The organism is Streptomyces paradoxus, assembly GCF_014202475.1.
In the GTDB taxonomy this organism is placed as follows: domain Bacteria; phylum Actinomycetota; class Actinomycetes; order Streptomycetales; family Streptomycetaceae; genus Streptomyces; species Streptomyces paradoxus.
Genome location: NZ_JACHGV010000009.1, coordinates 1 through 113,207 on the forward strand (window position 1 = coordinate 1; position 113,207 = coordinate 113,207).

Consider the following 113,207-nt stretch of genomic DNA (forward strand, 5'->3'; position numbering starts at 1 on the left):
TCCTCGGGCATGCAGTACGTACAGCGCAGATTGCACCGGTCGGTCAGCGAGACCCTCAGGTCGGTGGCCACCCGGCCGTAGGTGTCGATGAGCACGTGGGCCCCCTCCCTCGTCGCGGATCGTGCGTGCGGCACTGTTTTCTCCGACACCCGCGAGCCTACGTGACACCACCGACAACGCCACAGACCCGATCCCACGACGCGGGACGCGGCCGTGCCGCAGGGACCTGGAGGTTCCTACGACACGGCCGCGCGGGAGGGGTCGTGCTCAGTGGGCTCCGGTGCCGGTCAGGGACCGGACCTCCAGCTCCGCGTACTTCTTGGCGTCGGGCTCCTCCTTGGACAGGACCGTGCCGAGCCAGCCCATGAGGAAGCCGAACGGGATGGAGATGATGCCCGGGTTCTTCAGCGGGAACCAGGCGAAGTCGACCTCGGGGAACATCGCCTTGGGGTCGCCGGAGACGACGGGCGAGAACAGCACCAGGCCGACGGCGACGATCAGACCGCCGTAGATCGACCACAGGGCGCCCTGGGTGGTGAACCGCTTCCAGAACAGGCTGTAGAGGATCGTCGGCAGGTTGGCGGAGGCCGCGACCGCGAAGGCGAGCGCGACCAGGCCGGCCACGTTCAGGTCGCGGGCGAGGGCTCCGAGGCCGATGGAGACGACACCGATGAAGACGGTCGCCCAGCGGGCGGCGCGCACTTCCTCGGCGCCGGAGGCCTTCCCCTTGCGGATGACGTTGGCGTAGATGTCGTGCGCGAAGGACGACGAGGAGGCGAGGGTGAGGCCGGCCACCACGGCGAGGATGGTCGCGAAGGCCACCGCCGAGATCGTGGCGAGCAGGATCGCGCCCCAGGTCGAGTCGACGCCGCCCAGGTGCAGGGCGAGCAGGGGTGCCGCGGTGTTGCCGGACGGGTTGGACGCGATGATCTCTTCCTGCGAGATGAGCGCGGCGGCGCCGAAGCCCAGCGCGATGGTCATCAGGTAGAAGCCGCCGATGATGCCGATCGCCCAGTTCACGGACTTCCGGGCGGCCTTGGCGTCGGGCACGGTGTAGAAGCGGATCAGGATGTGCGGCAGGCCGGCGGTGCCGAGCACCAGGGCGATGCCGAGGGAGATGAAGTCCAGCTTGGAGGTGCCGGTCGCGCCGTACTGGAGGCCGGGCTCCAGGAAGGCGGCGCCCTTGCCGCTGTTCTCGGCGGCCGTGCCGAGCAGGTCGGAGATGTTGAAGTTGAACTTCAGCAGCACCAGGAAGGTGATCAGGATGGTGCCGCCGATGAGCAGCACGGCCTTGATCATCTGGACCCAGGTGGTGCCCTTCATGCCGCCGATGGAAACGTAGACGATCATCAGGATGCCGACGAGGGCGACGATGAGGATCTTGCCCGCGTCGGAGGTGATGCCGAGCAGCAGCGAGACGAGGACGCCCGCTCCGGCCATCTGGGCCAGCAGGTAGAAGATCGACACGACGATGGTGGAGGTGCCGGCGGCGGTGCGGACCGGGCGCTGGCGCATGCGGTACGCGAGGACGTCGCCCATGGTGTAGCGGCCGGAGTTGCGCAGCGGCTCGGCCACCAGGAGCAGGGCCACGAGCCAGGCGACCAGGAAGCCGATGGAGTAGAGGAAGCCGTCGTATCCGAAGAGGGCGATGGCGCCCGCGATGCCGAGGAAGGACGCGGCGGACATGTAGTCGCCGGAGACGGCGAGGCCGTTCTGGAAGGCGCTGAACTGGCGGCCACCGGCGTAGAAGTCGGCTGCGTCCTTGGTCTGGCGGCCCGCCCAGATGGTGATGCCGAGGGTGGCGACGACGAACAGCGCGAACAGGGTGATGATCAGCGGGCGGTGCTCGCTGGCCTCGTTCGCGGCGAGGAAGGTCTGCTGTACGGGGCTCATGCGCCGCTCTCCATCCGGGTCTTGATGGCCTCGGCCTTGGGGTCGAGCTTCGCGGCGGCGTGCCGCGAGTACCACCAGGCGATGAGGAACGTGGTGACGAACTGGGCGACGCCGAGGACGAAGGCGACGTTGATGTTGCCGAACAGCTTGGTGCCCATGAAGCCGCCCGCGTAGTTCGAGAGCAGCACGTACAGCAGGTACCAGGCGATGAAGCCGACGGTCAGCGGGAAGGCGAAGGAGCGGTAGGAGCGGCGCAGTTCACCGAACTCCGCGCTCTCCTGCACCTCCGCGAACTCCTCGGGTGAGGGGAGCTTGTGTTGCTCTTTCGAGGGGGGCGGTGCGTCGGTGGCCACGGAGTCTCCTCGCAATGACGGAAGCGGTCGGGAACGGGGGCGGAGGCGAGAGTCCTCGCGCTCCTTGTTCAACGTCACGGCGGCACGTGAGAACCGGTTCAACCGCCCGGCGTTCTTTCCGAAGTCGTTTCGACAAAGCGTTGCTGGCCAGCGAGAGGCCGGGATAGCTTCACCCTGCACCACCACGTCATGTACCTGCCCGAGCACCACCTGTGCCTCGGGCCGGTTTCGTTTCCGGAGGATGTGGAGACCCCATGTCTCACTTGCGTTCCAGACGCCGGCTCGCTCTCGCCGTGCCCGTCGCGCTGTCCCTGACGGCCTCTCTGGGCTTCCTGCCTGCCGCCGCGTCGGCGGCCCCGCAGGCGGCGCCGGCCACCCGGACGGCGGACGCGCCGAACCTGGCGTACGTCGTCAACACCAAGGTTGACCGCCACACGATCGCCTCGGTGCAGAAGGCGATCGGGAAGGCCGGCGGTTCGGTCGTGGCCACGTACCAGCGGATCGGCGTGATCGTCGTCCACTCCTCGAACCCCGACTTCGCCAAGACCATTCGCAAGGCCCGCGGGGTCCAGTCGGCGGGTGCGACGCGGACGGCGCCGCTGGCGGCCGCGGGGACGAAGGAGGAGGGCGCGGTCGAGTACCTGACGGCCGCCCAGGCGAAGCGCACCGAGGCCGCCTCGGCGAAGACGCCCGAGAGCGAGCCCCTCGAAGCGGACCAGTGGGACCTGCGGGCGATCGGCGCCGACAAGGCCGCATCGATCAACCCGGGCAGCAGCAAGGTGACCGTCGCCGTGATCGACACGGGCGTGGACGACACCCACCCCGACATCGCCCCGAACTTCTCCGCGTCGCAGTCCGCCAACTGCGCCGGCGGCAAGCCCGACACCAGCGAGGGCGCCTGGCGGCCGTACACGCCCGAGGACTACCACGGCACGCATGTCGCCGGTGAGATAGCCGCCGCCCGCAACGGAATCGGCGTCGCCGGTGTCGCTCCCGGTGTGAAGGTGTCCAGCATCAACGTGACCGACCGGGCGAACGGCCTCTTCTACCCGGAGAGCGTCGTCTGCGCGTTCGTGTTCGCCGCCGACCACGGCGTCGAGATCACGAACAACAGCTACTACGTCGACCCGTGGCTGTACAACTGCATGGACGACCCGGACCAGCGGGCCGTCGTCGACGCGGTCAACCGGGCGCAGCTGTACGCCCAGAAGAAGGGCACGCTGAACGTCGCCGCGGCGGGCAACTCCAACCACGACCTGGACGCGGACGCGATCGTCGACGACTCCAGCCCGAACGACACCACGCCCGCCGAGCGCACCATCGACCCCCACGAGTGCTTCGACATACCGACCCAGCTGCCGGGTGTCGTCACGGTGAGCTCCACGGGCGTCGACAACGAGAAGTCGTACTTCTCGACGTACGGCGAGGGTGTCGTGGACGTCGCGGCGCCGGGTGGTGACCGTCGCTACCAGATCCCGGACACGCCCTCGAAGGACGGCCGCATCCTGTCCACCATGCCGAACGGCGCGTGGGGCTTCCTGCAGGGCACCTCGATGGCCTCGCCGCACGCCTCCGGCGTCGCCGCGCTGCTGAAGTCCAAGCACCCCTGGGCCTCCCCGGCCCAGCTCCAGGCCCTGCTGAAGGCGCAGGCCGACGAGACCGCCTGCCCCGCCTCCTACGACCAGGACGGCGACGGCACGCAGGACGCGGTCTGCGAGGGCGGCGAACGCCTCAACGGCTTCTACGGCCACGGCATCGTCAACGCGCTGCGCGCGGTCAAGTGACCCGGCTCGCCACCGAGACCCTCCGCAAGATCAGCACGTACCGCGAACGAACTGGAGACACCATGACTGCGCCGTACGCGCGCTATCGCCGTGCCGTCGCGATCCCGGCCGGGATGGCCATGGCCACGGCCCTCGCGTTCCTGCCGAACACCATGGCGACGGCCGCCGAGGACGCCCCGGCTCCCGCGTCGGCCCGGGCCGACGCGACGCCGCTCAGCTACGTCGTCAACGTCAAGCCGGGGCACCGCACTTCGGCGTACGTGAAGAAGGCCGTCGCCAAGGCCGGCGGCACGGTCGTGACGTCGTACGACCAGATCGGCGTCATCGTCGTCCACTCCTCGAACGCCGACTTCGCCAAGACCATCCGCACGGTGCGCGGTGTGCAGTCGGCGGGCGCCACCCGTACCGCGCCGCTGCCCTCGGCGTCGACGGGCGACCTGGGCGCGCCGAAGGTACTGAGCGCGGCCGAGGTCGCACGGGCCGAAGCCCCCGCCGGACAGGACCCGCTGCAGCCGCAGCAGTGGGACCTGCCCGCCATCAAGGCGGACAAGGCGCACGAGAAGTCGCTGGGCAGCGAGAAGGTCACGGTCGCCGTGATCGACACCGGCGTCGACGACACGCACCCCGACATCGCGCCCAACTTCGACCGCGAGGCGTCGGTCAACTGTGTGTCGGGCAAGCCGGACACGGCCGACGGGGCCTGGCGGCCGAGTGCCGCGGAGAGCCCGCACGGCACGCACGTCGCCGGTGAGATCGCCGCCGCGAAGAACGGCGTCGGCATGACCGGTGTCGCGCCCGGGGTGAAGGTCTCCGGCATCAAGGTGTCCACCACGGCCGGCTTCTTCTACACCGAGGCCGTGGTGTGCGGCTTCGTGTGGGCGGCCGAGCACGGGGTCGACGTGACGAACAACAGCTATTACACGGACCCCTGGTACTTCAACTGCAAGAACGACCCGGACCAGAAGGCGCTCGTGGACGCCGTCACGCGGGCCGCGAAGTACGCGGAGAGGAAGGGCGCGGTCAACGTCGCCGCGGCCGGCAACGAGAACTACGACCTCGCCTCGGACGAGATCACCGACCCGTCGTCCCCGAACGACAGCACGCCGGGCGCCCGGGTCGTCGACCCGTCGGAGTGCCTCGACATCCCGACCCAGCTGCCGGGTGTCGTCACGGTCGCCTCGACGGGCGCGAAGGGCATCAAGTCGTCGTTCTCGAACTACGGTCTGGGCGTGGCGGACATAGCCGCCCCGGGCGGTGACTCGACCGCCTACCAGAAGCCGGAGGCGCCGGCCACGAGCGGCCTCATCCTGGGCACGCTGCCGGGCGGCAAGTGGGGCTACATGGCCGGTACGTCGATGGCGTCCCCGCACGTCGCGGGCGTCGCCGCCCTCATCAAGTCGACGCACCCGTACGCCTCCCCGGCCCTGGTGAAGGCCCTGCTGTACGCGGAGGCGGACGCCACGCCGTGCACGGACCCGTACGACATCAACGCGGACGGCAAGATCGACGCGGTGTGCGAGGGCTCCAAGAACCGCAACGGCTTCTACGGCTGGGGCATCGCGGACGCGCTGGACGCGGTGACCAAGTAGAGCCCGTGCGAAGGCGGAACGGGCCGGGCGGGGGTACCTGCCCGGCCCGTTCCGGCATCAGGAGGTGCGGCTGTGGTGGCCCGTCGCGTCCCGGGGCGGTTGAGGGCGTTCCGCTGACTTGCCCGGCCGTGTGGAGGTTGGTGAAGATCCTGGGGTGACTTCGCCAAGACCCATACCCCGGGTGACCGATGCGCGCGGGCCGCTGCGGCCCACCGGTGCGGGCCGGGCCGTCGCCGTCCTGGTGCTGGTGGCACTGGCCGCGCTGATCCCGCTGCTCGGCCCGTCCGCGGCGCTGCACGGTACCGGGGAGGCCGAAGCGCCCGGCGCCGGCGGCATAGCCCTGCTGCGCACCGTGCTGTTCGCGGCGCTGTGCATACCCGTGGGCGAGCTGTTCGTGAACCGGCTGGCGCGTTCGCTGCCCGCTACGGAGGGGCACCCGGCTGTGCCCCGCAGCTGGTCCCCCTTCGCGGCCGCCGCCGGTTTCGCCGCCGCCCTGGGGCTCGCCTCGGTCGTGGCCACCGGCAATCTCGTGCCGGACCAGGTGGCGGACATCGACGCCGGCGGGCTCTACGCGTCCCGGGACGGCAAGCTCGCCCTGCTGGAGGTCAACGCGTTCCTCGTGGCGGGACTGTGCGCCGTGTCGCGCCGGCCGGTCACGCAGGTGTGTCCGCTGGCCGCCGTGGTCGTCGCCGAGGCCCTGCGCGCGCACCCGACCACCGAGTACAGCCCGCTGGCCGGCTCCGCGCTGACGCTCGTCCATCTGACCTGCGCGGCACTGTGGGCGGGCGGCCTGCTGCACGCGCTGCGCGTCCTCCGGCTGTGGCCCGGCACGGCGGGCGCCGCCCTGCTGGGTCTCTACGCGCGCGTGGCGGTCGTGCTGCTCGCCGCCATCACCGCGACGGGCGTGTGCAGTTCACTGCGCCGGATGCCGCCGGAGACGATCCTGGAGCAGCTGACGGGAACGGCGTACGGGCGCGCACTGCTCGCCAAGGTGCTCCTCGTGGCGGTCGTCGCCGCCCTCGCGCTGTGGGCCCGGCGGCGGCTGCGCAGGGCGGCCGACCCGCTGACCGCCTGTGCGCCGGCCCGGGCGGAGGTGGCCGTCCTGGGTCTGGCGGTCGCGGCGTCCGGACTGCTGACGGCGCTTCCGGTGCCGATCCGCTGGTGACCGCGGGGCGTCCCGTCGCGGCGCGCGACCCTCGGGGCCGTGGTGATCGACTGAGCATCGATCAGACGTACGCACCGCGAACGGACAGACCGGACAACCCGCCTGAGGGAGCATCGGGAGGCCCTTCGGGCCCACCTGGCGGACGGCGGTGTCAGTCGCGGCCCGTATCCTCAGGGACCATGCTGGAAGACCTGACGACCGCAGTGTTCTCGGCCACGCCGTGGCCGGCCGCGTACCCCAAGGGGTACGCGGTCGTTGACGTCGAGACCACGGGCCTGGCCCGGGACGACCGCATCATCTCCGCGGCGGTCTACCGGCTGGACCAGCGCGGCGAGGTCGAGGACCACTGGTACACGACGGTCAACCCCGAGCGCGACCCGGGCCCCGTGTGGATCCACGGACTGACGAGCGAGGCCCTCGAAGGGGCACCCCTCTTCCCGGACATCGCCGAGGAGTTCACCGCCCGGCTGGAGGGGCGGGTGCTCGTCGCGCACAACGCCGTCTTCGACTGGCAGATGATCGCCCGGGAGTACGCACGCGCCGAGCGCGAGGCACCGGTGCGGCAGCGGCTGTGCACCATCGCACTGTCCAAGGAGCTCGGGCTGCCGCTGCCCAACCACAAGCTGGAGTCCCTCGCCGCGCACTTCGGCGTCGTCCAGCAGCGGGCGCACCACGCGCTGGACGACGCGCGCGTGCTGGCGGAGGCGTTCCGGCCGAGCCTGCGGGCCGCGGCGGCGAACAACGTACGGCTGCCGCTGCACGAGTGCCGGCCGCTGACCGAGTGGACGGACCGGCCCGCCGCGCCCCGCATCGGGCAGCAGGCGGGCCCCGGCGGCTACGGCGGCTACCGGCCGAGCAGTTGGCGCCCCTCCCGCAAGCGCCCCGCCTGCCCCTACCCCAACCCCGGGCGCTACGAGGCGGGCGGGCGGCTCAAGCAGGGCATGCGGGTCGCCTTCTCCGGTGACACCTCCACCGAGCGGGACCTGCTGGAGGACCGCGCGACCGAGGCCGGGCTGCATGTGGCCACGAGCCTGTCCCGGCTGACCAGCCTGCTCGTCACGAACGACCCGGACTCGGGCACGTCCAAGGTCGTCAAGGCCCGGCAGTTCGGCACGCCGGTCGTGGACGAGGCGGCCTTCGGGCAGCTCCTCTCGGACGTGGAGCCCGCGTCGGACGGGTGATCGTACGCCGGAGGCGTGACCGTACGGACGGGTGATTGCCGGGCGACTCGCCCGGCGGCCGCTCGCCCCCGCGAGAAGGACGGCTCACCCTGTGGCGCATGGCGACCTGTGAGGTATGTGGCAATCAGTACGGAATGACCTTCGAGGTGCACGCGCAGGGCGCGGTGCACGTCTTCGACTGCTTCTCCTGTGCGATCCACCGCATGGCCCCCATCTGCGAGCACTGCCGGGTGCAGATCATCGGCCAGGGCGTCGAGGTCGAGGGCCACTGGTACTGCGGCGCCCACTGCGCCCGCGCGGAAGGAAAGGTAGGAATCGTCGACAAGGTGTGAACCCGTACCCACCTCAATGCACCCCACGACCGAGTTGTACGGTCGTGGGGTGTACCGCTTCCTGATGTCCCGGCAGTGGGTGATCCTCACGTTGATCGCCCTGCTGCTCATCCCCACGATGATCAGGCTGGGCATCTGGCAGATGCACCGCTACGACGAGCGCACCGCCCGGAACCAGCTGGTCACCGACGCGCTGGCGGCCGAGCCGGCGCCCGTGGAGAAGCTGACGGCACCCGGACACACCGTGACCAGCACCGAGCGGTACCGGACCGTGACGGCGAAAGGCCGCTTCGACACGAAGGACGAGGTCGTCGTCCGGCGCCGCACCAACTCCGACGACGAGGTCGGCTACCACGTGCTGACCCCCTTCGTCCTGGACGACGGCAAGGTGCTGCTGGTCAACCGGGGGTGGATCCCCTCCGACGGCCCGAGCCAGACCGCGTTCCCGAAGGTCCCCGCACCGCCGAGCGGCGAGGTCACCGTCGAGGGGCGGCTGATGCCCGACGAGACGACCGCGGCGAGCGGCATCAAGAACCTCCAGGGCCTGCCGGACCGGCAGATCATGCTGATCAACAGCGAGCAGCAGGCCCGTCGCCTGGACGCGACGGTTCTCGGGGGCTACATCTCCCAGACGGCTCCCGAGCCCAAGGGCGACACCCCGGAGCTGCTGGGCGACCCCGGCAAGGAGGACGCCGCGCTGAACTACGCGTACGCCATCCAGTGGTGGCTGTTCTCCGCGGCCGTCCCGGTCGGCTGGGTGGTCCTGGCCCGCCGTGAGGCGCGGGAGCGGGCCCAGAAGGCGGCCGATCGGTCCGGCACGACGGAGTCCGAGCCGGCGACGGTGTAGACGCCACCGGCGCGCGCGGGCGGGAGCCTGAACCGGGCCGGGGGTGTCCAGCGCGGCCCCGCCCTCGACGCCCGGGGGCACTTCACTCCCCCGGCCCCCGCCCTGATTGTCACACCGAGTTGCCGGGAACCCGCACTCCGTGGACCCCAGCATCGAGGACTACGCGCTCATCGGCGACGAGCAGACCGCGGCCCTGGTCGGTACGGACGGATCCGTCGACTGGTTGTGCCTGCCCCGCTTCGACTCGGCCGCCTGCTTCGCCAGACTGCTCGGTGACGAGGACAACGGGTACTGGCGCATCGCCCCCGTGGGGGCGGACCACTGCACCCGGCGGGCCTACCGCCGCGACACCCTGGTCCTGGACACCGAGTGGGAGACGGAGCAAGGGGCGGTCCGGGTCACCGACCTGATGCCCCAGCGCGACCGCGCCCCCGACCTCGTACGCGTCGTCGAGGGCCTCGACGGCGAGGTGACCCTCCACAGCGTCCTGAAGCTGCGCTTCGACTACGGCTCGATCATCCCCTGGGTGCGCCGGTCCGACGGCCACCGCGTCGCCGTCGCCGGTCCGGACTCGACCTGGCTGCGCAGCGAGCCGCACGTGACCAGCTGGGGGGAGGACTTCGGCACGCACGCGGAGTTCACCGTCAAGAAGGGGGAAAAGGTCGCGTTCGTCCTGACCTGGCACCCCTCCCACGAGCCGCGCCCACCGCTCGTCGACCCGTACGACGCACTGCGCCACAGCGTGGAGGACTGGCGGGCCTGGGTGTCGCGCTGCCGCTACGACGGCCCGTACCGGGACGCCGTCGTCCGCTCCCTGATCACCCTCAAGGCGCTCACCTACGCCCCGACGGGCGGCATCGTCGCCGCCCCCACCACCTCACTCCCGGAGGAGCCGGGCGGGGTGCGCAACTGGGACTACCGCTACTGCTGGCTGCGCGACTCCACCCTCACCCTGAACGCGCTGCTCGCCGCGGGCTACCAGGAGGAAGCCGAGGCCTGGCGGAACTGGCTGTTGCGCGCGGTCGCCGGCGACCCGGCGGACCTGCAGATCATGTACGGCGTGGCGGGCGAGCGGCGGCTGCCCGAGTTCGAGCTGCCGTGGCTCTCCGGCTTCGCCCGGTCCGCCCCCGTACGCATCGGCAACGACGCCGTGAAGCAGCTCCAGCTGGACGTCTGGGGCGAGGTCATGGACTCCCTGTCCCTCGCCCGCGAGTCGGGCCTGTCCGCCCAGCCCGACGTGTGGGCGCTGCAGACGGCCCTGATGGACTTCCTGCGGAACAACTGGCGGCAGCCGGACGAGGGGCTGTGGGAGGTGCGCGCCGGGCGGCGCCAGTTCGTGCACTCGAAGGTGATGGTGTGGGTGGCCGCCGACCGCGCCGTCCGCACCCTGGAGCACCACCCGGAGCTGGACGGCGACCTGGACGGCTGGCGGGCGCTGCGCGACGAGGTGCACCAGGAGGTGTGCGAGAAGGGCTACGACCCGGAACGCAACACCTTCACGCAGTCCTACGGCTCACGCGAACTGGACGCGGCGCTGCTGCTCATCCCGCGCGTCGGGTTCCTGCCGCCGGACGATCCGCGGGTGATCGGCACCATCGAGGCGGTCCGCGAGGAACTGACCCACGGCGGCTTCCTGCGCCGCTACAGCACGGCCGACGCGGACGTGGACGGGCTGCCCGGCGGCGAGGGCGTGTTCCTGGTGTGCTCGTTCTGGCTCGCGGACGCCCTGTACATGACGGGGCGCACGAAGGAGGCCCGCGAGCTGTTCGAGCGGCTGGCGGGGCTCGCCAACGACGTCGGCCTGCTGTCCGAGGAGTTCGACCCGGTGGCCGGCCGGCACCTCGGCAACTTCCCGCAGGCCTTCAGCCACATCGGGCTGGTGAACACCGCCCTCGCCCTGTTCGGTGGGGACGGGGCAGGATAGGGACCATGGATCTTGGACTGAAGGACCGGGTGTACGTCGTCACCGGAGCCACGCGCGGCCTCGGCAACGCCACCGCGCGTCAGCTCGTCGCGGACGGGGCGAAGGTGGTCGTCTCGGGGCGGGACGACAAGAGCGTCGCCGAGGCGGCGGCCGAGCTGGGACCGAACGCGGTCGGCGTGGCCGTCGACAACGCGGACCCGGACGCGGCGGCCATGCTGATCGGCGCCGCGCGGGAGCACTTCGGCCGTTTCAACGGCGTCCTCGTCAGCGTGGGCGGGCCGCCGGCCGGGTTCGTCGCGGACAACACGGACGAGCAGTGGCAGACGGCGTTCGAGTCGGTGTTCCTCGGCGCGGTCCGGCTGGCCCGCGCCGCGGCCGCCGAGATGGAGGCCGGGGGTGTCATCGGTTTCGTGCTGTCCGGGTCGGTCTACGAGCCGATCCCGGGGCTGACCATCTCCAACGGGCTGCGGCCCGGGCTGGCGGGCTTCGCCAAGTCGCTCTCCGACGAGCTGGGGCCGCGGGGCATCAGGGTGGTCGGTGTCCTGCCCGGGCGGATCGACACCGACCGGGTGCGGCAGCTGGACGCGCTGTCGGCGGATCCCGAGGCGACCCGGGCGGCGTCGGAGTCGCGGATTCCGCTGCGGCGGTACGGGGCTCCGGAGGAGTTCGGGCGGGTGGCGGCGTTCCTGATGTCGCCGGCGGCCTCCTATCTGACCGGGGTCATGGTGCCGGTCGACGGTGGCGCGCGGCACGGGTTCTGACGGGTCGCATGCAACCCCTGCTCAGCTCACCCGTTCGGCACCGTGCTTGACCCCCTTCAGCCTCACCTCCGCCGGGAGCGAGGCGAGCCCCGCCGACGTCCTGGCATGGGTGAGGGCGCCGGTCGTGAAGTCGTTCAGGGCCGTCCCCGGGTTCACGTGTGGCTCCAGTGCGAGACGTACGTGGGCCTCGGGGGTGCTGCGCCCGCCCTTCAGATGGGCTTGGGCTCCGTCCACGCCGTCGATGTGGTCCGCCTCCTGGGTGAGGACGTTCTCCAGGGCCCGGCCGCGCAGGAGCGCGCCTTCGCCGTCACCGGTGTCGACGAGGACCTCGGCGAGGCGGCGCCGGCGCAGGACGGCGACGAGCCACCACAGGGCGAGCAGCAGCAGGACCGCGAGGGCGGCGATGACGACCGGCCACCACCAGCCGTCGTCGCGCCAGCGGGTGCGCTCGGCATAGCTCACCAGCACGTCGTGCTTGCTGTCGTGGATCCACCACGAGGGTGCCGAGACGCCGAGGCCGACGGCCAGGACGGAGCCGCCCAGCACCAGCAGGATCAGGCCCACCAGGCCGAGGAACACGCGGTTGACGGTCCTGAGCACCGCTTTCACCCCTTCCGGCCGGGCCGCCGGACCCGCAACGACAGCGAGGGCGGCCGGGACAGCCCCAGTCCGCGGACCGCGTCGGCGAGCACGGCGTCCAGATCGGTTCGTACGTCGTCCAGTTCCCGGAAGTGCGACACGGCGCGGACGCGCGCCCGCCTCCGGCGCACCCGTACCCGTGCCGACTGCACGCCGGCCACCTCCATGGCCCGGTCCCGCAGCGCGGTGGCGGCGGCGTCCCGGTGCAGTCCGGCGCGTACGTCGGTGTGCGTGCGCCGCATCGGGAGCACGTCCCGCAGGCCGGGCGTGACGGCCAGGATCAGCAGCCAGAGGCCGAGGACGCCGGCGACCCCGGCGCCCACGAGCACCCAGGTGTCGTCCAGGGGCCGTTCGGCGAGCTGCCGGGCCAGTTCCCGGCGCCAGGCCATACCGGGGCGGCCGGCGCGCACGGAGACGATGTCGTAGAGGAACAGCCCGGTGAGGCCCAGGAGCAGCAGGGCGACGATGCCCGCGGGGACGCGGCGCGCCGACCAGAAGCGGCCCACGCGGCCCCGCTCGCCCTGGGGTTCGGGGGCGGCCGACGACTCGGACCGGTCCGAGTCGTTGCCGTCCTCCGTCTCCCGCTTGTCGAGGACGGGCAGGCGCTGCGTGCTGTCCTCGGGGGGCTGAGTGCCCTGGGGTTCGCTCATTGCGTCCTCCCCTGTACCGCGCCGAGCGCCGCGTCCAGGTGCAGGCGCTCCACCTGGACGACGACCTCCGGCACCTGCATGCCCGCCAAGGTGCTCACCCGCTCGACGACTTGATGACGCACCTTGCGGCAGCGGGCGCCGATGTCGCAGGGGTAGCCGAGTTCGAGCTGGATCCGCACGTGGGCGACCTCGTGGTGGACGACGACGGACGCGGAGGGCCGGCCGGCGTCGGGCGGCAGCGTGCCGACGGCCTCCCGGGCCGCCTGCGAGGCGATCTTCGCGACGACCCGGTCGGCGATCCGCGTCGCGCCGCGCTCGCCCGGCGGGACGACGGTCAGGGGTCTGTCGAGCGCCCCGGCCCCCGTACTCACGGGCGTCACCGCCGCCGTTCACGTTCGCGAGGACGGAAGAAGTCGCCGAACTCCAGGTCCCCGTCCAGGAACCGGCCGACGACGAAGCCGACGGCGCCCAGCGCCGCCACCAGCAGGAAGGCACCGAATCCGCCGAAATATCCGGCGAAGGCCAGCGCCATGCCGGCGATCATGCCGACCACGGCCATGCTCATGCGCTCCTCAGCTCCTCAGCCGCTGTGTCGTTGTCCGATGACCCGTGCCTCACTGGATCCGGCGCTCCGGTTCCTCTTCCTCCTCGTCCGGCAGCTTCACGTCGCTCACCGCGATGTTGACCTCGACGACCTCCAGGCCGGTCATCCGCTCCACGGCGGTGATGACGTTCTCCCGTACGTCGCGGGCCACATCGGAGATCGACACGCCGTACTCGACCACGATCTCCAGGTCGAGGGCCGCCTGCACTTCGCCGACCTCGGCCTTCACCCCGCGCGACACCGACTTGGTTCCTCCGGGCACGCGGTCGCGCACTGCTCCGAACGTGCGGGACAGGCCGCTGCCCATGGCGTGCACACCGTCGACGTCGCGGGCGGCGAGGCCGGCGATCTTCTCCACGACACCGTCCGCGATGGTCGTCCGCCCGCGGGAACCGGCGTCTCCCCCGCTGTGCTTGGCCAACGGGCTTCTGCGTACCGCCGCGGTCTCGGTCTCCCCGCCCCGGTTCTCGGTCATATCAGTCATCGCCGTACGTCCTTTTCGTCGTCCTTCGACCACCGTAAGCACGGTTGCGTGGATGCGCGCCTCTGATGCGGCAGGCTGGAGGAATGACGGCCGACCGATGGACACAAGCAGTGAGACATCAGCTGGGAATCGGCAGGCTTCTGCCGTTGGGTGACGCGCGGGACGGCGCGTGGATCGCGGAGCGGGCGGTCGAGGCGGTGCTTCGGAGCGCGGCGTGGGACGCGCCGGGCGTACGCCTCGACGCGCTCCGTGTCGTGGTCGCCGACGCGGCGGACACCGCTGAGCCGGCGGTACCCGCTCCGCCGAGCGCTCTGCCGCCCGGGCCGCTGCGGGTGACGGCGGAGTTCGCCGCGACGGCTGCGCAGCCGTTGCCGACGACGGCGTCCCTGCTGCGGGCGACGCTGGCGACCGCCGCGACCGAGCGGCTCGGTCTGACGGTGACGGAGGTGGACCTACAGGTGACGGGGCTGCTGGACGAGGGGCCCGGGGAAGCCGGGATTGCCGAGCGCCTTCCCGAGCCCCCGAGTGCCGCTCCGGCCGGGAGCGGCGACGAGGGCCGTGCGGCCGCCGCCGCGCTCGGGGTCCAGGGCGTGCTCCGTCTGACCGGCACGCTGGGCCACCCCGTGCACATCGAGGAACTCCCCCGCGAGGGCGCCGCGCTGCCGCACCGTCATGTCCGGCTGGAGCTGGCGGTGGGCGCGGACCAGCGGGCCCGGGACGTGGCCCGCGAGGTCCGGACGGTGGTCAGGAGGGCGCTGCCGGATCATCCGACGGTGGCGGTCGTGGTGAGCGCGATCGGCTGACCGCGCTCCCGGCCGGCCCGGCGGCCCGGCGGTTCTCAGTCCCCGACGCCCGCGAGGTCCCGCAGCCTGCGGGCCTGGGACTGGCGCTCCGCCGCGCGCTGCTCCTCGTAGGTGCGGTCCTGGGCGCCACGCAGCAGGGCCTTGGTCTCGATGACCGCGTCGCGGGGCGCGGCGAGCACCGCCGCGGCCAGGTCGCGCACGGTGCCGTCGAGCTGGCCGACGGGCACGGCGACGTTGGCCAGGCCGGTGTTCACGGCCTCCTCGGCCGCGACGAAGCGCCCGGTCACGCAGATCTCCAGCGCGCGGGCATAGCCGACGAGTCCCACCAGCGGATGGGTGCCCGTCAGGTCGGGCACGAGTCCGAGGCTGGTCTCGCGCATGGCGAACTGCACGTCGTCGGCGACGACGCGCAGGTCGCAGGCGAGGGCGAGCTGGAAGCCCGCCCCGATGGCGTGCCCCTGGACAGCGGCGACGGAGACGATGTCGCTGCGCCGCCACCAGGTGAACGCCTCCTGGTATTCGGCGATGGTCGCGTCCAGCTCGGCGTCGGCGCCGCGCGCGAGGTCGACGAACGACGGTTCGCCGTCGAAGCCCTCGGGCGTGAACGCCTGCCGGTCGAGCCCGGCCGAGAAGGACTTGCCCTCGGCCCGCAGCACCACAACGCGGACGGAGCCCGGCAGCTGCCGCCCGGCCTCGGTCAGCGCCCGCCACAGAGCGGGGCTCTGCGCGTTGCGCTTGGCCGGGTTGGTCAGCGTCACCGTGGCGATCGCGTCGTCGACGGTGAGCCGTACGCCGTCCTTGTCGAGTACGGGAACGAGGTCCTGGTCGGACGAAGCCATGGGACGCCTCCGATGCGTGCGGTCGTCTTGTGTGCCCCGCGACGGCTGTGACGCCGTGGCAGGCCACACTTAAGTGACTGCACAGTAACCACCCGGACGATCAGACGACCGACCGGGTGGCCACCATCGAAGCCGAGGGGCCACCCGGGGTCAGGCCGTGGCCTTTTTGCCCCGGGTCGCCCCGCCACGCCCTCGCAGCGTGACGCCCGACTCACTGAGCATGCGGTGCACAAAGCCATACGAGCGGCCGGTCTCCTCGGCCAACGCCCGGATGCTCGCACCGGCGTCGTACTTCTTCTTCAGGTCTGCCGCGAGCTTGTCGCGCGCGGCGCCGGTCACCCGGCTGCCCTTCTTCAGAGTCTCGGCCACCCGTGCCTCCTCATGGGAAGTGCGCTCTGGTCTCCTCATGATCACCCCTCCGGGCCTTGATGGCCACCCATTCGGCAAGGTCGGTGAGACAAGGTTGTGACGACGGGAGCACATCCCCACATGCGGAATATGGAGTTCCGAAGAGTGGTGTCCCTGCGGCCGAACGGATTGTTCCGGAAAAGGCCAGGTCAGAAAGGCGGCGCGGCCGAGCCCGGAAGAATCGGGGACTCGGCCGCGAAATCGTTGTAGGACACACCTCGGTACGAGGAGATCTCACACAGATGATGGATCACCGCTGGGCCGAATGATCCATACGCCGTTGATCACGCATTCGATCAAGCGGCACTGACGCTCAGGCCAGGGCGACGAGATCCGCGTAGTCGGCGCCCCACAGGTCCTCGACGCCGTCCGGCAAGAGGATGATCCGCTCCGGCTGGAGCGCCTCGACGGCGCCCTCGTCGTGCGTGACGAGGACGACCGCGCCCTTGTAGGTGCGCAGCGCGCCGAGGATCTCCTCGCGGCTGGCGGGGTCGAGGTTGTTGGTCGGCTCGTCGAGGAGCAGCACGTTCGCCGAGGACACCACGAGGGTGGCGAGGGCGAGGCGGGTCTTCTCACCTCCGGAGAGGACGCCGGCCGGCTTGTCGACGTCGTCCCCGGAGAACAGGAACGAGCCGAGCGTCTTGCGGACCTCCACCAGGTCCAGGTCGGGGGCGGCGGAGCGCATGTTCTCCAGGACCGTGCGCTCCGGGTCGAGGGTCTCGTGCTCCTGCGCGTAGTAGCCGAGCTTGAGGCCGTGGCCCTCGATGACCTTGCCGGTGTCGGGCTCCTCCGCACCGCCGAGCAGGCGGAGCAGGGTCGTCTTGCCGGCGCCGTTGAGGCCGAGGATGACGACGCGTGAGCCCTTGTCGATGGCCAGGTCGACGTCGGTGAAGATCTCCAGCGATCCGTAGGACTTCGACAGGCCCTCGGCCATGAGGGGGGTCTTGCCGCACGGGGAGGGCTCGGGGAAGCGCAGCTTGGCGACCTTGTCGGACTTCCGCTCGGCCTCAAGGCCGGCCAGCAGCTTGTCCGCCCGGCGGGCCATGTTCTGCGCGGCGACGGTCTTGGTGGCCTTGGCCCGCATCTTGTCGGCCTGCGAATGCAGCGCGGAGGCCTTCTTCTCGGCGTTCTGCCGCTCGCGCTTGCGGCGCTTCTCGTCGGCCTCGCGCTGCTGCTGGTAGAGCTTCCAGCCCATGTTGTAGATGTCGATCTGGGCGCGGTTGGCGTCCAGGTAGAACACCTTGTTCACGACCGTCTCGACCAGGTCGACGTCGTGGGAGATCACGATGAAGCCGCCGCGGTAGGTCTTCAGGTAGTCGCGCAGCCAGACGATCGAGTCGGCGTCGAGGTGGTTCGTGGGCTCGTCGAGCAGCAGGGTGTCCGCGTCGGAGAACAGGATGCGGGCCAGCTCGATACGGCGGCGCTGACCGCCGGAGAGGGTGTGCAGCGGCTGGCCGAGGACCCGGTCGGGCAGGTTGAGCGCGGCGGCGATGGTGGCGGCCTCGGCCTCGGCGGCGTACCCGCCCTTGGTGAGGAACTCCGTCTCCTGACGCTCGTACTGCCTGAGCGCCTTCTCGCGGGTGGCGCCCTGGCCGTTGGCGATGCGCTGCTCGTTGTCGCGCATCTTGCGGATCAGCACGTCCAGGCCGCGCGCGGACAGGATGCGGTCGCGGGCGAGAATGTCGAGGTCGCCGGTGCGGGGGTCCTGCGGAAGGTAGCCGACCTCGCCGGAGCGGGTGATGGCGCCGCCGGCGGGCATGCCCTCGCCGGCCAGGCACTTGGTGAGGGTGGTCTTCCCCGCGCCGTTGCGGCCGACCAGGCCGATGCGGTCGCCCTTGGCGATGCGGAACGAGGCGTTTTCGATGAGGACGCGGGCACCGGCGCGCAGCTCGATACCGGAGGCGGAGATCACGGACAGACTCCAGGGCGGATACGGGGGCGGGATGGACGGCTGAGGACGTTCCCGCCGTCTAATGCGCGAGGAGAATGGCCATGGGGGACAGTCTAACGGGGGCGTGCAACCACTTTTTCTGTGTGCGGGTGTTCGATCACCGGCGGCCCGGCGGAGGGCCGTTGTCAGTGGCCGGTGGAAGACTGAACAGCGGGCCGGGAACGGGCCGGAATCCGGCTCCCGGCAGGGGGAACACCCGGCGAGACACGAGGAAGTGATCGCGATGGCAGGTACGTCCGGCGGGCGTCCGAGTATCTACCCCACGCTGCTGTACGCCGACGCGAAGGCGGCGATCCGGCAGCTCACGGAGGCCTTCGGCTTCACGGAGCTGTCGGTGTACGAGGGCGAGGACGGCTCGGTGCTGCACGCCGAGCTGGCACAGGGCAACGGCGCGGTGATGGTCGGCACCAAGGGCCGGGGCGGCCCGTTCGACGCGGCCATGAAGGACGCGGGCACCACGGGGGTGTACGTGGTGGTGGACGACGTGGACGGGCACCACCGCCGCGCCGTGGACCACGGCGTGGAGGTGCTGATGCCCCCGACGGACCAGGACTACGGATCGCGGGACTACCTGGCCCGGGACCTCGAGGGCAACGTGTGGAGCTTCGGGACGTACGCGCCCGAGATACCGGGCTGACGGCCCCGGGACCCGGGCGCCGGCCCTAGCTGCCCCCGGTGTGCACCTGGAAGGCGGCCCGGCGGACGGCCTTGGCCAGGGCCGGGTCGGGGTGTGCGGCGGCGAGGGCGACCAGGACCTGCACGGTGCGCGGGTGTCCCACGGCGCGTACCTCGTCCAGCAGCATCGGGACGGTCGGCTGGATCGCGGACTCCAGGTGGCGCACCAGCAGCGGCGCCTCCCCGTGGTCGGCGACGGCGGCCGCGGTGTCCACCCACAGCCAGGTCGCCTCCTCGCGGGTGAGGACCTCGTGGGCGTCCTCGGGGTCGGCGCCGTCGTGCTCGGCCAGCCACAGCAGCGCGTACGGCCGGAGCGTGGGCTCGTCCAGCACGCCGCGGACGTCCGGCTCGGCGGGGGCGCCGACCACGCGCAGCGCTTCGAAGGCGAGGCCGCGCAGCAGGGCGTCCTCACCGCGGGCGGCGCCGAGGAGCTCGGTGACGGCGCTGCCGACGGGGCGGGCGGCGAGCCAGGCCCGGTACTCGGCGCGGGCCGCGTTCGGGCGCAGCTGGGCGCAGCCGCGGAGCATGTCGTCGGCGGCCTGCTCGATGTTCCCGGCGGGGCTCTGCGCGGCGACGCAGATCTGCTCCAGCTTGACCCAGACGGCCCAGCTGCCGAGCGGGGTGAGGGTGGCCTGGCCGTCGCCGTAGGTGAGGGCTCCGACGGAGGCGAGGGCGCGCAGGGCCCAGTCGAGCAGGGGGGCGAGCGGGGCGTCGGTGGGCTCCGGTTCGGCCGGCGGCTCGGGCTGGGGGCCGTAGGGGATCTCGCAGCGGGCGGTGCGCAGCTCGGTGACGCGCTGCTCCAGGAGGTCCAGGAGCTGCTCCACGGGGACGGGCCCGGCGGACAGCTGGAGGAAGGACAGCGCCTGCGGCATGGCGGAGACGACCTCGGCGACGGCGGCGGGCTCGTGCTCCTCGGGCTCCGGATGGGCGAGCGACCAGGCGTCGAAGAGCGCGACCCAGCCGCGCAGCACGGCGCTGTCGTCGCGGTCCCAGGCGCGCAGCCGCCAGCCGGGGCGGGCGCTGTCGCCGTGCACCTCGACGAGGCCGGCGAGGCGGGCGGTGTCCCAGTCGGCTCTGACCTGAGCCGGTGTCAGGCCCAGCTCGCGGGCGGCCCGTTCGGCCGTCGCGTCGGAGAGGGTGGCCTTGCCGTCGTCGGTGGCGCTGTCCCGGCCGGGGCCGAGGGCGGCGTCGGCCCAGCGCGCGACGCGGGCCGCGGCGGCGAGACCTGAGCGTGCCATTCTGGCCAGCTCCGCCGGTGCCGGGGTGCCCTCCGGGGGGCGTGGTGCGGGGCGGCGCGAGCGCCGCTGGTTCATCGCTTGCGGGGCGGCGGCCAGGGGTCGCGGGCGGACGAGTCGAAGCCTGGAGTCGCGCGGGATACGGGACGTCACGGGTGCAGTCTTCCGGTTGACGGTCCGAAAACCCAAACGGAATGTCACGGCGGGCGACGGGGATGGCCAACGCACCGGTTCCTGGGAATGGTCGAGGGCCGGGAACCGGCCAGTGGTACGACGCTAAACGGAATCATCGCGACCGGTCGGCACAGAGGACGCCGGAACGCGGTTGCGACGGGGTGAAGGGGGCGTGAACGGGGGGTGCGTGAGGAGACGGCCCGGGAAGGCGGGGCGGCGGCCGGCGGGTACGGGGTCACATGAGGGGCGTCAGGAAGCGCCGGAGCGCTTCCTCGTAGGCCTCCGGGTCGGCGTTCCACATGGCTCCGTGGGGTGCGTTGCGGACGGTGCGCAGGGCGACCATGTCGGGGCGGGCGTCGGCGAGCCGGCGGGAGAGCTGCCAGGGGGCGACGGTGTCGTCGGGGCCGTGGACGACGAGCGCCGGGACGCGCAGCCCGCCGGAGGGAGCGGTGCCCGCGACACGGCCGCCGGGCAGGCCGGTGCGGCCCTGGGCGGCCCGGACCGCGAGGGGCAGCAGCGCGCCCGGGGTGCGGCGGGCCGAGGCCAGGGCGCGCAGGGTGGTCTCCCAGGCGAGCACCGGGGAGTCCAGGACGAGTCCAGACACGCGGTCGCGCAGCCCCGAGTGCGCGGCGGCGCGCAGGGCCATGGTGGCGCCCGTGGACCAGCCGTGCAGGACGACCTGGCGGGCTCCGTAACGCACGGCGTAGCGGATGGCGGCGTCGAGGTCGCGCCACTCGGTCTCGCCGAGGTGGTTCAGGCCGTCGGACGGGCGGGGTGCGCCCAGGTCGCCGCGGTAGGCGAGGGCGAGCACCGGGAAGTGGCTGCGGTGCAGGAACGGCATGACGTTCATGGCGAGTTCGCGGGTGGCGCCCAGGCCGTGCACGGCGATCACCCAGGTGTCCCGCTTGCCCGGCACGAACCAGGCGGGCAGGGCGCCGAGTTCGCCGGGGACGTCGACGTCGGCGTGTTCGAGTCCGAGGGCGGCGCCCGGATTGCCGACGTACACGTTCGGCGTGAGCCAGACCTTGTCACCGGGCTTCAGCGTGCCGTGGGTGACGCTCTCCAGGCGGCGCACGACGGTGTCGGCGGGATGCGGGGCGCCCGTCAGGACGGGGCCGACGACCGCGTGCGAGCCGTTGCCGGACAGGCCGTAGCGGCCGGGGCGCAGGGCGGCGAGGTCCCGGGTGAGGCTGATCTGCCCGGCGGCGGTGCCGTGCACGGTGAGCCGGGGTTCGGTGGGCAGGGGCCTGCCGGGGGGCGCCTTGAGCGCGGCGTCGCTGGCGAGCCGGCCGGCGGCCACCGCGGCGGCACCGGCACCGATGACGGCGGTGACGGCAGCGGCCGCCGCTTTGACAGTGCGCACGGATCCAGTGTCCTGGCGGATTCCGCGGGCGACCAGTGGGAGGCAGCGGCGGGGTGACGTCCGCGGCGGCCGGGAGGGCTCAGCCTCGCTGGCCGTAATCGCGCAGGCGTTCCTCCACCTCGGTCAGCTGCTCCCGGGACAGCAGGCTCGGGGCATGGCCGGGCACCGAGGCGGCGGTCAGCCACAGGCGGCACATCCACTCCAGCTGCGCGGTGCGGTCGTAGGCCTGGGCGAGAGTGGTGCCGTGGGTGACGGTGCCGTGGTTCCGGAGGAGGCAGCCGGAGCGGCCGACGAGGGCGCGGAGCATGTTCTCGGCCAACTCGTCGGTGCCGTAGGTGGCGTACGGGGCGACCCGGACGGGTCCGCCGAGCGCCGCGGCCATGTAGTGGATCAGCGGGAGCTCGCTCACGAGGGTCGAGACGGCCGTCGCGTGGACGGCGTGGGTGTGGACGACGGCCCGCGCGTCGGTCGTGCGGTAGACCGCGAGGTGCATGGGCAGCTCGCTGGTGGGGACGAGGGTGCCGAGGACCTGCCGGCCGTCGAGGCCGACGCCGGTCACGTCGTCCGGGGTCAGCCGGTCATAGGGCACGCCCGACGGCGTGACCAGGACGGTTTCGCCGACGCGTACGGAGACGTTGCCGGACGTGCCGACGACGAGTCCGTCCGCGACAGTGCGGCGGGCCGCCGCGACGAGGTCCTCCCAGGCGCGCGTCTCCTCGGGGCGCGCGCTCCTGCGCCGCGGCTCCCCCGCGTCCCGTCCGCCCTCTCGTGCGTCCGCCGTGCCCGGCTCGTCGCCTCGCTGCTCAGCCATGCCGCGATCCTGCCAGGCAAGGGCTCAATGCGCCGCCGGGCGGGGGCACTTACCGAAGGTCTCCGGGCATTCGACGATCTTCCGGTACGCTCCGTGAGTTTTGCCTTACACATCGTCATTCCGGGGGGAATCGCATGGCCCGTGACCGCACACCGACCCGACACCGCGGCCGCTTACTGGCGGCATCCGCGGCCGCACTCACCCTGGGCGGGGCCGCGCTCGCCGAGGTTCCGGCCTCGGCGGCGAGCCGCCCGAAGGGGCACGACGTCTCGTCCCACCAGAGGAACGTCGACTGGCCCGGCGCCAGGACGAAGGGCGCCCGGTTCGTCTACGTCAAGGCGACCGAGTCCACCACGTACCGCAACCCCTACTTCGCCCGGCAGTACGACGGTTCGCGCGCGGCGGGCCTGGTGCGCGGCGCCTACCACTTCGCCTTGCCGGACCGGTCCTCCGGCCGGGCACAGGCGGCGCACTTCGTGCGCAACGGCGGCAGCTGGACGGCGGACGGCTGGACGCTGCCGCCCGCGCTCGACATCGAATACAACCCGTACGACGAGAAGCGCAGGTGCTACGGCCTGACCAGGGCGGGAATGGTCAGCTGGATCAAGGCGTTCAGCGACGAGACCAAGCGGCTCACCGGCCGCCGCCCGGTGATCTACACGACCACCCACTGGTGGAACACCTGCACGGGTGGCAGCCGCACCCTCGCCGCCGGCCACGCCCTGTGGATCGCCCGCTACGACGCCACCGGCCCCGGGGCGCTGCCGGCCGGCTGGTCCTCCTGGACCTTCTGGCAGTACGACAACGGCGGCGGAACCCTCCCGGGTGACCAGAACCTCTTCAACGGGTCACTCGATCGGCTGAAGCGGTTCGCGCGGGGCGCCTAGCCGACGGGCGTAGGGGCGGCCGTCCCGGGGCGTTGCCCCGACCCCCCTGTGCGGTCACCCCTGCGCCCCTCCCAGTTCATCTTCCGTTCACTCAGGTTGCCTACGGTCGTCCAGCCAATGACCTCGAACGATTGCCTGGGTAAATGGAAAGCTTCTCGCTGATCCTCGCGATTGTGGTAGTAACCGCACTCGCGTTCGATTTCACGAACGGTTTCCACGACACCGCGAACGCGATGGCCACAACCATTTCCACGGGCGCCATGAAGCCCAAGGTTGCGGTGGCCATGTCCGCGGTCCTCAACCTGGTCGGCGCCTTCCTCTCCGTGGAAGTCGCCAACACGATCTCCAAGGGCCTCGTCGACGAGGCCGGCATCCGGCCCGAGGTCATCTTCGCCGCCCTGGTCGGCGCGATCCTCTGGAACCTGCTGACGTGGCTGGTCGGTCTGCCGTCCAGCTCCTCGCACGCTCTCATGGGCGGTCTGATCGGCGCCACGATCGCCTCGGCGGGCGTCGGCGCGGTGCACGGCGACGTGCTGGTCACCAAGGTCCTGATCCCGGCGATCGCCGCCCCGCTGGTCGCGGGCATCGCGGCGATGCTGGCCACACGGCTGACGTACTCCCTCGGCAAGAAGGCCGACGGCGAGGCGTCCCGGAAGGGCTACCGGGCCGGCCAGATCGCGTCGGCGGGCCTGGTCTCCCTGGCGCACGGCACCAACGACGCGCAGAAGACGATGGGCATCATCACCCTCGCCCTGGTCGCCGGCGGCACCCTCGCCCCCGACTCCGACCCGCCCATGTGGGTCATCCTCTCCGCGGGCATCGCGATCGCGCTCGGCACCTACCTGGGCGGCTGGCGCATCATCCGCACCATGGGCAAGGGCCTGACCGACCTCCAGCCGCAGCAGGGCTTCGCCGCCCAGACCTCCGCGGCCACGGTCATCCTGGCGTCCTCGCACCTCGGTTTCTCCCTCTCCACGACGCACTCCGTCTCCGGCGCCGTGATGGGCGCGGGGCTCGGCCGCAAGGGCGGTGTCGTCCGCTGGTCGACCGCGACGCGGATGTTCGTCGCCTGGGGTCTGACGCTGCCGGCGGCGGCCCTGGTGGGCGCTGTCGCCGAATACGTCACCGGCTTCGGCGCCTGGGGCACCGCGGTGGTGGCCGTCTTCCTCGTCGCCTCCAGCGCGGCCATCTGGAAGGTGTCGCGGCGGGAGATCGTCGACCACACCAACGTCAACGACACCGACGACGCGGAGCCCGCGGGCGTGGTCACCACGGCGATGGCCGCCGTGACGCCGCCGCCGGCCGGCACGCCGGCGGAGGAGCAGGTGCCGTCGTTCCCCGCCCAGGCCACCGCCGAGCGGACGCCCTCCACGACCACCACGGTCTGACCCCGCCCACCGGCAACAAGGAAGAGTCTCCGATATGAAGATCGACTGGGCGGCCCTCGGCTCCGTGTTCGGCGTCAGCCTCGTGGTCACCGTGGCTCTCGTGGGCCTGTTCACCCTCGGCATCACCGGTCTGTCCCGCCGCGAGCGGGCGGTGGCCCAGGGCGGGTCCGCGGGCCTCGCCGTCACCGGCGCGTACGCGTGTTTCGCGGCGTGCGCGGCGGCCGTCGGGTACGGCATCTACCTGATCGTGGCCTGACGGCCCGACCGCACATCGTCCGCCGGGCGGCACGGGACTTGGTCCTGTGCCGCCCGGTCGTCGTGTGTACCCAGGGGGCGGTGTGGGGTTCTCCACACTCTCCCCTCGCAGGTCAACGGCAAGTTGACGGCGGTTCGCGGCCGTGGTGGACTGCCGGGGCCAGTACGGCGGCAGGAGAGGAAGCCGGTGCAAGTCCGGCGCGGTCCCGCCACTGTCACCGGGGTAGCAATCCCCGGGAGCCAGGAACTCTCACCGCCGGTCTCGTCGAACCAGGGCGTGGACACCCTGAGTGAGGACACATATCGCCATGCGCGGCTGCCGATCGAGCTTCAACACCCCACCCCCGCCTGCCCTCCTGGCCGGCTGAGCCCATGGGTGCCGGTCGCGTCTTCGCGTACGGTGCCGCCGCCGGTCTGATCGGTGACCTGCTGCTCGGTGATCCTCGCCGGGGGCATCCGGTCGCCGCGTTCGGACGGGCCGCGGGTGCCGTGGAACGGGTGCTGTGGCGGGACCACCGCGGGTGGGGCGCGCTGCACACCGCCGTGTGTGCCGGAGGGGCCGTCGCCCTCGGGTCCGTCGCCGCGCGTGCCGTGCGGACGTCCCCCGTCGCCTCCGTCGCGCTGACCGGCGCCGCCACCTGGGCCGTCGTCGGGGGGACTTCGCTCGCCCGGGAGGCGCGGACCATCGGGCGTGCCCTGGAGGCCGGTGACGTCGAGGCGGCCCGGGCCCGGCTGCCGCATCTGTGCGGGCGGGACCCCCAGGCCCTCGACGCCGACGGCATGGCCCGGGCCGTGGTCGAGTCCGTCGCCGAGAACACCTCCGACGCGGTGGTCGGGGCGCTGGTGTGGGGGGCCGTCGGCGGGGTGCCGGGGCTGCTCGGGTTCCGGGCCGTCAACACCCTGGACGCCATGGTCGGGCACAGGTCGGCCCGCTACCGCCGGTACGGCTGGGCCTCCGCGCGGCTGGACGACGTCGCGGGGTGGCCGGGAGCGCGGCTGACCGCGGTCCTCGCCGTCCTGGCCGGGCCGGATCCGCGGGGGGCCGTGCGGGCCTGGCGGGCGGATGCGGCGCAGCATCCGAGTCCCAACGCCGGGCCCGTGGAGGCCTCGTTCGCCGGGGCGCTCGGGGTGCGTCTCGGCGGGACGCTCTCGTACGGCGGGCGGGTGGAGCACCGGCCCGTGCTGAACACGCAGGGGCGTGCCGTCGGTACGCACGACGTCGAACGGGCCGTGCGGCTGTCGAAGCGCGTGACCTGGCTCGCGCTCGGGGTGTGCGCGGGCGCGCGGATGCTCAAGGGTGCGCGGTTGCCGAAGAGGGGGAAATGACATGAGCGGTGGGCTTCTCGTCGCCGGGACGACCAGCGACGCCGGCAAGAGCGTCGTGACCGCCGGGATCTGCCGGTGGCTGGTGCGGCAGGGCGTGAAGGTCGCGCCCTTCAAGGCGCAGAACATGTCCCTGAACTCCTTCGTGACGACGGAGGGGGCCGAGATCGGGCGGGCGCAGGCCATGCAGGCGCAGGCCTGCCGCATCGAGCCGACCGCGCTGATGAACCCCGTGCTGCTCAAGCCCGGTGGCGAGCAGAGCAGTCAGGTCGTGCTGCTCGGCAAGCCGGTCGGGGAGCTGAGCGCGCGCGGCTACCACGGCGGGCGGCAGCAGCAGTTGCTCGGGACGGTGCTGGACTGCCTGGAGCAGTTGCGGGGCACGTATGACGCGGTGATCTGTGAGGGGGCCGGTTCTCCCGCCGAGATCAATCTGCGGCGGACGGACATCGTGAACATGGGGATCGCCCGGAACGCCGGGCTGCCCGTGCTCGTCGTCGGCGACATCGACCGGGGCGGCGTGTTCGCCTCGTTCTTCGGGACGGTGGCGCTGCTGTCGCCCGAGGACCAGGCGTGTGTCGCCGGGTTCCTCGTCAACAAGTTCCGCGGGGACGTCTCCCTGCTGGAGCCGGGACTGGACATGCTGCACGGGCTCACGGGACGCAAGACGTACGGCGTGCTGCCGTTCCGGCACGGGCTCGGGATCGACGAGGAGGACGGACTGCGGGTCTCCCTGCGGGGAGCCGTACGGGAGTCCGTGGTCGCCCCGCCGGTCGGTGGGGACGTACTGCGCGTCGCGGTCTGTGCCGTGCCGCTGATGTCCAACTTCACCGACGTGGACGCGCTGGCCGCCGAACCCGGCGTCGTGGTGCGGTTCGTGGACCGGCCCGAGGAGCTGTCCGACGCCGACCTCGTCATCGTGCCCGGCACCCGCGGGACGGTCCGCGCGCTGGAGTGGCTGCGCGAGCGGGGCCTGGCCGGGGCCCTGGTCCGCAGGGCGGCCGAGCAGCGGCCCGTGCTCGGCATCTGCGGCGGCTTCCAGATCCTCGGCGAGCACATCGAGGACGACGTGGAGAGCCGCAGGGGCCACGTCGACGGGCTCGGGATCCTGCCCGTGCGGGTGCGGTTCGCCCGCGAGAAGACCCTCACCCGGCCGCGGGGCGAGGCTCTCGGGGAGCGTGTCGAGGGCTACGAGATCCACCACGGGGTCGCCGACGTCATCGGCGGACAACCCTTCCTTGACGGCTGCCGGGTCGGCCAGACCTGGGGCACACACTGGCACGGTTCGCTGGAGTCGGACGGCTTCCGGCGGGCCTTCCTGCGCGAGGTGGCGGCCGCCGCGGGCCGCCGCTTCGTCCCCGCGCCGGACACCTCGTTCGCCGCGCTGCGCGAGGAGCAGCTCGACCGGCTCGGCGACCTGATCGAACAGCACGCGGACACCGACGCGCTGTGGCGGCTCATCGAGTCCGGCGCGCCGCAAGGACTGCCCTTCATTCCACCGGGAGCGCCCGCATGAGCACTGTGTTGTTGTTGTCGACCGCCGACACGGACCTGCTGGCGGCCCGGGCCGCCTCCGGTGCCGACTACCGGATCGGCAACCCGACCCGCGTGGACGTCCGGGAGGAGCTGCCGGCCCTGCTGGACGGGGCGTCCGTCGCCGTCGTCCGGCTGCTCGGCGGCAAGCGGGCCTGGGAGGACGGGCTCGCCGCGCTGAAGGCCTCCGGCATCCCGACCGTGCTGCTGGGCGGCGAGGCCGTGCCGGACGCGGAGCTGATGGCCGAGTCGTCCGTCCCGGCCGGTGTCGTGGCCGAGGCGCTGAAGTACCTCGTGGAGGGCGGCCCGGACAACCTCACCGAACTCGCCCGGTTCCTCTCGGACACCGTGCTGCTGACGGGCGAGGGGTTCGTCGAGCCGCGGAAGATGCCCGAGTACGGCGTCCACGGCGAGCGCGCCCGGGTGGAGGGCCGTCCGACCATCGGCGTGCTCTTCTACCGGGCCCACGAACTGAGCGGCAACACCGGCTTCGTGGACACCCTGTGCGACGCGATCGAGGCCCGGGGCGCCAACGCGCTGCCCGTGTACTGCGGTTCGCTGCGCGGGGCGGACGAGGGCCTGTACGAGATTCTCGCGCAGGCCGACGCCCTCGTCGCCACCGTCCTCGCCGCCGGCGGTACGCACGCCTCGCAGGCCTCGGCGGGCGGTGACGAGGAGGCCTGGGACATCGGCGCCCTCGCCGAGCTGGACATCCCCGTGCTGCAGGGCCTGTGCCTGACGTCGTCGCGGCAGGCCTGGGCGGACTCGGACGCCGCCCTCTCCCCCATGGACGCCGCGATGCAGGTGGCCATCCCGGAGTTCGACGGGCGGCTGATCACCGTGCCGTTCTCCTTCAAGGAGCAGGGACCGGACGACGTTCCGGTGTACGTCGCCGACCCGGAGCGGGCCGCACGCGTCGCCGGAATCGCCGTACGGCACGCCAGGCTGAAGCACAAGGACAACGCCGAGAAGAAGCTCGCGCTGGTCTTCACCGCCTACCCGACCAAGCACTCCCGGGTCGGCAACGCGGTCGGGCTCGACACCCCGGCCTCGGCGGTGCGGGTGCTGGACGCGCTGCGGGACGCCGGGTACGTCGTCGAGGGGCATCCGGACGAGGGTGACGAGCTGATCCACCGGCTCATCAACGCCGGTGGGCACGACGTGGAGTGGCTGACGGAGGAGCAGCTGGCCGCCGCGCCCGCGCGGGTGCCGCTGGCGGACTACCGGGCGTGGTTCGAGAAGCTCGACCCGGAGCTGAAGGACGCCATGACCGAGGCGTGGGGCGAGCCGCCCGGCAGCCTCTACGTCGACGGCGACGACATCGTGCTGGCGTCGCTCCAGTTCGGGAACGTCGTCGTGATGATCCAGCCGCCGCGCGGCTTCGGCGAGAACCCGATCGCGATCTACCACGACCCCGACATGCCGCCGTCTCACCACTACATGGCGGCCTACCGCTGGCTGGAGAACAGTTTCGGCGCCGACGCCATCGTGCACATGGGCAAGCACGGCACCATGGAGTGGCTGCCGGGCAAGGGGCTCGGGCTCAGCGGGGGCTGCGCGCCGGACGCGGTCCTCGGGGACCTGCCGCTGGTCTACCCGTTCATCGTCAACGACCCGGGCGAGGGCACCCAGGCCAAGCGGCGCGGGCACGCCACGGTCGTCGACCACCTCGTGCCGCCGATGGCCCGCGCCGACACCTACGGCGACCTGGCCAAGCTGGAGCAGCTCCTCGACGAGTACGCGCTCGTCTCCGACCTGGACCCGGCGAAGGCCCCGACCGTGCGCGCCCAGATCTGGACGCTGGTCAAGGCCGCCGAACTCCATCACGACCTGCACGTCGACGAACAGCCGGACGACGCGGAGTTCGACGAGTTCGTCATGCACATCGACGGCTACCTGTGCGAGATCAAGGACGTGCAGATCCGCGACGGCCTGCACATCCTGGGCGGCGGGCCGGTCGGCGAGCCACGCGTCAACCTCGTGCTGGCCGTGCTGCGCGCCTCGCAGGTGTGGGGCGGGCAGGCCAACGCGCTGCCCGGGCTCAGGGCGTCGCTGGCGCAGCACTTCGGGCTGGTGGAGAAGGAGCTGCTGGCCGAGCCGGGCGCCCCGGTGAAGGTGCCCGTCGAGCTGACGGACCTGGTGGACGGCCCCTCGCGCAGCGCCGCCGACGCGATCGACCTGCTGGAGCAGCTGTGCCGGCGGATCGCGGAGGGCATGGAGGAGCGCGGCTGGGCGGTCGCCGACAGCGCGCCCCTGGTCCGGGAGGTCCTCGGCACCGAACTGCCCGACGCGGTCGCCGTGCTGGAGTTCGCCTGCACCGAGGTCGTGCCCCGGCTGGAGAAGACCACCGACGAGATCGGGCACATCCTGCGGGCGCTGAACGGCGGCTACGTCCCGGCCGGTCCGTCCGGCTCGCCGACCCGCGGGCTCGTCAACGTCCTGCCGACGGGCCGGAACTTCTACTCCGTCGACCCGAAGGCCATTCCGTCCCGGCTGAGCTGGGAGGTCGGGCAGTCGCTCGCGGACTCGCTGGTGCAGCGGTACCTGCAGGACACCGGTGAGTACCCGAAGTCCGTCGGGCTCACGGTGTGGGGCACCTCGGCGATGCGCACCCAAGGTGACGACATCGCCGAGATCCTGGCGCTGCTGGGCTGCCGGCCGGTGTGGGACGACGCCTCGCGGCGCGTGACCGGGTTCGAGGTGATCCCCCCGGCGGAGCTCGGCCGGCCGCGCATCGACGTGACGGTCCGCATCTCGGGGTTCTTCCGGGACGCGTTCCCGCACGTGGTGGGTCTGATCGATGACGCCGTGCGCACGGTGGCCGAGCTGGAGGAGCCGGCGGAGTCCAACTACGTCCGGGCCCACGCCGACCAGGACACCGCCGAGCACGGCGACCGCCGCCGCGCCACGGCCCGCATCTTCGGATCCAAGCCGGGCGCGTACGGGGCGGGTCTGCTGCCGCTGATCGACGCCCGCAACTGGCGCTCCGACGCGGACCTCGCCGAGGTGTACGCGGTGTGGGGCGGCTACGCCTACGGCCGGGGCCTCGACGGGCGGGCCGCGCGCGGGGACATGGAGACGGCGTTCAAGCGGATCGCCGTCGCCGCGAAGAACGTCGACACCCGTGAGCACGACCTGGTCGACGCCGACGACTACTTCCAGTACCACGGCGGCATGGTGGCCATGGTGCGGCACCTGACGGGCGCGAGCCCCGAGGCCTACGTCGGCGACTCGGCCACCCCGGACCAGGTGAAGACCCGCACGCTCGGCGAGGAGACGCACCGCGTCTTCCGCGCCCGGGTGGTCAACCCGCGCTGGATGGCGGCGATGCGGCGGCACGGCTACAAGGGCGCCTTCGAGATGGCGGCGACCGTGGACTACCTGTTCGGGTACGACGCCACGGCCGGTGTCGTGGACGACTGGATGTACGAGAAGCTCAGCGCCGAGTACGTCTTCGACCCGGAGAACCGGGACTTCATGAAGAAGTCCAACCCCTGGGCGCTGCGCGGCATCACCGAGCGGCTGCTGGAGGCCGCCGACCGCGGACTGTGGGCCGAGCCCGACGCGGAGACGCTGGAACGGCTCCGTGCCACCTACCTGGAACTCGAAGGCGACTTGGAGGGCGACGAGAAGTGAGCACCCCCTTTCCGTTCACGGCCGTCGTGGGCCAGGACGACCTGCGGCTCGCGCTGCTGCTGAACGCGGTGTCCCCGGCGGTCGGCGGTGTGCTGGTGCGCGGCGAGAAGGGCACGGCCAAGTCGACGGCGGTGCGGGCGCTGTCGGCGCTGATGCCGACGCTGGACGTCGTCTCCGGTTGCCGCTTCTCCTGCGACCCCGGCTCCCCCGACCCCGGCTGCCCGGACGGGCCGCACGAGCCGGGGGCGTTCGAGACCCGGGCCGCGCGCATGGTGGAACTGCCCGTCGGCGCCTCCGAGGACCGGCTCGTGGGCGCGCTGGACATCGAGCGGGCCCTCTCCGAGGGCGTGAAGGCCTTCGAGCCGGGCCTGCTGGCCGACGCGCACCGCGGGATCCTCTATGTCGACGAGGTCAACCTCCTCCACGACCACCTGGTCGACCTGCTCCTGGACGCCGCCGCGATGGGCGCCTCGTACGTGGAACGCGAGGGCGTCTCCGTCCGGCACGCGGCCCGCTTCCTGCTCGTCGGCACCATGAACCCCGAGGAGGGCGAGCTGCGGCCGCAGCTGCTCGACCGGTTCGGGCTGACCGTCGAGGTCGCGGCCTCCCGGGAGCCCGACCAGCGGGTGGAGGTCGTCCGGCGGCGGCTGGCCTACGACGACGACCCGGCCGCCTTCGCCGCGCGCTGGGCCGAGGAGGAGGCCGCCGTACGGGCCCGGATCGTGGCCGCGCGGGAGCTGCTGCCGTCCGTGCGGCTGGGCGACGGGGCGTTGCGTCAGATCGCGGCGACCTGTGCGGCCTTCGAGGTGGACGGCATGCGCGCGGACATCGTGATGGCGCGGACCGCCACCGCGCTGGCGGCCTGGGCGGGGCGTACGGACGTGCTCGCGGAGGACGTCCGGCAGGCGGCGCTGCTCGCACTGCCGCACCGGCGGCGGCGCAACCCCTTCGACGCGCCGGGGCTCGACGAGGACAAGCTCGACGAGACCCTGGAGGAGTTCGGCGGTTCGGACGACGACGATCCGGACCCGGACCCCGGGCCGGACGGGCCCGGCGGGGGCGGCGGCGGACAGCCGGAACCCGACGACGCGCCCCAGGGCGGCGACGACACCGCGGCGCGGCCCGAGGCCGGTGAGGACGGGCAGCCGCAGCCGTCGGGCGCCGGCGAGCAGTCGGCCGTACGGGCTTCCGAGCCGTTCCGCACCAAGGTGCTGAGCGTGCCCGGCATCGGCGAGGGCGCCGCCGGGCGGCGTTCGCGGGCGCGGACCGAGCACGGGCGCACGACCGGGGCCCGGCGGCCCCGGGGCGCGCTCACCAAGCTGCACCTGGCCGCGACCGTGCAGGCCGCGGCGCCGCACCAGCGGGCGCGCGGACGGTCCGGGCCGGGCCTGGTGGTGCGCCGGGACGATCTGCGGCAGGCCAGCCGCGAGGGGCGCGAGGGCAATCTCGTGCTGTTCGTCGTGGACGCCTCCGGGTCGATGGCGGCACGGCAGCGGATGAGCGCCGTGAAGGGTGCTGTGCTGTCGCTGCTGCTGGACGCCTACCAGCGGCGCGACAAGGTGGGCCTGGTGACCTTCCGCGGCACGGACGCGGACGTCGCGCTGCCGCCGACCTCGTCGGTGGACGCGGCCGCGGCCCGGCTGGAGACGCTGCCCACCGGCGGGCGGACACCGCTCGCCGCGGGGCTGCTGCGCGCGCACGACGTGCTGCGCGTGGAGCGGCTGCGCGATCCCGCGCGGCGGCCGCTGGTCGTGGTGGTGACGGACGGGCGCGCCACCGGCGGCCCCGAGCCGGTCGCCCTCGCCGGGCGCGCGGCCCGGCTGTTCGCGGCCGACGGGGTCGCCTCGGTCGTCGTGGACTGCGAGTCGGGTCCGGTACGGCTCGGGCTCGCCGGGCAGCTCGCGGGCGAACTGGGCGGGACGGCCGTGACATTGGACGAGCTGCGCGCGGACAGCATCGCCGGGCTCGTGAAGGACGTGCAGAGGAGGGCCGCGTAATGCCGCAGGGACAGCCGAGTGTGGTGCCGGACGACGGGCTGACGACCCGGCAGCGCCGGAACCGGCCGCTGGTCGTCGTGCACACGGGCGTCGGCAAGGGCAAGTCCACCGCCGCCTTCGGGCTCGCGCTGCGGGCCTGGAACCAGGGGTGGCCGATCGGGGTGTTCCAGTTCGTCAAGTCGGCGAAGTGGAAGGTCGGCGAGGAGAACGCCCTGCGGGTGCTCGGCGCCTCCGGCGAGGGCGGGTCCGTCGACTGGCACAAGATGGGCGAGGGCTGGTCCTGGGTGCAGCGCGACGCCCAGATGGACAACGAGGAGAAGGCCCGCGAGGGCTGGGAGCAGGTCAAGCGGGACCTGGCGGCCGAGACGTACAAGCTGTACGTGCTCGACGAGTTCGCGTACCCGATGCACTGGGGGTGGGTGGACACGGACGAGGTGATCTCCGTGCTGCGGGATCGGCCGGGGACGCAGCACGTCGTCATCACCGGGCGGAACGCGCCCGACAAGCTCGTGGACTTCGCCGACCTCGTGACCGACATGTCCAAGGTCAAGCATCCGATGGACGTGGGCCAGAAGGGCCAGAGGGGCATCGAGTGGTGAGTGCTTCCGTCCCTCGGCTGGTCATCGCCGCGCCCTCCTCGGGCAGCGGCAAGACCACCGTCGCCACGGGGCTGATGGCCGCGTTCGCCGCGCGTGGGCTCGCCGTGTCCCCGCACAAGGTCGGGCCGGACTACATCGACCCCGGGTACCACGCGCTCGCGACCGGGCGGGCGGGACGGAACCTCGACGCGTACCTGTGCGGGCCCGAGCTGGTCGGGCCACTGTTCCTGCACGGGGCACAGGGCTGTGACATCGCCGTCGTCGAGGGCGTAATGGGGCTGTACGACGGGGCCGCGGGCGAGGGTGAACTCGCGTCGACCGCTCATGTCGCGAAGCTGCTGCGGGCGCCGGTGGTGCTGGTCGTGGACGCGTCGTCGCAGTCGCGGTCGGTGGCGGCGCTGGTGCACGGGTTCGCCTCCTGGGACCCGGAGGTGCGGGTCGGGGGCGTGATCCTGAACAAGGTCGCCTCGGACCGGCACGAGGAGCTCTTGCGGGAGGCGCTGGAGCAGGCGGTGGTGCCGGTGCTGGGGGTGTTGCGGCGGGTGGCGCAGGTGTCCACCCCGTCTCGGCATCTCGGGCTGGTTCCTGTTGCCGAACGGCAGGGTGCGGCGGTCGAGGCTGTCGCGGCGATGGCAGCGCAGGTGGCCGACGGGTGCGACCTGGGGGCGCTGGAGGCACTGGCGCGTACCGCCGGTGCCGTACCAGGGGGCTCCGCCCCCTGGACCCCCGCCTCGCCCACCCACCACCCGACGCGGTCGGACGAGCAGCGGCCGCCCGTCGTCGCCGTCGCCGGTGGACCCGCCTTCACGTTCTCCTACGCCGAGCACACCGAACTCCTCACCGCCGCCGGTGCCGAGGTCGTGGTGTTCGATCCGCTGCGGGACGAGGAACTGCCCGAGGGGACCGCCGGGCTGGTGATCGGGGGCGGGTTTCCCGAGGTGTACGTCTCCGAGCTGTCGGCCAACGAGCCCCTGCGCAAGGCCGTTGCCGCCCTCGCGGAGAGCGGTGCTCCCGTCGCCGCCGAGTGCGCCGGGCTGCTGTATCTGTGCCGGGAGCTGGACGGGCTGCCGATGTGCGGGGTGCTGGAGGCCCGGGCGCGGATGACCGAACGGCTCACCCTGGGCTACCGGGACGCCGTGGCCGTGGGCGACAGTGTGCTCGCGGCGGCCGGGACCCGGATGCGGGGGCACGAGTTCCACCGGACCGCGGTGGAGCCGGGCTCGGGAGCGGAGCCCGCCTGGGGGGTCCGCTCCCCCCGGCCGCGGGTCGAAGGTTTCGTACAGCGCGGTGTGCACGCGAGCTATCTGCACACGCACTGGGCGTCCGAGCCCGGTGTCGCCCGTCGGTTCGTCGAGAGGTGCCGGACGTCATGAGCAGCAAGCTGGTCGGAGTCGGGGTGGGGCCCGGGGATCCGGAGCTGGTGACCGTCAAGGGGGTGAACGCCCTGCGGGAGGCGGACGTCGTCGTCGTGCCCGTGATGGACACCGGGGAGCGCGGCCGGGCCGAGGCGACCGTGTTGCACTACGTGCCCGAGGAGAAGGTCCTCCGGGTCGTGTTCGCGCTGAACGAGCGCAGCGACCGGGGGCGGCGCGAGGCCGCCTGGGACGCGGCCGGGGGGCGGGTCGCCGAGCTGCTGAAGCACCACGGCAGCGTCGCCTTCGCGACCATCGGCGATCCCAACGTGTACTCGACGTTCACCTACCTCGCGCAGACCATCGCCGAACTGGTGCCGGGGACCGTCGTCGAGACCGTGCCCGGGATCACCGCCATGCAGGACCTCGCGGCCCGGTCGGGCGCCGTGCTGACCGAGGGCACCGAGCCGCTGACGCTCGTGCCCGTCACCGCGGGGGCGACGGTGCTCAAGGAGGCCCTGGCCGGGCCCGGGACCGTCGTCGCCTACAAGTTCGGGCGGCAGGCACGCGAGGTCGCCGGGGCGCTGCGGGAGACCGGGCGGCTCGCCGACGCCGTGTGGGGGTCGGCGCTCGGGCTGCCGGAGGAGTCCATCCGCCCCGCGGCCGAGCTGGACGGCGCCCCCCTGCCGTACCTGTCGACGCTCATCGCGCCCGCGCGGCGCGACGGCGGACGCGGCGGCAAGTTGTGACACCCGTGAACCACGAAAGGACCCATCCCATGGCCGACGCCCCCGCCGGCAAAGTGACCTTCGTCGGCGCCGGTCCCGGTGCCGCCGACCTGCTGACGTTCCGCGCCGCGCGCGCCATCGCCGAGGCCGACGTGGTGATCTGGGCGGCCAGCCTGGTCCAGGAGGAGGTCCTGGAGCACGCCCGTGAGGACGCGGAGATCCTCGACTCGGCGACCATGTCCCTGGAGGACGTCGTCGCCGTGTACGAGCGGGCCCGCGGCGAGGGGCTGAAGGTGGCCAGGATCCATTCCGGTGACCCGGCCCTGTGGGGCGGCACGCAGGAGCAGGTCGACCGGTGTGCCGGGATCGGCATCGCGACCGAGATCGTGCCCGGGGTGTCCTCCTTCTCGGCCGTCGCGGCGCTCGCGCAGCGCGAGCTGACCATCCCGGAGGTCGCCCAGTCGGTCGTGCTCACCCGGCTCGGCGGCGGCAAGACGCCCATGCCTCCCGGGGAGGAGGTCCGGGAGTTCGCCAAGCACGGCACCACCATGGCGGTGTTCCTCTCCGCCGCCCGCAGCGGGCAGCTCGTGCGGGAGCTGCTGGAGGGCGGCTACCCGACGACGACCCCGGTCGTGGTGGCGTACCAGGCGACCTGGCCGGAGGAGCTGGTCGTGAAGTGCACGATCGGCACGCTGGAGGAGACGGTCAAGGAACACAAGCTCTGGAAGCACACCCTGTTCCTGGTCGGCCCGGCGCTCGACGCGCACGGCACGCGCTCGCACCTGTACCACCCGGGTCACTTCCACGGCTACCGCAAGGCCGACCCGGAGGCCCGCCGGGCGCTGCGCGAGCGGGGGGCGAGTACGTGATCACCGTGTTCGGCACGGGGACGGGGACGGCGCCTTGCGACGACGTCCTCGCCGGTGCCGGGCTGGTCGTGGGCGGGCGGCGGCATCTCGACGCCGTACGGCTGCCCGAGACGGCTGAGCGGGTCGTGCTCGGGCCTCTCGCGCCGGCCCTGGACACCATCGGCGAGTACGTCGCGAAGGACCGTCCCGTTCTGGTGCTGGCTTCAGGCGACCCCGGGTTCTTCGGGATCGTGCGGGTGCTGGCCGAACGGTTCGGGCCGGAGCGGCTGGACGTGCGGCCCGGGGTGTCGTCCGTGGCCGCCGCGTTCGCGCGGATCGGGCTGCCCTGGGACGACGCCGTGGTGGTGAGCGCCCACGGCCGGGAGCTGCGGACGGCCGTCAACGTGTGCCGGGCCCAGGCGAAGACGGCCGTGCTGACCGGGCCGGGTGCGGGTCCGGCGGAGCTGGGTGCCGCGTTGCGGGACGCGGCGCGGGTGCTGGTCGTCGCGTCCGGGCTCGGCTCGGACGCGGAGCGCGTGGAGCGGGTGACGCCCGCCGAGGCCGCCGCCCGGGACTGGGGTAAGGCGGTGAACGTGGTGCTGTGCCTGGACGAGGAGCGGGCGCTCGGCGCCGTACGGACGGTCGCGGGGCCCGGTGAGCGGCCCGCCGGCTGGGCCCTGGAAGAGGCGGAGTTCACCCACCGGGACTCGATGATCACCAAGTTCGAGGTGCGGGCGCTGGCCCTGGCCCGGCTGGGGCCGCGCCCGGGCGACCTGGTGTGGGACGTGGGCGCGGGTTCGGGGTCCGTGGCCGTGGAGTGCGCGCGGCTCGGTGCTGCCGTCACCGCCGTGGAGAAGACCGCGGACGGCGTGGAGCGGATCCGCGCCAACGCCGCCGCGCACGGTGTGGACGTGCGGGTGGTGCACGGCGTGGCACCGGACGCGCTGGTGGATCTCGCCGAGGCCCCGGACGCCGTGTTCGTCGGAGGCGGCGGGCGTGAACTGCCCGCCGTGGTCGCCGCGTGCGCGCGGCGTGCCCGGCGCACCGTGGTCGTCGCCATGGCCGCGCTCGACCGGGTACCGGCCGCGCGCGCGTCCCTGACGAGCGCCGGTTTCCGCTGCGACGGCGTGCTGCTGCAGTCGTCGCGGCTCGCGCCGCTGCCCGGGGACGTGACCCGGCTCGCGGCGGCCAATCCCGTTTTCCTGCTGTGGGGCGTCCGGCCCCCGGCAGCTGTCGAAGAAGGAGTCGCTCAGTGATCGGCCTCATTTCCGCCACCGCGGCGGGAGCGGCTGCGCGGGACCGGCTGGCCGCGGCGTGGCCGGACCGCACGCGTGTGTACGAGGGTCCCGTGGGGGACGCCGTACGGGCCGCGTTCGCGCAGTGCGAGCAGCTCGTGTGCTTCCTGGCGACGGGGGCGGTGGTGCGGCTGGTGGCACCACTGCTGTCCGGCAAGACCGAGGACCCGGGCGTGGTGTGCGTCGACGAGGGCGGGCGGTTCGCCGTGTCCCTGCTGGGCGGGCACGCGGGCGGCGCCAACGAACTGGCCCGCGAGGTCGGCGCGTTGCTGGACGCCGAGCCGGTCGTGACGACGGCCACGGACGCCGTGGACCTGCCGGGCCTGGACACCCTCGGCCTGCCCGTGGAGGGCGATGTCGCCGGGGTGTCGCGGGCGCTGCTGGACGGTGAGGCCGTGGCGCTGCGGGCCGAGGTGGCCTGGCCGCTGCCGCCGCTGCCGGTGGCGGAGGAGGGGTCGTACACGATCCGGCTGACCGACCGGCTCGTCGAGGCGGCCGAGCGCGAGGTGGTGCTGCGTCCGCCGACGCTGGTGGTGGGGGTCGGGGCGTCGAAGGGCGCACCGGCCGAGGAGGTCCTCGGGCTGGTGGAGGGTGCTCTGCGGGAGGCCGGGCTGTCTGTGGCGTCCGTCGCGGAGCTGGCCACCGTCGATGCCAAGGCCGAGGAAGCCGGCATCGTCGAGGCCGCGCAGCGGCTCGGGGTGCCCCTGGTGACGTACTCCGCCGGGGAGCTGGCCGGGGTCGACGTGCCCAACCCGTCCGACGCGCCGCTCGCCGCCGTCGGGACCCCGTCGGTGGCGGAGGCCGCCGCGCTCGTCGGCGGGGGCGAACTGCTCGTCCCCAAGCGGAAGTCGGCCGCGAGCCCGGCCATGGCGACCTGTGCCGTCGTACGGCGTCCGGGGCGCGGGCGGCTCGCGGTGGTCGGGCTCGGGCCGGGCGCCCGGGACCTGCTGACGCCTCGTGCGCAGGCCGAACTGCGGCGGGCTTCCGTCCTCGTGGGGCTCGACCAGTACGTCGACCAGATCCGTGATCTGCTGCGGCCCGGCACCCGGATCCTGGAGTCGGGGCTCGGCGCCGAGGAGGAGCGGGCGCGCACGGCCGTCGAGGAGGCCCGCAAGGGCCAGGCCGTCGCGCTGATCGGCAGCGGGGACGCGGGCGTCTACGCCATGGCCTCCCCCGCGCTGGCCGAGGCCTCGGACGACATCGACGTGGTCGGTGTGCCCGGCGTGACGGCGGCGCTCGCGGCCGGTGCGATCCTGGGCGCCCCGCTGGGCCACGACCACGTGTCGATCAGCCTGTCCGACCTGCACACGCCGTGGGAGGTCATCGAGCGGCGGGTGCGGGCGGCGGCCGAGGCGGACATCGTGGTCACCTTCTACAACCCCCGTTCGCGCGGCCGTGACTGGCAGCTCCCCAAGGCGCTGGGCATCCTCGCCGAGCACCGGACACCGCGGACGCCGGTCGGTGTGGTGCGCAACGCCTCGCGGCCGGACGAGTCCAGCCGGCTCACCACCCTGGGCTCCCTCGATCCGGCGACGGTCGACATGATGACGGTCGTGACCGTGGGCAACACGGCGACCCGGGACATCGCGGGGCGCATGGTGACCCCGCGCGGCTACCGCTGGCAGTCGGCGCAGGAGGGCTCCGAGTGAACCGTGTCGTCCATCCCATCGAGGAGGAGTCCTACCGGCGGCTGCGGGCCCGGCTGGACACCTCGCACTTCCCGCCGCTGACCCGGGCGGTCGTGGAGCGGGTCATCCACTCCGCCGCCGACCTCGACTACGCCACCGACCTCGTCATGGACGAGGCCGACCTGGCGAAGGCGCACGCGGCGCTGCACGCCGGGGCTCCCGTGGTCGTGGACGTGGCGATGGTCGGCGCCGGCATCACCCGGCGCGAGACCGTCTGCCGCCTCGGGGACGCCGAGGCCGGTCCAGGGCTGACCCGGTCCGCGCACGCGATCCGGCTCGCCCACAAGCAGGTCGGCCCGGGCGCCCTGTGGGTGATCGGCAACGCGCCGACCGCGCTGGAGGAGCTGCTGACCCTCGACGCCGATCCCGCGCTCGTCATCGGACTGCCCGTCGGTTTCGTCGGAGCCGTCGAATCGAAGGCCGCGCTGCGCGAGAGCGGACTGCCCGCCGTGAGCAACGTGTCCGAGAAGGGCGGGTCGGCGGTCGCCGCCGCCGCGCTCAACGCCCTGCTGTACCACCCCACTTCCGCCGAGGAGAAACTGTGACCACCCCGCCCGCCCTGCTCATCGCCGGCCACGGCACCCGGGACGACGCCGGAGCCGAGGCGTTCCGCGACTTCGTACGGCAGCTGGGGGCCCGGCACCCCGAACTGCCCGTCGCCGGCGGCTTCATCGAGCTGTCCCCGCCGCCGCTGGGCGAGGCCGTCACCGGGCTGGTGGAGCAGGGCGTACGGCGGTTCGCCGCCGTCCCGCTGATGCTGGTCTCCGCCGGGCACGCCAAGGGCGACATCCCGGCGGCCCTGGCCCGCGAGAAGGAGCGGCACCCGGGCATCTCGTACACCTACGGGCGTCCGCTCGGCCCGCACCCGGCGCTGCTGAACGTGCTGGAGCGGCGGCTGGACGAGGCCCTGGGGTCGGCGGGCCGCACGCCCGGGGACCGTTCCGACGTGACGGTGCTGCTGGTGGGCCGCGGCTCCACGGACCCGGACGCCAACGCCGAGGTGCACAAGGCGGCCCGGCTGCTGTGGGAAGGGCGCGGGTACGCCGGCGTCGAGACGGCGTTCGTGTCGCTGGCGGCGCCGGACGTGCCGAGCGGGCTGGACCGCTGCGTGCGCCTTGGCGCCCGCCGGATCGTGGTCCTGCCCTACTTCCTGTTCACGGGCATCCTGCCGGACCGGGTGCGGCACCAGACGGAGGGCTGGGCCGCCGCGCACCCCGAGGTCGAGGTGCTGTCGGCCGATGTCATCGGGCCGGAGCCCGAGCTGCTCGACCTGGTGTGGGAGCGGTACGAGGAGGCCGTCAAGGGCGATCTGCGGATGAACTGCGACTCGTGCGTGTACCGCATCGCGCTGCCGGGCTTCGAGGACAAGGTGGGCATGCCGCAACAGCCGCACTTCCACCCGGACGACGACGACCACCACCACGGGCACGGGCACCACCACCACGGCGCTCACTCGCATGCGCACTGAGCACGGGCACGATCTGCGCCACCACGGGGACGCGGAGGTGCGGGACGACGGCGGCTCGCTCGTCGACCTCGCCGTGAACGTCCGCGCGGACACGCCGCCCGCCTGGCTGCGGGAGCACATCGCCGCGTCGCTGGGCGGGCTCGCGGCCTACCCCGACGGGCGTTCCGCGCGGGCGGCGGTGGCCGCCCGGCACGGACTGCCGGTGGAGCGGGTGCTGCTGACGGCGGGTGCGGCGGAGGCGTTCGTGCTGCTGGCGCGGGCGCTGAAGGTGCGGCGGCCGGTGGTCGTCCACCCCCAGTTCACGGAGCCGGAGGCGGCGCTGCGGGACGCGGGGCACCAGGTCGGCCGGGTGCTGCTGCGGGAGGAGGACGGTTTCCGGCTGGACCCGGCGGCCGTCCCCGAGGACGCGGACCTGGTGGTGATCGGCAACCCCACGAACCCGACGTCGGTGCTGCACCCGGCGGACGCGATCGCCTCACTCGCCCGGCCCGGGCGGGTGCTGGTGGTGGACGAGGCGTTCATGGACGCGGTGCCGGGCGAACACGACTCCCTGGCCGGGCGCGTCGACGTACCCGGACTCGTGGTCCTGCGCAGCCTGACCAAGACGTGGGGGCTGGCCGGACTGCGGATCGGATACGTGCTGGCGGCGCCCGAGACCGTCGAGGACCTTCAGCGGGCGCAGCCGCTGTGGCCGGTGTCGACCCCGGCGCTGGCCGCCGCCGAGGCGTGCGTGGGGCCGCGTGCACTGGCGGAGGCGGCCCACGCGGCGCACCGCATCGCGGCGGACCGCGCGCACCTGCTGGCGGGCCTCGCCCGCTTCGCCCCGGCCGGGCTGCGGGTGGCCGGGCCCGCGCGGGGCCCGTTCGTCCTGGTCCGCGTGGAGGGGGCGTCCGCGGTCCGCCGACGGCTGCGCGACCTCGGCTACGCCGCGCGCCGCGGGGACACGTTCCCCGGGCTGGACGAGAAGTGGCTCCGGCTGGCGGTGCGGGACCGCGGCACGACCGACGGGTTTCTACGAGCGCTGCAGCGAACGCTGACGGACTGACACCTCAGCCCCGGAGGTGCCCGGCCGTCACCGTCTGGGCCGGACGCAGTCCCGGGGGCGGCGGGCGAGCAGGGCACGGTGACGGCGGCCCACAGGCCGGCACCTGAAGGCGCAGAAGCCGGCCCGGGAGATGTGAACCGGGCTCTCGGATGCCGACCGCCGCACGGGCCGGCCGGCGGGGCGGGGTGGCCGTGCCCCGCCCCGCCGGCCCCGGATCGCCGGTGGTCAGCCCCGGCGGCGTACCCGGGACAGCACTCCCCCGCCCACAGCGAGCAGGACGATCGCGACGCCCACGAGGTACGGCGTGGCGGAGCTGCCGCCCGTCTCGGCCAGGTTCGTCTCGGCGGGTGCTCCCTGCGGCTCGACGGCGGCGGGCGGGGCGGACGGCTCGGCCGGCTCGGCCGGGGCCCGTTCGGCGACCTCGGGCCGGGGTGTCCTGCAGGTCGCCTCGGCCAGGGTGACGGTGCCGTCGACCTCCGCGACGTTCTGCTTCAACGGGTCGACGGAGACCTTGAGTTCGAGGGCGGTGGCGGCGGCGTTGCGGGCCGTGGTCCGGGTGTTGTCGAGGTCCAGGCGCACCTCGCCGACGCCCGGCACCCTGACTTCCGCCGGGCCTTGGCCGGTCAGGGCCACGCGCTTGCCGAGCACGGTCACGAAGCCGGGCAGGTCGGTCGTGGCGACCGGGTTCTCGCCGACCTCGCAGGTGGCCTTGGCGGTGACCTGCTCGACCTCGATCAGCGACAGCAGCGGCAGGCCGGGGACGTGGAGGCGGGCGTGGGCCAGGGTCGTGATCCCCTCGGCCTTCAGGGGGGTCGTGGTGGCCCTCGCATCGGCCACCTCCGCGCGCAGCACGCTGAAGGGCCGGCCCCCGTTCACCGCGTCGAGAGTGGCCGTCAGCGTGGTCTTCTCGGCGCTCTGCGGGGCCTGGACGTCGTTGAGGGAGACGGTGAGGGGGACGTTCACCGGCTTGTTCAGCGGGGAGACGTCCAGGTCGGTGCGCAGGACGGCGGCGCTCGCGCGGCCGTGGTCGTCGGCGGCGTGGGCCGTGCTCACACCGGTCAGTGCCAGGGGTCCGGCGGCGAGGGCCGTGGCCGTTGCGACGGTCACGAGACGAAGTGCGGGCTTGCGGACGGAAAGGCTGTTCACGTTCAGGACTCCCAGGAAAACCGGCTCGGGTCCCGGTGAGAATCGCCGCGCCGAGCGTGCGGCTTGAGCGATCTGACGCCGCTTCACTCCAACGTGGCGAGATCAGCGGCGTTTTCGAATCTCCCCGGCGCAGGCGTTCCCCATCACCGTCATGACTATCCGACGACGCGCCCGTTCAGCACCACCCGGCGCGGCGCCGCCAGCACCCGTACGTCGGCCCGCGGGTCCTCGTCGTAGACGACGAGGTCGGCCGGGGCGCCCTCGTCCAGGCCGGGGCGGCCGAGCCAGGAGCGGGCCGTCCAGGTGCCCGCGGCGAGCGCCTCGACGGGCGGGATGCCGGCGGTGACGAGTTCGCCGACCTCGGCCGCGGCCAGGCCGTGCGCGAGGCCGCCGCCCGCGTCGGTGCCGACGAAGACCGGGATCCCGGCGTCGTAGGCGCCCCGGACCGTGTCGTAGCGGCGTTCGTGGAGCCTGCGCATATGGGCCGACCAGCGGGGGAACCTGCTCTCGCCGCCGTCCGCGAGCTGCGGGAAGGTGGCGATGTTGACCAGGGTCGGGACGATGGCGACGCCGCGTTCGGCGAACAGCGGGATGAGGTCCTCGGTCAGGCCCGTCGCGTGTTCGATGCAGTCGATGCCCGCCTCGACGAGGTCCTGGAGAGAGTCCTCGGAGAAGCAGTGCGCGGTCACCCGCGCGCCCAGGCGGTGGGCCTCGGCGATCGCCGCCTCGACGGCCTCGCGGGGCCAGCAGGCCGACAGGTCGCCGAGGTCGCGGTCGATCCAGTCGCCGACCAGCTTGACCCAGCCGTCGCCGCGCCGGGCCTCCTGGGCGACGTAGGCGACCAGGTCCTCCGGCTCGATCTCCCAGGCGTAGTTGCGGATGTAGCGGCGGGTGCGGGCGATGTGCCGCCCGGCACGGATGATCTTCGGCAGGTCCTCGCGGTCGTCGATCCAGCGGGTGTCGGAGGGCGAGCCGGCGTCGCGGATGAGGAGGGTGCCCGCGTCCCGGTCGGTCAGGGCCTGCTTCTCCGCGACGTCCTCGGGGACCGGTCCGTGCCGGTCGAGTCCGACGTGGCAGTGCGCGTCGACGAGGCCGGGCAGGGCCCAGCCGACGACCGTGCGGACGTCGCGGGCGCCGGCGGGGCGGTCGTAGGAGATGCGGCCGTCGACCGTCCACAGCTCGTCCCGGACGTCCTCGGGCCCGACGAGCACCCGCCCCTTCACGTGCAGCACCGTGCGATCGCTCATGTACCGCACCTTAGTGATCCGGCCGCCCGGCATCGAAGGGGGATGGTGTCCCCGGGACGAGCCGTGCGGGGGCGCGAGAGCCGCCGGTTACCCTCGATGCGATCGAACCTGTGAGTGAAGAGAGCACTGCCGTGACGCATCCGTTTCTGGACCTGCCCCCGCTCGGCGCGGACCGCTTCGCCGCGATCGAGGACCGTGTGGCGCGGCTGCTGAGCACCGAGCAGGACGTCGTGATCATGCAGGGCGAGGCCCTGCTGCCGCTGGAGGGCGCGATCCGTGCCGCGGCCGGTCCGGGCACGACGGCGCTGAACGTCATCACGGGGCCGTACGGGCAGACCTTCGGCGACTGGCTGCGGGACTGCGGCGCCACGGTGATCGACCTGGCGGTGCCCTTCCACACGGCGGTCACGGCCGAGGAGATCCGGCAGGCCTTCGCCGAGCACCCGGAGATCGACTTCGTGTCGCTGGTGCACGCGGAGGCGGCGACCGGCAACACCAACCCGGTCGCGGAGATCGGCGAGGTCGTGCGGGCGCACGGGGCGCTGTTCTACCTGGACGCCGTGGCGTCGATCGGGGCCGAGCCGGTGCTGCCGGACGCGTGGGGCGTGGACCTGTGCGTGATCGGCGCGCAGAAGGCGATGGGCGGTCCGGCCGGGGTGTCGGCGGTGTCGGTGAGCGAGCGGGCCTGGGCGCGGATGGCGGCCAACCCGCAGGCGCCGCGCCGGTCGTACCTGTCGCTCCTCGACTGGAAGGAGCGGTGGATCGACGGCGGCCGCAAGGCGCTGCTGCACGCGCCCGCGCAGCTGGAGATGCTGGCGCTGGAGGCGTGTGTGGAGCGGGTCGAGGCGGCGGGGCTGAAGGCCGTGATCGCCCGGCACGCGTCCGCCGCGGTGGCGACCCGGGCGGGCGCGGTCGCGCTCGGTGGCGGTCTGGAGCCGTACGTGTACCAGGCCCGGGACGCGGCGCCCGTCGCCACGACGCTGCGGGTGCCGTCCGGGCTGGTGGCGTCGGAGCTGGTCCGGCGGGCGCTGGCGGCGGACCCGGCGGTGCCGCTGGCCGCGGGCGGGGGTGCGCTGGCCAAGGAGATGATCCGGGTCAACCACTACGGCGCGGAGGCGACGCCCGGTGCCGTGCGCGCGAGTCTGGCGGCGCTGGGCGCGGCGCTGTCCGAGCAGGGGCTGACGGTGGACGTGGAGGGGGCGCTGCGGGCCGCCGAGGGGGCGTGGAGGTAGTCGTCGGCCGAGCTGCGCCGGGGCACCGTTGTCAGTGCCCCGTGCCATGCTCCCCGTATGACCACAGACACATCCGCTGAGACTCCGACCCTCCCCGACGGCCGCCCCGTCCCGCACCTGACCGGTGACGAGCGCGCCATGCTGGAGAGCTGGCTGGACTTCCACCGGGCCACGCTGGAGCTGAAGTGCGCCGGTCTGGACGACGCGCAGGTGCGGATCGCGGCGGCCGAACCGTCGTCGCTGACCCTGCTCGGGCTGGTGCAGCACCTCGCCGAGGTCGAGCGGAACTGGTTCCAGCGGGTGGCCGGCGGGGTGGCCGTGGCGCCCGTGTTCGAGGACGCGACCGGCTACGCGCTCGATCCGGCGCGCGGGCTCGACGAGGCGCTCGGGATCTGGCGGCGGGAGATCGCGCGGGGGCGGGAGCTGTGCGCCGGGCTGCCGCTTGACCACATCGGGCGGGTCGCCGAAGGGCCGGTGCCCGGGATGGAGGTCAGTCTGCGCTGGGTGCTCATCCACATGATCGAGGAGTACGCGCGGCACAACGGTCACGCCGATCTCCTGCGGGAACGCATCGACGGAGTGACCGGGGCCTGAATTCCACGTGCTTTCCGTGCTATCTCACATGTAAGCTGGCACACAATTAATGAATTCTTTCAAGAACGGCTTCCCGTATTCTTCTGCCCGCTTTTCCCGGTCCTAAACGCGCAGATTTTGAGGACACTCGGAGGGGAAATTCTGGCAGTCCCCGCGAGGCCTACACGGCTGTGACGCGTTACACACCGTGACCATTTTGCCCGGGAATTACCGGACAATATCGGGCATCTTGCCGCCTTGGCGCGTGAACCCTCGCGCTCGCGCGATAACACAGACGGGGTCCATATGTAACCCCTATCGGCGATGCAATTTTGAATTTCGCTGGGTAAGTTCAATTCGCATGACTGCCGTACAAGCAGATCCGCAAATCGACCGCCCCACGGTGGCTGACGGAGCCGCACTCTGGCGGATGGCGAAGGACTCGAAGGTTCTCGACCTGAACTCGTCCTACAGCTATCTGCTGTGGTGCCGGGACTTCGCCGCCACCTCGGCCGTCGCCCGTGACGAGCAGGGCGAGCCGATGGGTTTCATCACCGGGTACGTGCGGCCGGACAGCCCGCGCACCCTGCTGGTCTGGCAGGTGGCGGTGGACGAGGCCCACCGCGGGCGCGGACTGGCCGCCGCGCTGCTCGACGGCCTCGTCGCCCGGACCGCCGCCGAGCTCGGGGTGACCACGGTGGAGACCACCATCACCCCGGGCAACACCGCCTCGGAGCGCCTGTTCACGTCGTTCGCCGAGCGTCACGGCGCCCGGCTGGAGCGCGAGGTGCTGTTCGACACGGGCTTGTTCCCCGACGGGCCGCACGACGCAGAGGTGCTGTACCGCATCGGCCCGCTGCCCCACTGAGACTTCCCGCCCCACCCCACTCCCGCAGACTTCCCCACGCACCGAGGAGCGATTCTTCGTGACCATCACCCAGCCCGACCTGAGTGTCTTCGAGACCGTCGAGTCCGAGGTACGCAGCTACTGCCGCGGCTGGCCCACCGTCTTCGACCGTGCGGTGGGCAGCCGCATGTACGACGAGGACGGCCATGAGTACCTCGACTTCTTCGCCGGAGCCGGGTCACTGAACTACGGGCACAACAACCCGGTCCTGAAACGCGCGCTGATCGACTACCTGGAGCGCGACGGCGTCACGCACGGGCTCGACATGTCGACCACCGCCAAGCGCACGTTCCTGGAGGCCTTCCAGAACCTGCTGCTGCGCCCGCGTGACCTGCCGTACAAGGTCATGTTCCCCGGCCCCACCGGCACCAACGCCGTGGAGGCCGCGCTGAAGCTGGCGCGGAAGGTGAAGGGGCGCGAGTCGATCGTGTCCTTCACCAACGCCTTCCACGGCATGTCGCTAGGCTCGCTGGCCGTCACCGGCAACGCCTTCAAGCGAGCCGGCGCCGGTATCCCGCTGGTCCACGGCACCCCGATGCCGTTCGACAACTACTTCGACGGCACGGTCGAGGACTTCCTGTGGTTCGAGCGGCTCCTGGAGGACCAGGGCTCGGGCCTCAACAAGCCCGCCGCCGTGATCGTCGAGACCGTGCAGGGCGAGGGCGGCATCAACGTGGCCCGGCCCGAGTGGCTGCGCGCCCTGTCCGAGCTGTGCGAGCGGCAGGACATGCTGCTGATCGTCGACGACATCCAGATGGGCTGCGGCCGTACCGGCGCGTTCTTCTCCTTCGAGGAGGCGGGCATCACGCCGGACATCGTCACCGTCTCGAAGTCGATCAGCGGTTACGGCATGCCCATGTCGCTGTGCCTGTTCAAGCCCGAGCTCGACGTGTGGGAGCCCGGCGAGCACAACGGCACCTTCCGCGGCAACAACCCCGCGTTCGTCACGGCCACCGCGACCCTGGAGACGTACTGGGCCGACGGCTCCGCGATGGAGAAGCAGACCCGCAAGCGCGGCGAGCAGGTCGAGCAGGCGCTGATCTCCATCACCGAGGAGAACCTGGCCGACGTGAAGGAGTACCGGGGCCGCGGCCTGGTGTGGGGCATCGAGTTCCACGACAAGGCCCGCGCCGGCAAGGTCGCCAAGCGCGCCTTCGAGCTCGGACTGCTCATCGAGACGTCCGGCCCGGAGAGCGAGGTCGTGAAGCTGCTCCCGGCGCTCACCATCACGCCCGAGGAGCTGGACGAGGGCCTGAGCACGCTGGCCCGTGCCGTCCGCGAGACCGCCTGACACAGCACCGAGAGCACCACCCATCTAGGAGGCATCGCAGCACCGTGATTGTCCGTTCGTTCAAGGAGATCGAAGGTACCGACCGGCACGTGAAGGCGGCGTCCGGTACGTGGGAGAGCAAACGCATCGTCCTCGCCAAGGAGAAGGTCGGCTTCTCCCTGCACGAGACGATCCTGTACGCGGGTACGGAGACGTCGATGTGGTACGCGAACCACATCGAGGCCGTCGTCTGCGTGGAGGGCGAGGCCGAGCTGACCGACCACGAGACCGGGCAGAAGCACACCATCACGCCCGGCACCATGTACCTCCTGGACGGGCACGAGAGGCACACGCTGCGGGTCAAGCAGGACTTCCGCTGCCTCTGCGTGTTCAACCCGCCCGTGACCGGACGGGAGGACCACGACGAGAACGGCGTCTACCCGCTGCTCACCGAGGAGGTGTGACGTTTCCATGACCGCCACTACCGACACCACCACCGGTATCCCGGACCTCTATCCCAGTCGCGGTGCCACCGAGGCACTGACCCCGCGCCAGGACCCGGTCGTCTGGGGCGCACCCGACGCCCCGGGCCCGGTCACCCCGGCCGACCTGCTGTCCTTCGAGCGCGACGGCTTCCTGGCCATCGACGAGCTCATCGGCGAGGACGAGGTCGCCGTCTACCGGAACGAGCTCAACCGGCTGGTGAACGACCCGGACATGCGTGCCGACGAGCGGTCGATCGTCGAGCCGAAGTCCAAGGAGATCCGCACGGTCTTCGAGGTGCACAAGATCAGCGAGGTGTTCGCCCGGCTGGTCCGCGACGAGCGGGTCGTCGGACGGGCGCGGCAGATCCTCGGCTCGGACGTGTACGTCCACCAGTCGCGGATCAACGTCAAGCCGGGGTTCGGCGCCAGTGGCTTCTACTGGCACTCGGACTTCGAGACGTGGCACGCCGAGGACGGTCTGCCGCGGATGCGCACGGTGTCGGTCTCGATCGCGCTGACCGAGAACTACGACACCAACGGCGGTCTCATGATCATGCCGGGGTCGCACAAGACGTTCCTCGGGTGCGCGGGGGAAACCCCGAAGGACAACTACAAGAAGTCGCTGCAGATGCAGGACGCGGGGACGCCGTCCGACGAGGCGCTGACCCAGCTGGCCGCGCAGCACGGCATCAAGCTGTTCACGGGCAAGGCCGGTTCGGCGACGTGGTTCGACTGCAACGCCATGCACGGTTCCGGCGACAACATCACGCCGTTCCCGCGCAGCAACGTGTTCATCGTGTTCAACAGTGTGGAGAACACGGCGGTGGAACCGTTCGCGGCGCCGGTGCGGCGGCCGGAGTTCATCGGGGCGCGGGACTTCACGCCGGTGCGGTGACCGCCCCTCGGCCGGGAGGCCGGGGGTTGTCCCCCGGACGGCACAGCATCGGAGCGCGGGACTTCACGCCGGTGAAGTGACCGCCGGTCGGCGGTGAGACGGCCGTGTGACAGAGCTGCCGGGTGGGGCCTCCTCGTGTGGGACGGGAGGCCCCACCCGGTTTTGTCATGCCGCCAGGACCTCCAGCAGCCGGTCCACGTCCGCGGGCGTGTTGTAGAGGTGGAACGCGGCCCGCAGGTTCCCGGCCCGGTTCGAGACCTCGATGCCCGCCCGGCTCAGTTCGCCCTGCCGGTGGCCGAGTCCCGGCACCGACACGATCGCCGAGCCCGGTGCGGGCACGGGCTCCTGGCCCATCCCGGCGAGCCCGGCGCGGAAGCGGTCCGCGAGGCCGACGTCATGGGCGTGCACGGTGCCGACGCCGATCTCCTCCAGCAGCTCCAGTGAGGCGCGCAGCCCCGCGTAGGTGAAGAGGGCGGGGCTGACGTCGAACCGCCGGGCGGAGTGGGCGAGTTCCTCGACGGGGCCGTAGCAGCTGTCCCAGGGGACCTCACCGGCGACCCAGCCGGCGAGCAGCGGCGTGAGCCCGCCGAAGTCCTGCGGGGCGACGAAGAACGAGGCCCCGTGCGGGCCCATGAGCCACTTGAATCCGACGGCGGCGAGGAAGTCGTCGGCGTCGGCCTCCATCGGCAGCCAGCCGGCCGACTGCGAGGCGTCGACGTAGGTGCGGGCGCCGTGCGCCCGGGCCGCGGCGCGCACGGCAGGCAGGTCGGCGAGGCGCCCGTCGGCGGACTGGGCGGCGCTGACCGCGACGAGCGCGGTCCCGGGGCGGACGGACTCGGCGAGCCGCTCCAGGGGCACGGCCCGCACCTTGAGGTCGCCGCGCACATGGAACGGGTTCACCAGCGAGGCGAAGTCGCCCTCCGCCGTGAGGACTTCGGCACCGGCGGGCAGTGAAGCGGCGATCAGCGCGCCGTACTCGGCGACCGAGGCCCCGGTCGCGACGCGCTCGGCCGGGACGCCGGCCAGCCGGGCGAAGGACGCGCGGGCGGCCTCCACGTCCTCGTAGAGGGGACCCAGGGGCGTGCCCTCGGCGCGCATCCGCACCGCCTGCTGCACGGCGCTGACGGTACGGGCGGGCAGCAGCCCGTTGCTCGCGGTGTTGAGGTAGGTGTGCTTCGGGGTGAACTCGGCACGGACGAGGTTCTCGAAGGTCTCCATGGGACCACTCTGCGTCCCCCGGATCTCCCCGTCCATTGCCGATTTCTGCGAGATGCCCCTAAGGAGCGCTTATGGATGTGCTCCGACCTGGGCGTTTCAGTGCTGGGGCACGGCGCAGCCGTCCGGGCCGCAGGCGTCCGCGCCCTCGCCGCCGTCCACGGACTTCAGGGGCGGGCGCTCGCCGTACGCCTGGGTCAGGGCCTGGGCGAAGACCTCGGTGGGCTGGGCGCCGGAGACCCCGTACGTGCGGTCGAGCACGAAGAACGGCACACCGCTCGCGCCGAGCTGCGCGGCCTCGCGCGCGTCGGCACGTACGTCGTCGGCGTACGCGTCCGCGTCGGCCAGCACCGTACGGACGGCCTCCGCCTCCAGTCCGGCGGCAACGGCGAGCTCCACCAGCCGCTCGTCGTCGTCGAAGACGGAGCGCTCCTCGGCGAAGTTGGCCCGGTACAGCAGGTCGAGCAACTGCTCCTGGTGGCCCTGCTCCTTGGCGAAGTGCAGCAGGCGGTGCATGTCGAAGGTGCTGCCGTGGTCGCGGCCCCGGGTGCGGTAGTCGAGGCCCTCCGCGGCGGCCTGGGCGCCCAGGTTGTCCTCCCCGGCCTCGGCCTGCGCGGCGCTCATCCCGTACTTCTTGGTGAGCATCGTGATGACGGGCTGGACGTCGCCCTTGGCGCGGCCCGGGTCCAGCTCGAAGGAGCGGTGCACCACCTCGACCTCGTCGCGGTACGGGAAGTCCCGCAGCGCCTTCTCGAAGCGGGCCTTGCCCACGTAGCACCAGGGGCAGGCGATGTCGCTCCAGATCTCGACGCGCATGTCTCGGCTCTCTCCAGGTCGTACGGGTTACGGAGACTCCCTCCGCCGAGTGCATGAACGTTCAAGCAGCGCGCTTCATTCCCCGGGCAGGTCGAACCGCATGCGCAGATGGTGGTCTCCCGGCCCGGCCGGTTCCGGGACCCAGCCCTGCCGCCGGTAGAACCCCTGCGCCCGCAGGTTGTCCACGTGCACGTCGAGCACGGCCGCACGCCGGCCGTCGGCCTGCCACTCCTCCACACAGGCCGCGTGCAGCGCGCTGCCGGTCCCACGGCGCCAATGATCGGGGTCGACGTGGAACTGGAACAGCTTCACCGTGTCCGCCGGGCCGTCCTCGGGGACGCGGAACGAGGCCAGGCCGATGATGCGGCCCGCCTCCACGACGCACAGCACCCGGCCGTCCGGGCGGGTGAGGGCGCTGTGCCAGGAGGCGGACCAGTCGGTGCCGTCCTGCGGCACCCCGTCGGGGTAGTACGTGGCCCGGGCCCGCGCGTGCAGCGCGACGACGTCCGCCACCTCCGCGGGCAGCACGGTGCGGATCACACGGTCGGGGATCACTCGGTCGTTGATCATGCAACGGAGGACGAGACCGGCCGGGATGCGGTTCCCGGCCGGGCCTCAGCTGCCGTCGCGCAGATCGTCCGGCCAGGCCGGCCGGAACTCGATGTGGTCGTACGTCACCACGCAGCCCTCCCCCATCGGGGACTGGGTCATGAAACCGACCAGGGCCGCGTCCGTCTCCTTCTCCTCGCCGAGGGTGAAGAGGCGGACGAAGGTCCAGCGTTCGCCGTCGCGGGAGGCGTGGAAGGCGAAGGCGCGGCCGGTGCGGCTGACCCGCAGCCAGACGGAACTGCCGTCCACCGTGAAGGAGTTGGCGTCGTCGGAGTGCCCCCGGGTCACCACCGTGCAGACGGTGGGGACGTCCGGGGAGTACTCCAGGCAGAGCTTGGCCCAGGCCCGCTCCCCCACGTGCACGTAGAGCACCCCGGCGTCGAAGGCCGCGCCGAACCCGACGGTGACCTTGGCGATCAGCTGGAAGTCCCCTTCGGGCGCCCCGAGCAGCCGGGGCGCGTCGGAAGCCGGGTCCAGCCCCTCACCGGTGGGCGGCACGAACCGGTCCTGCCGCGATCCGGCCCACCCGGTGAGCACCCCGTTCTCATAGGACCAATGACCGTCGGGCCCGTACGTGCGCAGGCCGAAAGGAAGTTCGGGAAGTTCCAGATCCATTCAACCGAGTCTTTCAGCTCCGGCCTCCAGGGGCGCGGGGAACTGCGCGATCAACCACAAACGACCCGCAGCCCGCAGCTCACCGCACCCCCACGGCGCTATCGCTCCAGACGCCCGTTGAACCTGCGCGGCAGCCCCAGCGGATTCTCGTCCCGCAACTCCGCGGGAAGCAGCGCAGACGGCGCGTTCTGATAGGCAACCGGCCGCATCCACCGCTCGATCGCCGTACCGCCCACCGACGTGGACGTCGACGTCGTGGCCGGGTAAGGCCCACCGTGGTGCTGGGCCGGCGCGACGGCGACCCCCGTCGGCCAGCCGTTCACCAGCACGCGCCCGGCCAGCGGCGTCAGCTCCGCGAGGATCTCCGCGCCGCGCCCCTCGCCCGCCGCCTCCTCCTCGGACAGCTGCACCGTCGCCGTGAGGTTGCCGGGCAGCCGCGACAGCACCGACTTCACCTCGGCCTCGTCCTCGTAGCGGGCCACCACGGTGACCGGCCCGAAGCACTCCTCCAGGAGCAGGTCGTGCTCGCCCTCCACGGCCAGCCTGCTCGCCGGCACCGTGAGGAAGCCCGCGCTGACGGTGTGCTCGCCGCCCGCGCCCGGGGTGACCGGGGAGTCGACGTCGGGCAGCGCGGCCCGCTCGGCGACGCCGGCCACGAAGTTGTCGCGCATGCGGTGGTCGAGCAGGACCCCGGCGTCGGTGTCGCTGACGGCGTCGGTGAGGGACTTGAGCAGCGCGTCGCCCGCGGCGCCGGCCGGCGCGAGGACGAGGCCCGGCTTCACGCAGAACTGGCCGACGCCCAGGGTCATCGAACCGGCGAGACCGGCGCCGATCGTCTCGGCCCGCTCGGCGGCGGCGGCCTCGGTGACGACGACCGGGTTCAGGGAGCCCAGCTCGCCGTGGAAGGGGATCGGGACCGGGCGGGCGGCCGCCGCGTCGAAGAGCGCCCGGCCGCCGCGCACGGAGCCGGTGAAGCCGGCCGCCGCGACCAGCGGGTGCTTGATCAGCTCGACGCCCGCCTCGAAGCCGTGGACCAGGCCCACGACGCCCTCGGGGATGTCGTGCCGGGCGGCGGCGCGGCGCAGCACCTTGGCGACGTACTCGGACAGGGCCGGGTGGTCCGGGTGGGACTTGACGACGACCGGGCAGCCTGCGGCGAGGGCGCTCGCGGTGTCGCCGCCCGCGACGGAGAAGGCGAAGGGGAAGTTCGACGCCGAGTAGACGGCGACGACGCCCAGCGCCACCTTGTAGCGGCGCAGGTCCGGGATCGGCGGGGTCGCGGTGTCGTCGGGGTGGTTGATGACGACGTCGAGGAAGGCGCCCTCGTCGACGATGTCCGCGAACGCGCGCAGCTGGTAGCAGGTGCGGGCGAGCTCACCGGTCAGCCGGACCGGGCCGAGCGCGGTCTCGGCGTCGGCGGTCTCGACGAGACCGTCCTTGGCCGCCTCCAGCTCCTCGGCGGCGCTGCGCAGGAAGGCCGCGCGGACCGTGCGGTCCGCGAGGGCGCCGCGCGCCTCGTGTGCGGCACGGACGGCAGCGTCCACCTCCTGGGCTGTGGCCTCCACCGCAACCTGTTCACGCTGCTTCCCGGTTCGGGGGTCGACACTCCAGACTGGTGCTGCTGCCACCGCGGGTCCCTCCACACATGTATTGCCGCAGTACTGGGTCATCCACCAGGGACGTTCGATATACTGAACGCTGTCTCTGATGATGAATATGCTGTGGAGACTATTTCCCGTCCAACGAAGGGGTCAAGGGCGATGTCGGCTGGCGAGACGGGCGGCGGGGCGCAGGTCAAGTCCGCGGTGCGAACGGTTGAACTGCTCGAATACTTCGCCGGACGCCCCGGCATGCACTCCCTCGCGGCGGTCCAGGAGGCCGTCGGATATCCCAAGTCCAGCCTCTACATGCTGCTGCGCACCCTGGTCGAGCTGGGCTGGGTGGAGACGGACGCGACGGGCACGCGGTACGGCATCGGGGTGCGGGCCCTGCTGGTGGGCACCTCCTACATCGACGGTGACGAGGTCGTCGCGGCGGCCCGCCCGACGCTGGACCGGCTCTCGGACGACACCACCGAGACGATCCACCTCGCCCGCCTCGACGGCACGAACGTCGTCTACCTGGCCACCCGCCAGTCGCAGCACTACCTGCGCCCCTTCACCCGGGTCGGCCGCCGGCTGCCCGCGCACTCCACCTCCCTCGGCAAGGCGCTGCTGAGCACCTACTCGGACGAGCAGGTGCGCAAGATGCTGCCGGAGACGCTGCCCGCGCTGACCGAACACACCATCACCGACCGGGAGAAGCTCATCGAGGAGCTGCGCCAGGTGCGGGAGCAGGGCTTCGCCGTGGACCGCGAGGAGAACACGCTGGGGCTGCGCTGCTTCGGCGTGGCGATCCCGTACCGCACCCCGGCGCGGGACGCGATCAGCTGCTCGGTGCCGGTGGCACGGCTGACCCCGGCGCACGAGCAACTGGTGAAGGACGCCCTCTTCGACGCCCGGGACCGGCTGACACTGGCCACCCGTAGGCTCTGAGGCATGAATGTCGAGCTGCGCCAGGTCCACGACAGCGATCTGCCGGTCTTCTTCCGGCAGATGAACGACCCCGAGTCCCTGAGTATGGCGGCCTTCACCCCGGAGGACCCGTCCGACCGGGCGGCCTTCGACACCCGATGGTCCCGGCAGCGCTCCTCCCCCGATGTCGTCGCGCGGACGATCCTGGCCGACGGTGACGTGGTCGGCAGCGCGGCGGTGTACGGGGTCCCGGGCGAGCGCGAGGTGACCTACTGGGTCGACCGCGCCTACTGGGGCAAGGGCATCGCGACGCAGGCCCTGCGGGCGCTGCTCGCCGAGGTGCCCGAGCGCCCGCTGTACGCGCGGGCGGCGTCGGACAACGCGGGGTCGCTGCGCGTGCTGGAGAAGTGCGGGTTCCGTGTGGTGGCGGCGGCCCGGGGGTACGCCACGGCCCGGGGCGCCGAGATCGACGAGACGGTGCTCCTCCTGGAGGGCTGAGCGGGCCCCTGCCTCTCCCCCGCCCGGCGGAGGCGGATCGTCGCCGGGCAGGAGGTGCCCGCGGCCCCTTCCGCGGGAGCCTGACCGCATGACCCAGTCGATCGCTCCCCTCGCCGCCCCACACCCGGCCGGTCCCGGCCGCACCCGGCGCGTCCTGCGTGCCGTCGCCGTCGTCTCCTGTGTGCCGTACCTCGCCCTCAAAGCGGCCTGGATCGCCGGGAGTCACATCGGGATACCCGCGGGCAGCACGCTGCTGGACGACCGTCCGGCCATGGCCGTGATCAACGGTCTCTCGGTCCTGGTGGACAGCGGGGTGATCGTGCTGGCGCTGGTCCTGACCCGGCCGTGGGGGCTGCGGGTGCCCGCGTGGCTGCTCGCGTTCCCCGTGTGGGTCGCGACCGGGCTGCTCACGCCGATCATGGCCGGATTCCCGGCACAGCTGGTGGTGAAGGCGTTCGGCGGGGGTGCCCCGTCCGCCGGCCGAGAGGCGTTCCTGGACGAGTGGGTGTTCGCCGTCGTGTACACGGGTTTCATCGCGCAGGGGATCGCCCTCGGCGGCCTCTTCGCGCTCTACGCACGGGACCGCTGGGGGCACTTGTGGCGCGGGCGGGTGCGGGAGCTGCCCGCCGGTGCCGTCGGCCCGGCCCACCGGGCCCTCGCCGTGGCCGCCGCCGTGCTCGCCCTGCCGCCGCTCACGCTCCACGCCCTGTGGGCCTGCGGGGTCTCCGCCGGCCTGCGTGACGGGCGGGCGGCGGAGCGGGGCGGGGAGTTCTACGTCCTGGAGGCCCTGTACGTCGTGTTCCTCCTCGCGGCGGTCGCGGGTGCCGTGCTGCTGGCCTTCCGGCGCGGCCGGGCCCTGCCCGTGTCGGTGCCGCTCGCTCTGGCCTGGGTCGGCTCGGGTGCCGTGGCCTGCTGGGGCGGGTGGCTGTCGCTGGCCTCTCTCGGCGGCGTGGCGGACCTCGCCGACCGCCCCACGCCGCTGATGCATCTCGCCTACGCTGGCCAGATGCTCGTGGGCCTCCTCGTCGCCGCCATCGGCGCCCACCACGTCGCGGAGCGCTCGGCCGGGGCCGCGCGACGGGCGGCGTGAGCGCACTGGCCCGGCTGCTGTTCGGCCGGCGGGCGCGCCTGCGGTGGATCCATCTGATCCTGGGCGGTGCGCTGGCCATGCCGTACGTCCTGGTCGGCTCGGTGGTCATCGGCCCGGCCACCGGATCCACGGACGTCTTCGGGTCCTTTCCCCTCCAGCTCGCCTCGTTCGGCGTGGGCCTGCCGCTCGCGGCCGTCACCTCGCTGTTCCCGCTGACCCGGCCGCTGGAGTCGGCCGCCGTGCGCTGGCTGTGCGGTGTGGACGCGGACCGGCTCGCCCTCACCCCGGCGCGGACGCGGGGCGAGAAGGGCCGTACGGCCGCCTGGTTCACGCTGCATCTCGGGTTCGGCGGGATCATCGCGGGGATGTCGCTGGCGCTGCCGCCGTTCGCCGCCGTGCTGATCGTGCTGCCGGTCCTCGCGGGGCTGCGCGGCGGCCGGCTCGGTCTGCCCGAGGTCATCGACCACACCTGGGTCCTGGCGCTCGCCCCGGTCGCGGGCGTGGCGTCGCTCGTCGCCCTGGCCGGCTGCGCGGCCGGCTGCGGTGCGCTGCTGGCCCGCTGGGCGCCCCCGCTGCTCGGTCCCACGCCCCGCGAGCGGCTCGCCGCCGCCGAGGCGCGCGCCGCCGACCTGGCCGTACGCAACCGGCTGGCGCGGGAGTTGCACGACTCCGTCGGCCACGCCCTGAGCGCGGTCACCCTGCAGGCGAGCGCGGCCCGCCGGGTCCTCGACAGCGACCCGGAGTTCGTGCGCGAGGCGCTCGCCGCGATCGAGGACACCACCCGGCGCACGGTCGGTGAACTCGACGCCGTGCTGGGTGTGCTGCGCGAGGGCGACGCCCCCGGCACGGCCCCGGCTCCGACCCTCGCCGCCGACCTCGACGGCCTGCTGCGGCGCACCCGGGCGGGCGGACAGCGGGTGAGCGCCACCGTGGACGCCGACGCGGAGGCACTGTCCCCGCTGCTGTCCCGCGAGGCCTACCGCATCGTGCAGGAAGGGCTGAGCAACGCCCTCAAGCACGCCGGGGAGCGGGCCGCCGTGGAGCTGCGGATCGCGGTGACGGGCGGGGAGTTGGAGATCACCGTGGAGAATCCGGTGAACGGCCCGGCGCCCTCCCGCGCCGGCGGCGGCCACGGCCTGCGCGGCATCGCGGACCGGGCCAGGCTGCTGGGCGGGACCGCGACGGCCGGACCGACCGCGCGGCGGACCTGGCGGCTGCACGCCCGCCTGCCGATGACAGGACCGGTATGACAGGCCCGTACGACAGGACCCGTATGAGAGGACCCGTATGACCCGCCCGGCCCCGATCCGTGTCGTCCTGGCCGACGACGAGCGCATGGTGCGCACCGCGCTGCGCGCCATCCTGTCCGCCGAGCCGGACCTGGAGGTGGTGGGTGAGGCGGCCACGGGTGCCGAGGCGGTGTCGGTGGTACGGGAGGTGCGGCCCGACGTCGTGCTCATGGACGTCCGGATGCCGGAGACCGACGGGATCCGTGCCACCGAGCAGATCCTCGCCACGCTGGACGAGCCGCCGCGGATCGTCGTCGTGACGACGTTCGAGAACGACTCCTACGTGTACGACGCGCTGCGGGCCGGAGCGGCCGGGTTCCTGCTGAAGCGGGCGGACGCCGACGCGCTGGTGCAGGCGGTCCGGCTGGTGGCGCGCAGCGACAGCCTGCTGTTCCCGGCGGCGGTCCGCACGCTCGCGACCGAGCACGCCCGCGCGCATCCGGCGCCGCCCGCGTGGGTGGCGAAGCTCACGGGCCGTGAGGGGGAGGTGCTGCGGCACATGGCGCGGGGGCTGACCAACGCGGAGATCGCCCGCCGGATGGAGGTCGGCGCGGCCACGGTGAAGTCGCACGTCGCGGCGGTGCTGGCCAAGACCGGCACCCGGGACCGCACACAGGCGGTGATCGCGGCGTACGAGGCGGGCTTTCTGAACGGCGGATGAGAAAACCGGCCCTCCGGATGAGAAACCGGGACGGACGGGAACGATCCGCCCGGCGTGGCTCGTCCTCCTGTTCGGAATGAACAAGACGATCAGGCGCGCTTCGGTCTTCGCGCTGCTCCTGGTGTTCGCCCTGCTGGTCAGGGCGACCTGGGTGCAGTTCTACGAGGGCCAGGCGCTGGCAGACGACAAGGACAACCGGCGGAACGCGATCGAGACGTACTCGGCGCCGCTCGGGAACATCATCGTGGGCGGCCGGTCGGTCACCGGCTCGGCACCCACGAAGACGGGCGACCTGAAGTACAAGCGGACGTACACGGACGGCCCGCTGTACGCGGCGGTGACGGGTTACGCGTCGCAGGCGTACGCCCCGACTCAGCTGGAGGGCATCTACACCGATCTGCTCAACGGCACGGACAGCCGGCTCACGTCCGTGATGGACACGCTCACCAACCAGCGGGCGGAGCCGGGCAACGTGGTCACGACCATCGACCCGGACGTGCAGAAGGCGGCCTACGACGCGCTCGGTGACAAGAAGGGCGGCGCCGTCGCCGTCGACCCGAAGACCGGGAAGATCCTCGCGGTCGTGTCGACGCCGTCGTACAACCCGTCGTCGCTGACGGACGCCAACACGGCGGGGGCGGCCTGGAAGAGGCTCACCTCGGACCCGGAGAAGCCGCTGGTCAACCGTGCGCTGCGGCAGCCGCTGCCGCCCGGTTCGACGTTCAAGCTGGTCGTGGCGGCGGCCGCGCTGGAGGACGGGCTGTACTCGTCGGTGGACGAGCGGACGGACAGCCCGGACCCGTACACGCTGCCCGGCACCAGCCGGGACCTGACGAACGAGAACCCGAACGCGCCCTGCACGAACGCGACCATCCGTACGGCGCTGGAGTACTCGTGCAACAACGTCTTCGCCAAGATGGCCGTGAAGCTGGGCCAGGACAAGGTGAAGGCGATGGCCGAGAAGTTCGGCTTCAACGACGACGAGCTGGATGTGCCGGTCCGGGCCTACACGAGCGTGTACCCGTCGGACATGGACCCGTCGCAGACGGCCCTGACGGGCATCGGCCAGTTCGACGTCACGGCCACCCCGCTGCAGATGGCCATGGTGTCGGCGGCCATTGCCAACGGCGGCAAGCTGGTGTCGCCGCACATGGTCTCGCAAGTCACCGACAGTGGTGGTGATGTGCTGCAGGACTACGACGACGACGCCGGCACGAAGGAGATCGTCAGTTCCTCGACCGCGGAGCAGCTCCAGTCGGCGATGGAGACGGTCGTGAGCAAGGGCACGGGCACGAACGCCCAGGTGCCGGGCGCGACCGTGGGCGGCAAGACGGGCACGGCCCAGCACGGCGAGAACAACAGCCAGGTGCCGTACGCCTGGTTCACCTCGTACGGCAAGTCCGACTCGTCGGGCAAGGAGGTCGCCGTGGCGGTCATGGTCGAGCAGTCGGACGCGGCCCGCTCGGAGGTCAGCGGCAACGGCCTGGCGGCGCCGGTCGCCAAGGCGATGATGCAAGCGGCGCTCAGGGACTGAACCTCGGCCGCCGGGAAGCCGTCTTCACGGACGAGACGGGCCGCCCCCTTCCCCCCGGGGGCGGCCCGTCCTCGTGTCACCGGCCGCCCGGCGTCACTTCGCTCCCAGCAGCTGCTCGATCGGGTCGATCGCGAAGTACACGAGGAACAGCGCCGAGGTCCCCCAGAGCAGCCAGTGCACCTCCTTGGCCTTGCCGAGGACGGTCTTGATGACGACGTAGGCGAGGAAGCCGGCGCCGATGCCGTTGGTGATGGAGTAGGTGAACGGCATCACGGCGATGGTGAGGAACGCGGGGATGGCGATGTCGTAACGGTCCCAGTCGATGTGCTTGACCTGGGTCATCATCAGGAAGCCGACGGCGACCAGGGCGGGGGCGGCCGCCTGGAGCGGGACGATGGTGAGCAGCGGGGTCAGGAAGAGCGCGAGGCCGAACAGGCCGCCGGTGACCAGGTTGGAGAAGCCGGTGCGCGAGCCCTCGCCGACACCGGCGGCGGACTCGATGTAGGAGGTCGCCGAGGAGGCGGAGGCCGCACCGCCGGCGACCGCGGCGGCACCGTCGATGAGCAGCACCCGGCCGAGGTTCGGGACCTTGCCCTCCTCGTCGAGCAGCCCCGCCTCGGCGCTGATGCCCACGACGGTGCCCATGGTGTCGAAGAAGTCGGACAGGATCAGGGTGAAGATCAGCAGGACGACCGTGATGACGCCGACGCCGGGGGCGCTGAAGGCGCCGAACAGGTCGAAGTCGCCGATGAGTCCGAAGTCGGGGGTGTCGACGAGCCGGTCCGGCCAGGACGGTGTGGTCAGGCCCCAGGACTTGATGTCGGCGATGGAGTTGATCACGATCGCCAGCGCGGTCATGGTGACGATGCTGATCAGGATGGCGCCCTTGACCTTGCGGGCGAGGAGTCCGATCGTCAGCAGCACGCCGAGGCAGAAGACGAGCATCGGCCAGCCGGCGAGGGTGCCGGTGCCGCCCAGCTGAACGGGCACGGTGGTGTTCGCGGCGTCCGGAATGCGGCTGACGAAGCCGGCGTCGACGAAGCCGATGAAGGCGATGAACAGGCCGATGCCGACGCTGATCGCCTGCTTGAGCGGCTGGGGTATCGCGTGCATGACGGCCTCGCGCAGCCCGGTCACCACCAGCACGCAGATCAGCAGGCCTTCGAGGACGACCAGGCCCATCGCGTCGTCCCAGCTCATCAGCGGGGCGATCTGGAAGGCGACCACGGCGTTCAGGCCGAGTCCGGCGGCCAGCGCGAGGGGCAGGTTGCCGCCCACGCCCATGATGATCGTCATGACGGCGGCCACCAGGGCGGTGGCGGTGGTGAGCTGGACGGCGTCCAGCTGGTGCCCGAACTTGTCCTTCGCGCTGCCCAGGATGATGGGATTCAGGACAAGGATGTAGGCCATCGTGAAGAACGTGGCGAAGCCGCCGCGGATCTCCCGGCCGAAGGTGGAGCCACGCTCGGAGATCTTGAAGAACCGGTCGACGCTGTTCGCCGCTGGTGGCGCGACGTCGGGCCGGTCGGCCACCTTCTGCGATTCGGACATGGCGCGTGCTCCTTGATGCCTGGGTGATCGGTGTGCGGGTGCTGGCTGGATTTTCGTCGCGTTGAACCACGTTCAGGTTTTCTTCGTGTTACGAAATCGAAGTCCGGCCTGTCATACGCCGTTCGAAGCTCCGTACGAACCATCCGACGATCGCTGCTACGCTTCCCGATCTCGTCCGGGCCTCCCCCGGATGATCACATGTCATCTACATGACAGCCACACAGGGGCGCCCCGGCCGGGAGCGCCCGTAGCCGCTGCGAGGAGAGGTCGCCCGTGGGCACAGTCGTCGACGACGCCGCCTCCGTGGAGTTCCACGCCTTCTTCGAGCGCCACTACGCCGAACTGTCGCGCCTGGCCTACCTGCTGACGGGTGAGTCGGACACCGCCGACGACCTGGCGGCGGACGCGTTGCTGGCGCTGTGGCACCGCTGGGACCGGGTGCGCGCGGCCGACCATCCGGCCGCGTACGCGCGCGGCGTGGTCGCCAACCTGGCCCGCACCCGCATCCGCAGCGCGGTGCGCGAGCGGCGGCGCATCGCCCTGTTCTGGTCGCAGCGCGAGGAGAACACCGAGAACCCGGACATCGCGGGCGTGGTCGACGTGCAGGAGGCGTTGCGCCGGCTGCCGTTCCGCAAGCGGGCCTGTGTGGTGCTGCGGCACGCGTTCGACCTGTCGGAGAAGGACACCGCGCTGGCGCTCGGTGTGTCGGTGGGTACGGTGAAGAGCCAGACCTCGAAGGGAATGGCCGAACTCCAGCGGTTGCTGGGGACGCGGGGTGTGCCGCAGCGGATGCACGCGGCGCTGGGTGCTCCGCGCTGCTCGCCCGCCGTGGAGGGCGTGCGCACCGGTGAGGGCGGAGGGAGGGACCGATGAGCATGCGGCGGGACGTGCATGAGGAGGTGCGCGCCCGGCTTCACGAGGCGGCCGGAGCGCACGAGCCCGACCGGGAGCGCATGCTGGCCCGGGTCGAGCGCGGCATGGCCGGTCCGGCCGGTTCCGGCCACCGGGCGACGCGTCCGCCGGTGTTCGGCTGGATGCGGGTGGCCGGTGCGACGGCCGCGGTCGCCGGCGTCCTGGCGGTGGGCGGATACGCGGTGGCGTCGGCGGTGAAGGACGAAACCGCCCCGCGGCAACAGGAAGTGGCCACGTCGGCGACTCCCACGCCGTCCCCCGAGGCGACGAGCCGGGCGCCCGCACCTCCGGCTCCGGTGGAGCCGTCGCCGAGCCGGTCGCCCGAGCGCCGCGAGTCGAGCCCGCCGCCGTCGGGAACGCCGAGCGCCCCAGCCGCCGAGCGGCCGTCCGCCGCCGCCGCCACCGAGGACGGCCCGCTGTGGTCGGACGGTTCGGTCGACCCGCACAGCAACGAATTCTGGGCGCAGAGCAACATCACCCTCAAGACCCGCGAGCAACTGACCGCGCTGACCGTGCGGTTGAGGGTGGCCCAGACCGGCGGGGTCTCCGACGCGGGCGCCTGGCGCTCCCTGCCCGAGACGGACTTCACCCTCGCGGTGGCCGAGCGGGACGGCTTTCTCGAATACACCTGGACCCTCAAGGAGGGCCGTACGGTCCCGGTGGGCGAGTGGGTGTTCGCCGGCCAGTTCGACCATGCCCGCGGCGGCCGCGACGCGAGCGGGGACCGCTACTCGGTGACGGCCGCCGCCTCGCGGCAGCTGTCGGTGGGCGGTTCCTTCGCCGCTGCGGACGACGGCGACGGCGGCCCGTGAGAAATTCCTGGAGACACGGCAACCCTTTCTTCACCGGTGACGACCACCAGGCGCAAGAGTCACCCATCTGAGGAATCGGTACATGACTGCACCAGCAGAACAGCGCGTCCGCCACCGCCGCAGCGTCACCAAGCGGCGGACGGTGATCGCCGCGGTGTCCGCGTTCGGCATCACGGGAGCGGCGATCGTCACCACGTCGATGCTGTCGACGGCGGGCGCCGCGTCCTCCTGGCCCACGGACAAGGGCAAGACGCCCGTGTCGAAGACCATCCCGGTCTCCGGTGAGCGCGACGGCGGGATGAAGATGTTCTACGGCACCGGCCCGCTCGGCCAGGACAACCAGGACGAGGGCCAGGACCCGATCTTCGAACTGGCCGACGGCGCGGTCCTGAAGAACGTCATCATCGGCACCCCCGCGGCGGACGGCGTGCACTGCAAGGGCACGTGCACGTTGCAGAACGTGTGGTGGCTGGACGTCGGCGAGGACGCGGCCAGCTTCAAGGGCAAGTCGTCGTCCGCGGTGTACAAGGTGATCGGCGGCGGCGCGAAGAACGCCGACGACAAGGTGCTGCAGTTCAACGGCGCGGGCACCCTGAACGTGTCGGGCTTCCAGGTTCAGAACGCCGGCAAGCTGGTCCGCTCCTGCGGCAACTGCAAGACCCAGTACAAGCGCACGATCGTGCTCAGCGACATCGACGTGACCGCGCCGATGAACTCGATCGTCGGGTTGAACGCCAACTACGGCGACACGGCGACGCTGTCGAGGATCCGCATCCACGGCGACAGCAAGAAGAAGATCAAAACGTGCGTGCGCTTCGAGGGCAACAACACGGGCAAGGAGCCCAAGGAGCTGACGCCGCCCGGTCCGGACGGCAAGAGCTGCAAGTTCAAGGCCTCTGACATCAGCTACCAGTAGGCGCTGCCCCCTGTGACTCCGGTTGGCCCTGGTCCCCCCTTGGGCCCAACCGGAACGCCGGGTGTCCGGCCCCCCAGTCGGACGTCCCGGCACCTCGGCCCTCCGGAGCCCCCCTCCGGACGGCCGGACGGTACCGGTCTAGCCCCCCTCGGCCGGCCGGCAGGACGCCCCCGTCGCTTCGCACCGACGGGGGCGTCGCCGTAGGGGCGGGAGCGGGCTCAGTCCATCGTCGAGCCGATGGTCGTGGAGCCGGTCGTCAGGAACGTCGTCCTGGGCAGGGATCCGTCCGCCCGGCGGGCTCCGTACGCGCCGGCCGCGTCCGTGGACCGGAAGGACGGGGTGGTGATGCCGCTGTCCCAGGTGTTGCCGGCGGAGGCCGCCGAGGGGCCGAGCTTCGCCGCTCCGCCTTTGTCGCCGGCGGCGAGGTTCCCGCCGAGGCGGGCGGTGCCGGTGGCGAAGGAGAAGCCCCTCCCGGCGTTGGCGTAGGCGGTGTTGCGGTTCAGGGCGACGGCGCCGGTGTTGGAGTTCTCGGTGAAGCCGTGCCGCGTGTTGCCCCAGGCCGCGTTGCCGGTGACGACGTGGGCGACGGACGCGCCCCCGCCGCCCAGCTCGAAGCCGTTGCCGTTGCCGTCGAAGGCCGTGTCCTTCCAGCGGTTCCCGCCGTTGCCGAAGGCCCAGGAGTGCTCGATGGTCACCGGCGAGGAGAACTGCCACAGGTCGAGGCCGTCGTCGGCGTTGCCGTACAGCCGGGCTCCGGTGATCCTGTTCCCGGTTCCCGAACCGAACTTGACCGCGATGCCGTCGGCGTTGCGTCCGTGGCCGGCCGGGTCGTGGTTGCCGTGGCTGTCCAGGTTCTGCACGAGGTTGCCGGTGGTGCCGTCGCCGCGCAGGGTGAAGCCGGAGTCGCCGTTGTCCGCGGTGACCAGGTTCCTGAAGACCCCGCCGACCGAGGACGTGGCGACGAATCCCTGGGCCGGGGAGTTGACGAAGGCCAGGTCCTGGACGGTCCAGTGGTCACCGGCGATCGCGGCCAGCCAGGAGCCCGGGGGCAGTCGGGACCCGTCGATCCGCACCTTCTCCCCGCCGTACGCCCGCAGGGTGATGGGCGCGGAAGCGGTGCCGTTCGCGCTGGACTTCAGGGTGGCGGACGGGTGGTAGGTGCCGCCGCGGACCTGGATCACGGTGCCGGCCGTGGCGTTCCGCACGGCCTCTTCGAGCTGGGCAGCGGTGGAGACGGTGACCGTAGTCGAGGCGGCCCGTGCGCCGCCGGTCGTCAGACCCAGGTAGACGCCGCCGGCCCCGGCGGCACAGGCCACGGCCGCGGCGATGGAGAGCGTACGGGTGCTGCGGTGGCGTCCGGTGCTCGGCGGCACGGAGCGTTCCTTTCCTGGGGGGCCGGGGACGGAAAACGGTTCGGGGGGGCCCGCTCCCACCCGTTTCCCGTCCACCAGTCGCCGCCGCGCCGGAAAGGGTTGCCGCCGTCACGTGCACCGGGGGCGCCGACGTTCCGAAAGTTTCGGAAACCACCGGCCGCACGCCGACCCGTTGACGCCCTGCGTCCCTCCGGTGAAACTCCGAGGGCCGCTATCCAACAGAATCCCCCACACTCCGACAGGAAGTGTCATGCGCCCCCGCATCGCCCGCACCCTCCTGCTGCCTTTCCTGGCCCTGACCGGCCTCCTCCTGACCCTCGTCACGGCACCGCCCAGCACCGCAGACCCCGGAGCCCCACCCGTGAAGCACAGCACGTACGCCGGCTATCTCTTCGCCTACTTCACCGGTGAGGGCACCGCCGACGGCGAGCAGATCCGCTACGCCCTCAGCCGCGGCAACGACCCGCTGCACTGGCGTGAGCTGAACGCCGGGAAACCGGTACTGACCTCCACGATCGGCGAGAAGGGCCTGCGCGACCCGTTCGTCATCCGCTCCCCCAAGGGCGACAAGTTCTACCTGATCGCCACCGACCTGCGGATGTACCAGAACTCCAGCGGCAGCTGGGACCAGGTCCAGCGGCACGGCAGCAAGTCGATCATGGTCTGGGAGTCCACCGACCTGGTCCACTGGACCGACCAGCGTCTGGTGAAGGTCTCCCCGGACAACGCGGGCAACACCTGGGCCCCGGAGGCCTACTGGGACGACAAGCTCGGTCGGTACGTCGTCTTCTGGGCGTCGAAGCTGTACGCGGACGACGACCCGGACCACAAGGGCGACACGTACAACAAGATGCTGTACGCGACGACGAAGGACTTCCGCACCTTCAGCGAGCCGAAGGTCTGGAACGACCCGGGTTACTCGGTGATCGACTCGACGGTGGTCAAGTACCAGGACGAGTACTACCGATACACCAAGGACGAGCGGGACCCCGGCTCCTCCAGCCCCTGCTCGAAGTTCATCACCGGGGAGAAGTCCACCTCCCTGACCTCGACGAAGTACGAGTTCGTGGCCGACTGCATCGGCAAGGGCGCGATGGACCGCGGTGAGGGCCCGACGGTGTTCAAGTCGAACACCGAGAAGAAGTGGTACCTGTTCATCGACGAGTACGGCGGCCGCGGCTACCTCCCCTTCGAGACCACCGATCTCGCCTCCGGCAAGTGGACGCCGTCCACGGACTACCAGCTTCCGGCGAGCCCCCGGCACGGCACGGTCCTGCCGGTGACGCAGCGGGAGTACGACCGCCTGCTGGCGGCCTACCCAGCCACCCCCACCTCGGTCGTGGACGCGACGGCGAAGCACCAGAAGGGGTACGCGATCGTCACGGACAGCGCCTCGAAGGTCGTCCTGCCGATGCGGCCCGACGCCGACCTGCGCGGCCTCGCCCCGAAGCTGTGGGCCGGTGAGGGAGCCGAGCTGAGCCCCAGGTCCGGCACCCGCCGCGACTTCCGCACGCCGCAGAAGTACACGGTCACGGCGGCCGACGGCACCAAGCGCACCTGGACGGTCGAGGCGGTCCGGACCCGCAGCCCGCTCCTGCCCGGCCTCAACGCCGATCCGGACGTGCGGTACCTGAACGGCAGGTACTGGATCTACCCGACGACGGACGGCTTCCCCGGCTGGAGCGGCACCCAGTTCAAGGCGTACTCCTCGAAGGACTTGGTCAACTGGACAGACCACGGCGTCATCCTCGACCTCGGGCCGGACGTCACCTGGGCCGACAAGAACGCCTGGGCTCCCGCGATCGCCGAGCGGGACGGCAAGTACTACTTCTACTTCTGCGCCGAACAGCAGATCGGCGTGGCGGTCGCGGACTCCCCCGCCGGCCCCTTCAGGGACGCGCTCGGCAAGCCCCTGGTCGCCAAGGGCGGTTCGCTGAAGGGCCAGATGATCGACCCGGCGGTCTTCACGGACGACGACGGCCAGGCCTACCTGTACTGGGGCAACGGCCACGGGTACGTCGTGCCGCTGAACGACGACATGGTGTCCTTCGACGCATCGAAGGTGCGGGACATCACCCCGGACAACTTCCGCGAGGGCTCCTTCGTGATCAAGCGGAAGGGCACGTACTACTTCATGTGGTCGGAGGACGACACCCGCAGCGAGAACTACCACGTGGCGTACGCGACGGGGCCGTCCCCGCTCGGCCCGTGGACCAAGCGCGGGACGATCCTTCAGAAGCGGCCCGAGTACGGCATCCTCGGCACCGGTCACCACTCGGTGGTGAACACCCCCGGCACCGACGACTGGTACGCCGTGTACCACCGCTTCGCCCTCAACGGGCCCGGCCGGCCCGGCGGCGACGGCATGCACCGGGAGACGACCGTCGACCGCATGGAGTTCGCGGCCGACGGCAGCATCAAGCCGGTGGTGCCGACGCTGGAGGGCATCAAGCCGGTGCGGCGGTAGGTCTCACAGGACGTCGTCGAGCCAGCTGACGACCTCGTCCTGCATGGGTGCGGTGAAGACGTGGCCGAGCTCCGGCCACGTCTTCGTCCGTATCCGATCCTCGGCCTGGTGCGAGCGCCAGACGGCACGCAGCTTGCCGTAGGCGACCCGCACGCCCTCGGCCGGGAACAGTGTGTCGAGTCCGCCGTCGAAGAACAGCATCGGCCTGGGCGCGGCGATGCTCGCCACGTCCGGGATGTCGAGGTGCCGGGCGAGGCCGGGGTGGAGCATGCAGTACGCCGACTGCCCGCGCAGGGTGTTGTTGCCGGGCACCATCATCTCCTTCAGGCCGGTCATCCAGCAGACGCTCGCGGCGGCGGCCACGTGGTCGCTGAGGGCGGCGGTCTGCCAGGCGCGGTAGGCGCCCATGGAGAAGCCGACGGCCGCGACCCGCCGGGCGTCCACCCGGTCCAGCCCCGCCAGGAAGGCGGCGGCCCGCTGGTCCTCCCTGGCCATGAGCCCGGCGAGCGAGGAGCCGAGGTTGAGGAAGTTCGCGGCCAGCGCCTGCTGCTGCTCGTGGGCGAGGGGCCCGCGGTCGCCCCATCCGAGGGCGTCCAGGCAGAGCACCACGTAGCCCCGCCGGGCCAGTTCGTCGCCGACGAACCGTCCGCCGAAGTACTTGTCCGCCCAAGCGCGGGCGGTGGCGAGACGGGTGTCGTCGTACCAGGGCCGGACGAGTTTCTCCTTGCCGATGTCGAACCGGGAGCCGTGGTCGTGCAGGAGCAGCACCGCGGGGAAGGGCCCGCGGCCGTGCGGGGTGAGCAGGGCGCCGCGGACCCGTTCGTAGCGGGTGAGGGAGACGGTCACCAGCTCGCGGGTGCAGTCCGGTGTCCAGGACCGGCCGGTGAACTCCGGTGCGTACGGCGTCCCGTCCTGCCGCTCGACGAGGAGGTGCTCCTCGACGGTGGCGCGGGCGGCCCGCCGCCAGGCGCGGTGGTCCCGGACCGGGGAGCGGCCCCAGGCCAGCGGGAAGGTCAGGGCGTCTTTGAGCGCCGGGTGGAAATCGGGCAGCGGACCGTCCACGACCGCCGCCCGTGCCCCGCTCACCGCTCCCCCGCCCAGCAGCGCGGCCCCCGCCCCGGCCACGAACGTCCGTCGCCCCAGCGCGTCATGGGCCTCCATGCGGCCTCCCCGTTCCGGCGTGCCGCAGTACGTACCGCTCGACGGCGGGGCCGGCCGAGGCCCAGCCGGTGGGGGTGCGGCCGGCAGGGGCGCGTTCGGCGGCGGAGGCCGGGTGCGGCCGGCCAGAGCAGGCAGAGGCCGAGGAGGAGCACGGCGGCCCTACGCATACGGCCGCCAGTCGCCGAGGTAGGCCTGCCTGGTGTGGGCCCGGGCCTGCGCGCGGCTCAGCCGGGGCCGGTTGCCGGGGACGTGCACCACCGCGCCCGGCCCCGTGTTGCGGTACTCGGCGAAGCGCTGGTTCTGCCACGGGTGGGAGTCGGACATGTTGGCGTAGGGCGCGACCGCGTCGATGCCCGGCCCGAGCCGGGTGTCCCGCACGGTGAGCATGGGGCGGGCGGTGGTGTCGGAGCTGGGCACCCAGGGCCGGGCCAGCTTGTAGTAGCCGTCGGGGGCCTCGCTGCTGACGCGGCTGCGGGTCACCAGGTAGCCGAGCGGATTGGCGCCGGCGGTCGACGGCGCGAAGACGAATCCGTAGGGGGCGCCGGCCAGGTCGGTCCGGGACAGGGTCCGGAAGTGGCACCGGTCGAACACGGCGGTCGCCCGACCGAAGACGAAGTCGACGTCACCCTCGGCGTAGCAGTGGGTGAAGTACTGGCGGGCGAAGGTGCCGAGGGCCATGGAGTCGGCGTACAGGGTGTCCTGGTGGCCGAGGAAGCGGCAGTGGTGGAAGGCGGAGCGGTCGCCCTGGACCTTGAGGGCGACGGCCTGGGTGCCGGTGGTCCCGGGGTGGTCGGCGCGCAGCCAGTCGTTGGCGAAGGTGATCCAGCGGGCGGTGAACCCGTCGGCCTGGACGGTGGTGGTGGCCGAGCCGGTGGTGCCGTGGGTGCCGCCGCCGGGCTTGGGCGTTCCGGCCGCGTTGCCGTACACGATCACGACGTCACAGGGGTCCTCGCTCGCCCCGATCCAGGTCATCCCGGTACGGCCGGGGGCGACGGCGACGGTCTGCCGGTAGACGCCCGGCGCGATGACCAGCGTGTATCCACTGCCGTCGGCGGCGGCCACGGCATCGCGGACCGTGGTGAAGTCACCGGCTCCGTCCGGGTGGACGTACAGGGTCCGGGGATCGCGGCGCGCGGCGGGCGATCCGTACCGGCCGAACGGCCGCGGCCGGGTGCCGGCCCGCGCGGGGCCGGGGGCGAGGCCGAGGAGGGTGCCCGCCGCGGCGCTCGCGGCGAGGAACCCCCGGCGGGAGACGGGGGAAGGGTCGGGCTGCGAGAGCATGCGGCTGCTCCTTCGCGGTGCGGCGGGTGCGGGGTGGGAGGTGGCCGGGGCGGGCGCACCCCGGGGCGGGGGTGCGATGCGGGCCGCCCCGGCCGGTTGGGGGCGGTTCGGGTCAGCAGAGGCGGCCGGCGCCCGCCCGGGCGTCGACGATGCCCGGGACGGCCTTCGCCGGGTCGACGTCCGTGCGCAGGGCCGGCGTCCAGCCGGCGCCCGACTGGAGCGTCTCCCCGGGGATCTCCGCGTTGTGCACGGCGATCAGGTCGACCGCCTTGCCGTTGACGATGTTGGAACCCGCGGTGACCGGCGCCTCGTTCCACTTCTTGAGGATCTTCGCCGGGCTGATGCCCTGCGCCAGCGTGAACGCGTTGTGCTCGGCGACGAGCCGGGACTCCTTGCCGATGCCGTAGACGTAGCCCCACTTCTGGCCCTTGGCGACCACGAAATGGTTGTTGTACGAGTCGACCTGCCCGAACCGCACCCGCGGCGCCCGCTCGACGATGCCCTCGAAGCGGTTGTGGTGCAGCGTGACCTTCAGCTTCCCCGTGTCGTCGGCGGTGGCGCTGTCGCTGTTGCCGATCAGCATGGTCTTGTCGTGGTCCTTGAACGCGTTCCAGGACACGGTGACGTGGTCGGAACCGCGCACGACGTCGAGCAGCCCGTCGTGCTGCTGGTAGGTCTTGCCGAAGTAGGACGGCAGCGAGCTGTCGGGGTAGCGGCCGTCGGTCAGCGTGTTGTGGTCGACCCACACGTGTGTGGAGCCGTAGACCACGATCCCGTCGTACTCGCTGTTCCAGGCGCCGGTCTTGTTGTCGTCGGTGGGGTCCCACTGCGGGAAGCAGTCGATCGGCGCCTCGAAGGCGAGGTTGCGGACGATGACGTTGTCGACACCCCTGATCTGCAGGCTGCCGCCGCGGATCCCGGAGCCCTTCCCGACGCCCACGATGGTGGTGTTGGCGGGCACGCTCGCCTTGATGGTCTTGTCCTGCGCGGCGGCGGACGCGGCCCGCAGGTCCTCCTGCTCACCACTGACCGGCTTGTCGTGGCCCCAGACGGCGGGGTCGTAGGCGGCGAGGTACTTCCGGAAGTCGTACCCCTCGGCCGCGAACGCGTCGCAGCCCTGGGATACGGCGTCGATGACGCCCTTGACCTTGATGATCCTGGGTGCGGTCCCGCCGTCCTTCAGGGCGGCCCGGAACTGCTCCCAGGTGGTGACGGTGTAGACGTGCTGCGCGTCGGCCGCCGCTCCGCCGGTGGTGCCGGTGCCGTGGGAGCCCCATCCGTCGCCGGCGCCGAGGGTCTGGCGGGCGATGTCCCGGGGCTGGGCCTGGGCGCCGGTGCCGCTCAGGGACAGCACGAGCGCGGTGCAGCCGATGAGCAGGGCGGCTCTCGCAATGGCATGATCATGACACTTTTGAGCGTTCATGGTGCGGCTCTCTTCCTTCTTCGTCGGGGGGTGTTACGCGGCGGGTTCCGGCCAGGTGATCCAGGACTCGGGAATCCGCTCGTCCAGCCGCCGCACATCACGCGGCCCGAGCACCCGGGTGCGCAGCAGCTCCCGCGCCACGAGCCGGGCCACCTCGATGGCCCCGGGCGGGTTGAAGTGCGTGTTGTCCTGCTCGGCCGCCGTCCAGTTGAAGTATTTCTTGGTCTCCTCGACCCCGAGCCGCTGCCACAGGGCGAGCGACAGCGCCTGGATGTCCAGCAGCGCGACCCGCTCCTCGGCGGCGAGGGCCCGCATGGCCGCCGGGTACTCCCCGTGCGTCGGCAGGGCCTTCCCGGCGGCGTCGAACCGCCGGCGCTCCACGCAGGTGGCGAGCACGGGCCGCGCTCCACGCGCCCGGGCGCCGTCGAGGTACATCCGCAGATACTCCTGATACGTCGACCAGGGCTCGGTGTACCGGGCGGGGTCTTCCCGCTTCTCGTCGTTGTGACCGAACTGCACGAGCAGCAGGTCCCCGGGCCGGATCGCGGACAGGATCCCCTTCAGCCGCCCCTCGTCGACGAAACTCTTCGAACTCCGCCCGTTCACGGCGTGATTGGAGACGGCGAGCCGCGAGGACTGCAGAAAGAAGGGAATGGCCATCCCCCACCCGGTCTCGGGCGCGGTATTGGCGTGCTTCTGCGCGGCGGTGGAATCACCGGCGACGTAGAGGGTGCGACGATTTCCGGCATGAGCGGTACCGGCCACGGAGAACGCCAACGGCACAGCGGCCGCAGCAACAGCAACTTGTCTACGACTGAGAGACACGCGGAGTTCCTTTCAGCGAATGGGGGTTGTGCAACTCACCAAGGGGCGCGGGGAACTGCGCGACAAGCCAGGGACGGCCCGCAGCCTGCGAACCACGGGCCGCCCCGCGGCGAAATCCAGAACTACCCGTTCTGCTGGTTCCATTCCTCCTGAGCCGCATTCAGCTGATCGGCCATCGTGTCCAGAAATTCCTTCGCACTCATCTTCCCGAGCAGCACCTTCTGGAAATTCGGCTCGTTATCCGCCTTGGAGATCGTGTTCCAGTCCGGCAGGTAGTACGGCAGCTGCACGATCGTCGTCGACCCGTCCGACAACGCGTCGGCGGCCAGCTTCGTGGGCTCGGCCTTCGAGATCCACGCGTCCTTCGCCGCGTCGGTGTTCGACGGCACCTGCCCCGCCGCCTCGTTGAACTTCGAGTTCTCCGCCCTGGACGTGGCGAACTCGATGAACTTCCAGGCGGCGTCCTTGTTCTTGCCGCTCTTGAACAGCCCCAGCCCGTCGACCGGGTTGGACACCTGCACCCGCTTTCCGGAGGCACCGACCGGCTGCGGAATGCCCCGGAACTTCTCGGGCCCGAGCGCCTTCACGTGGTCCTGGTACGACCCCAGGTTGTGGTTCAGCATTCCGATGGTGCCGGAATCCCACTGCGCGACCATCTTGGTGAAGTCGTTGTTGAGGTCGGCGGCCGGGGTGACCTTCTTGTACAGCGCCGCGTACTTCTCCAGCGCCGCCACGTTCTTGGGGTCGTTGACCGTGGTCTTGTCACCACTGGCGTCCCAGAACGAGGTGATGCCGGACTGCCCGTACATGGCGTCCAGTGCCTGGGCGATGGAACCCGCACCACCGCGGATGGTGTAGCCGAACTCGTTCTTGCCCGCGTTCGTCAGCTTCTTCGCGGCCGCGTAGAAGCGGTCCCACGTGGTGGGCTCCTGGAGGCCCGCCTTCTTGAACAGATCGGTGCGGTAGTACAGCACACCGTTGTTCGCGGAGGTCGGGATCGAGTACAGCTTGTCGTCCCCGCCGCCGGCGGCCTTCAGCGACTCGACCATGTCCTTGTTGAGCTTGCCGTTCAGCGACGACTTGCCGAGTCGCTCGTCGAGCGGCTCCAGCGCGCCCTGGGCGGCGAACCCCGCGAGCATCGCCGCGCCCACGCCACCGACGTCCGGCAGGCCGCCGCCCTGGAGGGCGGTGTCGACCTTCGACTGGTACTCGGTCGAGGCGATCCCGACGTAGTCGACCTCGATGTCCGGGTTGGCCTTCTCGAAGTCGGCGATGACCTCCTTCCAGATCTCGGTGCGGACACCGCCGTTGTTGTCCCAGAAGACGATCTTGCCCTTGCCGCTTCCGTCGGCGCCCTTGTCACCGCCCGCTCCGCTGCCGTCGTCGCCGCAGGCGGTCGCGGTCAGCGCGAGCACGGCCCCGAGGGCGACGGCGGCCGAGGTCCGGCGCCCGCCTCTGCTGCTGGTGCGATTGCTGATCTTCATTGGTCGGCTCTCTTCTTCTGGATCCTGCGGAACTTGAGGATGTGGAGGGTCAGTGACGGGTGTGCGGCGCCCAGCCGTCGGTGCCCGCCAGGTAGGCGGTGACCGTGTGGGAGCGCGCGTCCCGGTCGCTCATCTGCGGACGGTCGGCGGTGACCGTCGCGCCCGGGCCGTGATTGCGGTGTTCGGTGAACCGTGCGTCCTTCCACGAGAACCCGCTCATGTCCGTCCACGGCGAGGACTTGACCGCGGCGGGCAGCAGGGTGTCCCGGATCAGCACCTGGGCGACCGCGTCGGGTTCGCCGCCCGGGTGCCAGGGCCGGCCCAGGTGGTAGGTACCGGCGGGGGCGTCGCTGACGACCTTCGACCTGGTGATCAGGAACCCGTACGGGTTGCCCTTCCACGTCGAAGCCGCCGTGATGTAGCCGTTGTTGGAGTCCGAGCCGCGGCTCAGGGCCCGGATCACCGACCGCTCGATCACCGTCGTGGCCCGTCCGTAGACGAAGTCGACGTCGCCCTCGATGTAGGAGTCGCGGACGTAGACCCGGCTGACGGTGGTCAGCTTGGGGCTGTCGGTCATGAGGGTGTCCTGGTTGCCGAGGAACGCGGTGTCCTCGAAGACGATCCGGTCGCCGGTCGTCTTCATCGCCAGGGCCTGCTCGCCCTTCAGCTCGTGCGCGGCCTCGTCGAAGTCGTTGCCGAAGGTGAGGTTGCGTGCGGTGACGTCGTTCGCGGCGATCCGGACGGTGGCGCTCCCCGTCGACCCGCCGTACTCGGCCGGGGTGTCGAAGACGATGACGGTGTCGGAGCGGTCCCGCCCGGTGCCGCGCAGCACGATGTTCGGCTTGCTCGCGGGGATGAACACCTTCTCGCGGTAGGTGCCCGGCGCGACGGCGATGGTCAGCGGGGTGTCGTTGCCCTCGGGGACGGCGTCCACGGCGGCCTGCACGGTCGGGTGGTCGCCCGGGACGTGCAGCGTGACCGGCCCGCCGATCCGCCGCTGCGGCCCGGAGAACCGCTTCACCAGCGCGGGCACCGCCGCGGCCGGGTCAAGCCGGTAGGAGTAGAACTGCCGCGGGTCGAACGCCGTGCCCCACGCGTCGTGCCTTCCCGTCGTGTTGCGCAGGATCGACCCGCGCTGCACCAGCTCCGCCGTCGCGTCGGCCTGGTAGGGGTGCTGGACGCCGTCGTAGAAGCTGTTCTCGATGACCATCTTCGTCCTGCCGCGCGACCAGTTGCCGTACGTCCAGACCGGGTCGCCGTCGGACAGCTGCCCGGACAGGTAGTTGTTGTAGAGGTGCGCGTAGGCGCAGTTGTCGGCGGACGGGTTGCGCTGCTTGGTACCGCGGAACCAGTTGTGGTCGACGGTGATCTGCGTCGTGACGTTCGGGGTCCAGCCGATGCCGAAGGTCTTGTTGTTGTCCGTGAACTGGTTGTAGGACACGGTGACGTACTCGCTGTCCTTGCGGATGTCGAGCTGCCCGTCGCAGATCCGCGAGAACCGTATGTGGTCGATCCACACGTGGTGGGCGGTGTCCAGGCGGATGCCGTCGTAGTCGGTGTCCTTGCAGTCCCAGTTGCCCTCGACGGCCGTGTCGCGGATGGTCAGGTTGCGGATGACGACGTTGTGCGTGCCGGGGTCGAGGGTGAATCCGCCGTGCACGATCTCGGCGGTGTCGCTCACGCCGATGATGGTCTTGTCCGAGGCGACGGGTATCTCCCGGCCGAAGGGCTCCATCTCCAGGGTGCCCTTGACGCGGATGACGTACGGCTCCTCGGCCGCCGCGTACTTCGCCAGGGCGGCCTGGTCGGTGACGGTGACGACCTTGCCGCCCGCCCCGCCCGTGGTGCCGCCGGCGAGGGAGGCGAAGCCGTGCGGCCGGTCGGTCCAGCGGTCCGCGGCGGGCCCGGGTTTCGCCGGGGGCGCAGCGTGGGCGTCCCCGAGCGCCCCGAGGCTGAGCGCGGCGACGAGGCCGAGCACGACGGCCAGGACCGTGCCGGGCCGCCCCGGTCTCGACAAGCGCTTGCTACGGAGGTGCGTCATTGCGGCTCCCAACAGGCTTACGACAGGGGTGTGTTACGAGGAGCTGATCCGGAACCGGGTGAATACCGCCGCTCCGGCATGCCCCTGGCCGGCGGGCGCGAGGGCGAAGAGGCCGAGCAGTGCGCCGACCCAGCGCCACGGGGTGGCGGTGAAGACGGGACCGGACGGCCGGAAGCCGTCGCCGACGTCGGCGGAGAAGCGGCAGCGGGCGCCCGCGCCGATCTCGATCCGCATCCGGACCCGGCCCTCCGGGGCGAGCCGGGGGTGGGCGGCGTCGCGTTCGCCCTCCGCCACGGCCTCGGCGAACCGGTGCACGAGGTGGACCGTGCCGTCCGTGCCGCGCTGGAGTCCGATCCAGCCGAACGCGTCCCCGAGGACCGCGAGCCCGGCCCGGGCCCCGGGCTCATCGCTGTCCAGACGCAGCTCCACTTCGGCGGTGCAGGGTGCGCCGGGCAGCCGCTGGGTCAGCACGTGGGGCAGTTTCCGCAGGTCGTGGGCGTCGGGCGAGCGGACGCAGGTCAGCCGCAGTCCGTCCCCGGAGTGCTGGGTGGCCCAGCCGTCCTGCGGGTTGGCCGTCCACTGCCATTGGCGGCCGTGCCGTCCGCCGGGGAAGTCGTCGTCGGTGGCGGGCGCGGCGGGCGGCTGCGGCGGCAGGCCGGGGCGGCGGTGCTCGGCGACGGGGGCGCCGTCGTCCCCGAGCACCGGCCACTCGTCCGGGCCCCAGCGCATCGGCTGGAGATGGACGACCCGGCCGTAGGCGCCGCGCTGCTGGAAGTGCAGGAACCAGTCCTCACCCGAGGGGGTGCGCACCCAGCCGCCCTGGTGGGGGCCGTTGACGTCGGTGTCCTTCTGCTCCAGGACGACGCGCTCCTCGTACGGCCCGAAGAAGCCGCGCGAGCGGAAGGCGCCCTGCCAGCCGGTCTCGACGCCGCCGGCGGGGGCGAGGATCCAGAACCAGCCGTCGTGCCGGTAGAGCTTGGGGCCTTCGAGGGTGAACCAGCCGGGTATGCGGTCCCCGTCGACGATCACCTTTCCCTCGTCGAGGAGGCCGGTGCCGTCGGGGCGCATCCGGTGGCCGGTGAGGCGGTTCTTGACGCCGGAGCGGGACTTGGCCCAGGCGTGGACCAGGTAGGCCTCGCCGGTCTCCTCGTCCCACAGGGGGCACGGGTCGATCAGTCCCTTGCCCGCCTTCACCAGGTGCGGGCGGGTCCAGGGGCCGCGCACGGCCGGGGCGTTGACCTGGAAGATGCCCTGGTCGGGGTCGCCCCAGAAGATCCAGAAGCGTTCGTCGTGATATCGGAACGAGGGGGCCCAGACGCCGCAGTCGTGACGGGGGGTCGCGAACTCCTCGGCCGGTTCCAGGCGGTCCAGGGCGTGGCCGACCAGGGTCCAGTGGACCAGGTCGCGGGAGTGCAGCAGCGGCAGGCCTGGGGCGCGGCCGAAGCTGGAGGCGGTCAGGTAGAAGTCGTCGCCGACCCGGACGACGTCCGGATCGGACCAGTCGGCGTTCAGGATCGGATTGCGGTAGGTCCCGGAGGTCACGGGCTCACCGCCTTGCGGACGAGGGACGCGGCGGCGTCCCGGTCCAGACGGCCGTCGGCGACGACCGTGACGACCCGCCGCACGACGGTCTCGCCCGGCGGGACGGGCACCCGTTCGTCGTACGCCAGGGAGGAGCCGACGCCGGGGTACTCCTCGGTGCGCACGAACCACGGGTCGCGGCGGGTCCGTTCGGTGGCGCCGGCGAAGACCAGCGTCCAGGTGGCGCCCCGCAGGGCGAGCCAGTCGGCGGGGCGGCCGTGGACCTTCTCCTCGCCGTCGGCACCGGCCGTGAAGACCTCCGGCGCGGAGGGCTCCTTGCGGGCCCGCCAGAAAAAGCCGCCGTAGGCGGCGCCCGGGCGCCCGTTGGTCGCGGGGCTGCCGATCGACAGCGGGCTCCGGGTGACGTTGGTGAGGGAGAACGTGAGGTCCAGCGCCCAGGCCCGGTCGGTGAGTTCGGTGGCCGCGACCGTACGGCGTTCGCGCAGCAGCTCGCCGCCCGCGCTCACCCAGCGCAGCTCCTCCACGAAGCCGTCCGGGTCGCGCAGCTGGAAGGCGATGTGCCGCTGCGAGCCGTGGTTGTCGAGCTCGGTGGGGCCCTGGTCACGGACGTAGGTGCGCCCGCCCCAGAAGTTGAACCCCTCGACGTCGGGAACGGCGACACCGACGCCGAGGTGGTGTGTGTGGTCGGCCGGGGCGAGTTCGGTCACGGCCGTGCCGGCCAGGGTGGTGACGGGGTGCAGATAGGGGCGCGGTGAGAGCCGTGCCGGCAGCTCGGGCCGGGTGACGTACCGGCCGACCGGCCGGCCCGCGACGCGCAGGACCGCGGTGTCGTTGCTGGTCATCGGGTGCTCACCTCGTTCGACGGGTGTGCCCAGGGGGCGCCGAGTTCGGAGTAGAGGGCGAGGGTGTCGGCGGCGGCCGCGACGAGTCCGTCGATGCCCGGCACGACACGGCGGTTCTCGCCGGGGACGCGGTGCCAGGCGGTGTCCGGGAGCGGAGCCGGGTCGGGAGCGGTGCGGACGGCCTCGACGACCTTCATGAAGGCGCCGGTCTCGTCCGGCGGGACGAGCAGGTCCGCGCCGGTGGTGAGGTGGTCGACGAGGTTCTCCAGCAGGTCGGTGCGGCCGTGCTCGGACTCCTCCGGGCCGTGCCCCGCGCGCTGGAGCAGCACGCGGTCCTGCTTGTACCAGAAGGTGATCCGGCCACTGCTGCCGTGCACCAGCACGTACGGCTCGTCCGCCTCCTCGGCGCACAGGGTCGCGGCGACGGTGACCGGGTGGCCCTGCGCGGTGGTGATCCGGACGCAGGAGGTGTCGTCGGACTCGATGGCGTTGGCGCGCAGCAGCTCGGTCTCGATGCCGGTGACGTCCTCGGCGCGGGTGCTGCCGCCCAGGGCGAGGGCGGTGGCGACGGCGTGGGCGAGGGGGTTGGTCAGTGCCCCGTCGATCACGTCGACGCCGTTCATCCGCCGTTTGCCCGCCCAGGGCGCCCGCCGGAAATAGTCCTCGTCGCGCACCCAGGCACCGGCGCCGCCGAGGCCGACGAGCTTGCCGATCGCGCCCTTCTCGATCAGCTCGCGGACGGCCGTCAGGGCGTGCGAGCCCAGCGACTGGAAGCCGATCTGGCAGACGGCCCCGGCCGCGGCGACCCCGTCGGCCATCCGGCGGAACTCGGCGTAGGAGGGGGCGGGTGGCTTCTCCAGGAGGAGGTGCACCCCCCGCTCGGCCGCCGTGAGGGCGAGGTCGGTGTGGGTCGGGATCGGGGTGCAGATCACCGCGACCCGGGCGCCGGTGGCGTCCAGCAGGGCGCCGAAGTCGGCGGACTGCTCGGGGGTGCCCAGGTCGCCCAGTTCCTCCTCGGTCAGCGGCGTCAGCTCGCAGATCCCGACGAGCCGGACGATGCCCTTCTGCTGCAGACGGCGGATGTTCTCCACGTGCCAGCGGCCATGACCGCGGGCACCGGCGAGGACGACGGGCAGGGGCGTGCTCAGGGGTTCGCTCATGGGATCGATCATGCGACCGGTCACGGCATCCTCCCCGCGCCCGCGCCGCGGGCCACCGCCCGGTCGGCCTCCCGGCCACTGTCGATCCGCCCGTGCAGGGTGGGCGTCCAGCCGACGTCGGCCACGCCCAGCAAGGAGCAGGCGACGGCGAGTTGCCTCGGCCTCATCCCTTCACCGCCCCCGCGCTGAACCCGGTGATCAGCCACTTCTGGATGAAGGCGAACACGATCACGACCGGCACGGCCGCGATGATGCCGCCCGCGGCGAGCGCGCCCAGGTCGACGCTGTCGGCGCTCATCAGGGAGTTGAGGCCGACGGGGATCGTCTGCTTGTCCTGGTTGTTCAGGAACATCAGGGCGAACAGGAAGTGGTTCCAGGAGTGGACGAAGGCGAACGAGCCGACGGCGATCAGACCGGGCCGCAGCAGCGGCAGCACCACGATCCGGAAGGCCGTCATGCGGTTGCAGCCGTCGACCCAGGCCGCCTCCTCCAGGGAGTACGGCACGTTCTTGATGAAATTGCTGATCAGGATCATCGACAGCGGCAGCTGGAAGACCGTCTCGGCGAGGATGACACTGCCCAGCGAGTTGATCATCTGCAGTTCGGCGAAGATCTCGAACAGCGGCACCAGCAGCAGCGCGCCCGGCACGAACTGGGAGCACAGCAGGGCCAGCATGAACGCCCGCTTGACCTTGAAGTCGAACCGGGCGAGGGCGTAGCCGCCGGCCAGCGCGACGAGCGTCGTCATGAGCAGGGTGGCGATGCCGACGAGCACGCTGTTGGTGAAGTAGGTGCCGAAGCTGCGGTCCGTCCAGACCTTCTCGAAGTGGTCGAAGGTCATCGGCCAGGGCATGAGCGAGGTCGAGCCGGCCGGGCGCAGCGAGAAGAGCAGGATCCAGTAGAAGGGGATGAGGGTGAAGATCAGGTAGATGCCCAGGGGCAGGTAGATCTGCCAGCGGGGTGCCTCGTCCCAGGCGCGGTCCTTCTTCACGGGCCGGGCCGGTCCGGGGGTGGCGCGCACGGGAGCGGGCGCCGTCTTGGTGGCTTCCTTGACGCTCACTTGCTCTCGCCTCCGAACTTGCTCAGCCGCAGGTAGACCATCGAGCAGAAGAGCAGGATCACGAACGCCACCGTGGTCAGGGCCGACGCGTAGCCGAAGTTGTGGGCGTCGACGGATGTGTTGGCGATGTACAGCGGCAGCGTGGTCGTCTCGCCCGCGGGGCCGCCGCCGGTCAGGGTGTAGAGCAGGTCGACGTTGTTGAATTCCCAGACCGCGCGCAGCAGCGTGGACAGGATGATGGCGTCCTTCAGATGCGGCAGCGTGATGTGCCAGAACTGCTTGATGCGGCTGGCGCCGTCGACCTCGGCGGCCTCGTACAGGTCCTTCGAGACGGACTGGAGGTCGGCCAGGATGAGGATCGCGAAGAACGGTACCCCGCGCCACAGGTCGGCCACGACCGCCGCCGGGAACACCGTGGAGGTGTCCGACAGCCAGCTGGTGCCGTAGGAGCCGATGCCGATGTCCGCGAGGTAACGGGTGATGCCGGTCTGGGAGTTGTAGAGCAGCACCCAGATCGCGGAGGTCAGCACGCCGGAGACGGCCCACGGGGAGAAGACCAGGGCGCGTCCCAGGCCCCGGCCCACGAAGGTCTGGTTGACGATCAGGGCGAGCGCGAGGCCGAACAGCAGCTGCAGGCCGACCTCGACGAAGACCCACTTGGCGCTGAAGACCAGCGTGTCCCAGAAGACGGGGTCCTTGGTGAAGGCGTGGACGAAGTTGTCGAATCCCGCGTAGCCGTTCCGCCATGGCTTGGTGGGGTTGTAGTTCTGCAGGCTGTAGTAGAAGACGCTGATGACCGGGTAGGCGATGAAGCCCAGCATCAGCAGGGCGGCCGGTGCGATCAGCAGGTACGGGAGCCTGCGCGGCGTGGCGGAGGCCCGGCGCCGCCGGGGTGGCGCGGGCGGTTTCGCCACGGCTGCGGCTTGGGCCATGACTGTTCTCCGTTCTCAGTACGTCGTGGTACGTCGTGCTTCGGTGCGCTCGCGGGAAGCGCTTTCTCCCCGGGCAGGGTCGTGCCGGGTCGTGCTGAGTAGCGCGGTGGTGCCGTCGTGCGGTGGCGCGTGGCCGGTGCGGTGGCGCGTGGCCGGTGCGGTGGTTCAGCTCGCGTACGGGTCGGCGACCCGGCCCGGACGGGCGAGGAACTCGAAGTCGCAGCCGGTGTCGGCCTGCGTGATCTGCTCGTTGTAGAGCGCGCCGTAGCCGCGCTCGTACCGGGCGGGCGGAGGCGTCCAGTCGGCCCTGCGCCGCTGAAGCTCCTCGTCGTCGACGTTGAGGTGGAGGGTCCGGGCCTCGACGTCCAGGGTGATCGAGTCACCGCTGCGGACCAGGGCCAGCGGCCCGCCGACGTACGACTCGGGCGCGATGTGCAGGGCGCACGCGCCGTAGCTCGTGCCGCTCATCCGGGCGTCGGAGATCCGGACCATGTCCCGTACCCCCTGCTTCAGCAGACGGTCGGGGATCGGCAGCATGCCGTACTCGGGCATGCCCGGGCCGCCCTTGGGACCCGAGTTGCGCAGCACCAGCACGCTGTCGGCGGTGATGTCCAGCCCGGGGTCGTTGATCGTGCGCTGCATGGTCCTGTAGTCGTCGAAGACGACCGCGGGACCGGTGTGCTTGAGCAGCTGCGGCTCGGCGGCGATGTGCTTGATGACCGCGCCGTCGGGGCAGAGGTTGCCGCGCAGCACGGCGACCCCGCCCTCGGCGGCGACCGGGTTCTCACGGGTACGGATGACGTCGTCGTCGTGGACTACGGCGCCCTCGATCTGCTCACCCAGGGTGCCGTTGACGGTGGGCCGGTCCAGGTGCAGCAGGTCGGTGATCCGTGAGAGGAAAGCGGGCAGACCGCCGGCGAAGTGGAAGTCCTCCATGAGGTACGTCCGTCCGCCGGGCCGGACGTTGGCGAGCACCGGCACGGTGCGGGCGACGCGGTCGAAGTCGTCGAGGGTGAGTTCGACCCGGCAGCGCCCCGCCATCGCGATCAGGTGGATCACGGCGTTGGTGGAGCCGCCGAGCCCGAGCACCGTGGTGACGGCGTCCTCGAAGGCCTCGCGGGTGAGGATCCGGGACGGCTTGAGCGCGGTCCAGGCGAGCTCCACGGCACGGCGCCCCGAGGCGGCGGCCATCCGCTCGTGCCCGGAGTCGACGGCCGGGATCGAGGAGGCGCCCGGCAGCGTCATACCGAGGGCTTCCGCCGCCGCGGTCATCGTCGACGCCGTCCCCATGGTCATGCAGTGACCGGGCGACCGGGCCAGCCCGCCCTGCAGCTCCCTCAGTTCACAGTCGGTCAGGTTGCCCGCGCGGTGCTCGTCCCAGTACTTCCACATGTCGGTGCCCGACCCGAGGGTCTCCCCGCGCCAGTGTCCCGGCAGCATCGGCCCCGCGGGCACGAAGACCGACGGTACGTCGGCCGAGGCCGCGCCCATGAGCAGCGCGGGCGTCGACTTGTCGCAGCCGCCGAGCAGCACCGCCGCGTCGACCGGGTATGACCGCAGCAGCTCCTCCGTCTCCATCGCGAGCAGGTTGCGGTAGAGCATCGGGGTCGGCTTCTGGTAGGTCTCCGACAGCGTGGCGACCGGGAACTCCAGCGGGAAGCCGCCGGCCTGCCACACCCCCCGCTTGACCGCCTCGGCGCGCTCGCGCAGATGAACGTGGCAGGGGTTGATGTCGGACCAGGTGTTCAGGACGGCGATCACCGGGCGGCCCCGGTACTCCTCCGCCTCGTAACCGAGCTGGCGCATCCGGGCGTTGTGCGACCAGGTGCGCAGCTGCCCCTCGACGCCGTACCACTGGTGGCTCCGGAGCTCCTCGGGACGCAGTCGCCCGGTCATAGCGACCACCCCGCGGCGATCGCGGCGACCTCGGCCCGCTCGCTCTCGGGCAGCGGCTTGCTCGGCGGACGGACCTCGCGCCGGCACAGCCCGAGGGAGGCGAGGGCTTCCTTGACGACGGTGACGTTGTTGGCGGAGCCGCTGTCGGCACGCAGCTCCTCGAAGCGGCGGATCTGCTCCCAGACCTTCATCGCGGCCCGGTAGTCGCCGGAGCGCAGCGCCTCGATCATGTTCAGCGAGACGGCCGGGGCGACGTTCACCAGCCCGGAGGTGAAGCCGGTGGCACCGGCGGAGAAGTATGAGGGGGCGTACGGCTCGGCGAGCCCGGCCACCCACACGAACCGCTCAAGCCCCGCGTCCCGGGCGAAGGCGGCGAACCTGGCCGCGTCGGGGACGGCGTACTTCACGCCGATGACGTTCGGGCAGGCGTCGGCGAGTTCGGCGAGCCGGGCACCGGTGAGCTGCGCGTTGCGGATGTACGGCACGACGCCCAGCTCGGGCACGGCCTCGGCGATGGCGCGGTGGTAGTCGACCCAGCCGGCCTGCGAGACGTACGGGTGGACGGGCTGGTGGACCATCACCATTTGGGCGCCGAGCTCCCGGGCGTGCCGGGCGGAGGCGACGGCGGTGGGGACGTCGTGTCCGACGCCGACCAGGACGACGGCCCGCTCGCCGGCCTCGTCGATCGTCAGCTCCGTGACGAGCCGGCGCTCTTCGGGGGTCAGGGCGTAGAACTCGCCGGTGTTGCCGTTCGGGGTGAGGGTGGTGATGCCGCCGTCGAGCAGACGGCGCAGCAGGGCCCGGTGGGTGTCCTGCGCGACGGAGCCGTCCTCGGCGAACGGGGTCACCGGGATCGCCACCACGTCGGCCAGGGCCGCCCGCTGGGTCTCGAACGCCACGCTGCTCATTCCTGACCTTCCTGTTCCAGTCCTGCCTCGGGGAAAGCGCGCTGCACGAAGGACGCGATGTGGGCGTGCAGGGCACGTGCCGCGCCGTCGGCGTCGCCGTCGAGGGCGAGCCGGAGGATGTCCCGGTGCTCGCCGGCCTCCCGTTCCCAGGAGGGCGAGGCGGCCCAGGCGACGGCGGAGACCAGGGCGGCCTGGTCGCGGACCTCGTCGAGCATCCGGCCGAGCAGCGGGTTACCGCACGGCAGGTACAGGGCGCGGTGGAACTCCCGGTTGGCGAGGGAGCGTTCGGCGGTGTCGGTGGCGGCGTCGGCCCGGGTCAGCGCCTCGCGGGCGGCGTCCAGGGAGGCGCCGCGCTGCACGGCGCGCCGCAGCGCCTCCGGCTCCAGCAGCAGCCGTACGTCGTAGACCTCGCGCGCCATGTCCGCGTCCACCAGGCGCACGGTGACGCCCTTGTACTGGCTCATCACGACCAGCCCGGTCCCGGCGAGGGTCTTGAGCGCCTCGCGCACCGGCGTCTTCGACACGCCGAACTGCGCGGCGAGCTCGGTCTCGACCAGCGCCTGTCCCGGCGTCAACTGCCCGGTGAGGATGCGGTGTTTGATCCCCTCCAGCACGTACTGCGTGCGGGAGGGGATCGGCGTGGGCACAGAGGTCATGCGCGCCTCTCGGATCTCGCGTCTCGGTGGAGATCGCGTATCGGATCTCGCGTATCGCGTCTCATATATGACGTACGAAGTACGACGCGATGACGGTAGGAGGGCGCGTTCTCCGCGTCAATGCTTCCGGCAAAGAAACTGCAATCGCTTTCTACGGCTGGGGCGCCCACTCCGGGTCCCGCCCGCTGAGCCCCACCGCCCGGGCCAGCAGGGATGCCTCCGGCCCGACCGTGACGACGGGGCCGAAGATGGCTCCGCGGCCGGGGTCGTCGACGCTCGCAGCGAGGAAGGCGTGGCAGGTCTCCAGCGCGGCCGGGTCGGGGTCGTACCCCTGACCGCTGGCGCGGGCCAGGTCCCAGCCGTGGATCACCAGTTCGTCGGTGGCGACGAGCCCCGCGACCTCACCGGGCAGGTCCACGCCGCCGGCGCGGGTCATGCCGGTCCACGCGGCCGGGTCGCGCCAGGCCTCGGCCAGTTCGGCGAGGACCTTGGGCAGCTCCTCGCGCCAGCCGGGACCGATGTCCGGGAGCGCGGAATCGGGGCTGGTGTCGGTGGTGACGCCCAGGTCCTTGCGGCCGGCGTCGCGGAAGGCGACGGCCAGGCCCGCCAGGTGGCCGAGCAGATGGCGCACCTCGTACTCGGGGCAGGGCGTCGGGCCGGCCAGTTGCTCGTCGGTGACGCCGGCGACGAGCCGCGCCAGTTCCTGTGCCTGGGGTCCGAGGTCGAGGGTCGTACGGGTCGTGTCGGTCATGCGTGCTCCTCAGCGGTGTCGTCCTGGGAGGTAGACCGGCACCGGCCGCGGAACTCATCGTCCCGCCCGGCCGCTTCTAGGGAACCTGCCCGATCCGCTCCCCCGGTCCTCAGCCGCACGATGACCGGGCATGACGACCAAGACGACCTGGCCGCTCGGACGCGTCCTGCGCGACCGTGACGCCGGACTCTGCCTCGCGGGCGTGGTGGTCTCCGGCTTCGGCACCTCCGCCCTGTGGCTGGCCTCGGGCGTGTGGGTCAAGGACCTCACCGGCTCGGACGGCCTGGCCGCGCTGTGCATGCTCGCCATGTGGCTGCCGGTCCTGGCCGGGCCGCTGCTGGGCACGCTCGCCGACCGGGGCCGCCGCAAGCCGCTGCTGATCGGCGTGAACGTGCTGCTGGGGAGCCTGCTGCTCACCCTGGTCGCCGTCGACTCCCCGGGCGAGCTGTGGCTGCTGTACGCGGTGCTGTTCGTGTACGGGGCGGCGGGAGTCGTCCACGACGCGGCCGAGTCGGCGCTGGTCGCGACCGCCGTCGGCCCGTCCCTGCTGGGCGACTTCAACGGCCTGCGCATGACGGCGGCCGAGGGCATGAAGCTGCTGGCCCCGCTGGCGGGCGCGGGCCTGTACGCGGCGTACGGCGGCGTGAATGTCGCCCTCCTGGACGCGGCGACGTTCGTGCTGGCCACAGGCCTGTACGCGGCACTGCGGGTGCGGGAGGACAAGCCCACCCGGACCGAGGACGGCCGCCGACGGCGGACGGCCGAGGGCGTACGCCACCTGTGGGCGCACCCCGTGCTGCGCCCCCTGGTCCTGGCGGGCGGCGCCACCATGCTGTGCGCCGGCCTGAACGGCGCGCTGGTCTACGCCGTCGTCGACGGCCTCGGGCACTCCCCCGCGTACGCCGGTGTCCTGTACGCCGTGCAGGGCGCCGGGTCGGTCGCGGTGGGGCTGCTGTCCGGCGCCGCCCTGCGCCGGCTGGGGGCACGGCGCTTCGGGGCGTACGGCATCGCCCTGCTGGCGCTCGCGGTGGCCCTGCGGGCGGTGCCGTCGGACCCGGTGGCACTGGTATGCAGCGCGGCGATCGGCGCGGGGCTGCCCGCCGTGCTGATCGCCACGCTGACGTCCGTACAGCGCGAGACGCCCGGTGCGCTGCTGGGCCGGGTCACGGCCACGGCCAACACCCTGGTGTTCGCACCGAACGCGGTCGGGCTGGCCGCCGGGGCGGCCCTCGTCGAGGTGGTGGGCCACCGGCCGGTACTGGTGGCCCTGGGGGTGGCCCTGCTGGTGACGGCGGCGGCGCTGTGCGCTCCCCCGGCCGGGGCCGAAGCCGTCCCCGGCCGGTGACGGCCGTCCCGCCGTCTCAGAGCCCGGCGAGGGCGGAACGGACCGTGTCCAGGTCGCCGTCGGACGCCAGTCCGGCGTGGTACAGCCGCAGTTCGGTGGCGCCCAGCCGCCGTGCTTCGGCGGCGTCGTCGGCGAGGGTGCCGGGGCTGCCGCCCATCCCCGAGACGACGGTGAAGTTGGCGGCGATGACGGCGCCCTCGCGCTCCTGCCGCGCGAACGGCGTGAGGGTGCCGGTGCCGCCGGCGCAGGGCACGACCACGCCGTCCGCGACGGACAGGATGTGCGCCGGGTCGACGCCGGGGTTGGCGCCGACGTGGTACGACACGGGGTCCGCGTGCAGCAGGACCCGGAAGCCGCCGGGAGCGGCCGCCCGGACCGCCGCGACGGCCTGTTCCTGCAGCGTGCGGGCGGTTTCGTCGCGGTACGCGCGCGTGGTGTTCGCGAGGGTCTCGCCCAGGAGCTTCTCGACTCCCGGCCAGGCTCCGTCGGAGGGTGCCCCCTGCCACACCGGTTCCAGCGCGGTCCGTACGGCGGCCGCCAGCCGGTCGGCGTCCAGGCCGTGCCGGCCGTAACCCTCCCGGCAGGACGGGCAGAAGCACAGCGCCATCAGGTACTGCCCGGCGTCCCCGAGGCCGACGCCGCCGGTCTTGTCGTGGGCGTGCAGATGCTGCAGCCCGTACCAGCCGAGGGACTCCAGCTCGGTGCCACGCGCCCCGGGCCGGACGGCGGCCTCGGCGGCCAGGTCGGTCAGGTACGCGCGGGTGGCGGGCTGGGCGATGCACGGCGCCCAGGGGTAGCGGTCGCCGTAGGCGTTGACGACCGAGGTGTCCGGGTGTTCGGCGCCCAGGCGGGAGTTGTGGGCGAGGACGACCCAGGTGTGCACCTCCAGACCGGCGTCGGCGAGCGCGGTGGCGGCCTCGCCGAAGGCGTCCCCGGGGGCCCAGGCGCCGGCCGCGTAGGGGCGCAGTTCGCGCCCGTTCCAGCGGTCGTCCGCCGGGTACAGCACGGCGGCGTGCTCGGCCGTGACGACGCGGTGGCGCGGGTGGCGGGGGGTGAGGGCGCGGGTGGAGTGGTAGGCGGCGGCCAGGGTCACCTGCTCCACGCCGAGCGCGGCGATCCGCGCGGGTGCCTCCGGGTCCCCGTTGACGTCCCAGGGGTAGACGAATGCCGACGCCTTCACTTGGCCTCCTCCAGCAGCGCGTAACCGCGTTCGATCACTTCGGCGAGCTGCTTGAGATGATCCTCGGCGGGCTCGTGCAGCGGGGGCCGCACCTCCCCGACATCGAGGCCGCGCAGCCGTACACCGGCCTTGACCAGGGCGACGGCGTAGCCGCGGCCGCGGTCGCGCAGTTCGACGAACGGGCGGTAGAAGCCGTCCAGCAGCTTCACCACGGTGGCGTCGTCGCCGGTCCTGAGGGCCTGGTGGAAGGCGAGGGCGATCTCCGGCGCGAAGCAGAAGACGGCGGACGAGTAGAGCGTGACACCGAGGGCGCGGTAGGCGAGCTGGGTCTGCTCGGCGGTCGGCAGACCGTTGAAGTAGAGGAAGTCGCCCGGGACGTCGGAGCGGACGGCGCTGACGACGCGCTGCATGAGGTCGAGATCGCCGAGCCCGTCCTTGAGGCCGATGATCCCGTCGGTGCGGGCCAGGGCGACCACCGTCTGCGGGGTGAACACGGCGTTGTCGCGCTGGTAGACGATCACCGGCAGGGCAGTCGCGGCGGCCACCTCCCGGTAGTGCCGCAGCAGCCCCTCCTGCCCGGCGACGACGAGGTAGGGCGGCATGGCGAGCAGCCCGTCCGCCCCGGCGGCCTCGGCGAGGCGGGCGTAGCGCACGGCGAGCGCGGTGCCGTACCCGGCGCCCGCGACGACCGGCACGCGCCCGTCGGCGGCCTCGACGGCGGCCCGTACGCAGGCCTCGAACTCCTCGGGCGTCAGCGCGTGGAACTCGCCGGTGCCGCAGCAGGCGAACACGGCGGCGGCTCCGGCCTCCACCCCGCGCCGGACGTGCGTGCGGTAGGTGTCGAGGTCCACGGAGCCGTCGGGTCCGTAGGCGGTGACCGGGAAGAACAGCGGCCCGCTGGGGACGTTGAGTCGCGTGGCGAGAGGGGCTGGCGTCACAAGCTCTCCCGGTTCCATATTCATGATTGGCGTCTATATTTCTGAACAACTCCACGCTAAGGCGCCCCCTTGGTGCCGGTCAAGCGCGCACACCCGCGATGCACCTGCGGATTCACCTCCTCCGCGGCATACTTGACGCACTCCGCCCCGGATCCTTAGCGTGTCCACGCATATGAATGCCGTGCGCTCATATGCACGGTTGGCGATCAAGGAGACCCGAGGATGCCCGCTCCCCGCACCGTCCTGCTCACCGGCGCCGCCGGCGGCCTCGGCACCTTGATGCGGGACCTGCTCCCGGCCTACGGCTACGACCTGCGCCTGCTGGACCTGCGCCCGGTCGAAGGCGAGCCCGACGCGATCACCGCCGACCTGGCCGACCGGGACGCCGTGCGCGAGGCCGTCCGGGGCGTCGACGCGATCCTCCACCTCGCGGGCATCTCCCTGGAAGCACCGTTCGAGAAGATCCTCAAGGCCAACATCGAGGGCACCTACCACCTCTACGAGGCCGCTCGCGAAGAAGGCGTCGGCAGGATCGTCTTCGCCTCCTCCAACCACGCCGTCGGCTACACCCCCCGCCCCCGGGGCGACGACCCCCTCATCCCGGTCGACACCCCGCGCCGCCCGGACACCTTCTACGGCCTGTCCAAGTGCTTCGGCGAGGACCTCGCCCAGCTCTACTGGGACAGGCACGGCCTGGAGACGGTCTCGGTGCGCATCGGCTCCTGCTTCCCCGAGCCGACCAGCGTGCGCATGCTCTCGGTGTGGATGAGCCCCGCCGACGGCGCCCGTCTCTTCCACGCGGCCCTGACCGCCGAGCACGTCGGCCACACCGTCGTGCACGGTTCCTCCGCCAACACCCGGCTGTGGTGGGACCTCGGCACCGCCCGGGCGCTCGGCTACGAGCCGCAGGACGACTCCGAACCGTACGCCGAGAAGCTCATCGCCGAGCAGGGCGAGCTGCAGGACGGCAACGAGGCGCACGCCTACCTGGGCGGTCAGTTCGTCACGGACCCGCCGGTCTGGCCGTACTGACCGGAAACAGCCGCCGCCAGGGCGGACGGGCAGAGAACGGGCCCGCCCGCTCGGACATTCGGGCACGACCCGGAGACCGCAGGGAAGCGCCCTCAGGGGCGCGGGGAACTGCGCGACCAGCCACAACGCACCCGCAGACGCCCACGGCCTCCCCCTGCCACTCCGCACACCCGCACGACCGAACGGGCACACCCGGGCAGGATCCCGCCCTCAACAGACCTGGCCTCCACGGAACACCCCCTGTAGAACTTCCCCCAAGGCCCGACCGAGGGCCCGAACGGGCAGCACAGCAGGAAGGCGGGTGACGGCCATGAACAGAACCGCGGAAGAACGCCAGCGCGAGATCGTGCTGGCCGCACGCCGGGACGGCGCCGTCGACGTCACCGCCCTCGCCACCGAGCTGGGCGTTGCCAAGGAAACCGTACGAAGGGACCTGCGGGTCCTGGAGGACCACGGCCTGCTCCGCCGCACCCACGGCGGCGCCTACCCCGTGGAGAGCGCCGGCTTCGAGACGACGCTCGCCTTCCGGGCCACGAGCCACGTCCCCGAGAAGCGCCGGGTCGCGGCCGCCGCGGCCGACCTGCTCGGCGACGCCGAGACGGTCTTCGTCGACGAGGGCTACACCCCGCAGCTCATCGCCGAGGCACTCCCCAGGGACCGGCCGCTGACCGTGGTCACCGCGTCCCTGCCGGTCGCGGGCGCCCTCGCCGAGGCCGAGCACGTCTCCGTGCTGCTGCTCGGCGGCCGGGTGCGGCGCGGCACCCTCGCCACCGTCGACCACTGGACGACGAAGATGCTGTCCGGCTTCGTCGTCGACCTGGCGTTCATCGGCGCCAACGGCATCTCCCGCGAACACGGCCTCACCACCCCCGACCCGGCCGTCAGCGAGGTCAAGGCACAGGCGATCCGGGCCGCCCGGCGCGTGGTCTTCGCGGGCGTGCACACCAAGTTCGGAGCGGTCAGCTTCTGCCGGTTCGCCGAGGTCGGCGCACTGGAGACGATCGTGACGAGCACCCTGCTGCCGGCCGCCGAGGCCCACCGCTACTCACTGCTCGGACCGCAGGTCATCCGCGTCTGACCACACGTCGGCCCAACCTCCCCCAGGGCGCCCGCACGCCCTGCGGTGCCCCTTATCTCCCCATACATCCAGGAGCGATCCATGCGAACCCAGAGCCGACGACGGCCACCGCGAGCCCCGCTCGCCCTGGCCGCCGCAGGGACGCTGCTCGCCCCGCTGCTCTCCGGCTGCTGGGTCGGCGCGGGCGGGGCCGGATCCGGCGGCGACGCCATCAACGTCCTGATGGTCAACAACCCGCAGATGGTCGAGTTGCAGAAGCTGACCCGCGCCCACTTCACCAAAGAGACCGGCATCAAGGTCAACTTCACCGTCCTGCCCGAGAACGACGTCCGCGACAAGATCAGCCAGGACTTCGCCAACCAGGCCGGCCAGTACGACGTCGCCACCCTGTCCAACTACGAGATACCGATCTACGCCCGCAACGGCTGGCTGCACGAGATGAACGGCTACGTCGCCAAGGACCCGGCCTACGACGAGCAGGACGTCCTGAAGCCGATGCGCCAGTCCCTCACCGCGGACGACGGAAAGCTCTACGGTCAGCCCTTCTACGGCGAGTCGTCCTTCCTCATGTACCGCAAGGACGTGTTCGAGAAGAAGGGCCTGACGATGCCCGCGCACCCCACCTGGCAGCAGGTGGCGGACCTCGCCGCGAAGGCGGACGGGGCGGAGCCCGGCATGAAGGGCATCTGCCTGCGCGGCCTGCCCGGCTGGGGCGAGGTGATGGCACCACTGACGACGGTCGTGAACACCTTCGGCGGCACCTGGTTCGACAAGGACTGGGAGGCGCAGCTCGACTCCCCCGCCTTCAAAAAGGCGACGAAGTTCTATGTCGACCTGGTGCGCGAGCACGGCGAGTCCGGCGCCGCCCAGTCCGGCTTCGCCGAGTGCCTGAACAACATGACCCAGGGCAAGGTCGCCATGTGGTACGACGCCACCTCCGCGGCCGGTTCCCTGGAGGCCTCCGGCTCCCCGGTCAAGGGCAAGGTCGGCTACGCCCCCGCCCCCGTCGAGAAGACCGAGTCCTCCGGCTGGCTCTACACCTGGGCCTGGGGCATCCAGAAGGCCTCCCGCAACCCGGACCACGCCTGGAAGTTCGTCTCCTGGGCGTCCGGCAAGGGCTACGAGGAACTGGTCGGGGACGAGGTCGGCTGGTCGAACGTCCCGGCCGGCAAGCGGGCCTCCACGTACGCCAACGCCGACTACCGCAAAGAGGCCGCCGCCTTCCAGGAGATGACCAAGGAGGCCATCGAGAAGGCCCGGCCGAACGACCCCGGCGTCCAGCCGCGGCCCGCGCCCGGCATCCAGTTCGTCGGCATCCCCGAGTTCACCGACCTCGGCACCAAGGTCTCCCAGGAGATCAGCGCGGCCATCGCCGGACGCCAGTCCGTCGACTCGGCCCTGAAGAAGGCCCAGGCGCTCGCCGAGAAGATCTCCGAGGAGTACGAGGGACGATGACCGCCACGACGACGGCCCCCGTGGCCGCACCTCCGACGGGCGCCCCGGCCCGCCGCCCCTCCGCCCGGCTGCGCGCCTGGGCGACCCGGGCCCCGCTGCTGCCAGCCCTGATCTTCATGATCGTCGTCACCCAGCTGCCCTTCGTGGCCACGCTGGTGATCTCCTTCTTCGACTGGAACAGCCTCTATCCGGACGCCCGGCACTTCACCGGCCTCGACAACTACCAGGAGGTCCTCACCGACCCGGACCTGCGGAACTCGGTGTGGACGACCGTGCTGCTGACAGTGGCCGTGGTACTGGCCAGCCTGGTGCTGGGACTGGTCCTCGCGCTGCTGCTGGACCGGCGGTTCCGCGGCCGGGGCATCGTACGGACGCTGCTGATCGCGCCGTTCCTGGTGGTGCCGGTCGCGGCGGCCCTGCTCTGGAAACATGTGCTCTACAACCCTGAATACGGCTTGCTCAATGGGCTGTTGCACTATGTGGGCGGACCACAGCCCGACTGGATCTCCAGCACCCCGCTGCTCGCGGTCGAGGCGTCCCTCGTCTGGCAGTGGACGCCGTTCATGATGCTGATCCTGCTCGCCGGCCTGCAGAGCCGCGACCACGAGCAGATCGAGGCGGCCCGGGTCGACGGCGCGAACGACTGGCAGATCTTCGTCCACCTGACGCTCCCGCACCTGCGCCGCTACCTCGAACTGGGCGCCCTGCTGGGCTCGATCTACATCGTCCAGAACTTCGACGCGGTCTTCACGATCACCTCCGGCGGCCTCGGCACCGCCAACCTCCCCTACACCGTCTACCAGAGCTTCTACCAGGCCCACGAGAACGGCCTCGCCTCGGCCGCGGGTGTCCTGGTCGTCATCGGCTCGATCATCATCGCGACCTTCGCCCTGCGCGTGGTGTCGTCCCTGTTCCGCGAGGAGGTGTCCCGCGCATGACCGCCCTGCGCCGCAACAGCATGGGCCTGCTGGCCTGGCTGGCCGGGATCGTGTTCTTCCTGCCCATCGCGTGGATGGCGCTGACGTCCTTCCACTCGGAGGCCGACGCCGCGACCAACCCGCCGTCCTTCGCCGCCTCGCTGACACTGGACGGCTACCGCGAGTTCTTCGGAGCGGGCGGTGGGGCGAGCCCCTGGCCGGCCCTGATCAACTCAACGGTGGCCTCCGTCGCCTCCACCCTGCTGGTCCTGCTGCTGGCCTTCCCGGCGGCCTACGCGCTGTCCGTCAACCGCGTCCGGAAGTGGACGGACGTCCTGTTCTTCTTCCTCTCCACGAAGATGCTGCCCGCGGTGGCGGGCCTGCTGCCGATCTACCTCTTCGCCAAGAACGCCGGAATGCTCGACAACATCTGGCTGCTGGTCATCCTCTACACCTCCATGAACCTGCCGATCGCGGTGTGGATGATGCAGTCCTTCCTCGCCGAGATCCCGGTCGCGGTGATCGAGGCCGCCCGGGTGGACGGAGCACGGCTGCCCACGGTCCTCGCACGCGTGGTCGCCCCGATCTCCCTCCCCGGTATCGCCGCCACGGCGCTGATCTGCTTCATCTTCAGCTGGAACGAGCTGCTGTTCGCCCGGGTGCTCACAGGTGTGGTCGCCGAGACCGCCCCCGTCTTCCTGACCGGCTTCATCACCAGCCAGGGCCTGTTCCTGGCGAAGGTGTGCGCCGCGTCGCTCGTCATCTCCCTGCCGGTGCTCGCCGCGGGGTTCGCCGCCCAGGACAAGCTGGTCCAGGGCCTGTCATTGGGAGCCGTGAAATGAAGGCCGCCGTCATCGAGTCCGTGGGCAAGGCCGTCGTCGCCGAGGTCCCGGACCCGACGCCAGGGCCGCGCGAGGTCGTCGTCGAGGTCGCGGCCTGCGGGCTGTGCGGCACGGACCTGCACATCCTCCAGGGCGAGTTCGCCCCGAAGCTCCCGATCGTGCCCGGGCACGAGTTCGCCGGCGAGGTCGTCGGGGTCGGCACCCGGGTCACGGAGGTGTCGGTGGGCGACCGGGTCGCCGTCGACCCCTCTCTGTACTGCTTCGAATGCCGCTACTGCCGTACCGGCCACAACAACCTCTGCGAACGCTGGGCGGCGATCGGCGTGACCACGGCCGGCGGCGCGGCCCGGTACGCCCTCGCCCCGGTGGCGAACTGCGTGAAGCTCCCCGACCACGTCCGCACCGAGGACGCGGCGCTCGTCGAGCCCCTCTCCTGTGCGGTGCGCGGCTACGACGTGCTCCAGTCCCGCCTCGGCGCGCACGTGCTGATCTACGGCTCCGGCACCATGGGCCTGATGATGCTGGAGCTGGCCAAGCGCACGGGCGCGGCGAGCGTGGACGTCGTGGATGTGAACCCGGCCCGCCTGGAGACGGCCCGCCGCCTCGGCGTCTCGGCGTCGGCGGCGAACCCCGACGAACTGGACCGCCCCCAGGGCTGGGACCTGGTCGTCGACGCCACGGGCAACGCGGCGGCGATCCAGGACGGCCTGGACCGGGTGGCGAAAGCGGGCACGTTCCTGCAGTTCGGCGTGGCCGACTACGCGACGCGCGTGACGATCGACCCGTACCGCATCTACAACCAGGAGATCACCATCACGGGTTCGATGGCGGTCCTGCACAGCTTCGAGCGGGCCGCGGAATTGTTCGCGAACGGCGTCCTCGACCCCGGGATCTTCATCAGCGACCGCGTCCCGCTGGAGCGCTACCCGCAGGCGCTGGAGCAGTTCGCGGCGGGTGTCGGCCGCAAGATCGTGGTCGTGCCGTAGCCCAACGGACACCGGGGCGGGCGAAATCCGGTGGGGCGCCCGCCCCCGCCCCCGTACGCTCGCGGGCATGCCGAGACCCCACGGATTCACCTACGAGCAGCACACCGGCGGAACCGTCCGCGTCAGCCACCACGGCCGCCCCGCCACCACCCTGAACGGCCCCCGGGCCGCACAGTTCCTCGCCGAGGTCGAGACCTCCGACCCCCAGCTGGTCATGGCCCGCTGGACCGGCAACTACAAGCGGGGCAACGAACGCACCGCCCGCGACCACCCCCGCAATCGCCGCTGAAGCCCCCGCGATCGCCGTTGACCCGATTGGCGGCAAGGTAAGGGAACGGCAAAACCGCCTCGCTCGTTCACCCGGCATGACAGCTATGACCCCCGGCTCGAACATCCCCCTGTCCGCCGCCCGCGTGACGGTGGACGTCGCCGCCCCGGTGCGGCTCGACGTATCGGGCCTGCTGCTCACCGCCGACGGCAAGGTGCGCTCCGACGACGACTTCATCTTCTACAACCAGCCGTCGGGCCCCGGCGTGACGTACCGCTCGGGCGGCGGCAGCGCGCCCGACGCGATCGTGGTCGACACGGCGGCCGTGCCCCCGGGCATCGAGAAGATCGTCGTCACGGCGAGCCCGGACGCCGCGGGCCAGACCTTCCAGGGCATCGAGCCGACGGCCACCATCCGCAACGCGGACGACGGCTCCGTCCTGGCCACGTTCACGCCGCCGCAGCTCGGCAGCGAGACGGCCCTGGTCATCGTGGAGGTCTACCAGCGCAACGGCCAGTGGAAGGCCCGGGCCGTGGGCCAGGGATACGCCAACGGCCTCGCGGGCATCGCCACGGACTTCGGTGTCACGGTGGAGGAGCCGGCCGCGGCCGCCCCGCCCCAGCCGGTGACCCCGCCGCCGGCTCCGGTGCAGCCGCCGGCGCCGCCCGTCTCCGCCCCCGCCGCGCCCCCGGCCGCCCCGGCCACACCTCCTCCGCCCGCGCCCGGCGCCGGGAAGATCAACCTGGACAAGGGCCGCGTCAGCCTCCAGAAGAACCAGACCGTCTCCCTGATCAAGGGCGGCCGCCCCCTGCTGTCCCAGGTGAAGATGGGTCTGGGCTGGGAGCCCGCGTACCGCGGCAAGGACATCGACCTGGACGCCTCGGTCATCGCCTACGGGCCGCAGCGCAACCACATCGACAGCTGCTACTTCGGCAAGCTCCAGATCGTGGGCGGCGCCATCCGCCACTCCGGCGACAACCTCACGGGCGAGGGCGGCGGGGACGACGAGGTCATCACCGTCGACCTCGGGCGTCTCCCCCAGGAGGTCACCGGCCTGGTCTTCACGGTCAACTCCTTCTCCGGCCAGAAGTTCACGGAGGTGGCCAAGGCGTACTGCCGCCTCCTGGACGGCACGACCGGCGAGGAACTGGTCCGCTTCGACCTCACCAGTGCCGAGGCGCAGACCGGCGTGATGATGGCCAAGCTCATCCGCCAGTTCTCCGGCGAGTGGGACATGACGGCCATGGGCGACTTCGTGAAGTCCCGCACGGTGAGGGGAATGGTGAAGCCGGCGGCGCAGGCCCTGTAACCACCAGCGGCCCGACGGGACGCCCCCTGCCCAGGGGGCGTCCGGCGTCCCGCTCGGCCGTCAGCGGCGCCCCGCCACCAGCCCCTCCATCAGCAGCGTCAGATACCGCCGGAGGTGCCGGCCCTCCCCGTCCGCCAGCTCCGACGCCGTCGCCACCCCGTGCGCCAGCCGCAGCACGTCGACCGGCTCGACGTCCCGCCGGAGCGTGCCCTCCTCCTGCGCCGCCCGGACCAGCCGCCCCGCCGCGGCCTTGACCGGGTCGCCGCAGGCCGTGTTCACGAGGGAGCCGGAGTCGGTGACAGCCGGTCCCAGCAGTGCCTTCAGCCCCCGCATGCGGATCATCCCGGCGCCCAGTTCGTACAGCCACTCCCCCAGCGCCTCGCCAGGCGGCAGTTCGGCGGCGAGCGCGTCGGCCCGGGCCGCGAGCGCCTCGACGCGGTCCAGGTAGGCGGCCTCCAGCAGCGCCCGCCGGGTCGGGAAGTGCCGGTACAGCGTGCCGGAGCCGACCCCGGCCCGCTTGGCGATGTCGTCGAGGGACGCGCCTTCCCCGTGCTCGGCGAAGGCCTCCACGGCGACCGTCAGCAACCGCTCGTAGTTGCGCCGGGCGTCCGCCCGCATGGGCCTGACCTGCACCACGCGACCACTCCTCACCGACCGGGACCTACTCCGCACCTTACCGAGAGGCCGGACCCGGGGCCCGCCCTCACACCTTCATGGCCCCGGCCGCCAGGTCCCGCAGGAAGTGCCGCGCCCCGAACAGGAACACCACGATCAGCGGGATGACGCTCATCGGCGCACCGGCCATCACCAGGGCGTGGTCCGCGTTGTAGAGGACGTCGAGGTTCGCCGGTGCCACCTGGAGCGTGACCTTCTCCGGGTCGATCATCGGCGCCGTCGATGCGCCCGGCGTCCAGCAGTTCGTCGGGCAGCGAGTTCTGCGCGTACTGGCGCATCCAGAAGATGCCGAAGGCGTTGGCCGCGCCGGGATGATCAGCGCTTTCAGCGAACCGGCCCAGCCGAACTCGGCGATGGTGACGAACGTTCACGTGAGCGTTGCCGTCGAGCCGCCGGTGGCCCGGGACGTCAGGCGGAGTCGCGCACCACGAGTTCGGGCGTCACCCAGGCGTCGGCGCCCCGCAGCGGCTCCTCGCCCGCGCGCAGCCGGGCCACCTGCTCCACGGCCAGCCGTCCCAGCTGCCGCTTGTCGATGTGCAGGGTGGTCAGGGCGGGTTCGACCAGCTCGCCCAGCGAGAGGCCGTCGAAGCCGAGCACGGCCAGATCGTCCGGAACGCTCCGGCCGCTGCGGCGAGCACCGCGCATCGCCCCGATGGCGATCAGGTCGTTGAAGCCGAAGACCGCGGTGATCTCGGGCCGCTGGGCCAGCAGCCGTTCCATGCCGGCCTCACCGCCCGCCACGCTGTGCTCGGGGCACACCACGACCCAGCTCTCGTCGGCCGGCAGGCCGAGCCGCCGCGCCTGCTCCAGGAAGGCCTGTCTGCGGGGGCCGGGCCCGTGCACGCCGTCCAGCATGCCGATCCTGCGGTGCCCCGCGCGGAACAGGTGGTTCATGCCCTGCTCGACACCGGTGGCAGCGTCGATGCCCACGGCCGCGAACCGGGTCTGCTGCGGGCCGCGCTCCAGCAGCACCAGCGGCACACCGCCGAGGTGCCGGGTGAGCACGTCGTCCGGGTCCTTGAAGTAGCCCACGACGGCGTCCGCCTGGTGGGAGAGCACGTCGAGCGCCTCCCGCTCCCTGGCCTCGTCGAGCCGGGAGTCCCACACGACGACCTGCCACCCACGTTGCTCGGCCGCCTCCAGCACTCCGGCGGCCACCTCGGGGAAGAAGGGGTTGCGCAGGTCCGGGATGACCAGGCCGGCCGTCACCGCGCCCTTCTGGACGAGTCCGCGCGCGAAACGGCTCGGCCGGTAGTCCAGGAGCCGCGCCGCCTCCAGGACCCGCTCCTTGGTGCCGGGGTCGATCTCACCCTTGTCGTTGACCGCCCGGGAGACCGTCTGGCGGGACACCCCGGCCAGGCGTGCGACGTCGTGGATCGTGGCCCGGCGCCGCGCACCGTCGGGCCGCTCGGCACTCGGCTCCGCACGCTGATTGTCCGTCCACACGTCCAGCACTGTATCCGGCACCGCGGCCCGCCCGGCAGGGGAAGCCGGACGGACACCCTCCGGATATCCCCCGGCTCCGACGCGACCACCGGCCCGCACCCGCGCACGGCGAGAAGGGGCGGTGCCGGGGGTGTCCGCCCGCAGCGGTTGGCGCGTCAACGCCAGTCAGTCGGCACGCAACCCCATCGCGCTGTTCCGAGGACGGACACCCCGGCGCGGCCCCGACCCACCCCACGGGAAGGCGAAGCCGCAGCGATCCCCCGACCCGGCACCCACCGTCCGCGGGTCAGTCGCCGAGCTCGGTGAACAGCGTCAGCTGAAGCGCACCGGGGGCTTCGAGCCGCGAGTTGAGGGAGTTCCAGGGGGTGCGGGTCGGCTCGGCGACGACCTCGGCCCCCGCCCCGGCCAGCTTCGCCGTGGTGGCAACCGAGTCGTCCACCTGGAAGGCGACCCTGATGTGCCCGGCCACCCGGCGCCCCACCTCGACCTCGTCGATGAACGCGGCGTGATGGGGGTCGGTCAGCTCCAGGGTGGCCCGCCCGGCGTCGAGGATCGTGACCCGCCCGTCCTCCGAGGCGAACGCGCCCTGCTCTCTCAGCCCGAGCACGTCCCGGTAGAAGTGCAGCGCTGCGTCGTAGTCCTCGGCGGTCACGACCAGGCGGAGTTCGCGAACGGCCGGCTCTTCGGACATGAGGGCTCCTCCAGGAGTTCGGGTGACCGCGACAACCCGGCGGCCCTCCGGATGATTCCCGTACGCGGCCCGGACCGGCGATCAGAACAGCGCGCTGTACGCGTTCAGCGCCGGCTGCCCGCCCAGGTGGGCGTAGAGCACCGTGGAGTCGCGGCCGATCTCGCCCCTCGACACCAGGTCGATCATCCCGGCCATGGACTTGCCCTCGTAGACGGGGTCGGTGACCATCCCCTCGGTCCGGGCCGCGAGCCGCATCGCCGCGAGCGTCGCCTCGTCGGGAACGCCGTAGACGCCCGCGTGGTACCTCTCGTCGAGTTCGACGTCCTTCTCTGTCAGCTCCCGCTCGACGCCGATCAGCCGGCCGGTGCCGTGCGCGATCCGGGCGATCTGGGTGCGGGTCGCGGCCGGCTTCGCCGAGGCGTCGACGCCCAGTACCCGCCGGGGCCGCCCGCCCGCCTCCTCCAGCGCGGCGAACCCGGCGACCATGCCGGCCTGGGTCGAGCCCGTCACCGAGCACACCACGACGGTGTCGAAGAAGACGCCCAGCTCCCGCTCCTGCTCGGCGACCTCGTACGCCCACCCGGCGAAGCCCAGGCCGCCGAGCGGATGGTCGGAGGCACCGGCCGGGATGGCGTAGGGCTTCCCGCCGCCCTCCTCGACCTCCCTGAGCGCCTGCTCCCAGCTCTCCTTGAAGCCGATGCCGAACCCGGCCCTCACCAGCCGCACATCGGCCCCGGCGAGCCGGCTGATCAGGATGTTGCCGACCTTGTCGTACTCGGCGTCGGGCCAGTCCACCCAACTCTCCTGGACGAGCACGCACTTGAGTCCGGCCCGGGCGGCGACGGCCGCGACCTGGCGGGTGTGGTTGGACTGCACGCCCCCGATCGACACGAGCGTGTCGCAGCCCTGGGCGAGCGCGTCGGCGACCAGGTACTCCAGCTTGCGGGTCTTGTTGCCGCCGTACGCCACACCGGAGTTGCAGTCCTCGCGCTTGGCCCAGAGGGATGCACCACCGAGGTGCGCGGTGAGCCGCTCCAGGGGGTGGACGGGCGAAGGCCCGAAGAGCAGGGGGTAACGCTCGTACGAGGAAAGGGACATGAGTCCTCCCGGGTCGGTCTCGATCGGTCTCGGCCGGGCCGGCCGGGCTCAGTCGGCGAGTTCCTCCAGCCCCCGCCAGATCTCCGCCGTGACGAGGACCGCCCCGTCCACGTCACCGGCCGCGCAGGCGTCGATCAACCGCTCGTGCAGCCCGGCCGACCGGCAGCTGCCGCCCTCTGCGAAGCGCTGTCGCTCCAGGCGGCGGATGAGCGGGGTGTACCGGGCGACGGTCGCGGCGGCGGCGCGGTTGCCGCTCACCCGGACGAGGACGTCGTGCAGTTCGTCATCGGCCCCGAGCGCCGCGTCCACGTCTCCGGCACCCACGGCCGCGGCGAACCGCTCGTTGGTCGCGCGCATCGCCGTGATGTGCGCTGCGGTCAGCCGGGGGACGGCGACCCTCGTCACGAGTTCGTGCAGGGCCCCGACCACGGCGGCGGCGTCCCGGACGTCGGCGGCCACCAGCGGGGTGACCCGGGTGTAGCTCTGCGGCTTGCTCTCCAGCAGCCCGTCGTCCACCAGCCGGGAGAACGCCTCGCGCACCGGTGCCCGCGACAGTCCGAGCCGCTCCGCGAGGTCGGCGTCCCGCACCACCGCGCCGGGTTCGATCTCCCCGGCGACGATGGCGTCCCGGATCGCCGCGTACGCACGGTCCCTGAGCAGGGTGCGGGGCACGGGCCGGATGGCTTCCATGAACTGAAATGTTAGATGTCAGTATGGCCTTCAACAAGAGCCGCGCACAGGACCGCACACAGAACCGTGGCCCGCACTCCCCACGCGGTGCGGGCCACGGTCTCTCAGGCCGCCCAGGGCCAGTCGGCGTCCCGGGAGGCCTCGATCAGCGGAACCATCCGGAAAGCCGCGTCCGAGAGGCCCCCGAACGTGTGCCGGTTACCCGTGCCCGACGGGCCGTGGCCCGCCCGGTACCCGGCGAGGTTCCAGGTGTAGACCGGCACGTCGGCCGGGATCTGCTCGGTCGGGTCGCCCCGGTGGTGGTGCGTGTACTGCTCATCGGTGACGATCAGCACCCGGTCGTGCTTCTTGTAGTGCCGGCGCACCGCCTCCGTGGTGTCGGTGCCGCCCAGGTCGCCGAAGCGGCCGAGGACCTTCAGCACCGACTCGCCCTCGCGGAACTTCACGCGGGCGCTCGTCGAGCCGAACTCGACCAGGTCCGCGCGCTCCGCCCGCAGCGCGAGCGCCGTACCGAAGATCGCCGCCGCGTCGGCCCGGGTCAGCTCCGAGCGGTCGGACAGCCGCGACCAGAACATCGAGCCCGAGCGGTCCACGAGCACCAGCGTCCGGCCGGGCAGCGCGGGCACGTTGGCCAGCGAGTGGCCGAGCGCCCGCTCCAGCGCGTACGACCAGCGCAGCGACGGCGCGTGCTGGTAGGCGGCGAGGTACCGGAAGGGGAACTGCCGCGAGCGCGCGACCTCCGCCGGGTCGCTGATCCGCGCGGCGACCCGCTCGGCCACCTCGTCCGAGACCCCGGCCTCGTCGAAGTTCCGCAGGTTGCGCACGAGAGCCATGGCCCCCATGGACGGGATCACGGCCTCCCAGGCGGCCTTGTCCATCGGCCCCTGCAGCCAGCCCGCCAGCGCCTCCCACGTCATGCCGGCCGCGGCCAGCCGCTCGGCACCGCCCTCGGCGGTCACGACCGCACGCCGTTCCTCCACGGTCAGCGCCATCAGCTCGCGGTGCGCGCTGAGAACGTGGTCGGACGCGGGCGGCACGGCGGTGTCCGGGTGGTGCCGGCGGTCGAGGGCGTACCGGAACAGCTCGCCCTGCCACGGCTTGCCCGGGTCCGGGGCGGCGTGCACGAGGTTGAGGATGTCGCCGAAGCGGTAGCCCTTGGAGGCGGTGTCGTACTTCAGCAGCGCCTTGCCGTGGTACAGGCGGCGCACGGCGTCGGCGATGCCGCGCTTGACCGGCTTCAGCACGTTCCGGCCGTACATCGCGGTCCAGTACGCGAGCAGTTCGCCGGGCTCGTCGGGCCGCTGCAGGACGGAGGCGACGACCTGCCGGTTGGACGGGCCGTCGGTCGCACCGGCGTCCAGGCGGGCCTTGACGTACTCGGCGGCGCCGACGACCGAGGCGGTGCGCAGGTTGCCCGGGCCGCGCAGCCAGCCGAGCAGGCCGGCCGTCCACTCCGGGTCGGTGACGGCGAGTTCGCGCACGAGCCGCTGGAACCGGTCGTCACGGTCGGCGCCGGTCTCGTAGAAGGTCTGCTGGGAGACGAAGTTGGATACGGAGAGCAGGAAGAGTTCGGAGCGGGCGTCCCGCTCGCGGCCCCGGCCGCCCTCGTACGTCCGCAGCACACGTCCCGTGGACGTCACGCGCGAGACGGGACGCGCGCGGGCTGCCTTGGAATTGAATCGCGCCATGGTGAATTCCCCCGAATTCATTCGTGTTTCCGGGGGAGACGCTGCATGCAGGGAAAAGAGGTGGGTGCCCGAGGTCAGAAGTCGGCGACGGACTAATTCAGATGCTCTACCCATTGAGCTACAGCGACCCGAAGTCGCTGACGGGACTCGAACCCGCAACCCTCCGATCCCAGGAAGTAACCGTTGCCTTCGCACCGGGCACCCACCACATGCTGCGCCTCCCGAGATCAAGTCGGCGGCGGCGTCGGATTCTTTGGAAGAGAAGTAGCCGCTGCCATCGCACCGGGAGGTGCGTGACGTTGTGATCTCACTGTAGGAGGCGCGCCCGAGGAACTGCGAGCGAATTTATGACCGCTTCTGGCGCTTCCAGGGGCCGGTGATCGCGAGCAGGATTCCCGGGTCCTGGATGTTGGCGTAGAGGGTCTTGCCGTCGGGCGAGAAGGTGACCCCGGCGAACTCGCTGTACTCCGGCTCCTCCTCGGTGCCGACGTTCAGGTCGTTCCGGGCGATCGGGTACGTGCGGCCGCTCTCGGTGGCGCCGAAGAGGTGCGAGACGCCCTCGCCGTCCTCGGCCAGCACGATGCCGCCGTACGGGGAGACGGTGATGTTGTCGGGGCCGTCGAACGCGCCGTCCTTCGACGGGTCGGGGTTCACCCCGAGCAGGACCTTGAGCGTCAGCGTGCGCCGCTTGGGGTCGTAGAACCACACCTGACCGTCGTGCTGAACGGGGCTCTCCGCGCGGGCGTAGGAGGAGACGATGTAGGCGCCGCCGTCACCCCACCACATGCCCTCCAGCTTGCGGGCTCGGGTGACCTCGCCGTCGGCGAACTGCTTGCGCACGGGGGCGGTACGGGCGTCGCGGTCGGGGACGTCCACCCAGTCGACGCCGTAGACGGTGCCGGTCTTCGTGGCGCGGGACAGGTCGTCGACGAACGTGCCGCCGGAGTCGAAGCACTTGGGGGCCTGGAGGACACCGGCGTCGTCGGCGAGCGCGCGGAACTTGCCGGGGCCGTACTCGAAGCCCTTGGGCGGGGTCCAGCGGAAGAAGAGGCCGTTGGGGCCGGAGGCGTCCTCGGTGAGATAGGCGTGACCGCGCTTGGGGTCGATGACCACGGCCTCGTGGTCGTAGCGGCCGAAGAACTTCAGCGGCTTGGGGCTGCGGTTGGCGCGCCGGTCACACGGATCGACCTCGAACACATAACCGTGGTCCTTGGTCATGCCGTTGACGCCGGCCTTGTCGGAGTTCTCCTCGCAGGTCAGCCAGGTGCCCCAGGGTGTGCTGCCGCCGGCGCAGTTGGTGGAGGTGCCGGCGATGCCGACCCACTCGGCGACCCGTCCGTCGGGGCGCACCTCGACGACGGTGCAGCCGCCGGCCGCGGCCGGGTCGTAGACGAGGCCCTCGGTGAGCGGTACCGGGTACTTCCAGTTGGCGCGCGGGCCCTTCAGCTCGTGGTTGTTGACGAGCAGGGTGGTGCCGCGCGGGCCGTCGAAGGTGGCCGTGCCGTCGTGGTTGGACGGCGTGGGCTCACCGGACTCCAGCTTCGTCCTGCCGCTGTAGGTGATGATCCGGTACGTGAAGCCGGCGGGCAGGGCGAGGATGCCCTTGGGGTCGGGGACCAGCGGGCCGTAGCCGACCCCGTGCCGGGCGTCCACCGCCTCGTCGCCCGCGCTGTCGGTGTCGGTGTCGTAGGACGCCAGGGCGTTCGGCGCGGTGGCGAGGGCGCCGACACTGCCCGCCAGCGCGACACCGGCACCGGTGATCGCGGAGGTTCTGGCGAAGTCCCTGCGGGTGAGCGACATGGTGTCTCCTGTGACGGTGGATATGCCGTGGAGGGTGGCGGACCTCGTTCGGCGAAACCGTCCCGCTCATCCGTGAACACCAGTTGAACAACACCCCAGGGGCGCGGGGAACTGCGCGATAAGCCACGACGGCGCCGCACCCGCCGGACAGCTCAGCCCCCTTGCTGCGACCGCGCCTTGAACGCCGCCTTCCGCGCTTCCTTCGCCACCTTCTTGTCGGGATGCAACCGCCCCATGGCTTCCAGCACATCGGCCGTGGCCGGGTGATCAACTCGCCACACGGCGTCGAAGAACCCGCCGTGCTGCCGCGCGAGCCCCTCCACCAGCGCCCGCAGCTCCTCGGAGTTCCCCTCCGCGGCCAGCTGCGCGGCCACCGTGTCGATGGTCAGCCAGTACACCATCGCCTCGGACGGCGCGGGCACGTCCACCGCCCCGTGCTCGGTCAGCCAGACCCGGGCGAGCCCGCCCAGTTCGGCGTCGTCGAGGACCTCCCGCAAGGCCGGCTCGGCCGAGGCACCGACGAGCGACAGGGCCTGCTGGCACCGCAGCCGCCGCAACGGCGCCCCGGCGTCCGATCCCCGGGCCGCCGCCAGCAACTCCCTTGCCGCTGCGAGCGATTCGCGCCGCTGGAGCCACTGCTCGGTCTCCGCCTGCGCGGCCGCGGGCGGGAACTCCGCCGTGCCGTCGAGCAGCGCGTCGGCCCCCTTGTCCGCGAGGTCGCCGACGGCGGGCGCCTCGAACCCGGCCTCCAGCAGCCGCGCGCGCATGCCGTACAGCCCGAGCGGGGTGAGCCGGACCATGCCGTACCGGGAGACGTCGGTGTCGTCGACGGGTGCCGCGGGCTCCTCGTCGGCGTCGGCCATGAGCGTCTCGTCGACGGGCTGGTAGGCGACGAAGCCCACCGGCTCCAGCATCCGGAACTGGTCGTCCAGCCGCATCATCGCGTCGGAGACCTGCTCCAGGACGTCGTTGGTGGGCTCGCCCATGTCGCTGGGCACGATCACCGAGGCGGCCAGGGCCGGCAGCGGCACGGGGGCGCCGGGGGTGCCCTCACCGGCGGTCAGCAGGTAGAGGTTGCCGAGCACGCCGTCGAGGAACTCGGCCTCGCCCTCGGGGTCCCAGTCGAGGGCGGAGAGGTCGACCTCGCCGTCCTCGTCCACGAGCCCGTCCAGGTCGGGCACGCTCGCGTCGGCGAGGACGGTCTCCAGGGCGGAGAGCCACACGGTGAGCACGTCCTGCGGCGAGCCACCGGTGAGCAGGGCCAGGTCCTCACCGGCCGCAACGGTGCCCTCGTCCTCGTCGACGACCTCGACGAGCCCGGCGTCCACGGCGACCCGCCATGCCTCGCTCGCGTCGGCGGCGGCGTCGTCCCCGCTCAGCCCGAGCGCCTCGACGGCCGCGGGCAGCTGCTCGTCGACGAGCCCTCCCCCGGCGTCGACGCGGGTGTCCGGCCCGGCCCAGCGGGCGAGCCGGGCGGCCCGGGACAGCAACGGTGTGGACAGCGCGTCGCGCGCCAGCTCCGCTTCGGTGTGCAGCCGCACCGGCGGCAGGGGGGAGCTGTCTGACATCGGCTGTTTCTCCTAGCGCGCCTCAGGTGACTCAACCGCTCAGCCTAGACGGATTTCCACCCATGCCGCCCACTTCATCTCCCCGTCGGCTGCCGTACATGGCCGAAACCTTGACAAGTGGCGTGAGCAGGCTGGAGATTGACGCGCGTAGAAGTCGGCGGACACTTGTTCACCGGGCCGGCCCCACCAGGTCCACCCGTCCACCGCGCTCTACGCGCGTCACCGCATCCGCCCCACAGGTAGCGGCAGTCAGCCATTCATCCTTTCCGCCCTCGTCCCGGCGCCCTGTCACGTCCCCGGAGGGAATCCCGTTGCCGAGCAAGTCGTCCGCGCGTCTCGCCGCGCTCACCGTCGCCGCCGCGTGCTCCGCGGCATCCACGATCGTCCTCACCAGCCCCGCGCACGCGGAGTCGGTGCGCATCCACGACATCCAGGGCAGCACCCGGATATCCCCGTACGCCGGCAAGCAGGTCACGGACGTGGCCGGAATCGTCACCGGCATCCGGACCTACGGCTCGTCCCGCGGCTTCTGGATCCAGGACCCGGCCCCGGACGCCGACCCGGCGACCAGCGAGGGCGTCTTCGTCTTCACCAGCTCCGTCCCGAAGGGGGTTGCCGTCGGTGACTCCGTCACGGTCAGCGGCACGGTCACGGAGTACGTCCCCGGCGGAGCGACCTCCGGCAACCAGTCGGTGACGGAGATCACCAAGCCGACGACCACGGTCGTCTCCAGTGGCAACGCGCTGCCCGCCGCCGCGGCGATCACCTCGCGCTCGGTTCCCGCCGCCTACGCGCCCGCCGGCGACACGGCCGCGGGCGGCTCGGTCAACGCGCTCCCCCTGCAGCCCTCGAAGTACGCCCTGGACCACTATGAGGCGCTGGAGGGCATGTCCGTCCGGGTCACCGACACCCGCGTCGTCGGCGCCACGGACCCGTACACCGAGCTCTGGGTGACGGTGAAGCCGCACGAGAACCGCAACCGCCACGGCGGCACGGTCTACGGCTCCTACGACGCGCAGAACACGGGCCGCCTCCAGATCCAGTCCCTCGGCGCGACGGCGGACTTCCCGAAGGCGAACGTGGGCGACACCCTCACGGGCAGCACCACCGGCCCCCTGGACTACAACCAGTTCGGCGGCTACACCCTCGTCGCGAGCGAGCTGGGCACCCTGAAGAGCGCGGGCCTGGAGCGGGAGACGACCCGCAAGCAGCGCTCGTCCGAACTCGCGGTCGCCACCTACAACGTCGAGAACCTCGACCCGGCCGACGACACGTTCGCCGCCCACGCCGCCGCGATCGTGAACAACCTGAAGTCGCCGGACATCGTGTCGCTGGAGGAGATCCAGGACAACAACGGCGCGAAGAACGACGGAACGGTCGCCGCCGACCAGACGCTGACCAAGCTGATCGACGCGATCGTCGCGGCGGGCGGCCCGAAGTACGACTGGCGCTCGATCGACCCGGCCGACGGCACCGACGGCGGCGAGCCGGGCGGCAACATCCGCCAGGCGTTCCTGTTCAACCCGGAGCGGGTCTCCTTCGCGGACCGCGCGGGCGGTGACGCCACGACGGCCACCGCCGTGACGAAGATCCGCGGCAAGGCGCACCTGACGCTCAGCCCGGGCCGTGTCGCCCCCGCCGACGAGGCCTGGAAGAACAGCCGCAAGCCGCTGGCCGGCGAGTTCGTCTTCCGGGGCCGCTCGGTCTTCGTGATCGCCAACCACTTCAACTCCAAGGGCGGCGACCAGGGTCTGACCTCCCAGTACCAGCCGCCGTCGCGCAGCTCCGAGACGCAGCGCCACCGGCAGGCCACCCTGGTGAACGCGTTCGTCAAGGACATCCTCGACACCCAGAAGAACGCGGACGTCGTCACGCTGGGCGACATCAACGACTTCGAGTTCTCGAAGACCGCGCAGCTCCTCGAAGGCCGCGGCGAACTCTGGTCGGCGATCAAGTCGCTGCCCAGGAACGAGCGTTACTCGTACGTCTACCAGGGCAACAGCCAGGTCCTCGACCAGATCCTGATCAGCCCGTCGATCCGCCGCGACTGCGACTTCGAGTACGACAGCGTGCACGTCAACGCGGAGTTCCACGACCAGATCAGCGACCACGACCCGCAGATCCTGCGGTTCCGCCCGTAAGCGGCCCGGGGCCGGCCGGACATCCCGTCCGGCCGGCCCACGGCTCCTGGCTCAACCTGGCAGCAGCCCCAGAACGTGCGTGTACCGGCTGCCGGTGAACCCCGCCACCCCGGGATACGTCCGCACCCGCTCCCACGCGTCGGTCGACGGAGCGGCCAGCGCCCGGTCGTAGGCCTCGGAGCTCTCCCACTCGGCGTAGTTCAGCACGTGCCCGCCGTCCGCGCTCAGGTGGAAATGAGCGGACAGCAGCCCGGCGTGCCCCTCCGGGTCGTCCTCGACGGCCTTCAGCACCAGGTCGGCCCACTCCTCCCGGCGCCCCTCGCCGCCCGCCTCGAAATCGATCCGTACGGTGACGACGTGCCCGGGCACCCGCGTCTCCCCTGCGGCCCGCTCCCGGCTGCGGTACCGCCGGTAGCGCCTGAGTCCGACCCGCTCGATCCCCGGCACGGCGGTGTCGATCTCGTCGACGCGCTCCTGCCGGTGGACCTTCACGAACGCCTCGAAGGCCTGTGGGCTGCTCCACTGCGAGTAGTGCATCAGCGTGGATCCGTCCTGCCCGGCGTACACGTGGTACCCCAGCAGATCGGAGGTCGGCCAGGGCCGCCGCTCCCAGGTCCGCCCGATCGCCTCTGCGGCCAGCCGCTGCCGCTCGGGGGTTCCCACCCGCCAGGTGCTGAAGATGGGGGCACCGATGCGAGAGTCGGTGGGGTCGGGGTGCTGTTCGGTCCGACGGGTCATGGAACGCTCCAGTTGTGTGCGCCGACTGCCTGCACACCCCACTCTTCAACCTCGACCAAGCTTGAGGTCAAGGGAGGTTCGGCAGGCCGGCGCCCCGGACGTTCGCAGGCCCCGGCACTCAGTGATGCCCGTGCACGTACCTCCAGCGCAGCACCCCGACAGCCACCACACCCGCGGCCGCCCCGGCCACGAGCACCGGCCCCGGATGCCGCATCCCGGCCTGCACGACCGTCCGCACCGGACCGGGCCCCGCATGCGCCGCCCGGTCCTGGACCACGTGGCCCGCCTGCGCCGCACTGCTGCGCAACTGCACCGTGACCGCCCCGGCCTTGTCCCGGAGATCGGCGGCCCGCGCCAGCGCACGCCCCTTCACATCGGCCTTCCCGGCCAACTCCTCCACCGTGTTCCCGAGTTCACTCCGCGTCTGCTCGATCTGCCGCCGCAGCTCATCGGGTCCCTTGGCCCCACCCGTCGGCTTCGTCATCGATGCGCCCTTCCCTTGATCTCCTCCACGTCCGCCTTGACGCTGCCGATCGCTGCCTCAGGCGTGGGAGGCGCGGCCCGCCGCAGCTGCCCCCGCCCGACTGCCGCCAGCACGGCCGCGATCACGAACAGCACCCCCATCACGATCAGCGCGGCGGCCCACACGGGCAGCACCAGCGAGAGCGCGGCGGCACCCGCACCGGCCAGCGCGAGGAACCCGGCGTACGCGACGGCACCCGCCGCACCGAGCAGCCCGCCGCCACGCCCCGCCCGCCGCCCCTTCTCGGCCAGCTCTTCCTTCGCGAGCGCCACTTCCTGCCGCACGAGCCGGGAGGCCTGCTCGGCGGCCTGATTGACGAGCTCGCCCACGGAGTGGTGCTCGTCGTGCACGACCCGATGGTCCATGGTTCCGGTCACGGTGTTCCGCCTCCTCTCGAAGAAGTAGGAACCCCCGAGTACCCGCCCGGCTCCGTCATACCTCGTAGTATCACTTAACATCACCAGGTAGCAGATTTAAGTGGAGCTACACAGTCAGCAGGCCGACACTACCCCCATGACGACACCCTTCGGCCGCACCCTCTGACGATGATCACCAAAGGGGACGGCCCGTGCCGCAGTCGCCTGCGGCACGGGCCGTCCCGTCTTCTCTGCCGGTTCAGTTCCAGGCGTACCCGTCGCCGAACAGCAGCGTGTGCTCCAGCACGTCCTCCGCCGGGTCGTCGATCTGACCGGCGTTGATCAGAGCGACCCGGTGGCCGTTGTGGGAGTCCGTGTTGGTCTCGTCGGCGTGCGCGGCGCCCGCCGGCAGCCAGCACACCGCCAGCGCCGCGGCCACCCCGGCCAGCCCGCGCCCCACGGTCCGCCCTCGCTCGTTCCTCATGCCCCGGTCCTTCTTTCGTCGGTTCGGCGTCTGATCGGACACTGCGTCCACCCGTTCATCTGCCAAAACCACCGCGAGGTCACGCCGGGTCATCCGTACGGGACGTACGGGCCGCACGGATCGCCGTGGGGCCGTCAGTTGTGGCTGTGGAGGATCTCGTTCAGGCCGCCCCACACCGCGTTGTTCGGGCGGGCCTCGACCGTGCCGGTGACCGAGTTGCGGCGGAAGAGGATGTTGGAGGCGCCGGACAGCTCGCGGGCCTTGATGATCTGCCCGTCGGGCATGGTGACACGGGTGCCGGCGGTGACGTAGAGGCCGGCCTCGACGACGCACTCGTCGCCCAGGGCGATGCCGACGCCCGCCTCGGCGCCGATCAGGCAGCGCTCGCCGATGGAGATGATGACGTTGCCGCCACCGGAGAGGGTGCCCATCGTGGAGGCGCCGCCGCCGATGTCGGAGCCGTCACCGATCACGACACCGGCGGAGATGCGGCCCTCGACCATCGAGGTGCCGAGCGTGCCGGCGTTGAAGTTGACGAAGCCCTCGTGCATGACGGTGGTGCCCTCGGCGAGGTGGGCGCCGAGGCGGACCCGGTCGGCGTCGGCGATGCGGACACCCTTGGGGGCCACGTAGTCCGTCATCCGCGGGAACTTGTCCACGGAGGTCACCTGGAGGTGCAGGCCCTCGGCGCGGGCGTTGAGCCGCACCTTCTCCAGGTCGTCGACGGCGACCGGACCGAGCGAGGTCCAGGCGACATTGGCGAGGAAGCCGAAGATGCCGTCCAGGCTCTGGCCGTGCGGCTTGACCAGGCGGTGGGAGAGCAGGTGCAGGCGCAGGTAGGTGTCGTGCGCGTCGATCGGCTTCTCG

The 113,207-nt window shown here is 72.0% G+C and carries 106 protein-coding genes and 1 riboswitch (1 of these 107 running past the window's edge); of the genes, 52 read left to right on the forward strand and 54 right to left on the reverse strand.

The genetic code is table 11. The features are described from left to right. Nucleotides 1-267 precede the first annotated feature (267 nt). Nucleotides 268-1,893: a monocarboxylic acid transporter gene (locus tag HNR57_RS26940; RefSeq protein WP_184563780.1), complete on the reverse strand. Its 1,626-nt coding sequence runs from the start codon at nt 1,891-1,893 to the stop codon at nt 268-270. Next, complete coding sequence (locus HNR57_RS26945) at nt 1,890-2,246, reverse strand: DUF485 domain-containing protein (RefSeq protein WP_031104157.1); 357 nt, start codon at nt 2,244-2,246, stop codon at nt 1,890-1,892. Before HNR57_RS26945 ends, HNR57_RS26940 begins: the two co-directional genes overlap by 4 nt. A gap of 254 nt (nt 2,247-2,500) precedes the next feature. Here HNR57_RS26945 and HNR57_RS26950 point away from each other — a divergent pair, with 254 nt between their 5' ends. The 8 genes from HNR57_RS26950 (at nt 2,501) to HNR57_RS26985 (ending at nt 11,829) form a co-directional block, all read left to right on the forward strand. Next, nucleotides 2,501-4,030 (forward strand): S8 family peptidase, encoded by a 1,530-nt coding sequence (locus HNR57_RS26950; protein WP_184563782.1) that lies wholly within the window; start codon nt 2,501-2,503, stop codon nt 4,028-4,030. Between the two features lie 62 nt (nt 4,031-4,092). Continuing rightward, entirely contained in the window at nt 4,093-5,619 is a 1,527-nt protein-coding gene (locus HNR57_RS26955; RefSeq protein ID WP_184563784.1) for a S8 family peptidase, read from the forward strand. 154 nt (nt 5,620-5,773) lie between these two features. Then, nucleotides 5,774-6,784, forward strand: coding sequence for a CopD family protein (locus HNR57_RS26960; protein WP_184563786.1), 1,011 nt, complete (start codon nt 5,774-5,776; stop codon nt 6,782-6,784). A 179-nt stretch (nt 6,785-6,963) separates the two neighbouring features. Further along, nucleotides 6,964-7,965 (forward strand): DEDDh family exonuclease, encoded by a 1,002-nt coding sequence (locus HNR57_RS26965; RefSeq protein ID WP_184563788.1) that lies wholly within the window; start codon nt 6,964-6,966, stop codon nt 7,963-7,965. Nucleotides 7,966-8,063: 98 nt separating this feature from the next. Further along, nucleotides 8,064-8,297, forward strand: coding sequence for a metallothionein (locus HNR57_RS26970; protein ID WP_078625432.1), 234 nt, complete (start codon nt 8,064-8,066; stop codon nt 8,295-8,297). Between the two features lie 49 nt (nt 8,298-8,346). Then, nucleotides 8,347-9,144, forward strand: coding sequence for an SURF1 family cytochrome oxidase biogenesis protein (locus HNR57_RS26975; RefSeq protein ID WP_313674872.1), 798 nt, complete (start codon nt 8,347-8,349; stop codon nt 9,142-9,144). A gap of 139 nt (nt 9,145-9,283) precedes the next feature. Next, nucleotides 9,284-11,068, forward strand: a complete 1,785-nt coding sequence (locus HNR57_RS26980; RefSeq protein WP_184563792.1) for a glycoside hydrolase family 15 protein — start codon at nt 9,284-9,286, stop codon at nt 11,066-11,068. Nucleotides 11,069-11,073: 5 nt separating this feature from the next. Then, on the forward strand, nt 11,074-11,829 hold the full coding sequence (locus HNR57_RS26985; protein ID WP_184563794.1) for an SDR family oxidoreductase: 756 nt from the start codon (nt 11,074-11,076) through the stop codon (nt 11,827-11,829). 21 nt (nt 11,830-11,850) lie between these two features. Here HNR57_RS26985 and amaP read toward each other — a convergent pair whose 3' ends face one another. The 5 genes from amaP to HNR57_RS27010 are packed head-to-tail and all read right to left on the reverse strand — an operon-like array spanning nt 11,851 to nt 14,206. After that, nucleotides 11,851-12,438 carry an alkaline shock response membrane anchor protein AmaP gene (gene amaP / locus HNR57_RS26990; protein ID WP_184563796.1) on the reverse strand — a complete coding sequence of 196 codons (588 nt, stop codon included), beginning with the start codon at nt 12,436-12,438 and terminating at the stop codon, nt 11,851-11,853. Continuing rightward, nucleotides 12,435-13,118: a DUF6286 domain-containing protein gene (locus HNR57_RS26995; protein ID WP_184563798.1), complete on the reverse strand. Its 684-nt coding sequence runs from the start codon at nt 13,116-13,118 to the stop codon at nt 12,435-12,437. The genes amaP and HNR57_RS26995 overlap by 4 nt, the downstream gene beginning before the upstream one ends. Continuing rightward, entirely contained in the window at nt 13,115-13,498 is a 384-nt protein-coding gene (locus tag HNR57_RS27000; protein WP_184563800.1) for an Asp23/Gls24 family envelope stress response protein, read from the reverse strand. The genes HNR57_RS26995 and HNR57_RS27000 overlap by 4 nt, the downstream gene beginning before the upstream one ends. Then, the gene (locus tag HNR57_RS27005; protein WP_031142734.1) at nt 13,495-13,683 is read right to left on the reverse strand and encodes a hypothetical protein; all 189 of its coding nucleotides are present in this window, start codon (nt 13,681-13,683) and stop codon (nt 13,495-13,497) included. Before HNR57_RS27005 ends, HNR57_RS27000 begins: the two co-directional genes overlap by 4 nt. Nucleotides 13,684-13,732: 49 nt before the next feature. Further along, nucleotides 13,733-14,206, reverse strand: coding sequence for an Asp23/Gls24 family envelope stress response protein (locus tag HNR57_RS27010; protein ID WP_184563802.1), 474 nt, complete (start codon nt 14,204-14,206; stop codon nt 13,733-13,735). 83 nt (nt 14,207-14,289) lie between these two features. Between HNR57_RS27010 and HNR57_RS27015 the strand changes: the two genes are divergently transcribed. Beyond that, on the forward strand, nt 14,290-15,009 hold the full coding sequence (locus HNR57_RS27015; RefSeq protein ID WP_184563804.1) for a nucleopolyhedrovirus P10 family protein: 720 nt from the start codon (nt 14,290-14,292) through the stop codon (nt 15,007-15,009). A gap of 35 nt (nt 15,010-15,044) precedes the next feature. Here the strand turns inward: HNR57_RS27015 and HNR57_RS27020 are convergent, their stop codons facing one another. The 3 genes from HNR57_RS27020 to HNR57_RS27030 all read right to left on the reverse strand — a co-directional run bounded on the left by HNR57_RS27020 (nt 15,045) and on the right by HNR57_RS27030 (nt 18,168). Next, nucleotides 15,045-15,848, reverse strand: coding sequence for an enoyl-CoA hydratase/isomerase family protein (locus HNR57_RS27020; RefSeq protein ID WP_184563806.1), 804 nt, complete (start codon nt 15,846-15,848; stop codon nt 15,045-15,047). A gap of 150 nt (nt 15,849-15,998) precedes the next feature. Next, nucleotides 15,999-16,217, reverse strand: coding sequence for a helix-turn-helix domain-containing protein (locus HNR57_RS27025; RefSeq protein ID WP_010037790.1), 219 nt, complete (start codon nt 16,215-16,217; stop codon nt 15,999-16,001). 352 nt (nt 16,218-16,569) lie between these two features. Beyond that, on the reverse strand, nt 16,570-18,168 hold the full coding sequence (locus HNR57_RS27030; protein WP_184563808.1) for an ABC-F family ATP-binding cassette domain-containing protein: 1,599 nt from the start codon (nt 18,166-18,168) through the stop codon (nt 16,570-16,572). 262 nt (nt 18,169-18,430) lie between these two features. Here HNR57_RS27030 and HNR57_RS27035 point away from each other — a divergent pair, with 262 nt between their 5' ends. Next, entirely contained in the window at nt 18,431-18,844 is a 414-nt protein-coding gene (locus HNR57_RS27035; RefSeq protein WP_184563810.1) for a VOC family protein, read from the forward strand. Between the two features lie 25 nt (nt 18,845-18,869). Here HNR57_RS27035 and HNR57_RS27040 read toward each other — a convergent pair whose 3' ends face one another. The 3 genes from HNR57_RS27040 to HNR57_RS27050 form a co-directional block, all read right to left on the reverse strand. Further along, nucleotides 18,870-20,270 carry a hypothetical protein gene (locus HNR57_RS27040; protein WP_184563812.1) on the reverse strand — a complete coding sequence of 467 codons (1,401 nt, stop codon included), beginning with the start codon at nt 20,268-20,270 and terminating at the stop codon, nt 18,870-18,872. A gap of 256 nt (nt 20,271-20,526) precedes the next feature. Further along, nucleotides 20,527-21,654 (reverse strand): alpha/beta hydrolase, encoded by a 1,128-nt coding sequence (locus HNR57_RS27045; RefSeq protein WP_184563814.1) that lies wholly within the window; start codon nt 21,652-21,654, stop codon nt 20,527-20,529. A 79-nt stretch (nt 21,655-21,733) separates the two neighbouring features. Next, nucleotides 21,734-22,465 carry a class II aldolase/adducin family protein gene (locus tag HNR57_RS27050; RefSeq protein ID WP_184563816.1) on the reverse strand — a complete coding sequence of 244 codons (732 nt, stop codon included), beginning with the start codon at nt 22,463-22,465 and terminating at the stop codon, nt 21,734-21,736. 134 nt (nt 22,466-22,599) lie between these two features. Here HNR57_RS27050 and HNR57_RS27055 point away from each other — a divergent pair, with 134 nt between their 5' ends. From HNR57_RS27055 to cobC, 16 genes are all read left to right on the forward strand, one after another. Further along, entirely contained in the window at nt 22,600-23,352 is a 753-nt protein-coding gene (locus HNR57_RS27055; protein ID WP_184563818.1) for a lysozyme, read from the forward strand. Nucleotides 23,353-23,495: 143 nt separating this feature from the next. After that, complete coding sequence (locus tag HNR57_RS27060; RefSeq protein ID WP_184563820.1) at nt 23,496-24,740, forward strand: inorganic phosphate transporter; 1,245 nt, start codon at nt 23,496-23,498, stop codon at nt 24,738-24,740. Between the two features lie 34 nt (nt 24,741-24,774). Then, nucleotides 24,775-24,996: a hypothetical protein gene (locus HNR57_RS27065; RefSeq protein ID WP_059422310.1), complete on the forward strand. Its 222-nt coding sequence runs from the start codon at nt 24,775-24,777 to the stop codon at nt 24,994-24,996. 129 nt (nt 24,997-25,125) lie between these two features. Then, nucleotides 25,126-25,264: riboswitch (cobalamin riboswitch) on the forward strand. 103 nt (nt 25,265-25,367) lie between these two features. Next, complete coding sequence (locus HNR57_RS27070; protein WP_184563822.1) at nt 25,368-26,321, forward strand: cobalamin biosynthesis protein; 954 nt, start codon at nt 25,368-25,370, stop codon at nt 26,319-26,321. Between the two features lies 1 nt (nt 26,322). Beyond that, nucleotides 26,323-27,831, forward strand: coding sequence for a cobyric acid synthase (locus HNR57_RS27075; protein ID WP_184563825.1), 1,509 nt, complete (start codon nt 26,323-26,325; stop codon nt 27,829-27,831). After that, nucleotides 27,828-31,484: a cobaltochelatase subunit CobN gene (gene cobN, locus HNR57_RS27080; protein WP_184563827.1), complete on the forward strand. Its 3,657-nt coding sequence runs from the start codon at nt 27,828-27,830 to the stop codon at nt 31,482-31,484. Before HNR57_RS27075 ends, cobN begins: the two co-directional genes overlap by 4 nt. Then, complete coding sequence (locus HNR57_RS27085) at nt 31,481-33,481, forward strand: putative cobaltochelatase (RefSeq protein ID WP_184563829.1); 2,001 nt, start codon at nt 31,481-31,483, stop codon at nt 33,479-33,481. The genes cobN and HNR57_RS27085 overlap by 4 nt, the downstream gene beginning before the upstream one ends. Beyond that, nucleotides 33,481-34,080: a cob(I)yrinic acid a,c-diamide adenosyltransferase gene (gene cobO / locus HNR57_RS27090; RefSeq protein WP_184563831.1), complete on the forward strand. Its 600-nt coding sequence runs from the start codon at nt 33,481-33,483 to the stop codon at nt 34,078-34,080. The genes HNR57_RS27085 and cobO overlap by 1 nt, the downstream gene beginning before the upstream one ends. Then, a complete protein-coding gene (locus tag HNR57_RS27095; RefSeq protein WP_184563833.1) occupies nt 34,077-35,453 on the forward strand; it encodes a cobyrinic acid a,c-diamide synthase CobB in 1,377 nt (458 codons plus the stop codon). Before cobO ends, HNR57_RS27095 begins: the two co-directional genes overlap by 4 nt. Then, a complete protein-coding gene (gene cobI, locus HNR57_RS27100) occupies nt 35,450-36,181 on the forward strand; it encodes a precorrin-2 C(20)-methyltransferase (protein WP_184563835.1) in 732 nt (243 codons plus the stop codon). Before HNR57_RS27095 ends, cobI begins: the two co-directional genes overlap by 4 nt. 29 nt (nt 36,182-36,210) lie before the next feature. Then, complete coding sequence (gene cobM / locus HNR57_RS27105; RefSeq protein ID WP_184563837.1) at nt 36,211-37,029, forward strand: precorrin-4 C(11)-methyltransferase; 819 nt, start codon at nt 36,211-36,213, stop codon at nt 37,027-37,029. Beyond that, nucleotides 37,026-38,264 carry a precorrin-6y C5,15-methyltransferase (decarboxylating) subunit CbiE gene (gene cbiE, locus HNR57_RS27110; protein ID WP_184563839.1) on the forward strand — a complete coding sequence of 413 codons (1,239 nt, stop codon included), beginning with the start codon at nt 37,026-37,028 and terminating at the stop codon, nt 38,262-38,264. The genes cobM and cbiE overlap by 4 nt, the downstream gene beginning before the upstream one ends. After that, nucleotides 38,261-39,952 (forward strand): precorrin-3B C(17)-methyltransferase, encoded by a 1,692-nt coding sequence (gene cobJ / locus HNR57_RS27115; protein WP_184563841.1) that lies wholly within the window; start codon nt 38,261-38,263, stop codon nt 39,950-39,952. The genes cbiE and cobJ overlap by 4 nt, the downstream gene beginning before the upstream one ends. Further along, nucleotides 39,949-40,536, forward strand: coding sequence for a precorrin-8X methylmutase (locus tag HNR57_RS27120; RefSeq protein WP_184563843.1), 588 nt, complete (start codon nt 39,949-39,951; stop codon nt 40,534-40,536). Before cobJ ends, HNR57_RS27120 begins: the two co-directional genes overlap by 4 nt. Beyond that, nucleotides 40,533-41,459 (forward strand): sirohydrochlorin chelatase, encoded by a 927-nt coding sequence (locus HNR57_RS27125; protein WP_184563845.1) that lies wholly within the window; start codon nt 40,533-40,535, stop codon nt 41,457-41,459. The genes HNR57_RS27120 and HNR57_RS27125 overlap by 4 nt, the downstream gene beginning before the upstream one ends. Continuing rightward, nucleotides 41,449-42,504, forward strand: a complete 1,056-nt coding sequence (gene cobC / locus HNR57_RS27130) for an Rv2231c family histidinol phosphate aminotransferase CobC (protein WP_184563847.1) — start codon at nt 41,449-41,451, stop codon at nt 42,502-42,504. The genes HNR57_RS27125 and cobC overlap by 11 nt, the downstream gene beginning before the upstream one ends. 225 nt (nt 42,505-42,729) lie before the next feature. On the opposite strand, the gene HNR57_RS27135 is transcribed toward cobC, so the two are convergent. Then, entirely contained in the window at nt 42,730-43,650 is a 921-nt protein-coding gene (locus tag HNR57_RS27135) for an SCO1860 family LAETG-anchored protein (RefSeq protein WP_184563849.1), read from the reverse strand. A gap of 155 nt (nt 43,651-43,805) precedes the next feature. Continuing rightward, complete coding sequence (locus HNR57_RS27140) at nt 43,806-44,897, reverse strand: amidohydrolase family protein (RefSeq protein ID WP_184563851.1); 1,092 nt, start codon at nt 44,895-44,897, stop codon at nt 43,806-43,808. A gap of 110 nt (nt 44,898-45,007) precedes the next feature. On the opposite strand from HNR57_RS27140, the gene HNR57_RS27145 reads away from it, so the two are divergent. From HNR57_RS27145 to thpD, 6 genes are all read left to right on the forward strand, one after another. Next, nucleotides 45,008-46,129, forward strand: a complete 1,122-nt coding sequence (locus HNR57_RS27145; RefSeq protein WP_313674885.1) for a pyridoxal-phosphate-dependent aminotransferase family protein — start codon at nt 45,008-45,010, stop codon at nt 46,127-46,129. Nucleotides 46,130-46,186: 57 nt separating this feature from the next. Continuing rightward, on the forward strand, nt 46,187-46,723 hold the full coding sequence (locus HNR57_RS27150; RefSeq protein WP_184563853.1) for a DinB family protein: 537 nt from the start codon (nt 46,187-46,189) through the stop codon (nt 46,721-46,723). Between the two features lie 340 nt (nt 46,724-47,063). After that, nucleotides 47,064-47,570 (forward strand): diaminobutyrate acetyltransferase, encoded by a 507-nt coding sequence (gene ectA / locus HNR57_RS27155; RefSeq protein WP_184563854.1) that lies wholly within the window; start codon nt 47,064-47,066, stop codon nt 47,568-47,570. A gap of 58 nt (nt 47,571-47,628) precedes the next feature. After that, nucleotides 47,629-48,900 (forward strand): diaminobutyrate--2-oxoglutarate transaminase, encoded by a 1,272-nt coding sequence (gene ectB / locus HNR57_RS27160; protein WP_184563856.1) that lies wholly within the window; start codon nt 47,629-47,631, stop codon nt 48,898-48,900. Nucleotides 48,901-48,944: 44 nt separating this feature from the next. Beyond that, a complete protein-coding gene (locus HNR57_RS27165) occupies nt 48,945-49,343 on the forward strand; it encodes an ectoine synthase (protein WP_033310882.1) in 399 nt (132 codons plus the stop codon). 7 nt (nt 49,344-49,350) lie between these two features. Then, nucleotides 49,351-50,259 carry an ectoine hydroxylase gene (gene thpD / locus HNR57_RS27170; RefSeq protein WP_184563858.1) on the forward strand — a complete coding sequence of 303 codons (909 nt, stop codon included), beginning with the start codon at nt 49,351-49,353 and terminating at the stop codon, nt 50,257-50,259. Nucleotides 50,260-50,424: 165 nt separating this feature from the next. On the opposite strand, the gene HNR57_RS27175 is transcribed toward thpD, so the two are convergent. The 5 genes from HNR57_RS27175 to HNR57_RS27195 form a co-directional block, all read right to left on the reverse strand. Continuing rightward, on the reverse strand, nt 50,425-51,477 hold the full coding sequence (locus tag HNR57_RS27175) for an aminotransferase class V-fold PLP-dependent enzyme (RefSeq protein WP_184563860.1): 1,053 nt from the start codon (nt 51,475-51,477) through the stop codon (nt 50,425-50,427). Between the two features lie 96 nt (nt 51,478-51,573). Further along, nucleotides 51,574-52,290 (reverse strand): DsbA family oxidoreductase, encoded by a 717-nt coding sequence (locus tag HNR57_RS27180; protein ID WP_184563862.1) that lies wholly within the window; start codon nt 52,288-52,290, stop codon nt 51,574-51,576. Nucleotides 52,291-52,365: 75 nt separating this feature from the next. Then, entirely contained in the window at nt 52,366-52,860 is a 495-nt protein-coding gene (locus tag HNR57_RS27185; RefSeq protein WP_184563864.1) for a GNAT family N-acetyltransferase, read from the reverse strand. Between the two features lie 45 nt (nt 52,861-52,905). Continuing rightward, nucleotides 52,906-53,514 (reverse strand): DUF1349 domain-containing protein, encoded by a 609-nt coding sequence (locus HNR57_RS27190; protein WP_184563866.1) that lies wholly within the window; start codon nt 53,512-53,514, stop codon nt 52,906-52,908. A 98-nt stretch (nt 53,515-53,612) separates the two neighbouring features. Continuing rightward, complete coding sequence (locus HNR57_RS27195) at nt 53,613-55,142, reverse strand: aldehyde dehydrogenase (NADP(+)) (RefSeq protein ID WP_184563868.1); 1,530 nt, start codon at nt 55,140-55,142, stop codon at nt 53,613-53,615. 132 nt (nt 55,143-55,274) lie between these two features. On the opposite strand from HNR57_RS27195, the gene HNR57_RS27200 reads away from it, so the two are divergent. From HNR57_RS27200 to HNR57_RS27225, 6 genes are all read left to right on the forward strand, one after another. Beyond that, nucleotides 55,275-56,048, forward strand: coding sequence for an IclR family transcriptional regulator (locus HNR57_RS27200; RefSeq protein ID WP_031109054.1), 774 nt, complete (start codon nt 55,275-55,277; stop codon nt 56,046-56,048). Nucleotides 56,049-56,051: 3 nt separating this feature from the next. Next, the gene (locus HNR57_RS27205) at nt 56,052-56,525 is read left to right on the forward strand and encodes a GNAT family N-acetyltransferase (RefSeq protein ID WP_184563870.1); all 474 of its coding nucleotides are present in this window, start codon (nt 56,052-56,054) and stop codon (nt 56,523-56,525) included. An 88-nt stretch (nt 56,526-56,613) separates the two neighbouring features. After that, complete coding sequence (locus tag HNR57_RS27210; protein ID WP_184563872.1) at nt 56,614-57,615, forward strand: hypothetical protein; 1,002 nt, start codon at nt 56,614-56,616, stop codon at nt 57,613-57,615. Next, complete coding sequence (locus tag HNR57_RS27215) at nt 57,612-58,865, forward strand: sensor histidine kinase (RefSeq protein ID WP_184563874.1); 1,254 nt, start codon at nt 57,612-57,614, stop codon at nt 58,863-58,865. The genes HNR57_RS27210 and HNR57_RS27215 overlap by 4 nt, the downstream gene beginning before the upstream one ends. Nucleotides 58,866-58,902: 37 nt before the next feature. Beyond that, nucleotides 58,903-59,565 carry a response regulator transcription factor gene (locus HNR57_RS27220; RefSeq protein WP_184563876.1) on the forward strand — a complete coding sequence of 221 codons (663 nt, stop codon included), beginning with the start codon at nt 58,903-58,905 and terminating at the stop codon, nt 59,563-59,565. A gap of 76 nt (nt 59,566-59,641) precedes the next feature. Then, nucleotides 59,642-61,099: a peptidoglycan D,D-transpeptidase FtsI family protein gene (locus HNR57_RS27225; protein ID WP_184563878.1), complete on the forward strand. Its 1,458-nt coding sequence runs from the start codon at nt 59,642-59,644 to the stop codon at nt 61,097-61,099. Nucleotides 61,100-61,192: 93 nt separating this feature from the next. Here the strand turns inward: HNR57_RS27225 and HNR57_RS27230 are convergent, their stop codons facing one another. Next, nucleotides 61,193-62,650, reverse strand: a complete 1,458-nt coding sequence (locus tag HNR57_RS27230) for an NCS2 family permease (protein WP_184563880.1) — start codon at nt 62,648-62,650, stop codon at nt 61,193-61,195. Nucleotides 62,651-62,923: 273 nt separating this feature from the next. On the opposite strand from HNR57_RS27230, the gene HNR57_RS27235 reads away from it, so the two are divergent. From HNR57_RS27235 to HNR57_RS27245, 3 genes are all read left to right on the forward strand, one after another. Further along, entirely contained in the window at nt 62,924-63,523 is a 600-nt protein-coding gene (locus HNR57_RS27235; protein ID WP_184563882.1) for a SigE family RNA polymerase sigma factor, read from the forward strand. After that, a complete protein-coding gene (locus HNR57_RS27240; protein ID WP_184563884.1) occupies nt 63,520-64,374 on the forward strand; it encodes a hypothetical protein in 855 nt (284 codons plus the stop codon). The genes HNR57_RS27235 and HNR57_RS27240 overlap by 4 nt, the downstream gene beginning before the upstream one ends. 82 nt (nt 64,375-64,456) lie before the next feature. Then, complete coding sequence (locus tag HNR57_RS27245) at nt 64,457-65,290, forward strand: pectate lyase (RefSeq protein WP_184563885.1); 834 nt, start codon at nt 64,457-64,459, stop codon at nt 65,288-65,290. A gap of 218 nt (nt 65,291-65,508) precedes the next feature. Here HNR57_RS27245 and HNR57_RS27250 read toward each other — a convergent pair whose 3' ends face one another. After that, nucleotides 65,509-66,663: a right-handed parallel beta-helix repeat-containing protein gene (locus HNR57_RS27250; protein ID WP_184563887.1), complete on the reverse strand. Its 1,155-nt coding sequence runs from the start codon at nt 66,661-66,663 to the stop codon at nt 65,509-65,511. A gap of 250 nt (nt 66,664-66,913) precedes the next feature. Between HNR57_RS27250 and HNR57_RS27255 the strand changes: the two genes are divergently transcribed. Beyond that, nucleotides 66,914-69,130: a glycoside hydrolase family 43 protein gene (locus HNR57_RS27255; protein ID WP_184563890.1), complete on the forward strand. Its 2,217-nt coding sequence runs from the start codon at nt 66,914-66,916 to the stop codon at nt 69,128-69,130. A 3-nt stretch (nt 69,131-69,133) separates the two neighbouring features. On the opposite strand, the gene HNR57_RS27260 is transcribed toward HNR57_RS27255, so the two are convergent. The 16 genes from HNR57_RS27260 to HNR57_RS27335 all read right to left on the reverse strand — a co-directional run bounded on the left by HNR57_RS27260 (nt 69,134) and on the right by HNR57_RS27335 (nt 87,092). Continuing rightward, entirely contained in the window at nt 69,134-70,291 is a 1,158-nt protein-coding gene (locus HNR57_RS27260) for a dienelactone hydrolase family protein (RefSeq protein ID WP_184563892.1), read from the reverse strand. Between the two features lie 159 nt (nt 70,292-70,450). Beyond that, the gene (locus tag HNR57_RS27265) at nt 70,451-71,572 is read right to left on the reverse strand and encodes a pectinesterase family protein (protein ID WP_184563894.1); all 1,122 of its coding nucleotides are present in this window, start codon (nt 71,570-71,572) and stop codon (nt 70,451-70,453) included. 112 nt (nt 71,573-71,684) lie between these two features. Further along, nucleotides 71,685-72,995, reverse strand: coding sequence for a pectate lyase family protein (locus HNR57_RS27270; protein ID WP_184563896.1), 1,311 nt, complete (start codon nt 72,993-72,995; stop codon nt 71,685-71,687). A 33-nt stretch (nt 72,996-73,028) separates the two neighbouring features. Further along, nucleotides 73,029-73,820, reverse strand: coding sequence for a rhamnogalacturonan acetylesterase (locus HNR57_RS27275; RefSeq protein WP_184563898.1), 792 nt, complete (start codon nt 73,818-73,820; stop codon nt 73,029-73,031). 122 nt (nt 73,821-73,942) lie between these two features. Beyond that, nucleotides 73,943-75,304 (reverse strand): ABC transporter substrate-binding protein, encoded by a 1,362-nt coding sequence (locus HNR57_RS27280; protein ID WP_184563900.1) that lies wholly within the window; start codon nt 75,302-75,304, stop codon nt 73,943-73,945. Nucleotides 75,305-75,353: 49 nt separating this feature from the next. Beyond that, the gene (locus HNR57_RS27285; protein ID WP_184563902.1) at nt 75,354-77,345 is read right to left on the reverse strand and encodes a pectinesterase family protein; all 1,992 of its coding nucleotides are present in this window, start codon (nt 77,343-77,345) and stop codon (nt 75,354-75,356) included. Nucleotides 77,346-77,378: 33 nt separating this feature from the next. After that, on the reverse strand, nt 77,379-78,887 hold the full coding sequence (locus tag HNR57_RS27290) for a glycoside hydrolase family 43 protein (RefSeq protein WP_184563904.1): 1,509 nt from the start codon (nt 78,885-78,887) through the stop codon (nt 77,379-77,381). Beyond that, nucleotides 78,884-79,729, reverse strand: coding sequence for a DUF6807 domain-containing protein (locus HNR57_RS27295; protein ID WP_184563906.1), 846 nt, complete (start codon nt 79,727-79,729; stop codon nt 78,884-78,886). Before HNR57_RS27295 ends, HNR57_RS27290 begins: the two co-directional genes overlap by 4 nt. Then, the gene (locus tag HNR57_RS27300) at nt 79,726-80,889 is read right to left on the reverse strand and encodes a Gfo/Idh/MocA family protein (protein ID WP_184563908.1); all 1,164 of its coding nucleotides are present in this window, start codon (nt 80,887-80,889) and stop codon (nt 79,726-79,728) included. The genes HNR57_RS27295 and HNR57_RS27300 overlap by 4 nt, the downstream gene beginning before the upstream one ends. A gap of 20 nt (nt 80,890-80,909) precedes the next feature. Then, nucleotides 80,910-81,056: a hypothetical protein gene (locus HNR57_RS27305; RefSeq protein ID WP_184564467.1), complete on the reverse strand. Its 147-nt coding sequence runs from the start codon at nt 81,054-81,056 to the stop codon at nt 80,910-80,912. Further along, nucleotides 81,053-81,949 carry a carbohydrate ABC transporter permease gene (locus HNR57_RS27310; RefSeq protein ID WP_184563910.1) on the reverse strand — a complete coding sequence of 299 codons (897 nt, stop codon included), beginning with the start codon at nt 81,947-81,949 and terminating at the stop codon, nt 81,053-81,055. The genes HNR57_RS27305 and HNR57_RS27310 overlap by 4 nt, the downstream gene beginning before the upstream one ends. Then, a complete protein-coding gene (locus HNR57_RS27315; RefSeq protein ID WP_184563912.1) occupies nt 81,946-82,881 on the reverse strand; it encodes a carbohydrate ABC transporter permease in 936 nt (311 codons plus the stop codon). The genes HNR57_RS27310 and HNR57_RS27315 overlap by 4 nt, the downstream gene beginning before the upstream one ends. A gap of 165 nt (nt 82,882-83,046) precedes the next feature. Continuing rightward, complete coding sequence (gene araD, locus HNR57_RS27320; RefSeq protein ID WP_184563914.1) at nt 83,047-84,777, reverse strand: L-arabinonate dehydratase; 1,731 nt, start codon at nt 84,775-84,777, stop codon at nt 83,047-83,049. Continuing rightward, on the reverse strand, nt 84,774-85,685 hold the full coding sequence (locus HNR57_RS27325; RefSeq protein ID WP_184563916.1) for a dihydrodipicolinate synthase family protein: 912 nt from the start codon (nt 85,683-85,685) through the stop codon (nt 84,774-84,776). Before HNR57_RS27325 ends, araD begins: the two co-directional genes overlap by 4 nt. Continuing rightward, nucleotides 85,682-86,341 (reverse strand): GntR family transcriptional regulator, encoded by a 660-nt coding sequence (locus HNR57_RS27330; RefSeq protein WP_184563918.1) that lies wholly within the window; start codon nt 86,339-86,341, stop codon nt 85,682-85,684. The genes HNR57_RS27325 and HNR57_RS27330 overlap by 4 nt, the downstream gene beginning before the upstream one ends. A 151-nt stretch (nt 86,342-86,492) precedes the next feature. After that, a complete protein-coding gene (locus HNR57_RS27335) occupies nt 86,493-87,092 on the reverse strand; it encodes a TIGR03086 family metal-binding protein (RefSeq protein ID WP_184563920.1) in 600 nt (199 codons plus the stop codon). 130 nt (nt 87,093-87,222) lie between these two features. On the opposite strand from HNR57_RS27335, the gene HNR57_RS27340 reads away from it, so the two are divergent. Then, on the forward strand, nt 87,223-88,437 hold the full coding sequence (locus HNR57_RS27340; protein ID WP_184563922.1) for an MFS transporter: 1,215 nt from the start codon (nt 87,223-87,225) through the stop codon (nt 88,435-88,437). Nucleotides 88,438-88,453: 16 nt separating this feature from the next. On the opposite strand, the gene HNR57_RS27345 is transcribed toward HNR57_RS27340, so the two are convergent. Continuing rightward, the gene (locus HNR57_RS27345) at nt 88,454-89,617 is read right to left on the reverse strand and encodes a hypothetical protein (RefSeq protein ID WP_184563923.1); all 1,164 of its coding nucleotides are present in this window, start codon (nt 89,615-89,617) and stop codon (nt 88,454-88,456) included. After that, a complete protein-coding gene (locus tag HNR57_RS27350) occupies nt 89,614-90,555 on the reverse strand; it encodes a 5-dehydro-4-deoxyglucarate dehydratase (RefSeq protein ID WP_184563925.1) in 942 nt (313 codons plus the stop codon). Before HNR57_RS27350 ends, HNR57_RS27345 begins: the two co-directional genes overlap by 4 nt. Nucleotides 90,556-90,777: 222 nt before the next feature. On the opposite strand from HNR57_RS27350, the gene HNR57_RS27355 reads away from it, so the two are divergent. From HNR57_RS27355 to HNR57_RS27390, 8 genes are all read left to right on the forward strand, one after another. Beyond that, nucleotides 90,778-91,587 carry an NAD-dependent epimerase/dehydratase family protein gene (locus tag HNR57_RS27355; RefSeq protein ID WP_184563927.1) on the forward strand — a complete coding sequence of 270 codons (810 nt, stop codon included), beginning with the start codon at nt 90,778-90,780 and terminating at the stop codon, nt 91,585-91,587. Nucleotides 91,588-91,897: 310 nt separating this feature from the next. Further along, nucleotides 91,898-92,665, forward strand: a complete 768-nt coding sequence (locus HNR57_RS27360; RefSeq protein WP_184563929.1) for a DeoR/GlpR family DNA-binding transcription regulator — start codon at nt 91,898-91,900, stop codon at nt 92,663-92,665. An 81-nt stretch (nt 92,666-92,746) separates the two neighbouring features. Beyond that, nucleotides 92,747-94,120 (forward strand): ABC transporter substrate-binding protein, encoded by a 1,374-nt coding sequence (locus HNR57_RS27365; protein ID WP_184563931.1) that lies wholly within the window; start codon nt 92,747-92,749, stop codon nt 94,118-94,120. Further along, a complete protein-coding gene (locus HNR57_RS27370; RefSeq protein WP_184563936.1) occupies nt 94,117-95,058 on the forward strand; it encodes a carbohydrate ABC transporter permease in 942 nt (313 codons plus the stop codon). The genes HNR57_RS27365 and HNR57_RS27370 overlap by 4 nt, the downstream gene beginning before the upstream one ends. Beyond that, nucleotides 95,055-95,879, forward strand: coding sequence for a carbohydrate ABC transporter permease (locus HNR57_RS27375; protein WP_184563938.1), 825 nt, complete (start codon nt 95,055-95,057; stop codon nt 95,877-95,879). The genes HNR57_RS27370 and HNR57_RS27375 overlap by 4 nt, the downstream gene beginning before the upstream one ends. Beyond that, nucleotides 95,876-96,865 (forward strand): zinc-dependent alcohol dehydrogenase family protein, encoded by a 990-nt coding sequence (locus tag HNR57_RS27380; protein WP_184563940.1) that lies wholly within the window; start codon nt 95,876-95,878, stop codon nt 96,863-96,865. Before HNR57_RS27375 ends, HNR57_RS27380 begins: the two co-directional genes overlap by 4 nt. 67 nt (nt 96,866-96,932) lie before the next feature. Continuing rightward, nucleotides 96,933-97,154 carry a hypothetical protein gene (locus HNR57_RS27385; protein ID WP_184563942.1) on the forward strand — a complete coding sequence of 74 codons (222 nt, stop codon included), beginning with the start codon at nt 96,933-96,935 and terminating at the stop codon, nt 97,152-97,154. A gap of 85 nt (nt 97,155-97,239) precedes the next feature. Next, nucleotides 97,240-98,442, forward strand: coding sequence for a TerD family protein (locus HNR57_RS27390; protein ID WP_184564436.1), 1,203 nt, complete (start codon nt 97,240-97,242; stop codon nt 98,440-98,442). A gap of 60 nt (nt 98,443-98,502) precedes the next feature. Here the strand turns inward: HNR57_RS27390 and HNR57_RS27395 are convergent, their stop codons facing one another. The 9 genes from HNR57_RS27395 to HNR57_RS27435 all read right to left on the reverse strand — a co-directional run bounded on the left by HNR57_RS27395 (nt 98,503) and on the right by HNR57_RS27435 (nt 108,098). Continuing rightward, on the reverse strand, nt 98,503-99,078 hold the full coding sequence (locus HNR57_RS27395) for a TetR/AcrR family transcriptional regulator (RefSeq protein WP_184563944.1): 576 nt from the start codon (nt 99,076-99,078) through the stop codon (nt 98,503-98,505). 67 nt (nt 99,079-99,145) lie between these two features. Beyond that, on the reverse strand, nt 99,146-99,328 hold the full coding sequence (locus tag HNR57_RS39805; protein WP_246555031.1) for an ABC transporter permease family protein: 183 nt from the start codon (nt 99,326-99,328) through the stop codon (nt 99,146-99,148). Between the two features lie 197 nt (nt 99,329-99,525). Beyond that, nucleotides 99,526-100,563 carry a LacI family DNA-binding transcriptional regulator gene (locus HNR57_RS27405; RefSeq protein ID WP_184563946.1) on the reverse strand — a complete coding sequence of 346 codons (1,038 nt, stop codon included), beginning with the start codon at nt 100,561-100,563 and terminating at the stop codon, nt 99,526-99,528. Nucleotides 100,564-100,849: 286 nt separating this feature from the next. Next, nucleotides 100,850-101,254, reverse strand: a complete 405-nt coding sequence (locus tag HNR57_RS27410) for a VOC family protein (protein ID WP_184563948.1) — start codon at nt 101,252-101,254, stop codon at nt 100,850-100,852. 81 nt (nt 101,255-101,335) lie between these two features. Continuing rightward, the gene (locus HNR57_RS27415; protein WP_184563950.1) at nt 101,336-102,352 is read right to left on the reverse strand and encodes a 1-aminocyclopropane-1-carboxylate deaminase; all 1,017 of its coding nucleotides are present in this window, start codon (nt 102,350-102,352) and stop codon (nt 101,336-101,338) included. Between the two features lie 48 nt (nt 102,353-102,400). Further along, nucleotides 102,401-103,042 carry a GntR family transcriptional regulator gene (locus tag HNR57_RS27420; RefSeq protein WP_184563952.1) on the reverse strand — a complete coding sequence of 214 codons (642 nt, stop codon included), beginning with the start codon at nt 103,040-103,042 and terminating at the stop codon, nt 102,401-102,403. A gap of 104 nt (nt 103,043-103,146) precedes the next feature. Beyond that, nucleotides 103,147-104,730, reverse strand: coding sequence for a TROVE domain-containing protein (locus HNR57_RS27425; protein WP_184563954.1), 1,584 nt, complete (start codon nt 104,728-104,730; stop codon nt 103,147-103,149). A 345-nt stretch (nt 104,731-105,075) separates the two neighbouring features. After that, entirely contained in the window at nt 105,076-106,530 is a 1,455-nt protein-coding gene (locus tag HNR57_RS27430; RefSeq protein WP_184563956.1) for an alkaline phosphatase PhoX, read from the reverse strand. A 152-nt stretch (nt 106,531-106,682) separates the two neighbouring features. Then, nucleotides 106,683-108,098 carry a hypothetical protein gene (locus tag HNR57_RS27435; RefSeq protein WP_184563958.1) on the reverse strand — a complete coding sequence of 472 codons (1,416 nt, stop codon included), beginning with the start codon at nt 108,096-108,098 and terminating at the stop codon, nt 106,683-106,685. Between the two features lie 311 nt (nt 108,099-108,409). Here HNR57_RS27435 and HNR57_RS27440 point away from each other — a divergent pair, with 311 nt between their 5' ends. Then, entirely contained in the window at nt 108,410-110,239 is a 1,830-nt protein-coding gene (locus tag HNR57_RS27440) for a DUF8508 domain-containing protein (RefSeq protein WP_184563960.1), read from the forward strand. 51 nt (nt 110,240-110,290) lie between these two features. Here the strand turns inward: HNR57_RS27440 and HNR57_RS27445 are convergent, their stop codons facing one another. The 5 genes from HNR57_RS27445 to dapD all read right to left on the reverse strand — a co-directional run. Continuing rightward, complete coding sequence (locus HNR57_RS27445; protein WP_184563963.1) at nt 110,291-110,977, reverse strand: antibiotic biosynthesis monooxygenase; 687 nt, start codon at nt 110,975-110,977, stop codon at nt 110,291-110,293. 118 nt (nt 110,978-111,095) lie between these two features. Beyond that, entirely contained in the window at nt 111,096-111,461 is a 366-nt protein-coding gene (locus tag HNR57_RS27450; RefSeq protein WP_184563965.1) for a DUF3618 domain-containing protein, read from the reverse strand. Then, nucleotides 111,458-111,877 carry a phage holin family protein gene (locus tag HNR57_RS27455; RefSeq protein ID WP_184563967.1) on the reverse strand — a complete coding sequence of 140 codons (420 nt, stop codon included), beginning with the start codon at nt 111,875-111,877 and terminating at the stop codon, nt 111,458-111,460. The genes HNR57_RS27450 and HNR57_RS27455 overlap by 4 nt, the downstream gene beginning before the upstream one ends. 238 nt (nt 111,878-112,115) lie before the next feature. Beyond that, nucleotides 112,116-112,340 (reverse strand): hypothetical protein, encoded by a 225-nt coding sequence (locus HNR57_RS27460; protein WP_184563969.1) that lies wholly within the window; start codon nt 112,338-112,340, stop codon nt 112,116-112,118. Between the two features lie 134 nt (nt 112,341-112,474). Beyond that, on the reverse strand, nt 112,475-113,207 hold the 3' portion of the coding sequence (gene dapD / locus HNR57_RS27465; RefSeq protein WP_184563971.1) for a 2,3,4,5-tetrahydropyridine-2,6-dicarboxylate N-succinyltransferase. It continues 257 nt past the right edge of the window; 733 of the gene's 990 nt are visible here — the last part of the coding sequence; its start codon lies off the right edge, out of view; it ends in the stop codon at nt 112,475-112,477.

What these genes read in the sequence shown, in the direction of transcription:
- HNR57_RS26940 (WP_184563780.1), bottom strand. Translation starts at nt 1,893, where the DNA reads ATGAGCCCCGTACAGCAGACCTTCCTCGCCGCGAACGAGGCCAGCGAG.
- HNR57_RS26950 (WP_184563782.1), top strand. Translation starts at nt 2,501, where the DNA reads ATGTCTCACTTGCGTTCCAGACGCCGGCTCGCTCTCGCCGTGCCCGTC.
- HNR57_RS26955 (WP_184563784.1), top strand. Translation starts at nt 4,093, where the DNA reads ATGACTGCGCCGTACGCGCGCTATCGCCGTGCCGTCGCGATCCCGGCC.
- HNR57_RS26965 (WP_184563788.1), top strand. Translation starts at nt 6,964, where the DNA reads ATGCTGGAAGACCTGACGACCGCAGTGTTCTCGGCCACGCCGTGGCCG.
- HNR57_RS26970 (WP_078625432.1), top strand. Translation starts at nt 8,064, where the DNA reads ATGGCGACCTGTGAGGTATGTGGCAATCAGTACGGAATGACCTTCGAG.
- HNR57_RS26985 (WP_184563794.1), top strand. Translation starts at nt 11,074, where the DNA reads ATGGATCTTGGACTGAAGGACCGGGTGTACGTCGTCACCGGAGCCACG.
- HNR57_RS26995 (WP_184563798.1), bottom strand. Translation starts at nt 13,118, where the DNA reads ATGAGCGAACCCCAGGGCACTCAGCCCCCCGAGGACAGCACGCAGCGC.
- HNR57_RS27005 (WP_031142734.1), bottom strand. Translation starts at nt 13,683, where the DNA reads ATGAGCATGGCCGTGGTCGGCATGATCGCCGGCATGGCGCTGGCCTTC.
- HNR57_RS27010 (WP_184563802.1), bottom strand. Translation starts at nt 14,206, where the DNA reads ATGACTGATATGACCGAGAACCGGGGCGGGGAGACCGAGACCGCGGCG.
- HNR57_RS27015 (WP_184563804.1), top strand. Translation starts at nt 14,290, where the DNA reads ATGACGGCCGACCGATGGACACAAGCAGTGAGACATCAGCTGGGAATC.
- HNR57_RS27020 (WP_184563806.1), bottom strand. Translation starts at nt 15,848, where the DNA reads ATGGCTTCGTCCGACCAGGACCTCGTTCCCGTACTCGACAAGGACGGC.
- HNR57_RS27035 (WP_184563810.1), top strand. Translation starts at nt 18,431, where the DNA reads ATGGCAGGTACGTCCGGCGGGCGTCCGAGTATCTACCCCACGCTGCTG.
- HNR57_RS27050 (WP_184563816.1), bottom strand. Translation starts at nt 22,465, where the DNA reads ATGGCTGAGCAGCGAGGCGACGAGCCGGGCACGGCGGACGCACGAGAG.
- HNR57_RS27055 (WP_184563818.1), top strand. Translation starts at nt 22,600, where the DNA reads ATGGCCCGTGACCGCACACCGACCCGACACCGCGGCCGCTTACTGGCG.
- HNR57_RS27060 (WP_184563820.1), top strand. Translation starts at nt 23,496, where the DNA reads ATGGAAAGCTTCTCGCTGATCCTCGCGATTGTGGTAGTAACCGCACTC.
- HNR57_RS27065 (WP_059422310.1), top strand. Translation starts at nt 24,775, where the DNA reads ATGAAGATCGACTGGGCGGCCCTCGGCTCCGTGTTCGGCGTCAGCCTC.
- HNR57_RS27070 (WP_184563822.1), top strand. Translation starts at nt 25,368, where the DNA reads ATGGGTGCCGGTCGCGTCTTCGCGTACGGTGCCGCCGCCGGTCTGATC.
- HNR57_RS27075 (WP_184563825.1), top strand. Translation starts at nt 26,323, where the DNA reads ATGAGCGGTGGGCTTCTCGTCGCCGGGACGACCAGCGACGCCGGCAAG.
- cobN (WP_184563827.1), top strand. Translation starts at nt 27,828, where the DNA reads ATGAGCACTGTGTTGTTGTTGTCGACCGCCGACACGGACCTGCTGGCG.
- cobO (WP_184563831.1), top strand. Translation starts at nt 33,481, where the DNA reads ATGCCGCAGGGACAGCCGAGTGTGGTGCCGGACGACGGGCTGACGACC.
- cobI (WP_184563835.1), top strand. Translation starts at nt 35,450, where the DNA reads ATGAGCAGCAAGCTGGTCGGAGTCGGGGTGGGGCCCGGGGATCCGGAG.
- cobM (WP_184563837.1), top strand. Translation starts at nt 36,211, where the DNA reads ATGGCCGACGCCCCCGCCGGCAAAGTGACCTTCGTCGGCGCCGGTCCC.
- cobC (WP_184563847.1), top strand. Translation starts at nt 41,449, where the DNA reads ATGCGCACTGAGCACGGGCACGATCTGCGCCACCACGGGGACGCGGAG.
- HNR57_RS27140 (WP_184563851.1), bottom strand. Translation starts at nt 44,897, where the DNA reads ATGAGCGATCGCACGGTGCTGCACGTGAAGGGGCGGGTGCTCGTCGGG.
- HNR57_RS27150 (WP_184563853.1), top strand. Translation starts at nt 46,187, where the DNA reads ATGACCACAGACACATCCGCTGAGACTCCGACCCTCCCCGACGGCCGC.
- ectA (WP_184563854.1), top strand. Translation starts at nt 47,064, where the DNA reads ATGACTGCCGTACAAGCAGATCCGCAAATCGACCGCCCCACGGTGGCT.
- thpD (WP_184563858.1), top strand. Translation starts at nt 49,351, where the DNA reads ATGACCGCCACTACCGACACCACCACCGGTATCCCGGACCTCTATCCC.
- HNR57_RS27175 (WP_184563860.1), bottom strand. Translation starts at nt 51,477, where the DNA reads ATGGAGACCTTCGAGAACCTCGTCCGTGCCGAGTTCACCCCGAAGCAC.
- HNR57_RS27180 (WP_184563862.1), bottom strand. Translation starts at nt 52,290, where the DNA reads ATGCGCGTCGAGATCTGGAGCGACATCGCCTGCCCCTGGTGCTACGTG.
- HNR57_RS27185 (WP_184563864.1), bottom strand. Translation starts at nt 52,860, where the DNA reads ATGATCAACGACCGAGTGATCCCCGACCGTGTGATCCGCACCGTGCTG.
- HNR57_RS27190 (WP_184563866.1), bottom strand. Translation starts at nt 53,514, where the DNA reads ATGGATCTGGAACTTCCCGAACTTCCTTTCGGCCTGCGCACGTACGGG.
- HNR57_RS27200 (WP_031109054.1), top strand. Translation starts at nt 55,275, where the DNA reads ATGTCGGCTGGCGAGACGGGCGGCGGGGCGCAGGTCAAGTCCGCGGTG.
- HNR57_RS27205 (WP_184563870.1), top strand. Translation starts at nt 56,052, where the DNA reads ATGAATGTCGAGCTGCGCCAGGTCCACGACAGCGATCTGCCGGTCTTC.
- HNR57_RS27210 (WP_184563872.1), top strand. Translation starts at nt 56,614, where the DNA reads ATGACCCAGTCGATCGCTCCCCTCGCCGCCCCACACCCGGCCGGTCCC.
- HNR57_RS27220 (WP_184563876.1), top strand. Translation starts at nt 58,903, where the DNA reads ATGACCCGCCCGGCCCCGATCCGTGTCGTCCTGGCCGACGACGAGCGC.
- HNR57_RS27225 (WP_184563878.1), top strand. Translation starts at nt 59,642, where the DNA reads ATGAACAAGACGATCAGGCGCGCTTCGGTCTTCGCGCTGCTCCTGGTG.
- HNR57_RS27230 (WP_184563880.1), bottom strand. Translation starts at nt 62,650, where the DNA reads ATGTCCGAATCGCAGAAGGTGGCCGACCGGCCCGACGTCGCGCCACCA.
- HNR57_RS27240 (WP_184563884.1), top strand. Translation starts at nt 63,520, where the DNA reads ATGAGCATGCGGCGGGACGTGCATGAGGAGGTGCGCGCCCGGCTTCAC.
- HNR57_RS27245 (WP_184563885.1), top strand. Translation starts at nt 64,457, where the DNA reads ATGACTGCACCAGCAGAACAGCGCGTCCGCCACCGCCGCAGCGTCACC.
- HNR57_RS27255 (WP_184563890.1), top strand. Translation starts at nt 66,914, where the DNA reads ATGCGCCCCCGCATCGCCCGCACCCTCCTGCTGCCTTTCCTGGCCCTG.
- HNR57_RS27260 (WP_184563892.1), bottom strand. Translation starts at nt 70,291, where the DNA reads ATGGAGGCCCATGACGCGCTGGGGCGACGGACGTTCGTGGCCGGGGCG.
- HNR57_RS27265 (WP_184563894.1), bottom strand. Translation starts at nt 71,572, where the DNA reads ATGCTCTCGCAGCCCGACCCTTCCCCCGTCTCCCGCCGGGGGTTCCTC.
- HNR57_RS27270 (WP_184563896.1), bottom strand. Translation starts at nt 72,995, where the DNA reads ATGAACGCTCAAAAGTGTCATGATCATGCCATTGCGAGAGCCGCCCTG.
- HNR57_RS27280 (WP_184563900.1), bottom strand. Translation starts at nt 75,304, where the DNA reads ATGAAGATCAGCAATCGCACCAGCAGCAGAGGCGGGCGCCGGACCTCG.
- HNR57_RS27285 (WP_184563902.1), bottom strand. Translation starts at nt 77,345, where the DNA reads ATGACGCACCTCCGTAGCAAGCGCTTGTCGAGACCGGGGCGGCCCGGC.
- HNR57_RS27295 (WP_184563906.1), bottom strand. Translation starts at nt 79,729, where the DNA reads ATGACCAGCAACGACACCGCGGTCCTGCGCGTCGCGGGCCGGCCGGTC.
- HNR57_RS27300 (WP_184563908.1), bottom strand. Translation starts at nt 80,889, where the DNA reads ATGAGCGAACCCCTGAGCACGCCCCTGCCCGTCGTCCTCGCCGGTGCC.
- HNR57_RS27305 (WP_184564467.1), bottom strand. Translation starts at nt 81,056, where the DNA reads ATGAGGCCGAGGCAACTCGCCGTCGCCTGCTCCTTGCTGGGCGTGGCC.
- HNR57_RS27315 (WP_184563912.1), bottom strand. Translation starts at nt 82,881, where the DNA reads ATGGCCCAAGCCGCAGCCGTGGCGAAACCGCCCGCGCCACCCCGGCGG.
- araD (WP_184563914.1), bottom strand. Translation starts at nt 84,777, where the DNA reads ATGACCGGGCGACTGCGTCCCGAGGAGCTCCGGAGCCACCAGTGGTAC.
- HNR57_RS27325 (WP_184563916.1), bottom strand. Translation starts at nt 85,685, where the DNA reads ATGAGCAGCGTGGCGTTCGAGACCCAGCGGGCGGCCCTGGCCGACGTG.
- HNR57_RS27330 (WP_184563918.1), bottom strand. Translation starts at nt 86,341, where the DNA reads ATGACCTCTGTGCCCACGCCGATCCCCTCCCGCACGCAGTACGTGCTG.
- HNR57_RS27335 (WP_184563920.1), bottom strand. Translation starts at nt 87,092, where the DNA reads ATGACCGACACGACCCGTACGACCCTCGACCTCGGACCCCAGGCACAG.
- HNR57_RS27340 (WP_184563922.1), top strand. Translation starts at nt 87,223, where the DNA reads ATGACGACCAAGACGACCTGGCCGCTCGGACGCGTCCTGCGCGACCGT.
- HNR57_RS27355 (WP_184563927.1), top strand. Translation starts at nt 90,778, where the DNA reads ATGCCCGCTCCCCGCACCGTCCTGCTCACCGGCGCCGCCGGCGGCCTC.
- HNR57_RS27360 (WP_184563929.1), top strand. Translation starts at nt 91,898, where the DNA reads ATGAACAGAACCGCGGAAGAACGCCAGCGCGAGATCGTGCTGGCCGCA.
- HNR57_RS27365 (WP_184563931.1), top strand. Translation starts at nt 92,747, where the DNA reads ATGCGAACCCAGAGCCGACGACGGCCACCGCGAGCCCCGCTCGCCCTG.
- HNR57_RS27370 (WP_184563936.1), top strand. Translation starts at nt 94,117, where the DNA reads ATGACCGCCACGACGACGGCCCCCGTGGCCGCACCTCCGACGGGCGCC.
- HNR57_RS27375 (WP_184563938.1), top strand. Translation starts at nt 95,055, where the DNA reads ATGACCGCCCTGCGCCGCAACAGCATGGGCCTGCTGGCCTGGCTGGCC.
- HNR57_RS27380 (WP_184563940.1), top strand. Translation starts at nt 95,876, where the DNA reads ATGAAGGCCGCCGTCATCGAGTCCGTGGGCAAGGCCGTCGTCGCCGAG.
- HNR57_RS27385 (WP_184563942.1), top strand. Translation starts at nt 96,933, where the DNA reads ATGCCGAGACCCCACGGATTCACCTACGAGCAGCACACCGGCGGAACC.
- HNR57_RS27390 (WP_184564436.1), top strand. Translation starts at nt 97,240, where the DNA reads ATGACCCCCGGCTCGAACATCCCCCTGTCCGCCGCCCGCGTGACGGTG.
- HNR57_RS39805 (WP_246555031.1), bottom strand. Translation starts at nt 99,328, where the DNA reads ATGATCGACCCGGAGAAGGTCACGCTCCAGGTGGCACCGGCGAACCTC.
- HNR57_RS27410 (WP_184563948.1), bottom strand. Translation starts at nt 101,254, where the DNA reads ATGTCCGAAGAGCCGGCCGTTCGCGAACTCCGCCTGGTCGTGACCGCC.
- HNR57_RS27415 (WP_184563950.1), bottom strand. Translation starts at nt 102,352, where the DNA reads ATGTCCCTTTCCTCGTACGAGCGTTACCCCCTGCTCTTCGGGCCTTCG.
- HNR57_RS27420 (WP_184563952.1), bottom strand. Translation starts at nt 103,042, where the DNA reads ATGGAAGCCATCCGGCCCGTGCCCCGCACCCTGCTCAGGGACCGTGCG.
- HNR57_RS27425 (WP_184563954.1), bottom strand. Translation starts at nt 104,730, where the DNA reads ATGGCGCGATTCAATTCCAAGGCAGCCCGCGCGCGTCCCGTCTCGCGC.
- HNR57_RS27430 (WP_184563956.1), bottom strand. Translation starts at nt 106,530, where the DNA reads ATGTCGCTCACCCGCAGGGACTTCGCCAGAACCTCCGCGATCACCGGT.
- HNR57_RS27435 (WP_184563958.1), bottom strand. Translation starts at nt 108,098, where the DNA reads ATGTCAGACAGCTCCCCCCTGCCGCCGGTGCGGCTGCACACCGAAGCG.
- HNR57_RS27445 (WP_184563963.1), bottom strand. Translation starts at nt 110,977, where the DNA reads ATGACCCGTCGGACCGAACAGCACCCCGACCCCACCGACTCTCGCATC.
- HNR57_RS27450 (WP_184563965.1), bottom strand. Translation starts at nt 111,461, where the DNA reads ATGACGAAGCCGACGGGTGGGGCCAAGGGACCCGATGAGCTGCGGCGG.
- HNR57_RS27460 (WP_184563969.1), bottom strand. Translation starts at nt 112,340, where the DNA reads ATGAGGAACGAGCGAGGGCGGACCGTGGGGCGCGGGCTGGCCGGGGTG.